The organism is Alloscardovia omnicolens DSM 21503 (assembly GCF_000420505.1).
GTDB lineage: Bacteria > Actinomycetota > Actinomycetes > Actinomycetales > Bifidobacteriaceae > Alloscardovia > Alloscardovia omnicolens.
The window spans coordinates 1-89,611 of sequence record NZ_ATVB01000010.1 but is presented as its reverse complement, the minus strand read 5'-3'; the positions used below and the strand labels follow the sequence as shown (position 1 = coordinate 89,611).

Here is an 89,611-nt window from a genome sequence, read left to right as displayed (position 1 = left end):
GTGTCAAGACATCGCCCGGTGTGAAGATGGTTTGGTTTATTTTCTTTTGTTGTCATGGGTGAACAACCCTAGTCATATACGCGCAACCGATATGCCACTTTTGAAACCATTTTTGCCCATCAAAACTGGCATAACAGGTGTATGAATCGGTTAAGCAGAATGCGTGAGAGCAATAGCTCTCCGAATTTAACGCAGTGTGAACCCTGATTGCGAGAAACAGCCGCTAGTCACACACCTGCAACCTACAAACCCCGCACCCCACACATTCTCAGGAAATTCTCATACTTTTTTTCATACTTCTTCCTTATCTCTGAGATAAACTCCAACGAAATACATACGAAACGCATATGGATTCTTAGAGCAACAAGAGCTTGAACAAACAATAACTATTGCGTTTGAGGTCTATACAAGAGCAGTTTTTAATGTTAGCTTTTTTAACATTGAGTACTGCAAGGATTCTTCCCGAGCCTTCGAAAACAAAAATTGAAGAAAAGAATGTGAGAGGCATGTTCAGTAAAAATCTTTTCAAACTGCCAGGCGCTAACCCGCGCGCCTCTATTATTGTCGGCATCTTAAACGCCATTGGCACTGCGCTGGAAGCTTTGGTCATCATTGATTTCGTGCGCATTTTAGGCATTTTTATTAACGTTATCCCTTACATTAGTGGAGATGTTATGCCTGCCTGGTCCGCGAATTCCGCAATGTTTGGCGTTCGTCCTGTTCTGCACAATCGCACTCCGTATATTATTTCTCTTATTGCTGCTCGTCTCGTCATTGCAGCCATCGCTCATTTTCTTACTGTGCGTTCCTCAAAAAAGTTACAAAAAGCTCTCACTAATTCCATCATGTCTGCTGCTTTTAACCCGGAGCGTATCCGCACGTCTTCTGCTTCTCTTATGGCTAATCAAGCGCTGTCTCAGCTAGCTGTTGAAGGCATCCCAGCAATCGTCAGCTTCTATACCGTTTATTTGCCAACTTTCGTACACGCTGTGGCAATGATTCCTGTAGCGCTCATTATTCTTATTCCTCTCAATGCTCCAGCTGCTGCTGTTCTCGCTCTAGGCATGGTTCTCGTTCCTGTTGCTGCTAATGCAAGCCGCAGTAAGGAAATCAACGTGCACAAGGAACAGCTCAAGGCTTATGAAGGCGTTTCTGCTCGTTACGAGGAGTCTTTGAAAGGCTTGTCTACCCTGAAACTTTTTGCAGCCGATAATAAGGAAGCTGCTGAGCTTGCTGATGGTTCGGAAGGTTTCCGTAAAGCAACTATGCAGCTTTTAGCAGGTCAGTTACGTTCTTTGATTGCTTCTGATGGCGTGATTTATGTGGCGATTGCTTTGGCAGCTGTTGCCAGCGCTTTCAGCATGAATGTTGTTATTTTTATTAGCGTTATTACTGTTTCTGTACGTCTTTTTGACCCTATGCGCCAACTCGTGTATTTGATTCATACAGGTGCTGTAGCTTCTCGTAAAGCCGACGCTTATCAGGAACTGATTGGCGAAACTGAAGCAGAGGAGCAAGAAACTAACCTCACCCACATCAATTGGAAATCTACAGAAGATCTCGAGAACAACGACTTACCTGCTGTTCATCTCGAAAAAGTTTCCCTCACTTACGCAGGCAACACAACTCCAAGCTTAAACAACGTTTCTCTTGACTTACCATGCCGCGGTCTCGTTACTCTTATGGGCCCATCTGGATCTGGAAAGTCTAGCTTAGCTTCCGTTCTTTCAGGCGTGAGCACTCACTATGAAGGTTCTGCTCAACTGCTGGGAACAGAACTCAAAACAGCATATATTAGTGATATTGCTCAGGTTGTTTCTGTTATGAATGGAACAAGCAATCCAATTGCCGGAACTGTGCGCTCTACTCTCGACGCTGAAGGTGAGCGTGACGATGCTCAGCTTAACGGGGCTCTTGAGCGTGTAGACCTTCACTTTGATCTTGACTATGTGCTTACTCCTGGAGGCGCAAATATTTCTGGAGGTCAGCGTCAGCGTCTTTTAGTTGCACGCGCTATGCTACTCGATCGTCCGGTTTATATTTTCGATGAAGCTAGTTCTGCGATCGATAATGAGCATGAAGAACAGCTGTGGAAGCTGTGGAAAGAACTATCTGAGCATGCCCTCGTTCTCGTTATTACGCATCGTTTAGCGCATGTTCAAACTGCTGATATGGTTTTGTGCATGAATAAAGGTGAGCTTGTGCACTATGGCACGCCGCAAGAGGTTCTATCAACAGGCGTAGCACGCGATATGTGGAACGCTCAGCAAGATGCGGAAAATCATCGTCTGAGCCAGCGCACGGCAAACACTGAACAAGCAGAGGAGAACTAACATGAAGTCAACTCAACTGATGCGCCGCATGGCCACCTTCATGAAGCACCTGATGCCTATTGAATTGCAAGCTATTGTGAACGGAACTTTGGGCTATCTTGCTGTGCCTGCTCTAGTTGTTTGTGCTACTGTGGCAATGTTCAATCTGTGGGTGGGAGATACCACAAACGCTATTATTTTAGCGGTTTCCGCTCTCATGTTTGCGCTAGTACGCGGCATTTTCGCCTTCCTTGAGCAGTACTACAATCATTTGATGGCTTTTACTGTTTTGCGCGATATGCGCAATCTGTTGTTTAAGCATGTGCAAGCTTTAGCTCCTGCACGTTTAGCTGAGCATGGTCGCGGTAAATTAGTCAGTGCTTTAACTGAAGACATTGAGCTACTTGAAATTTTCTACGCTCACACTCTATCTCCTCTTGCTATTGCTGTGGTTACCAGCGCTGTACAAGTGATTGCGGCTGCAATTATTCATCCTCTGTTGGGTGTGTGCACTCTGATTGCTTATGTACTGTTGGGTGTTGTAGAGCCTCTGATTATTGCCCATCCAACATCTCGTTGGGCAATGGCTGAGCGCGAAGCTCAGGGTTCCGTCTATTCTCAGCTTTTGGAAAGTTTGGACGCTCAGCGATCCTTAACTTTTGCAAGTTCTGACCGAGCTGCTGCACAAACAATAGATACGAATAATGAAAAATTATTGCATAGCCGAGCAAAGCGTTATGCTCTGGCTGGCTACAACAAAATGATTTTAGATATTCTTTCGCTCATGTGCGTAGCAGGTTTTGGTGCAGTAACTGTTTATTTGTATGGCACTAATTTTGTGGAAGCTCCTTTTGCTCTGATTGCTTTTGCTGCTTTTGCTAGCTCCCTCGTACCTATTCAGGCTATTGCTCGTTTAGGCACAGGACTTCAGCCAACTATGGCAGCTGCTCGTCGCGTTTTTGATTTACTCGATACTGCGCCTGCTGTTCAGGATATTGCTGACGATAAGGGCGCTCAGATTGATTCCTTTACCTCTGAAAAAGTTGATTCTATAAGCTTTAGCTATGATGATGTTTCTGAGAACGTTTTGAGTAACGTGTCTGTGAGCGTGCAACCTGGCAATATGACAGTGATTCAGGGTGAAAATGGCTCGGGTAAGTCTACTCTGATTAACCTGATGATGCGTTTCTACGATGTGGATTCCGGTGAAATCAGTGTTAATGACGTAAATATTCGCGAGGTTGCTACCTCATCCTTGCGTCATACTCAAGCGCTTGTTTCCCAGCAGACACATATTTTCTCCAGCTCTCTTGCCGATAATCTGCGCGTTGCTCAGCCACAGGCGAGCGATGAACAGTTGCGTTCTGTTATTGAAGCCGTGCAACTCGATGAGCTTGTAGGCTCCTGGGCAGACGGCACGAATCATGTTTTGGTACGTAACGGCGTGGAACTGTCTGATGGTCAGCGTCAGCGTATTGCTGTGGCACGCGCTTTCCTCTCCGATGCTCCACTTATTTTCTTGGACGAACCAACGGCAAATATGGATGCTCTGCTCGAGGCACAATTAATGCGCACTTTGGCAGCACAGCAAGCCGACCGTGCCTATGTGATTATTTCACATCGTCCAGCACCAGCAGCTTTTGCCAACCACGTCTATGACATGGCTCATGGCGAACTGACTGCTCGTCTCTAATAATCAACAATCCCCTCATTAAAAAACCTCATTATGTAGAAAGTTCATTATGACAACCCCAACACAGATTCCAAGTAGCTCTGCATCCACAGATAAAGAGCCAAACACATGGCTGGGCTTCAGTCTGCACGATATTGTCGATATTGCTATTTTCGCTGCCCTCGCCTTCGTGGGCATGTGCTTAGGTGGACCATTGCATGCCATCAAGATTTTTGGCATTCAGACACTGCTCACTGGGCCTTTTATTACCTTCTTCTCCATGTTTGCGCTTATTAAAATACGCAAACCAGGAACGGTGGTATTACTCAGCCTTATCTCCACGATTATTTTGATTCCAATGCATCCTACAGCATTTATTTACTCCGTGATTGCTGCAGTGTTTGCTGAGATTATTGCACTGGGGATTTTCCGCACATATGAAAACCGTGCTGCCCGCCTAACAAGCTCTATTCTGCGTTCTGTATTGCAACTGCCTGTGCAGATTGTATACACCCTTCTTGTTGTGGGTAACTTGAATAAAGCTCTGGTTGGCTCTACCCTCGCAATTTCGATTGTGCTGATTGTTGGTGTGCTTCTGTTCATCGGTTCTGCTTTGTTGGCGGAAAAGGTAGCGGCCGAGCTACGTAAGAGCGGCAGGATGCGTTAGTGGCAAGTCTTTCCACTGTTATTTCTGCTCTTTCGCAGCCTCTTTATCGGGTGCAGACCACACGTGTGAATCTGCACCCAAGTGCTTTGCTGCTGTCTAGTTTGCTTACATTTTGTATCGCCTTATGCGATCCACACACATCGCATCTAATTGCATGCATGATTGCCTGCGCTATTCTTGAACTCTGTTTTGGCATGTGGCACCAACTTATTGCCTTTATGCTGGCAATTACCCCATTTTATGCTGTCGTTGGACTGTTGACAGCTCTCGCCTACGGGGATATGGCGCTGACCGTACCCATTTTTGTGCGAATTTTTCTTCTGGGCTTAACCTGCCTGCCTATGCTGACCGCACGCGAAGCAGATGTTGTGCGCGTTTTACAAACTTTGCGTGCTCCTCGTGCTGTTACGCTTGCTGTGCTCATTAGTTTGCGTTTTGTGCATGTTATGGCTGTTCAAGCACATCGAGTGGTGGCAGCTCGCCGTACTATGCCTCGCCGCGGTGTGCGTCTCGTTCCTTTATGGAGAATGCTCGTTCCTCTGCTCGACCGCGCTCTGGCTATTGGCGATGATTTAACGCATTCTCTTGAACTGCGCGGCTTTACCTTGCGTAGCAATGCTCGATATAGCGTGTATAAAACCTTACATATGCGAGGCATAGATTATCTGTGGATTTCATTGTGGGTTGCTTTGAATATAACTTTGATTGTTCTGTGGATTATGGGAATTGCTTAGGTGAAGCTATGAATGATTACGCTATTTCCTTAGAAAACTTTAGTCTGCTCTCTTCCTCACCTTCCGATTCAACAGCAGACGGCACTGTTTTGCTCGATAATGTTTCGTTTGGTTTTGCTTGGGGAAGCATGACTTTGCTGTATGGAGAAAGCGGATGCGGTAAAACTTCTCTGCTTAACTGTTTTACCGGTTTAGCGCGTAGCAGCACGCATCTGAAGCTTTCCGGCAGCTTAACAGTTGATGGTGAAGATGCTCATGCATGGAGTCCCGATCAAGCAAGCGCTCACGTATCCTGCGTGCTACAAAATCCTGACGCTCATATTATTCATGGTCGCGTTGATGATGAAATTGCATTCAGCTGCGAAAATCAGGCAGAATCTGCTGAAGTCATAGATAAAAAAGTACGCGAGTTATGCGCTCTACTGCATTTAGATCCTCAGGCAGATACCTCCACGCTGTCTGGCGGAGAAAAGGAACGCTTGTGCATTGCCAGCGTTTTAGCCTGCGATAAGAAAATTATTATTGTTGATGAACCTCTAGCAAGTTTAGATGCTCAGGGTGCGCAGATAGTTTTAACCGCTTTACGTTCTTTAGCTGACCGCGGATATTGCGTGATTATCTGTGAACACCGCATATCAACAGTGGCTGATTATGTAGATACTGCTTTTGCTATGGGTGGCGCAACAGTGCGCGAAATCTCTCCTATTGCCTTAAAAACTCAGGTAGCAGAGTTTATGACAAGCTATGATGAAGTTCTTCAATCAGCACAGAATAATGCACAGAGCACTCAGCCGGTTCTTGCTTCTGTGCGCGATGTACAGGTGCATACTGCCAGTGGTCGCACAATTTTGAACATTGATTCTCTCGAACTGCATGAACGCGAAGTTGTGCTCCTCGTGGGAGATAACGGTTCAGGCAAAACAACACTGCTTAACGTACTTGCTGGTGTGCAAGGTCTACGTAAACCTGCTCAACGTCATATATCTGCTAACGTATTAACTGGCTTAGTATGGCAGTCTCCCCAGTATCAGATTTTTAGCACAAGCGTTGCGAGCGAAGTAGCTTTACGCACGGATAATCAAGAGGTTCGCGAGCGCGAATTAACAGCATTGGGATTATGCAATCTTACTGAACGTCACCCGCTTACACTGTCTGAAGGCCAAAAACGCAGGCTTATTTGTGCGGCAACGTGGGCAGCGGAACCAGATATCGTTTTGATGGATGAACCTTTCGCTGGTCAAGATAGTGCCAATATTGAACGACAACTCGCTCGAATTCAACGTTTAATAGACGAACATAATTCGTGCATTGTGCTGTCTACCCATGATGTGCGAGGTGTTATGGATATGGTTACGCGGGTGATTTATTTAGAGCAGGGGCGCATTGTGCGCGATACGAGAACTAACTGAGCATGATATTCTACTCATATGGATGCTGAGCCTACAATTCTTTTTGCTTGCCGACAAAATGCAGGTCGTTCGCAACTGGCTGCCGCTTTCGCTCAACAGATTGCTGACGAACGCGGTTTAAGCACTATTAGAGTTTTATCCGCTGGCTCTGAGCCTGCTAGCAAAGTTCATCCTCAGGTTGTTCACGTACTCGCTGAGTTAGGATTACAACCCGATTCTGAACCAAAATTATTGTTACCCGAAAATGTTCAGACATCTGATTGGGTTATTACTATGGGTTGTGGTGAATCTTGCCCGTACTTCCCCGGTGTCCATTTTGAAGATTGGGATATACCCGACCCCCATAATAAAAGCAATGAGGATGTACGCTTCATTGCTCAACTTATTCGCAACAAGGTTGATGATTTATTCAATCGCATCCTGAGTTAGAGTATCAAGAGAGAAGAGGAAATCATGTTTTGCACACAATGTGGCGCAAAGCTTGTAGCAGGTGCAAAGTTCTGCACAAAGTGCGGAAAACCGGTGCAATCTACTCAGCCTCAGCAGCAACCTCAAGTCAGCGCACCAACCCCTGCAGTTACACCGCCTGTAGAACCAGTAGCAGCACCAGCGCAGCCTGCCCCATCTCCAGCAAGCTTCCCTCCTGCTCAGTCAGCGCCTGCCCAGCCAGTACCAACCCAGCCAGCGCAATCAGAAACCCCATCATCAAACAAATCAAAAAAGAAATTCATCTACGCTGTCATAGCAGTTATCGCGGTTATTGCTGTAGCGGTCGGCGGTTTCTTCGTATACAAAACCTTCTTCTCGAAAAATGGAGTCAGCGCTCAAAACGCGGAAACGAGCGGAACCAAGTTCTCGGTCAAGCTCGATAAGAAGTGGACTGCAAAATCTACTCCTGTTCTGCTTCATATTATTAGCACAGATATGAACAATGATGTAGACATGTATCGAGCGGTACGCCCAGCTCAGAGCAAAGATACGCGAGGATCTGCGCCTGTTCAGCTGTCTGCGGGCGAATACGATGTTGAATACGTCAGCCCAGTAAATGCAGACGGTTCTATCTACAAAACCCCAAAAGATCTGTCGATTACTGTCGATAAAAATGGCTCGGCTAAAGGCTCTACATCTGCCTCTGATTTCGCGTTTATTGTTGCCGATGATGCGGATGCCAGCGATATTGAAGATATTTTAAGCGCGCTGAAAGAGGCTGCGAAAGATAAGAAGTCAGGTGTAACGAAGAAGGATATTGCTATCGCTTCTAAAGCTGCTTCAGCAAACCCGGATAGCGTGAACGAGGGCAGCGATGCCAAACTTCAAGAAGCAGAAAGCAAGGTTATAAACAGCGGAAAAACAGCGTTTACCGGCATTGTTCGCATTGCGCAGTCGTCGGGCGACCTGGCTAAATATATTGGCGCAGCACCAGGAAACGCGAACGTTCTGAACGAACCATATGCAATCCTTCTGCTCGACAAACCAACTGGATACGAACACCCAACAAATCTGAGCGATACTATCCTGATGAAGGAAACAGCGAGCTATATTATTCTTGCCACGTCAAGCGGCGAGCCAGCAATGAACAATTCTGTTGATTACTGGACGAAGTACAAGGATAAGCGTGTTGTTTTAAGCGGTTCTGCAACATCGCTCACCTACTCCGCTCAGGGTAACTATTATCCATACAATCCGTTTGCCACCCCTGAACTGAACCTTGAATATTCAGCGAAGGTAAGCAATCAGAAGCTGAAATCTGTATCGTTGCCATCGGGTTCCTTTACTGAGATTGTTAATCAAGATCCGAAGCATTCGTACAATCCGTCTTCCTTTACTTTGAACGGCAGTTCGATGGATATAAAGCACGGTTATGATGGATCGACCGATACTTACACGATTACTGAGGATGAGAGCGGTTCAACTGCTGCCCGCCGCACGTATACGCTCAAGAGCAGTAAGGCAAACGACCGCATTAATCATTTGGTTTATTACCCAGATAGCGGAGAAATTTTGATTGGTACAACGCGATACTCTGTTTTCCGTCAAGAATAGAGAGATAAGTTTTCTACTGAGGTCTAGAGGGCTGAGAAGTCCTCGTCGAAAAACCTATCGAAAATATTACCGAATGCAGGCGTACTATATCGGTTACTTGTAACTGCTGTAGTGCGCCTGTTCGTATAACTACTGTATAACCTCAACTTATAACGACACCTCAACTAACTTAATGCCTTATTTCGTTTTTCCTTTGCTAGGCTGAAACACAGAATATTCTCTGAGCAAAACGAGATAAAGATTAAGCATTGAGGAGTTACGATGACCACTCTTACATCAGTATCCGGCTTCCCTCGCGTAGGCTGTAACCGCGAGCTGAAGAAGATTATTGAAGCATACTGGAAGGGCGCCGTCTCGCTTGACGAGGTGCGTGCAACCGCTAAGGAATTGCGTGCGAAGCATTGGCAGTTGCAAAAGAATGCAGGCATTGATCTTATTCCGAGCAATGATTTTAGCTACTACGATCAGGTTCTCGACACTGCTATTTTGTTGGGTGCCGTTCCTGAGCGTTACCGTAATCTCAATTTTGAGAATGCTGAAGACACCCTTTTTGCTATTGGTCGCGGCTACCAGGGCGAAAAAGGCGATGTTACTGCTCTGCCTATGAAGAAGTGGTTCACCACAAACTATCATTATATTGTTCCAGAAATTGAAGATTCTTCTACTCTCAAACTGAGCGGTACGAAGCCTTTCGATGAGTTTGAAGAAGCAAAGAACTTAGGTATTCTTACCAAGCCAGTGCTTATTGGACCATACACCTTCCTCAAGTTGGCTCGTACACCTGAAGCACAAGAGATTGAAATTACCGATGAGCTGGTGGGTGCTGTTGCATCGATTTACGCGCAGATTGTGGAACGCTTTGCTCAGTTGGGTGCGCAGTGGGTTCAGTTCGATGAGCCATACTTGGTCTTGGATAAGGAAGGCGGCGATATCACAGCTTTCGAGAAACTATATGAACCAATTTTGACCGCTCGTTCTGGCTCTGTGAAGCTGCTCCTCAACACATACTTCGGCAATATTGGCGATGCTTATGAAACTGTGAATTCTCTTGGTTTCGATGGCGTAGCTTTGGATTTGATTGAAGGACGCGATGCCAATCTTGCTGCTGTAGAAAAGTTTGGCGTGAACGAGGCAACGACTCTGTTTGCAGGTGCAGTTAATGGTCGTAATATTTGGCGCAATAATTACGCCACAAGTTTGGGACTTATTGACGCTTTGCGCACACGCACACCGCGCGTTGCTGTGTCTACTGCCAGCTCGCTCTTGCACGTGCCTTTCAGCACTGCAGGTGAAGAAGCTTTAGGTGATGATGTGCTCAAGCATTTTGCTTTTGCTTCTGAAAAGTTAGGTGAAGTGCGCGATTTGGCTGATTTAGCTGATTCAACTGAAGATGCCAAGAAGAGCTCTGAGGCTTTGCAGAAGAATCAGGCTTTGTTCGATGGCTCCCGCGTTTCGGCTGATGCGGCTGTTCAAGCACGCCTGGAAGCTTTAACCGCTGCTGATTTTACTCGCCAGCCTGCGCGTGCTGAGCGTCAGGCTTTGCAGCGTGAAGCATTGAATCTGCCTCTTTTGCCAACCACGACTATTGGTTCTTTCCCTCAGACTAAGGAAGTGCGTGCCGAGCGCGCGAAGCTTCGCAGGGGCGATTTAAGCCGCGAAGAATACGATGCTTTCATTAAGCGCAATATTGATGAGGTTATTAAGCAGCAAGAAAATATTGGCTTGGATGTGCTTGTTCACGGTGAATTTGAGCGTAACGACATGGTGGAGTATTTCGGACAAAATCTTAACGGATTCTTGTTCACGAAGAACGCTTGGGTGCAGTCGTATGGAACTCGCTGTGTGAAGCCTCCTATTGTGTGGGGTGATGTGTCGCGTGCGAACCCGATTACCGTGGAGTGGAGCGCTTATGCGCAAAGCCGCACCGACCGCGTGATGAAGGGCATGCTTACCGGTCCTGTAACGATTTTGAATTGGTCGTGGCCGCGCGAGGACATTACGCACGAACGCCAGACTCAGCAGTTGGCTCTGGCGATTCGCGATGAAGTGCTTGACCTTGAGGCTGCTGGTATTAAGGTTATTCAGATTGATGAAGCTGCTTTGCGAGAGAAGCTTCCACTGCGTCGTAGCGACTGGCACTCCCAGTACTTGGATTGGGCTATTCCAGCATTCCGTCTGGTTCATTCTGCAGTGCAGCCAAGCACTCAGATTCACACTCACATGTGCTATTCGGAGTTTAATGATATTATTCGCGATATCGACGCTATGGATGCCGACGTTATTTCCTTTGAAGCTAGCCGTGGGGATTTAGTAGTTCTTGATGCTATTGAAGAAGCCAACTTCGAAACCGAAGCGGGTCCTGGTGTTTACGATATTCACTCCCCTCGTATTCCATCTCAGGCAGAGATTGAGGAACGCATTGGCGAAATCCTCGACAAGATGGATGTATCTAAGGTGTGGATTAATCCTGACTGCGGTTTGAAGACCCGCGGTAACACAGAAACCTGGCCAAGTCTTGAGAATCTTGTTAAGGCTGCTCAGGCTGTGCGTTCACGTGTAAGTAAGTAATATCAGGGTGAATTATGCATAAGCCGCAATTTTCTCTGGAGGTGTTCCCACCGCGTCGTAATGGTCCGGTGGGTAGCATCTACGATACTCTAGATGGACTGCAGGGCATTAATCCTGATTTTATTTCTGTAACGTATGGAACAGGAAAAACTGCCGACCGCACAGCTACCGCGCGTATCTGTCATACAGTGCGTCAGGAATATAATATTCCGGTAGTAGCACACCTAACTGCACAGTATCTCGATAAACAGCAAGCTGACGAAGCTTTAGACATGTTCAAGCAAGCAGGTGTCAGCGCTGTTCTCGCTTTACGTGGTGACGCGGTAGAAGGGCGCAAACCTACCGGTGTATTTAAGTATGCAAGCGATCTTGTGCGTTATATTCGTGAGCAATGCCCAGATATGAAAATTTTTGGCGCATGCTATCCAGAAGTCCATCCAAACTCTGCTGGTGTAGTCGATGAACTACGCCATTTGAAAACCAAGGTGGATGCTGGTACATCAAACCTGATTACGCAGTTATTCTTCGATAACGATGATTTCTTCCGTTTCGTAGAACAGGCACGCATTGCAGGAATCGATGTGCCGATTGAAGCGGGAATTATGCCCGTGACTAACGCTGCACAAGCGCGGCGCATGGTAACTATGTGTGGAGCGCGCATTCCAAAAGAACTGTCTGCCATGCTGGAACGTTGGGGCGATGATCCAGATGCTATACGCCAAGCAGGTGTTTTATACGCTTCCCAGCAAATCGCGGATTTAGTTTCGCGAGGCGTTGATGGCGTGCATTTGTACACCATGAATCATCCGTGCACAACGCGGCGAATTTGGGCGAATGTCTCTGCATTGTTCAAAGAAGTGTAGAACTGGTTGCGATGGTGGTGAGGTTCGTAAGAGCTTCACCACTTTTTTATTCACATCCCCCTCTGCTAAACTTAAAGCAAACTTCAACTACTCTTATGACCCCTGGAAAGAAAGCGCTACCCCATGTTCCTTAAAATCGGCGAAGTCTCCGAACGCTTTAACTTGCCCACTTCCACTTTGCGCTATTACGACAAAGCAGGGTTCTTCCCCAATATAGAGAGATCGGGCGGTCAGCGTCTGTTTGGAGAACACGAAATCGATACCGTGCACGTTATCGAGTGCCTCAAAAAATCGGGCATGTCTATTGAAGATATCCGCCAGTTTATTGCCTGGGCTGAGGAGGGCGATAGCACGCTGAACGAGCGCTATCAACTTATTCTCGACCGCTGTGAGGCACTCGAAAAAGAGTTCGAACAGTTACGCAAAGTAGAGGCTATGCTCACCTTCAAAAAGTGGTACTACACCACCGCCATGGAACTAGGCAGCGAGGAAGCTGTGCAGTCTATCGAACCCCAAGACATGCCAGAGAACATTCGAAAAGCACACGAACTAGCCTTTTCGTAACATGACACGCCGAACACAACCCAATAGTTTGACATAAAGCCAACTTTAAGTTTTAAGCTAACAATACAAGACATCAATCAAAGGAGAGACAATGCCTCAGGTATTTGCTTATGCGTGCGACGATAAGACCTCGATTTTCCATCGCACCACCATTGAAATCCGCGAACCTGCGGACAACGAAATCTACTTCGACATTCAGTACGCCGGCATTTGCCACAGCGATATTCACACCGCCCGCGGCGAATGGGGTCCAGTGCACTATCCTCTGGTTCCTGGTCACGAGCTCGTGGGCGTTGTCAAGAAAGTTGGCGACAAGGTTACTAAGTTTAAGGTTGGCGACAAGGTAGGCGTTGGTTGCATGTTCGCTTCTTGTAAGGAGTGCGAGTACTGCAAGGCTGGCGAAGAACAGTTCTGCAGCAACCCTCACGCCTACTTCACCTATGGCACCGATCAGAACGGTAACCCTACGACCGGCGGTTACGCACAGGGCTTTACCGTGCGCGAAGACTTCGCGTGCCGCATTCCGGAGGCTATCCCGTTCGAAACCTCTGCTCCTCTTTTGTGCGCAGGCATTACCACCTACTCCCCTCTTAAGCGTTGGCAAGCAGGCCCTGGCAAGAAGGTAGCTGTGCTCGGTATGGGCGGTTTGGGACATATGGGCGTGCAGATTGCTGCCGCGATGGGCGCAGAAGTCCACGTTATTTCTCACAGCCGTTCGAAAGAAGATGACGGTAAGCGCTTGGGTGCGTCGTATTACCACGCTACGAGCGAGCCAGGTACGCTCGAAGCTTTGCGCGATACCTTCGATATTATTTTGTGTACGGTGAGCGCCAGCGATTTGGACTACACCGCATACCTCAACATGTTGAAGCCATATGGCGTTTTCGTCGATGTTGGTTTGCCAGAAGAGCCCGCTTCGATTAATTTGAGCGCTTTGGTTCACGGCAACCGCGTTATGGCAGGCAGCATGATTGGCGGCATCGACGAGACTCAGGAGATGCTCGACTTCTGTGCTGAGCACGGTATTCATCCGGTTATTGAGATGATTGGCGGCGAGGATATTACCGAGGCCTACGATAAGGTAACCGCTTCTCAGGTACGTTACCGCTACGTTATCGATACCGCAACGTTTAACGATTAAAAGAAAATGGCGAGGATTTTCATCCTCGCCATTTTCTTATTCAGCTTGATTTTTGACTGCTACAGCAACAGAAAGCGCTGGATCATGCACTGGAATCATCATAGATTGAACAGCGTGATACAAATCTGCTTTACCTGGCCATACAGTATCTACAATCTTGTTTTCGCGGTCAAGCTGATGGAACCATGATCCGTTTTCGCGGTCAATCAAATATTCATCAACATATTGCAAAACTGTTGCATACCAGTTCTTATATTCTTCTTTTCCTGTTACGCGTGCTAATACTGCAGACGTATTAATAGCCTCTGCCAGCGTCCAATGCATACGGTCATGCACCACTGGTTTACCCTGCCAATCCGTGGTATACACAATGCCTTCTGCACCATCAGCATTCCATGCATCAGCCATAGCACGGGTGAAAAGCTGTTCAGCAGCTTCAATCAGCTTCTGCTTCTCCTGCTCATTCAAACTAGCGCTCAAAGCATACTGCGTAATCAATCGTGCCCATTCAATGCCATGACCAGGAGTAGCGCCGTATGGCTTAAACTGATCGTCTGGACGGTCGCTGTTATACTCCAAATCAGCCACCCACTGCTCGGTAAAGTGCTCTGGAATGCGCCATTCGTTAGCTTCAGCCCATTCAATAACGTGAGAAATAATGGAACCTGCACGCTTACGCCAGCTCTCATCTCCCGTCACATCGCTGACGGCGAGGAATGCTTCTACAGAATGCATGTTTGCATTCAAACCGCGGTAAGAGTCTAACTGAGTGAAAGCTGTATTCCAAGTATCTACAGATAATCCTGCTCCATCATCCCAGAAACGCTCTAAAAAGACGTTCTGAGCCTTCTCCAACAGTTCCTTTGCCCCTGGACGTCCGAAGCGCAAGTGCTGAGGATGCTGCTAACAGAACGAAAGCATGCGCGTAGCATTGCTTATCTGCAGCAGGTTCTCCCTGTGCCGACACAGCAGGATACCAGCCATCATTGTCGTCATCATGAAGCTGACCGAGCAGACCTTTCAAACCTGCATCTACTAACTTTTCAGCACCTTCAAAACCGCTAAATGCTGCGAGAGCATAGACGTGCGTCATACGGCATGTAATCCATGTTGCACGGTCTCGTTCCACCCATGGAGTGCCGTCATCACCTAACCAATAGGAAGAGCCTTCCTCAGATGGAAAACGTGCACCAAAGTTAAAGAGCGCGTCGCGTTGCTCTGCTAAGAATTGAGCATTTTCTGCTGTTCCATATGTATAGATTGTCTCAGTCATTCACAAGCCCCCATTAGCTATCGTGTTGTGTTATTCGCCGACTTGCATGAGCATTGTCGGCACAGATTTAGTGCGTTCATCGTAAATCCCCATAGATTTACTTAACCGTTTAAGTGATTGTAAGTACTAGGTTAAATCCAAACGCACGATTATGCAAGTAGCATGTTCATTGGATATGTTTTGCGCATAATCACCCGATAGCCAATACAATGCCTACAGTGTTCCTGCGACTGACAGCGCAGAGCGTTTATAAGGTTCAAAACTGTTTCTACACCCCTCTCAATGCATGAACTCGATACGCGCAACCGATATTCCACTTGTGAAGCCATTTTTCCGCATCAAAAATGGCTTAACAGGTGTATTAATCGGTTAAGCCGGTACGTGCAGTATTTGCGGTCAAGACGGCATGCACTCGTTTAATACTGAAGCCTACGCTGCCTGAATATCGGGTATGCTTATATCCTAGACGACAGTATACCTTAATCGCTTCAGTTAGAAACGAAAATACGGTATAGCGAACCTTACAACACCCACGGAGGCACTATGAATTCGCGCAATTCAAAGCAACACACTCTATTGCACAGCGATGAGCAAGAACGTGTCGAAGCTTTGGCACGCCCTACTGAAACACTCAAGGCTTCACGTTGGCAAACGTTCTCGAACCTACAGAGAGCAGCGAAGTGGCACTATTTTATGCAAGAGTTCGCGTGGCGCATTCTTGCTGTTGTTGTATGCGTTGCAGCTGTTGCCTACGTGGGCGTGCAGATGCTCACCCCTGCCGCACAGCCTGCTCTTTCTGTGGCGATGGTGAATATGAGTGCTACCGATGAACAGGTTGAGCAGTTGCAATCTCAGCTTGCCAAAAACATGCATATGCACAACGCACAAGATATTGCTATAGACGCTCATTATTCGCTCGATACGAACGGTTTAGCCAAGTTGCAGACCTTGATTGCCAATAAAAGCGTAGATCTCGTTATTGCTCCGAAAGATATTTTTGAACAGCTCGCAGGATACGGTTATTTTGCTTCGATTCCGTCCACTTATGCCGACAGCACGCTGTCTTCTAACGGTTTTAAAGGCAGCGATGACCCTGATTACAATGGCGTGGGTAAGGGTAAAAGTAGCCCTGTTGGTTTGTCTGTGCAGCACTCGACTTTATGGTTGAAAATTTTTGGAGAGAAAGCGGCTCACAACACTGTTATTGGCATGATTAGCAATTCCCCTCACCGCAGCGCATGCAATACGTTTATGACCGCTCTCGATATCAACAAGAAGGACTAATATGCGTCCTTTTTCCGATAACCATTTTACTTCTTTTATGTCTACTCTTGGAGACCTCGCTCTTCTCAATATTGTGTGAAGCATCTGCAGCATCCCGCTTATTACCCTCGGCCCTTCAACCGCAGCTTTGTATGAAACAATCCAGTCCATGCAAGAGGGTGATGACGCGCATGTGCTACGTCATTTTTGGCGCATTTTTAAGCATAGAATCGGCACAAATATTGCTTTATCGCTTATTCTTGGAGCTTTTTATGCTTTGGTAACTTTTGATTTATGGTACTTAAGTCATGCCGCTGGAGGCACGGATATAGCTGCCATCAGTTATGGGGTTATTGTAGCGCTCAGTATTGTAGTTACCCTCGCTACAGTTTTCATTTTACCTCGCGCGGGACGAAGCTCACTGAGCATTAAACAACAGTTTAAGCAATCGCTAATTACTGCTGTGCGCTACCCGCTTATTTCCGTAATTATTACAGCTATTAACGCCGTGCCGCTGGTTGTTGCTGTGTTTGTTCCTGGAGGATTAGCTTTCGCTCTTTTCTTTTGAGCGCTTTTATTTACTGCTGCAAGCGTTTGGATTGCTGTGAGCTTGATGCGCGCGAACCAGATTATGTAGATTCTTAGCGTTTTAACGGTTCATCGTACTTAGTGGGTTTCGGGTGTGCACGTGCGTGGTTAGCAGCTGTTCCTCACAATCAGGCTTCAAGCTGCGTTACACCCGACGATCTCTTGCCCGCACGCATTCTGCTTAACCGATTAATACACCTGTTATGCCAGTTTTGATGCACAAAAATGGCTTCAAAACTGGCATAACGGTTGCGCGTATCGACTTCACGCATGAATACAAAACACATTCACACCGAAACGACGTCTTGACACATGGCTGCCAGAGGAATCAACTAGAACCTACTAGACAACATCTTCCCCTAAACCCTGCTAAAAACCGAAGACCGTTTTAGCAGAACTTGGCTCGAATTCATGTTCGCCTGTGATTGAGCTTTATTCCGAGGATTATTGCGCTAGGTAGAGCTTGATACGGTTCGTGAATCGTGCTTAAGCATAGCATTCCATGATTAACGATATGAGCTTCTACTCCCCTACTATTTTCGGAACACCCGTAGAACCGCGCTGAACGAGTTCATACGGCGATTCCATAGCATTTTCCACCGTATTTCCCTCAATCAAATCCATCAGCATAGGCACAGCTTTAGCGCCTAAACGAGGAATATCTCTCCACAGAGCCGTAATACCTGGAGTTGTAGCCGTGCACGCGAAGGAATCGTCCCACGACATAATCGAAATATCATCAGGCACACTCAGTCCACGTTCAGCAGCTACATGTAAGGCCTCAATAGCCATAACATCGTTATCGTAAACAATAGCTGTTGGCGAGTCGCTAAAAGCAAAAAGCCTGTTCGTCATATCGCGACCCTGCTCAGGAGAATAATCAGAGTGTAAACAGTCGCAGGTCATACCCAAAGACGCAGACTCTTCCATAAATGCTCGATCACGAATAAATGTGTGCGCATATCGCTCAGGACCTGCTACACGAGCAATATGGGTATGTCCCAGCTCATGCAAATAATCTACTATCATGCGCGCGCCTTCAGCGTCATCACTGGTCATCGATGGCAAACCATGTGTAACCGAAGGATCAGCAATAGCTAAAACAGGCATTGCTGAGTGTTCTTTGTAGAAGTCAATACGCGGATCTCCCACTTCTACGTTCATCACCAGCATGGCATCTACACTTCCGGTAGCAATCCAATTGCGGTGAATACGCATAGCGCTTTGGGAATCTGAAACAATACGCACCAAAAGTGAGTAATCGTAATCTTCTAGAGCACCGCCCAGACCGGCAATTAACTCCATAAAGTAAGATTCCACAGACAGCGCTTCAGAATCGACTTCAATGACTAATCCTATTGTGCGCGTACTGGCATCCGATAAGGCTTTCGCAGCCATATTCGGCTTCCAACCCATCTGTTCAGCAACTTTAAGCACTTTTTCGCGCGTATCTTCTGATACACCCGGCTTACCATTGAGGGCGTAAGATACAGCGCTGTTAGATACGCCCGCAGTGCGAGCAACATCAGAAATGGTTACTTTTGTTTTTCCAGCCATACCGTCCTCGCTCGTTCTCTCTACATCTTGGCAGAAAATAAATACTTATTGAATACTACTGTACCGTTTAAGGCAGAATAATGACAACGTATACAATAAGGAGGCTCTTCATATAGCGATACGAAGAACCTCCTTATTGTGCTTCTACGATTTTACTTTAAATCATTAGCAGTGCGCAGAACAGAGGCAACTTTTCGAACCAAAAGCGTGTGAACGTTCGCAAAGAGGGAGAAATACCGCGTTTTCCGCGCTAAAAATCTCTTGATTCGCAACTTAAGCGCTTTAGTTAATTCCTGTACATATTAATTCACCTCGTACTACAGATTGACGCCACAATTTTTGGCTTGTTTATGTAGTATGAGGTGAATTGTTGAATCGCGAATAAAAAAATCGCCCATTCAAGCATTCACACTCGGATGGGCGATTGGTTTTACACTACCTTACTTTTGCCAACCAACGTTTTCTGGCAAAACGGTCTGGAATCCAGATGGACCCCAGTTAGCCAATCCCTTGGTTACCGCATAGAAGCTTGGTGGAGTATCCAATGGAACAGTGCCGAACAGCTTAAGAGCCGCCTTCTCAGCCTTGTTTGCAGCTTTCACTGCCTCCAACTGATCCTCGATCGTTCCTGGAACCTTAGCAAGCTTATCTACTTCTTCACTACCCACGAAGGTGTAGTTAGACTCAGACTTAGAACCATACAGCTGGCTAATGTTCAACTGGCCGTATGGAGAAGAAGACTGCCAGGCCATTGGAAGAATCTCGAAATCACCCTTGGCTACGGTATCTGCGAACTTAACATCATCGCGATTATCAAGCTTAATCTTAATACCAGCAGCCTTCATCATCTGGCTAATAGCCTTAGCCATGTTGGTTACCATAGCAGCATCACCAAAGTAGGTGTAACGAATTTGGAGGGTCTTGCCATCCTTCTCGTAGTAGCCGTCCTTGCCCATCTTGTAGCCAGCCTTCTCCAAGGTCGCCTTGGCACTCTTTACATCCACTTTCTTGGATTCTGCTGGCAAGTTGTTCTCGTAGCCTTCCTGATACACAGGGAATACTTCTGAACCTGGATCGTCTGGAGTCCAGTTAAGACCTTGGAAGTGTACCTTCTCGAAGATATCGCGATCGAAGGCTTGCGCCAAAGCCTTGCGTACAGCCTGATCCTTAAGGAAGCCAGCCTTACCGTTAAAGTTAAGAACGTTTACCTGGCTCGAATAGCCCAAACGAATTTGGATATCCTTACGGCCTTTCACTGTTTGCAAAATGTTGTTCGAAGAGAAGGTCAGAGCGTCAATCTCGGAATTCTTAAAAGCATTTACCTGAGCGGTGGACTCCATGTACTTGTAGACAACCTTATCCAGCTTTGCGGTGTTGCCCCACCATTTTGGATTGCGTACGAAGGTTACAGAATCCTTATCTGCCTTCTCTACAGTGAATGGACCAGCACCCCACTCTGCGTGTGGAGTGTCTACCCAGCCTTCAGAATAGGTTTTGTAGTCCAATGCCTGTGGAGGGTACAAACCCGTGAACAAAGACTGCCATGGGTAGAATGGCTTAGCAAAGGTTACTACTGCCTGCTTGGCGTTAGCACCCTGCTTAACTGATTCAATGTTCTCCCAACCTTCTGTAGACGCAGGAGAATAGTTAGTATCTTTACCGTTATTAATCTTCCAGGTTGCTTCGAAAGCAGTCCAATCGATTGGAGTGCCATCGTTCCAGTTAGCCTTGTCGTTAATCGTGTAGGTTACGGTTAGTGGATCCTTGTTGGTCACTTCTGCCTTAGTAATGTAATCCTTGTTCCATTCCAAGTTACCCTTAAGGTCGAAGGTTGCCAAGCTTGGCATGTACCAGCTCCACAATTCACTCATGTAACCCGTGTTGCCATCTACAGACATGTAGTTCCAGTTAGGCGTGTAGGTGGTAGTCAGGTTGAGCGTACCACCGTCTTTAATATTATCGCGCTCCTGTGGGTTGTTGTATGCCTTTGTCTTAGAAGGCATTGGGTAAGCACCCTTATAGTCTGCAGCAAAACCTTCTGCTGGTTCAGCCGCACCCGTAGCTTGATTTGCGTTACCAGCACCACAACCTGCAAGAGCCAGCGCTAAGGCTACTGCTGATGCAGTTACAGTGATGGTTTTCTTCATCGTGAGAAACTTCACTCTCAGTCCTCCCTTTCTTGTGTGTAGCAATAATCATACATAATTGCTACCTTCGCACTTTGTGATGGGAAAGTGTGTTGATTCGACCATATAACGTTACGAATCAGCACGCTTTGGCATCTCAAATCTTAATCCAGTGACATGCTGCTTTGTGGTCAACATCACAGTCTCTGGTTTGTGGAACCATCGTGTCGCACTTCTTCCTCTGTTCTTCAGTAAGCTGCTTGTACAGAGGGCAGCGAGACGCGAAGGCGCATCCTTCAATATGTTCTGTTGGACTTGGCAAATCGCCTTCGAGAACAATACGCTCATGACTACGTTCGTATTCAGGGTCTGGCACCGGTACTGCGCTCATTAACGCCTTGGTATATGGGTGTTGAGGACTATCGAAGACCTCATCGATATCTCCCGATTCCACAATACGCCCCAAGTACATTACGGCTACTCTAGAGGACAGATGACGCACAACAGACAGATTATGAGCCACGAATAAGTAGGCAACGCCCAACTTATTTTGTAAATCTTCCAGAAGATTCAATACACCTGCCTGAATAGACACATCCAAAGCAGATACTGGCTCATCGAGCAGAATCAGACGTGGATTAACGGCCAGAGCTCGAGCAATAGCAATACGCTGACGCTGACCACCAGAGAACTGGTTAGGGAAACGATCTACTTGATCTGGCTTTAAGCCAACCAGCTCCATGAGCTCAGCGATACGCACACTGATTTCTTTCTTGCTCATGCCAATAACCTTCATCGGCTCGGCCAAAATATCATATATTGGCAGGCGAGGATCCAGAGAGCTCATAGGGTCTTGGAACACATACTGCACTTTAGCGTGCAACATAGTGCGTTCTTTGCGAGACATTTTCTCGCTCACATCTTGACCAAATAGCTCAATTTTTCCAGATTCTGGAGCCTTCAAATCCATAATCTGTAACAAAGTGGTGGATTTACCCGAACCAGACTCACCCACCAGAGCGATGGTCTCACCTTCGCGCACGTGAATAGTCACATCGTTTACGGCACGTACTTCTCCAACCTTGCGACGCAGGAATCCGCCTGAGGTAAGAGGGAAGGTCTTCTTTACATTCTCTGCAGACAAGACCATCTTGCGATCTTCGCGAGGAATGCCTTCGAAGATAGATGGAATAGATTCTCCCACAGAATACACGTCGTTAAAGGTTAAGCCTTCGCGCACAATCTTGTCGTTAAAGTGGCATGCAGACAACTGGCCAGAACGTCCCTCAACCTCTTGTAAAGCAGGCACTGTTTCTCGGCACACATCCGTTGCTAGAGGGCAACGCTCTGCAAAAGCACACCCCTTAGGAAGATTCACCAAATTTGTTGGGGAACCAGGGATTGGTACCAATCGAGAATTCTTAGATTGCTTTGGATGAGGAACTGCACCCAGCAATCCCATGGTGTACGGCATAACTGGACGGTAGAAAATATCGTCTACGCGTGCTTCTTCTACTGGACGACCCGCATACATAACAATAATGTCGTCAGCAATAGAGGCTACAACACCCAAATCGTGGGTAATAAAGATTAAGGCTGCGCCGGTCTCACGCTGCGCTGTCTTGAGTACTTCCAACACCTGTGCCTGAATTGTTACATCCAAAGCAGTGGTTGGCTCATCGGCAATAATCACGTCCGGATTATTAGCAATAGCCATAGCAATAACCACACGCTGGCGCATACCACCCGAAAACTGATGAGGGAAGGATACCAAACGTTCTTCCGCATTCGGAATGCCCACCAGAGTAAGTAACTCAATGGAACGCTCACGCACTTGCTCATCGTTCATGCCTGGATTGTGCACAATAAGAGCTTCGCGCATCTGCTGACCAATGGTATATACCGGGGTGAGAGCCGACAGTGGGTCTTGGAAAACCATGGCAATCTTAGATCCGCGCAGTTTACTCATTTGCGCATCGTTCTTCTCGAGAAGGTTTTCGCCTTCGAACTCGATCGAACCTTCTACCTTAGCGTTCTTATCGAGCAAGCCCATAATCGCCATCGAGGTTACAGACTTTCCAGAACCAGATTCACCTACAATGCCCAAAGTCTTTCCGCGCTGTAGATCGAAACTTACTCCCGATACTGCTCGAACTGTTCCAGCTTCGGAGGCAAAGCTTACGTGTAAATCTCGTACTGTAAGAATTGTTTCTGCTGTTTTCCTAAATTCCGTCATGCTTCTATCCTTATCCCTGCTTTACTCTGCTGTACCGCCCGAGCGTGAATACGGATCGATAGCATCGCGCAAACCGTCACCAATCAACTGAACAGAAAAAGCCAAAACAATCAGTACTGCCGAAGGAATAACCAAAACCCATGGCTGCGTAACAATCACGGATTGACCTTCGTTAAGCAAACTTCCCAAAGAAATATCTGGAGCCTTAATACCCAAACCGAGGAACGACAACGTAGTTTCCGAAGCAACGGTAGAAACAACACCAAGCACGGTATTAATAACGAGCACAGAGCCCAAGTTAGGAATAAGGTGGCGAATCATAACCGTAAATGGTTTGACGCCCATAAACTTAGCTGCGCGCACATAATCGCGTTCTCGAATACTCATACCGATAGTGCGCAGAACACGAGCTAAACCAACCCAACCAAAAACAGTTAAGCCGAAGGTGAGCCACAGCCAGCCAGAGGTTCCAGCGGCCGAACGCACCAAAATAGCGATGAGCAAGGTGGATGGAACAACCAGCAGCATGTCGAGAATCCACATACCCACTTTTTCTACACGACCTTCGAAGTAGGCAATAGCCACGCCATAAATCGCCGCAATAATGGTGGTGAGAATCGAACTCAAAAATGCTACGAGCAAAGAACGTCCCAAACCATGCACAACCATGGCATACACGTCCGCTCCACCATCGGTTGTACCGAAAATATGGCCTTCGCTAAACGGCGGTACAGATAGAGCCGCGAAATCGAGGTTTACGTAGTTAAATTGCGTGGCGAAACGGCCAAACATCGCCCACAAAATAAGAGCCAGAAGCAGCCCCAAGCCCACCACCGCAGAAGTCCGACGCATATAGCGGCGCACGTACAAAGACACGCGGCTGGTGCGCTTAATACCTGCATTCTTGCGCGCCGCTGGACGCTCAATGGACGAATCGTTGCTCTCCACGGCTTGACGCGTCGTTTCGAGAACGTTATGTGCCATAGGATCGTCGTAATGTTCTGTAGTCATTTCTCTCCTAGCTCCCTTAACTCAAGCGAATACGCGGATCGAGCCATGCAGCCACAACATCGGCAAGCAAAGCACCGGTTAAGGTGCACACACCGGAGAAGGCGGCAACTGCAACCGTCCCATTAATATCGTTCGCAGCAATTGTGCTTACGAAGTAACGCCCCAAACCATTAATAGCAAAAACGGTCTCTGTTACGGTTGCGCCCACAAACACACCTGCAATCGAAAAAGCAACAGACTGCGCGGTTGGCAACAAAGAATTGCGTAAAGCATGGCGGCGAATAGCCTGGTTAAGAGTCAGCCCTTTAGCGCGGGCAGTGCGCACATAATCAGCGTTCATCTCGTCGAGCAAATAAGTGCGCTGTGTTAAATGGTAGCCAACAGCTCCAGCGATGGTCATGGAAATCGTCGGCAAGATGAGATGCTGGAGGAAATCGAGTATCCACAAACCTAGATTATTTCCTTGGTAGGCGTGAAGCCCCGTTACGTAGAACAGGCGCGAACCAGCAACCGTGTTCACCTGAATAGCAAGGAACACAACCATAACGGCTAATACTGCAGGAGGAATAACAAAGAAGAAGGTGGCAATAGAATTAAGCACGCGATCTTGCCACTTGTACTGGCGAATTGCCGTGTAGACACCAATGGACACGCCAATAACAATGCTTAAAATCGTTGCTAAAGTAACCAGCTGCAAAGACGCGCCCATGCGCGACATAATAGCCTCGCCCACATTCGACTGGTCTGGCGCTTTACCCCAATCCCATCGGGTAACAACACCAACCAGCCAACGCCAATAGCGCAACACAACAGGTGTTTGGTCGTTAATATTGGCGTTATCAAGCGCACGATTAATAGACGCAATCGGCGGGTGCGGATGACGACTCATATAATTGGAACGCGGATCCATAAACGCGCTTGCCAAGAAATACGTCATAGTAATAGCAACAAACAGCATAACAATGTAGTTTGCAATGCGCTTGATGATGTATTTAATCACCGGCCGCCTTCTTTCGTCTCGGCTCATCGTCTCGAAAACTCACATCATCGTAGAATACACCCACAGCAAAACATGCGTCTTTTAATGGAATTGTTACAAAAAGTCAATAGCTGTCCGTATTTTTTGAGTCTTCTTTTATAGAGCGTTATACCACTGCTGAGGGATAAAACGCCAAAGACACACCGCTGAGTACACTATTCGATAGCAACATACACCTATATTTTTCTTAACAACGAAGGATCTGCCCCATGTCGCAAACCAAAGCAATCCAGCTATCGTCCCTCGACTCGTATTCTGCCGATTTCCGTGCAGACCGCGCTAACCGCGTTGCCGCGAACGCAGCAGTGAGCATGGGCGTGCTTAAAGCTGCCACCTCGTATGCGGGCGCTCGCGAAGTGCCGATGGACTTTAATATTGAGCTTAAGCAGGGTTCGATTACGAACCAGGAACAGTCCGGCCGCTGCTGGATGTTCGCAGGTCTCAACGTGCTGCGTTTTGAGCTGATGCATAAGTGGAACATTTCCGACTTCGAGTTCTCCGAGAACTATCTGCTCTTCTGGGAGAAGATGGAGAAGGCGAATACATATCTCGAGTATGTGCTCGACACTCTCGACGAGACCACCGATAGCCGTATTTTCCAGCACATTAACGCAGGTCCAGTTGAGGACGGCAACTGGTGGCAGGGTTTCGCCAACCTCGTGAGTAAGTACGGTCTTATGCCAAAGAGCGCGTACCCTGAATCCGAGAATTCTCGCCATACGAGCGATTTTATTCAGTATACGAACTCCAAGTTGCGCGAGTTTGCTATCGAAATGCGCACAGCCCACGCTGCCGGCGAAAGCATTGAACAGATTCGTGAGCGCAAAGACGAGTATATGAAGCTCGTGTATCGCATGTGCTGCATCGCTTTGGGTGAGCCTCCTCGTTCCTTCGATTTCTTTGCGCGCGTAGAAGACGATGCGTCGAGCAAGAAAGAAGAGAAAAAGGACGATAAAGATAAGAAGGACAAGAAGTCCGGTACCGATACACGCAAGCAGATTGTAGAGCACGATATTACGCCGCTCGATTTCTACAAGAAGTATGTGCCCGTAGACGTAAACGATTTCGAAACGCTCACCAACTCGCCTATGGCTACCACACCGTACGGTAAGCGCTACGTGACCAAGAACACGGCTACGGTTATTGAGGCCGGTAACATGTCCGCGCTCAACACCGAGTTGGAGACTTTCCGCGCAGCCGCGATTAAGATGCTGCAGGAAGGTCACCCAGTATGGTTCGCCTGTGATTGCACACAGTTCTCGCTGCGCCACGGAGGCTTCTTCGACGAATCCACGGTTCGCGTGGATGAACTGTTCGGCACCACTTTTACCATGAGCAAGGCTAATGGTTTGGAATATATGGATTATCCAAGCAACCACGCTATGACTTTTACCGGCGTGAACCTAGACGAAAACGGCGTTCCAAACCGCTGGAAAGTCGAGAACAGCTGGGGCAAGGACGCTGGCAAAGACGGTTATTATGTACTGTCTGCAGCATGGTTCGACCGCTTTGTGCGCGAGGTTATTATTCACAAGGATTACCTCGATAAGGCTCTGCTCGAGGCTGACTCGGTTGAGATTGAGCCTTGGTTGGGTGTAAGCCGCCGCTGCGCATAACATCTGATTGCAGCAGTTCTACTCCGTAATCTTGAGGCTTTCCATTCATGACGTCTATTGCCCAGTGGGCAATAGACGTTTGTGTTTTATTGAGCGGTTTAAAAACGGATGGAGTGAACAAGGCTTTGCAAACGCGCAGGCGACTAGCGATGAAGCTCACATTCACAGGCAAAACTCTTCAAAGTCGAATAATTTTAATCTGATTAAAACTGTTCATTACATCAAAAATCATAATCCTACGAGATAATAAATGCCACGCGTTATTTTGCCGAATAAAACACATAGTTATTTGACAGATTCCATACTTCACTCATGCAATGGCATACAGTACACGTCTTATACCTATCGCGACAGACTAACAGTCATGGACTTAACTCAATGCATGTCTTTAAAAGGAAACTGTGTATATAACGCGCGTATTGAATCATCTTGCACGATGAAAACGAGATAGAATCTACAACACCCTTTTGCCCATCTACGATCACGCGCCACAATAAACACACAATTGGTAACCTAACCGCCAATAAAATGCAGAAAACAAATCAGAGGCACAAGTGGGTCAGCAGAGCTATCCAACAAACAGGCTTCACATCGGTACTGGGTGTTGTCCTTCTTAGAGCTCATAGGGGTCATACATAACACTGGTGGATACGTCTGTACTGTGAAAAGCACTTAAGTCTCTTATTCTTAAAATTTTGATTATCTTGGGTTTCCCGTATCTCTCTGGCTATAAAACAACCATTATCGATAGCCAGAGAGATACGCAAAAAGACAACACTTTATTCCGCACCAAAACTTGTACATAGGTGATTAGCCTACAAGAATAAATTGGTTTATTAAAACCCTAGTAAAACATCTATTACGTTCAACATGTGACATTTAGCACGTAAATTTATTCCCGAAACCACTATTTATCAGACAAAAGTTGATATTCCCGAATCTGTCGTGCACTCGGATTGCTAGAAGTATATTACTCACTTCTACGCCTGCCTTCGTTTTATCTTATTTAGAGCAAAGCAGACGAAGATATAGTGCCATCAATAGGTTTATGGCTGATACTGTAAAATTTTCCATGTTGTATTAGGATGATCCCTTGTCGCATTTGCGTAGGACTGAGAAAAAGGATAGTCATGTCTATTGCTTGACTTCTGGCAAATAATAGGCTGCACTTTACCATTTGCATACATGTATCCAACAACTATCATTGCATGATCAAGAGTTCCGTCATTGTTCCAATCTGCATAAATCACACTACCTTCCCACGCTTTCCAAGGATTACTCTCTCGAGAGAAAATACCTGCATTTGAACTCATATATTCATAATTATTTTGTGCTCCTCTCCACGTGTAAGAAGGGCCTAGTAATCCAACTTTCCATGTCCAATTCTGAGGATCTGATTTATTTATCGTTTTTTCAGAAACTGGTACTCCGCCTGTATATAGTGCTTGTGAAACAAAGTTTGTACAATTATTCCCTCGTGTTGGCGTAATATTCCCGAAAGGATCTGTAATATTAAAGTCCATAAAGATCGGAAAAGCGGGATTCATTGAGTCGCTCTGAGTCCATTTTTCAGCGTACATAATTGCTTTAAGATAGTCGTACCTAGTGGCAGCACTTACCTTGTAAACAATCTTCGAAACCTTGCTAGATGTGTTTCGTAAAGCTGTCTACGTATTTTTCGTTAGGGTTTGTTGATCTGAGCTATCTTCCACTGGAGTGATGATAGTATCGTCAACAATCTGCGAGTCAGATGTGTTATCGCTACTAACTTCTAATCTGTGGTAATCGGTTGCGGAGCTTTCGAATTCCTTTACTTGTTCACCATGCAAATAAACCTGAGTTCCAGCTCTTGGAGTGAATTTAGCATGTGTGTAACTGAAACCAGAACTTGGGTATGACCGCTCTGAGTTTACATCTCTTTGAGGGGGACAGTTTCCACATTAAGGTTAGATGGCGCCACGTCTCGTAGAGAATATAAATCGTAGTTAATTGATCTTCTATCCACGACCGCACCTGATGAATCTCTATGTCCTAAGTACTGCGATTCTAATGCCGATGAGTATTGCTCAGCAACCTTATTTATATCCAAACTATCTTGCACTGTGAAGGATGCCATTTTCGTCGGAGAAATAAGTAAGCCACAGGTAGCAATCCCACAAATCAACGTTTTAACAGTTCCAGCTATCATATTGTTTCCCTCTTCTAATGGTTTACGTTGAAACCATATCGGTGTTCGTAGTACTCTTGTGATTGGAGGGGCGTTGATTTAATGTCGCAAATTGTTGAGAAAATTCGTAAACCAGTTCTCGGGCTGGCTATTATAAGCTGTATTGCACTTCTTGTATCTCTCATGCTGTTATATGACAACTTGCATGCGGTACCCCAAGAAACGCATATATCTACCTCAAGATACTTTACGCGCGACGAACTAAACGATTTAGTCGCCTCACATGCACACACTGTTTATGCCCATAAAAACGTGACAAAAATTGTGCGTACCTACAATGAGCAAACTACGCAGTTTCATATTCAATCAGAGATTCGCACCCAGACTGACTTACTGAAAACATGCCCCCAATGCGACGTTTCAAAACTCTACGAAGCAATCATGAAGTACGGTAAGGCTAAAATTGCTTTAGTAGTTGTAGATGCTTATGACGTTCACGGTACGAGTGAGCGTAATATGGAGTATTATGCTCTTGTTCACTCCTCGAGTGGTTATTATTGGAAGTATCTTTTCACAGCTGACAATTAGTGAGAACGTGTTTTAAAACAGCAGGACCGCGATGGCTCGGTCGTCTTGTTTCTACAAGATTATATTAATTACAGCAGTTCTACTCCGTAATCTTAGGGCTTTCTATTCATGGCGTCTATTGCCCAGTGGGCAATAGACGCCATTTCACTGGCATGTACTTATTCAAATATTCAGTGAGTTTTTGGTAGTACGTGTACATATCTGCGTCGTCATTTTGCAAACCGTGACCCGAACGCTCGAACACAATATAATCGTGCGGAACTTTGTTCTTCTCTAACGCCTTCTCTAAGCGAACCGAAGCCGCGAAAGGTTGCACTTTATCGTGCTTACCGTAGACCATAAGAGATGGAACAGAGTCCTTATTTACCCACAAGAGCGCAGAAATATCTTTCATCTGTTCGTCGTATTGCGGGGTACCAAAAATGGACGGATCAATTGTCTTACCTGCCATAATGCCGAATAATCCTGCAGCAGCTTTCTTGGATTCTTCCGTGTTCTTATCCAGACCGTAGTTGCTCCAATCCTCAGGGTAGAAACTGGACGGGCCGACCGCCCCGAAGACCATTTTTACCGGAACTGGAGCTGTACTTGCATCACGGTAGGCGTAGAGCATGGCGAGCGCGTGGCCTGCCGATCAGCCGCCGATAGCCATCTTGTCGATAGGATAGCCAAGCTTTTTGGCTACTTCTATAACCTGAGGGATGCGTTCTTTAATTTCCATGGACTGCGAATAGACACTGGCAGTAGGGTTCTTTTCGTTGCGCAACGTGTAGTTAATACCTGCCGCCACGTATCCTTTGGAGCACAACCATTGAAGCATGGCCGTATCGTCTGCCTTGTCACCGGTTGTAAAGCCGCCAGCGTGCAAGTACACAACCAGCCCGTAGGTTTTCTCTTTTTTTTAGCTGGCGTGTAGAGGTCAAAGGTTTCGCCTTTATGCGCTGTGCCTACCTTGTCGCTCCACTTAACGCTATAGTCTTTCATCCACGATGGTGGGATGGATTTGCTGGCAATACCGCCAATAAAAGCAACAATAAATGCGAGAATATAGATGAAGACCCACAAACACGTCCTTTTTTCTTGGTTTTCTTCTGCTCGTTGCTCATAGAATATTGCCCCCAAACAACGTTCCGCCCAGCATAAAGTCAAGAAACACGTGGAATCCCAAACGTCCCAAAACGATGCCCAGAACAATCAAGCCTGCTACAATCAGCAGACGTTTCTGTGTAAGCGACATGGCTCTCTCCCCTCTCAAAAATCGTAAAGTCAAAAAATACAGTTGTCTCAGCGTTTAGCGTTGTATTAATCTTGGCATTGGCTTTACTGCACGGTCAAGGAGCGCGGATTAAATGAATCAAACGGACTCTTTTGTCTCAGCGAAGGGCAATGAAAACCGTCATAGCTATGTTCTCTCACAGCTCACGACCGCTCTGCTCGAGCTGCTGAGCGAGAAGCCGCTCGCCCAGATTTCTATAACCAAGCTGGTGCGAGTGGCTGGGGTGGGACACGCTTCGTTCTATCGCAATTTTTTCGAGTAAGGAGGACGTGCTGGCGCGCTACACGCGTTCTATTACCGAGCGTTTTACGCACACACAGTTTTACGTACGGCCAGCAAAATTTCGAGGACTATATGCTCGACCTGTTTACGCACTTGTATGAGCATCGCGAGTTCGGGCGCATACTGCTCCACAACCATCTGCTCTACATCGTCGAGGACGTTTGCGACGAGAATTTTCTCAATGCCTCTCCCAGCGACCGCAACTTGTACCAGCAGATGTTTATTGCGGGTGGTTTCTTTAGTGTGTATCGCATGTGACTCAAAATGGGTGTGCCGAAACCCCGCAAGACATTGCGCGCACGTTTAGAGATTTTCGGATCGAGCGCGGGTAGGGCGCGAGTAGATTTCGGTAGCTCTAACAACCGGCGCTTTTGATATAATTTTGCGAAGGCTAAAAGTCTAAGTATTGTCTATTGTCCGTTACGACCAACGAGAGGCGTGTATGAAACGTTCCGCACAGCAGCATCGGTTCTCGTGGGGGCGTTTCTTTGCCAGCGCAGCATCGTGGACGCTTGCAGCCGTGGCGAGCGCGTGGATTGCTTTGTGTGTGAGCGTGGGGCCACTGTATCGCGCAAACTCGTCGATTGTGCATTACGACGTGGTGAATACTGTTCTTTTCGCGGCAACCTGGGCTGTGTGCATGGGCATTATATGGTGTTTGGTGCGGTTTAGCGAGCCTCACTCAGGGGTTTTGCATCCGTGGACGCGATGGTGGAAGCGTTTTAAGAACCGTACTGCGCCACGTGTGAGCGCTTTCGTTGCGCGTCATAAAAAACTGAGCAAGCTGTGCGCGACCATGTCGCGTGGTTGGAGCGCTACGAGGCGTCATATTGTTTTCCTTACCGACCGTTGGTGGAAAATCGCGCTGATTCTTTTAACCTGCTGGGGTCTTCAGTTTATTTTTGTGCCCACCGTGTTCGCGGCCGATCTTATGAGTCAGTGCGCGGAAATGATCCGCTGGCTCAGCGCGCTCAGCGGCGTGCATGTCTCCTACGCCGACAGTTTTAATGTGGTGGATGTCTATCCGATTGCTCATTATATGTGGCCGGATACGCCCACGTATTTGACGAATCAGCACAATGTTGTCTTAACGCTTTTCTATGGCGGCGTGCTCTACTGGTCGGATTCGTGGACCGGTACGATTGATTTAGGCCTCGTTTTTCTTTCGGCCACGCAAATGCTTTTCGCGATTTTTGTGGTGAGCGTAACGGTTGACCGTTTCTTTAACCTGGCTCACCCTACCCGCGTGTACGCACGCTCGGTTTTGTGCACAAGTCCGGCACAGCTTATTACGGTGGGTTCGCGCTGGCGAACCGTCGTAATGTTCTTCTTTATTCTTAATCCGCAGGCTTTGTTTTCGGCTACGGCGCTTACGAAGTCGCCACTGTTTGCCTATGCGTTCCTGTGGTGGTTTGGCCAATGGTATGAGGTCTTTAACCACCGCGACCGCACGCATATTCCGCGCACTTTGGTGGTCGGCATTGCGCTGAGCACCGCGATTATGCTCGTCTCCGCGAAATACGCCACGTATATTATTGCCGTGCAGATTGTGCTTATTTTTATCGTTGACCGCAACCGTTGGCGCTCGTACCTGGTTGCCCTTGTTTTACCGTTCCTCGTTTTCCAGACCGCGCTGACTGTTGCGGTAAATACGGGCACGATTATTTCGGGTGATTCTATTGAAAGCCGCGGTGTGCAAGTTCAGCAGATTGCCCGCGTTATGCGCTACGATCCGCTGAGCGTTTCGCCCGACGTGCGCAAGAAACTGCAGCCGATTTTTAACCTCTACGCTATGGGTTCTAACTACTTCCCTAACGATGCGGATCGTGTTAAATCCTCGGGTGGTGACGGCAAAATCGAAACCTATAAGTGGGAAACGGTGACGCAAGAGGATATGGATAAGTTTACGCAAGCTTGGCTTGAGCTGGGTAAGCAGCATCCGATTATCTATACTGACGCGTTCTTAGCGAAGGTGTACGGCTATTTTGACGTGAACGATCAGCCGTATGTATCGACCACGTATTACCTCGATAATTCACGATTAAGCGCGGCCCCGATTTTGAACGATTGGGCACCGCAAGTGCGCAGCTTCGAAAGCTTCCTTGCCTTCGTATGGGGTTCTGTTCCTGTGATTGGTTGGATTACGCACGGTAACTTCTATGTTGTGGGGGCGATTTTGCTCGGCTGTGCGGTGATTATTTTGCGCCGTTGGATGGATTTGTTGCGTTACATTCCGCTTATTTTGCTGATGGGCGTGATGATTATGGCTCCAGCCAACAATTTCGAGCGTCACATGCTGCCGCTGTGCTTCGTTGGCTGGCTGATGCTCATGCATTTCGCGCACCTCGCTCGCCGCGCTTACGCGCAGCATAGGATTGCAAAGGTAATGTAATACTAAGGCTCTCCCCGCTTAAAACAGGGAGAGCCTTAGTTAGTTATAAAATCAGCTTTTTAGAAGTGCTCATTCAAACGGTAGTACACGTCGTTTACGTGCAGGTTGGTTTCGAACTGAGCTGGAGTGGTATTCTCGTCAATAATGGCAAGTTCTACACCAGCAATGCGAGCGAAGTCTTCCCATGCCTCACGATTAACCGTGGTAGTCATGCAAGTGTGATGTGCAGCACCAGCAAGCAGCCAGCACTGAGTTGCATCCTTCATATTTGGCCGAGGCTGCCACAAAGCGCGGGCAGTTGGTAATGCTGGCAGTTCCTCATCTGGTTCGACAACATCAACAACGTTCATAACCAAACGGAAACGTTCACGCACATCGCTCATAGCCACTACTACTGCATCCTTTGCAGGAGTTGCAGTAAAGACCAAACGCACAGGATCTTCTTTACCGCCAATACCCAGCGGATGAACCTCAAGCTTAGCCTTTCCATCAGTCTTCAAAGTTGGCGAAACTTCAAGCATATGCGCACCCAAAATCTTTTCCTTACCAGGAACAAGGTTATAGGTGTAGTCCTCCATCAAAGAGCAACCGCCTTCAAGACCATAGCCCATCACATTTCCAATGCGAATGAGCATAGCGGTCTTCCAATCGCCTTCTGCAGAGAAGCCGTAACCATCAGCCATCAAACGCTGAGCAGCTACACCTGGCAGCTGACGTAAAGCTCCCAAATCCTCGAAGTTATCTACAGCTACTGTTGCCCCTACTTCTTCAAGCATGTCGCGCATACCCAGCTCTTCCTGAGCAGCAACGTACAAGGATTCGTAACGCTCGCCAAGCAGTTCTGGAGCAACGTCATATTCCTTCTTGTACTCTTCAATAAGAGCTTCTACACGCTCCTTAGACACAGCATTCACATGCTCTACAAGCTCATTAACTGGCCATGTGTTAATGGATGCACCGAATATGCGCTCTGCCTCGGTCTTATCGCCCTCAGTTACAGCTACGTTGCGCATGTTATCGCCCCAACGCATAACCTTCATCGTGTTGGCAGCTTCCCAACCTGCACATGCGCGAGTCCATACGCCAATACGCTCTGCTACGTCTGGATCAGTGTAGTGACCTACAACAATCTTGCGAGGAATGCCCAAACGGGTGACAATGTAGCCGAACTCGCGGTCGCCATGAGCAGCCTGGTTCAGGTTCATGAAGTCCATATCCATGGTCTTCCAAGGAATTTCCTCATGATGCTGTGTGTTCAGCTGCAACAAAGGCTTCTTCAGCTCGTTCAGACCACGAATCCACATCTTTGCTGGGCTGAAGGTGTGCATCCATGCAATCACACCAATGCATTCAGGTGAAGCAGTGGCTGCCTGCATAAATTCCTTAATGGAGTCTGAGTCCTTAAGTGTTGGCTTCAAAACAAGCTTCACAGGAATGGCTGGACTTGCATCGAGAGCATTGACGATGTCGCGAGACTGCTCAGCTACCTGCTTGAGCGTTTCTTCGCCGTAAAGATCCTGAGAGCCAACAGCGAACCAGATTTCCTTACCTTCAAATGGATTCTTCATTGAATTACCTTTCTTTTATGAAAATTTATTGTTTTGTGGGGGTGATTTTTTGGGTGGGTGTTTTTGTGGGGCGCGAGGGTGCGGGGGGAGTGTGCGAGGGAAAGGTGAGAGCGCATCGAATCAAGGCACTCTCCCAAAGCAATCCTTCGCAGCTTTAGTGCTGACCGTACACGTTCTGATAACGGTCGTTGAGCTTATCAATATCTGCCTGAGGAATTGGAATAACGCCTCCCAGCATTTGAGCAGCCCATACAGTATGTGCCACTTCCTCAGTCATTGCCGCAGCCTTCACAGCAGATTCAGCATCCTTGCCAATAGTGAAAGGACCATGATTTTGCATAAGAACTGCAGGAGACTTTGGATACTTCTTGAGAGTTTCTACAACGCCTTCGCCAATAGCTTCGGAACCGATAAGACGGAAAGGACCAACCGGCACTTCCCCACCAAATTCGTCGCCCATCATGGTGAGAGCGCAAGGAATATTCTTACCTGTTGCCGCCCATGCTGTGGCATAGGTGGAATGCGTGTGTACAACGCCATATACATCTGGCATATTACGGTAAATATAGCAATGCGATGCAGTATCTGAAGATGGCGATGCTACTCCATCAACCACGTTGCCATCTAAATCGCATACCACCATGCTTGCTGGGGTAAGATATTCGTAGCGCAGACCAGAAGGCTTAATAACCATTAAATCTGCTGTTTTCAACCGCTGAGAAACATTACCTGCAGTCCATACAACCAAATTCCATTTAAGAAGTTGATCGTGCAAGCTTGCAACAATTTCGCGTACTTGCTTGACTTCAGCACGGGTTTCTTCTGAGTAATCTGCCAAAGTTGCCATTGTATATCTCCTTATGTTGTGTGTCTTATAAAGTTTTCTGCTGATTTGGCGCTAGTTTTTGCGCGGGTTTTTGTACTAGTTTTTCGCGGCCTTTTATCGCGTTTATTAGCGCGTTTATTAGCGCGGTATTTCTACCGTGATTCCAAATCAATACTTTCTACCGCAGCCTGTTCAATCGCTAATCCGGTCCTAAAGCGCTCAAAGAAGTCTTCGAAACCGTCAACGTCTGCAGGCTGCGGTTCTTCTGTAGAATACTGCGCGCCAGCAAAAACCGTGTTATCCAAATAGTCGTCGAGAGCGGTCTGAGCGTGAGCAGTGTAATCAGCGAGCACTGCCATACCCCACGCGCCGCCTTCAGCAGCCGTGCTCATCACGCGGATAGGCGTGTTAAACGCGGCAGCCAAAATACGCTGAGCTACCACAGGCGTGGTGAAAATGCCACCATGACCAACCAAAGAATCTACTCGCACTCCCTCATCTTTGGTCATCACGTCCATGCCCACTTTTACTGGGGAGAAGGCGGAGAAGAGCTGAGCGCGCATAAAGTTGCCCAGACTCATGCGGGCTTGAGGTCCGCGCGCGAACACAGGACGACCTTCAGCCAGATTAACGAGGAATTCCCCCGAATAGAAGCAATAGTTGAGCAATCCGCCTGCGTTGTCATCGGTGTTGTCGGCAATAGCCGCATTAAACAGCGTGGAGAACAGCGTAGCATTGTCTACAGGAGTTCCCGCAGCCGCTGCAAATTCACGGAATAAGCCCACCCATGCGTTCAGGTCGGAGGTGAAGTTATTCGCATGAGACATGCCCGCTAAATCGCCTGCAGGTGTGGTGACCACGTCCACTTCTGGGTGGAGCGCTTTGAGCTTGTCTTCCAGCACAACCATGGCAAAGATGGAGGTTCCTGCAGACACGTTACCAGTGCGCACTCGTACGGAGTTGGTGGCTACCATGCCCGTCCCTGCATCACCCTCGGGTGGAGCGAGAACAGAACCAGCCTGTAAGCGTCCGCTTGGATCGAGTAGGCGCGCTCCTTCTTCAGTGAGTTCGCCTGCATTCTGGCCGGCAACGAGGACGGTTGGCAAAATCTCACGAATATTCCATGGCTGAGATGCCACATTGCTGAGTTGCTCGAATTGAGCTAGGAATTCTTCGTCGAAGTTGTGTGTATGTGGGTCGATTGGGAACATGCCCGACGCATCGCCCACTCCGAGTACTTTGCGGCCGGTGAGTTGCCAGTGTACGTAGCCAGACAGGGTGGTGAAGAAATCTACCTCAGGAACATGCTCTTCGTTATTGAGAATGGCTTGGTACAAGTGCGCGATAGACCAGCGTTCTGGGATGTTGAATTGGAAGAGTTCAGACAGCTGTTCGTGAGCTTCATGCGTATTGGTATTGCGCCAGGTGCGGAACGGAACAAGGAGCTCACCGTTCTTATTGAAGGCGAGGTAGCCATGCATCATGGCGGAGAAGCCCATGCGTGCAATACGAGTGAGCTCAACATCGTATGTTTCATGCACGCTGGCAACTAATTGTGCATATGCATCTTGCACGCCAGCCCATACTTCATCCAAACCGTAAGTCCATAATCCATTGTCTAAATGATTTTCCCACACATGGTCACCCTGAGCCAAGGTATTGTATTGCTCATCAATGAGAACAGCTTTAATGCGCGTAGAACCAAACTCCACGCCCAGAGAAATATTACCCGCAGCAATAGCTTCTTGTGCGCGTGCGATGTCCGTCATAGTCTTCACTCCGTCGTGTTAGATAATGCACTTCTTTATTCACACTGTAATGTGAACGTTCACATAATACATTTTACACTATAACGTTGTATTAATCAAATAAACACACGCTCAATCTAAACAATCAACAGCCCTCTACGAAAGCGTTGATGCACGCAAAACTAAACGAGGTTCAACAAGATACACGCAATCTGAGCCATCAAGAAGAGTGTATTCTTCTACGGAATCATCTTCATCGTCCTCAGCAGTATATCCCAACAGGTCAAGAACTAAACGCATGGCAATAGACCCAACCTTCTCATAGTTTGGGTTCACTGTTGTCAGCGGAGGTACCAAGCTTTCTGTTCCTGGCATATCGTCATAACCAATCACCTGCACATCGCCGGGAACATCTAAACCTGCTTCTAGCAAAGCTCTTCGAGCACCCATAGCAAGTAAATCATTAGCAGCCCATATCGCTGTATTTTTCATCACAGTCGAAGCATCTGCCTGCAACAAAGCAGTCAGCTTATCGTAACTGTTCATGCTTAACCAGTCACCAGCATCAATAACCTGCACGGTCAAACTGTTATGCTCACACGCACGCACACACGCATGGCAACGGGTATAAGCATCTCGCCACTGTTGCGGACCGCTAATATACAGTACGCGCTCTATGCCCGAAGCGCGCAGACCATGCACAATCTGCTCACTCACTGCATCTTGGTTCGCGGAAACAAACTTCACGCGCGACGAATCAAAATTGCGCGAACTGAGCTGCTGCGTGCCCTCAGGAGCGGTAATAATCACGCGAGGAATATTCACATGACTTTCTACGGCCAGCGTAACCATCGCTTCTGTTGGCGCAACAATAACAACAGCTTCTACGCCGAGCTTAACGAAGCTTTCCTCTATCTCGCTAAAATCAGCGGGATTAAGACGTGATTCATCAACCGTTGCCACAGAAACGAAGAGATTACGGCTGCGCGCCATTCTTTCGATAGCCGAGATAGTAAGCAGAGGACCTGAGTATTGCGTTTGTGATGCAATAACGCCGATCATGCGGGTACGCTGCGTTTTGAGAGACTGCGCAGACAGCGATGGATGATAATTCAGCTGACGGATAGCTTCCTGAACCTTGCGACGGGTTGCTTCACGTACAGCAGGCGAATTATTAATAACTCGCGATACAGTTTGATACGAGACTCCAGCTTCCTTGGCTACATCGACAATGGATACTTTGCGTGTGCTCATATTATCCCAACTTCCAACTAATGCGATGATATGGTGTTGGACCATATTCTTGTATAGCGGCTCTGTGTGCTGCAGATCCGTAGCCTTTATTTTTCTCCCACGCATAGGCAGACCACTGCGGATTTTCGCGGGCTATGCGCATCATTTCATGATCGCGCTGTACTTTCGCATAAACAGATGCTGCTGCTACGCTTGCGCATTTTTGATCAGCTTTAACCTGCGTATATACGCGTGGAATAACGGGTATAGCAGGAGCGTTTAGCATCGATAGCGCGGGTGTTATATAGTCATGCGGGCCATCCAAGATAACAGCAAGGCGCACGCGATCATAAAAGTCGTCAGGATACTTCTGAGCAAGCATATGCTCAACAGTATGTAAAGCACGCACAGCAGCTAAACCTAAACATGCCGCTATACCCCATTCATCAATTTCTTGATTACTGCACGAGCCTGTGCTTACAGCTGCAGCCCATGATTGCACAGGTTCTATGAGGGCTTCGCGTTTACGCTCGGTCAGTAGTTTCGAATCTTTCAGATCGTGAGGAATAGTATCGCTGCCAATACGAGCGGCTGGAAAAGCTGCAGCGCCAAGCGTTACTGGTCCTGCTAAACAGCCGCGGCCTACTTCATCGAGGCCAATAATCCACTGAGCACCTTGAGCTACAATTTCTGATTCATAATCCCACGTTGGAAGAGGGCTAGCCATTACAAGCCTGCACTTTCAAATGCTTGGCGGCCTGTGTTCAAAGTTTTCCAATCGGATGAAGGCCAGAAAACAGCCATCGCTACGCCTGTAACGGAACTAATGCGCACACAGCCTGAATTACCATCGTCTTGATGGAAGCGCGAATCAGCAGAATTTGAACGATTATCTCCCATAACAAAAACGCTATCGGGAGGAACAGTAACAGAAAAAGCTTCATCCGATGGCGCAACACCTGGCTTCAAATACGATGATTCATCGATAGCTTGACCGTTTACTGTTACAGGCGCTCCCCCACCATCACAGGCCACCACATCGCCCGGCAAGCCAATAAGACGTTTCACGAGAAACAGTTTGTCGCTATCTATGCCAAAACTATGTGTGGAGCTGGCTGCTTCATTCATGTCTTGTGCGGTCAGCCAGTGCGAATTATCAGCAAAAACAATCACTTGACCGCGCTTTAAAGTTTGAGAAGAAATATTGAGATTATTGGTAATAATACGATCACCAATCATCAACGTGTTTTCCATCGAGGCGGAGGGAATAATAAAAAGACCGAAAACAACAAAACGCAGCACTAAAACTATAGCCATAGGCACAACGAAATAGAATAACCAATCTAGCGCTCCCATAAGGCGGCGTTCGCTTGCTCGATAGTGCCGTTCACCTGTGCTATGTGCAGGAATATAGTTCTCACGACGAGAATGTTTGGCTGTGCTCATATTGGTCTCCACTGTGCTTCGCCTCTTACGAAAATAAAGAAACCCGAGGTAGAGCCCCGGGTTTCTCTCCATCTCGCTTACTTTGCAGAGTTGTCGCGGCGCTCAACAATACGAGCAGCCTTACCGCGCAAGTTGCGCAAGTAGTAGAGCTTTGCGCGACGTACCTTACCCTTACGTACCAATTCAATAGAATCGATAGATGGGGAATGTACTGGGAAGCGACGCTCTACGCCAACACCGAAGGAAACCTTACGAACGATGAAGGTTTCACGCAAGCCAGCACCCTGGCGACCAATAACGACGCCCTGGAATGCCTGAATACGGGAGTTGTTACCTTCCTGAATCTTTACGTTCACCTTAACGGTGTCGCCTGGACGGAATGCAGGAATGGAATCTGCAGCCTTGAGCTGCTTAGCTTCGAATGCTTCAATAGCGTTCATTGTAATCCTCGTACGCCGCCACATATCAGCGTTAAGTCTGGGAATAATACGCTTGGTATATTCCTCGTTCTCCTTTGCAAGTTTGCTTGCAAAGAGGCCAGTCTGCTCATAGCTAGAGCGAGCTAGGTTTGTAGCTAGGCTCATAGCTTGGCTTAAGCTAGGCTTGAGCCGGCTGAACTAGCTTGAGCTAGACCTAGTGAGTGGCGCATCTATGTGGCAATGCTTCCACTCGGCACATACAAGTTGCTAGTATACACTAAAGCACTGAAGAAATCGGTGTTCACGACCTCTTCAGTGCTTGTGTGCTGAGTACATATGGTCTATATGCTGTTACTTTGACTCATGGTAAGACTTTTCGGTGTTCACGCCCCATACATTGGACTTGTCTTCGCGACCAGTCTTGATGTTCTCCACAGCTTCAATCGATGTTGCCATCGAATGATCCTGGTTATTGTAGTGGTGTTGTCCGTTACGTCCTACGCAGTACACATTGCTTAAGGAATCAATCCAACCGGTTAGCTCATCGATGCGATCGTAGGTATCGAAGTATGCTGGATATGCCTTAGGAACGAGTTCGCGGTGAGCATCAAGCACATCATCTGCACTTTCAATAATGCGCATGCGAATCATTTCGGCAATAGCAAACTTGCGAGCTTCTTCGTCGCTGAGGTTCCAGAAATCGTCGCCTTCGTCGGTAAAGTATTCCAAACCAATCCATACGGTATTATCTGGATCCTTTAAGAGATATGGGCTCCAGTTATTGAAGATTTGAATACGTCCTACCTTGTATCCAGGATCTTGCACATAAATCCAGTTATCCGGAACGATAGGAGGATTACCCAAAGTTGGAACATCTGTGGTGTTCTTTACGCGCAACTTCTTTACGAGCAAACCAACGGTTACGAAGTCGCGGAATGGTAAACCGTGCGCAACTTCTGTTACAGAAGCCGGAACGTCTACGCCACCGTTGTTCATCGCGTCAATCAAGTGATTGAGCGGCATAGAAGAAATAACATGGTCAGCCTTTAAGCTCACAACCTTGCCATCTTCAGTGGTGTAATCTACTGCAGACGCTTTACCGTTTTCGCTGTGAATAGAGGTAACCTTAGCGCCCTTAATAATTGTTGCGCCCTTAGCAGTAGAGTTATCTGCCACAACCTCCCAGAGCTGACCTGGACCAAGCTTTGGATACCAGAACTCTTCAATCAGAGAAGTTTCTACCTTAGAATTATCTGCCTTATGACCTGGCATAAGCTTCTTAAAAGCATTGCCTAAAATATTCCAAATGTTCAGACCCTTAACACGCTGAGCACCCCAGTCAGCAGAAATTTCGCTTGGATGGCGCCCCCAGAGCTTCTCAGTGTATCCCTCGAAGAACAGCGAGTAGAGTTTGCGGCCGAAACGGTTAATATAGAAGTTTTCCAGATTATCTTCTGGAAGCTTGTGAACGGTTGACCACAAGTAGCTAAAACCTGCCTGCATAGTCAGGAAGAAGCCCATCGCTCTAATGGTATTAGGGGTCAAGCTAATTGGATAATCAAAGAAATGCTGATTCCAGAAAATGCGGGACAAGCGGTGACGCTTCAGCATAACTACATCAGTTTTTTCTGGATCTGGTCCGCCAGGGTTCAAATCATGATGGCGTCCCAATTTTTTGTCATCGTAGGATGGAGCACCTTGCAATGGCATAACATCTTGCCACCACTGCATAATGCGATCGTCTTTGGAGAAGAAGCGATGACCGCCAATATCCATACGATTACCGTTGTACTTTACAGTGCGAGCAATGCCACCAAATTCTTGACTTGCTTCCAGCACGGTGACATCGTAAGCGTCGGCATTATCTTTAACTAATTCCCACGCTGCGGTAAGACCTGCTGGGCCACCACCGATAATCACAACAGATTGTTTATCTGTCACATTAACTCCTCTAACTTTAGACACTCTTTCTAAGGATATCGCAAACTACAGTTTTTCTTGACTTTCCTCGATACTGCACACAAATTTTTTGCAGTTCATGCACATATACGCACAGATACTGTGTGTGTTTTATGCGATAGACTACAAATTGCGCGGTACTTCGATATCAGTTTTTTGTACTTCTTCTACATTCACGTCTTTGAAAGTAACGATGCGCACCGTTTTTACGAAACGGTTAGGACGATAGACATCCCACACCCACGCATCGGTTAGCTGGACGTCAAAATACACGTCTTGACCTGCCTGACGAGCGTTAAAATCTACACGATTGGCTAAATAAAAACGACGTTCAGTTTCAATAACGTAGGTAAAAAGTTTAATAACATCACGATACTCTTTATACAGTGCCAGTTCAGCTTCTGTTTCGTAGTTATCGAGATCTTCTGCACTCATAAAGCTCTCCTTATGGTGGGATTGCTATGAACTTAGTCGCGCTTTCGGTTGGCTCCTAGTTTACGCCACCATGGCAACTCTTCGTCTTGGTTTACCATATCGTCGCCGCTAATAGTTTGACGCTGACCAGAGATAGGAGGAAGTTGCACGGCTTGCTCTTCGTGATTTTTCTTTTTGATATTTTGGGTACGTTCATGCTGAGCCAGCGCTTCACGCACGCCAGGATTATCCATGATAGTATGCAAACCGAAAGTAGCCAGCGATTGAATAGGATCAAATTCATCAACGAGCATGTCGAAAACATGCAAATCCATGTAGTGGGCTTCGCTGTCATCCCATAAAGCGTCACGAGATGTACCCGATTCAATAAAACCAAGTGATTTATATACTGCGTGACCGCGCATATTTGATGAGGATGTGCTAATCCAAATGCGGTGCAATCCTAAGCCTGCCGGACGTGGAGCGAAACCGTAGGTCATTACGCGGGGCATAACGTCGCGGGTATATCCTCGACCACGGTAATCTTGACCCAAAATAACTTGAATGCGAGCGGATTGTGCCCATGCATCAATGTCTACGAGGAAAGCCATACCAATAAGTTCATCACCGTCTGCGTCTTGCGAGTCATTCGCGAACAGAGACCATGCCATCACTCCTCGAGCTTCAGCATCTTGCAGACCTTCTTCTTGGGTGCGAACGCCTTTCTGCCAGCGTAATGAACGCTGAATCCATGAACGCACAATAGCGCGCTCAGCTTCCTCAGATTTTCCTACCAGTGTTAAAGAAGAGGAAAAGGCGTGAATGCGATCCATGGTGCTGAAATCTTCCCAGCTTGCCGCGCGAAGTTTAACCATTTCTCCGCGAATTTCTGGCAGTACCACGCTTTCATCGAGAGTGCGATCTTGCATTGATTGCCTTTCCCCTTCTTTATACCTGAGTTATTGTGCGCTATTTAATCTTAGACATAACGATGCCAGTAACAGTCTTAGCATCGGCTTGTCCGCGAGTTGCCTTCATAACAGCACCAATAATAGCGCCCATTGGCTTCATATTGCCGCTCTTGAGCTTTTCTACGATATCTGGGTTTGCGGCAAGAGCCTTATCGACTTCTGCTTCCAAAGCACCAGTATCTTGAACAACCTCGTAGTCGTGCTTAGCCACTACCTCATCTGGAGTGCCTTCGCCTGCAATAACTCCTGAAACTGTTTGCTTAGCCAGCTTGTCGTTGAGCTTGCCCTCAGCAATCAAGGCTTCTACACGCGCTACATCGGCTGGAGTAATGCTTAGCTCTTCCAAAGTTGTGTCGTTCTCGTTAGCAGTACGGGAAATTTCACCCATCCACCACTTGCGAGCACCGGCTGGGCTAGCGCCAGCTTTCACAGTTTCTTCTACGAGATCCAATGCAGAAGCGTTAATAATATCGCGCATATCGTTATCGCTCAAACCCCATTCGGTTTGCAAGCGGTTGCGACGTTCGCGTGGCATTTCTGGCATCTGAGCCTTAAGCTCGTCAATATGTTCCTTGGTGGTGTGAACCATAACCAAGTCTGGATCTGGGAAGTAGCGGTAATCGTCGGCATCAGTCTTCACACGACCACCGGCAGTTGTTTGGTTAGCCTCATCCCAGTGGCGGGTTTCCTGAAGAACTTCTCCACCCGCTTCCAACACAGCAGCTTGACGGCGAATTTCATACACAATAGTGCGCTCAATACCACGGAAGGAGTTCACGTTCTTCGTTTCGGAACGAGTGCCAAATGGTGCATCTGGACTGTTACGCAACGATACGTTCACGTCGGCACGCATATTTCCTTGCTCCATGCGAGCGTTGGAAATGTTGAGAGCACGAACAATATCGCGAATAGTGCGCACATAAGCGCCAGCAACTTCAGCTGCGCGTGCACCTGCACCAGTAATTGGCTTGGTTACGATTTCTACCAATGGCACACCTGCACGGTTGTAGTCCACGAGGGAATGGTCGGCACCTTCAATACGACCATCTGCACCGCCGACGTGTGTATTCTTACCAGCATCATCTTCTACGTGAGCACGCTCAATTGGAACGCGGAAGATTTCACCGTCTTCCAGCTCTACGTCGAGGTAACCTTCGCCGTTTAGTGGCTTATCATACTGCGAAATCTGGTAATCGCGAGGCATGTCTGGGTAGAAGTAGTTCTTACGAGCGAACTGAGACCATTCAGCAATATCGCAATGCAACGCCAAACCAAGCTTAATAGCGTAGTCAATAGCAGATTTATTCACCACTGGCAAAGAACCTGGCAAACCAAGGGATACAGGGGTGAGCTGAGTATTTGGCTCACCACCAAACGATACTTCTGCAGGGCAGAAAAGCTTGGTCTTGGTGTTCAGCTCCACATGTACTTCGAGACCGATAACAGGATCGTACTTTTCCACAGCCTCGGAAAACTTCATTAATTTTTCAGCCATTTTCTTGTCCTTCGACCTACTCGCCCAACCATGGAGTATTCATCCACTGCCATACTGGACCGTTCCACTGTTCTTCTAATGCAGCTTCCAATGCAGCAGCTGGCTTGTAGAGAACATCGTCACGCTTTTGTGGAGCAATAAACTGGAAGCCAACTGGCATACCGTCATCGCTTACACCTGCGGGAACGGAAATAGCTGGAACGCCTGCCAAGTTAGCTGGAATGGTTGCAATATCATCCAGATACATGGCTAATGGATCCTTCGTTTTCTCACCGAACTTAAAAGCAGTCGATGGAGATGTTGGGCATGCCAAAACATCAACCTTTTCGAAAGCCTTCTTAAAGTCTTCGATAATCAGGGTGCGTACCTTCTGTGCGCTACCATACCAAGCGTCATAATATCCAGCGGACAAAGCATAAGTTCCCAAAATAATACGGCGCTTTACTTCGTCGCCGAAACCTGCTTCGCGAGTATAAGCCATCATATTAGCTGCTGTTGCTGGAACGCCTTCTGGAGGCATAACGCGCAAACCATAGCGCATACCATCGTAGCGAGCCAAATTGGACGATACTTCCGATGGCATAATAATGTAGTAAGCGCCCAAAGCATACTTGAGGTTTGGCAGAGAAATCTCAACAACCTCAGCGCCCATAGCAGTCAAATGCTCTACAGCCTCGTTGAAGCGCTTCGATACGCCTTCTTGGAAACCTTCGCCAGACAGCTCCTTAATAAGACCAACTTTCAAGCCTTTAAGATCGCGCTTTGCACCTTCGCGAGCTGCTGCCACCATTGCAGGAGCAGAGCCAGGCAAAGAGGTGGAATCGTGAGGATCGTGGCCACCAATAGTTTCTTGCAACAAAGCAGAATCCAAAACGGTGCGGCTCACAGGACCAATCTGATCAAGGGAGGATGCCATAGCAATTGCGCCGAAACGAGATACGCCACCGTATGTTGGCTTCACGCCCACTGTTCCAGTAAAGGCACCTGGCTGACGGATAGAACCACCTGTATCTGTTCCCAATGCGAGTGGAGCTTCGAAAGCAGCCACTGCTGCAGCCGAACCGCCACCTGAACCACCTGGAACGCGGTCTGTATCCCATGGGTTCTGCGTGTTGCCGTAAGCAGAATGCTCGGTAGAAGAACCCTGAGCGAACTCATCGAGATTCGTCTTACCTAAAATTGGCAGACCAGCTTTCTTCAGGCGAGTAATAACTGTGGCATCGTATGGAGGAACCCAGCCTTCTAAAATCTTCGATGCTGCAGTTGTTTCGATGCCCTTAGTAACAATCATGTCTTTAATTGCAATAGGCACACCCGCTAATGAAGCAAGCTCTTCACCCGCTGCACGCTTTGCATCAATAGCATCTGCTTGTTCGCGAGCCTGATCAAAGCTGAGCTTCAAGAAAGCATTGATTGCTGGCTCAGCAGCTTCAATAACTTCTGCATGTGCGTCAACAAGTTCGCGAGAGCTTACTTCGCCTGCTTTGAATTTTTCTGCCATCTGAGCTGCAGACAGCTTAACTAAATCGTTACGCATGTTCTTGTCCATGTTTTACTCCCCCAAGATCTGTGGAGCTACGAACATACCGTCCTCGGATGCTGCAGCGCCCGAAAGTGCTTCATCCTGAGTTAATGGTGTCGCAGGCTCATCTGGACGCATATATGCTTCGAGAGGTACTGGATTTGCAGTTGGCGCAATATTTTCTGAAGCAACTTCTTGCACCTGTGCAATAGCCTCTGCAACTGCGTTAAGTTCACCTTGAAGACGAGTAATTTCTTCATCTGTTAAAGCAATTTGAGCTAATTCACCCAAATGCTCGATTTCTTCACGTGTAAATGTAGGCATAATGCCCCATATTAGATGTTTAACCAGACACTTAGGTTACGAGTTTGTATCGCTTAGATATCGTAATTTCAGTGCGACTGGCGAGCTACTCATAAGCAACCCTAGCCAGCAACACTTGAAGCAATACAACACTTTGACTGTTAGAACACTCTAACCGATTACGCCGTGTTGCATAACCCATGTATGCATGGCAACTGCAGCAGCAGCGCCTGCATTGAGGGAACGAACGGAGCCTGTTTGAGAGATATACACCACATCATCAGCGCGTTCTAGAGCTCGGCTTGTTAAACCAGGGCCTTCTGCTCCGAAAATCATGACGCAATTTTCTGGAAAATCATAGCGTTCTATTGGCTGCGCTCCTGGCACAATATCGAGAGCAATAATACGAGGACGTGGCTTGCCTTCTTGCTCAGCTCGTGCTGTGAGATTATCAATGAACTCGTCAATACTGGCATGATGATGCACATGCTGATACAGCTCAGTCATTAGTGATCCTTTACGGTTCCACTTTTTAGGACCAATAATATGCACGGCATTAGCAGTGAAGGCGTTAGCAGTTCGCACAATGGAACCGATATTGAAATCGTGCGTCCAGTTTTCTACCGCTACTTCAAAACCGTAGCGTCCACGCTCATCGAGATCTTTTTTGATTGCTTCAACGCTCCAGTAACGGTAGCGATCCATCACATTGCGACGGTCTCCTTCATTAAGGAGTTCTTCATCATACTGCTCACCTATTGGGCGTGGCTCATCTGGATGCTCTTCTTCCCATGAGCCGACACCGATTTCTCGCAATCCAGGATTGCCTGCCGCCATTACTCGCCGTGTAAACTCACTTGGTGGAATCATGCTTCGTGCACATCCTCACCTTGTACGCCATCACCTTGTACGTCTTTATCTGAGAACACAGGAATGAATGGTACAGATGTAACATAGCCGCTAACAGGGTTCACAAGCTGAATCTCGAGCTCTTGTGACGCATGATCATGGTCGCAACCGCCACCGCAGCAACTATCTGAGTTGCCACAACCGCCATTACCGCATTGGCACACGTGGTCTTCGCCATGCATACTCTCGCCATGCCCTCCCACGCTTCCTACTAAGGAAGTTATAGCGCAAATCTGAGCACCTTCATTTTCGAGCACAGCAAAATCTACATTCAACTCATTGCCGTGAGTAAGCGTAACAACGGAAGAAGTTTGCACAAAGGACTTTTCCGACAGCCATGCATCCACAAGAATAACACGCTTTCCTGCTATTGACGGCCCTTTAATACCAGGGAACACAAAATCCATTAGGAAACCATCAAGAATTTGACCGCGAGACGCCGCTGCATGAATCATTGCAGTAACTAACGGAATGCCTGCGGTGGTCATAGCTCCCACAGCGTCAAAATCGTCGAGCATAAAACCATGAGTTTCTAAAACATCAAGGAGAGCGTGACCAGCAAGCGTTGCACCATCATGATGATAGGTTACAGAGGTGAGTTCGCTAAACTGTTTATTCACTACTTCAGCACGCACCAACTTTTCTAAGCGTTGCGTTGGCTCAAGCATTTCTTCCGGTAAATCAGCAATCTGCTGAAGTAAATCGGCGCTTCCTGTTGCTTTGAAATCTGTCATGATTGATAGTCTATCTTTCCGTCTCGTCGTCCCATGTGGTAATAAGTTCCGGCGCGGTTATTTCGCGAATATCGCTCTTTTTCTCGTCTTCAATAGGCTGTGGCAGCTCAAACAAATTCCCACCGTCTAATTTCGAGAGTTTGCGTGCCGTTGGCACCACCTTCGATTGTAAGGAACCAACGAATTTATTGTAGTCGAGCACAGCTGTTCCCAGCGTACGACCGAGCTTTGTGGCATGAGCGCTCATCGTTCCTAAACGATCGAAAAGATCTCGAGATAGGTCGAAAAGCTGCTGCGCTTCGTCACTTAATGTTTGCTGCTGCCAAGCGAAAGCGACGGACTTCAACACCGACCATAAGGTAACGGGTGAAGTAAGTGCCACCTGCTTATTAAACGCATAATCCAGAATTGTTGGGTCAACATCCAAAGCTGCCTGCAGAAGCGATTCGTTTGGAATAAAGGCGATAACGAAATCTGGCGCCACACGATCATCGCCATTTTTCCAATACTCGCGCTTGCCCAACTCATCAATATGCGCACGTAAGGCTTTAGCATGTTCATGCAGATATTCATCGCGCAATTGCAATTCTTGCTCAGGAGCAGCATCGCTTATTTCACATGCCTTCTGATAAGCAGAATATGGCACTTTCGCATCGATTGGAATGAACTTTCCATCTGGCAAATTCACCACCATATCAGGACGCTGCCGTTGCCCATCATTACCGTGCACCACATATTGTGTTTCAAAATCAACATGTTCACGCAAACCAGCAGATTCCACAATATTCTTCAGCTGTGCTTCGCCCCATGCACCGCGAATCTTGTTATTGCGCAAAGCCATAGCCAAACTCGTTGTTTCTTTATCGAGCTTTTCTTGCGCTTTACCCAAACCGAGCAGCTGCTCTCCCAGCTTACCCATTTCACTCTTGCGGCTTTCTTCCATCAGAGCCACTTTTTGCTGCAGAATATCTAAGTTCTTCTGCACTGGAGTCAGTGCCTTCAGCACGCGAGACTGTTCTGTGAGTTCTTGCTCTTGCTTAGCGCGCAGTTCTTCTTCGCGCTTAAGCTCTTTCTCTCGTTCACGCTCTACACGCTCTTCTTCTGCCTTACGCGCTAACTGCACGTCTTTACGGGCAGCGTCGAGTTGCTCCTGAAGCAGCACAAGTTTCTCACGCTCTCCCTGCACTGTTCCCTCGAGCTTAGCAGTTGCCTCACGTTCAGCAGCTAAATCGCCGCGCAGTTGTTCCACATGCTCAGTCAAACTATCACGAGCACTCGTTAGTTCCTGCACTTGCTGTGTAAGATGCTCAGCAGAGTCTTGATTTTCGCCCTTCGCCCCCGCACGCGAACTCATGCGCGCGTACATAAAACCCAGCGCGCCACCGAGAAGAGCACCAATAACAAGAGCAATAATAAATTCGAACATATGTTCGACAATAGCAGAAGGTATCGCCACGAGCTGAACCTCGCGTTGCGTTGAAATATACAGCCCTTCAAGCTCATTAAGATAGGTAGAGACAACGAAGGGATAATCATGATTTTTGTATACTGCGCAGTTGCAATAGTCCTCAGCATAGCTTTAGTCTGGTTCTTTTTTGCTCCACGCAAAGGCGAGCACACCGTTATCAATGGCGCAAAGCAAGAGATTACCATAAGCATTAACGGCTCATATTCTCCTGCTCTTATCTACGCACAGGCAGGAACACCTCTGACCATATATTTTGACCGCAAAGATAGTGGCGAATGCACCTCACATGTGGTTTTTTCCGATTTGGGACGAGACACTTTTCTTCCTGCAGGGCGCACAACCGCTATACATTTACCTGCTTTATCTGCTGGTGATTATCCTTTTGCCTGCGGTATGAATATGGTGCACGGCATGTTACGCGTCACCGGCGAAGGCGGCACGAATATTGATAGCGATACTGATTCCGATACTGATGCCACCATCAGAGAAACAAACAACACCACCGAAGTTACCGATTCCCATTCAGACGACCGCACTGCCGAACTCAACACCCTGAAGAAGCGCTTCCTCGTCGGCGTTATTTTTAGTATTCCCGTGTTTATTCTGGGCATGGGCTTCATGTTTTGGGGACACAACTCCTCGCTTCCAATCCTCCACACACTCAATAACCCTTGGATTCAGGCTGTTCTCGCCACGCCTGTTATGCTCTATACTGGCTGGGATATTCACCGTATTGGCTGGAGCGCACTTATTCACCGCAATCCAGAAATGAATGCGCTTGTTACAGTGGGAACGAGTGCCGCCTATGTCTTTAGCATGCTGGTATGCATTGCTCCTGAGATTCTTCCAGCAACCGCTCGCCACGTCTATTTCGACACAGTTGTTGTTGTACTCACTCTTGTTGTTATGGGTTCGCTTATTGAATCGCGAGCGCGAGCTGGCACGAATAGTGCCATTGAAGCGCTCATGGCTCTGCGCCCTGATACTGCACGCGTTCTCAGCGATTCCGAGCTCAAAACCGAAGCGTGGCGCTTGCCGCAGGCTGGCACTCAAACGCCAATGAGCCAGATTAAAACTGGCGATATTGTGCAAGTCCCTGGCGGGCACAGCGTTCCTGCTGATGGTGTGATTGTGCGCGGTTCAGCTCGTTTCGATGAGTCTATGATGACCGGCGAGTCGGCTGCGATTGAGCGCGTAATAGGAGATGCTATTACGGGTGGCACTTTGAATCTTAATGCTCCTGTTGCGCTGCGCATTACGGCAACCGGTCAGGATACGGTTTTGTCGCAGATTATTCAGCTCGTTGCTTCTGCTCAGGCAAGTAAAGCTCCTGTTCAGGCAGTTGTCGATAAAATTGCCCGCGTTTTTGTTCCTGCTGTTTTTCTTATAGCTTTGTGGACCTTCACACTGTGGATGATTTTTGCCCAGCGGTCCGCTTTTAGTTTTGCATTAACTACTGCTGTTACTGTGCTTATTATTGCTTGTCCATGCGCTTTAGGCTTAGCTACCCCTCTATCTATTACCGCAGCTATTGGGCGCGGCGCTCAGTATGGTATTTTGATTTCCTCTGCTGATGCGCTCGATAAGGCGCGTTTTATTCGCACGATATTTTTTGATAAAACAGGAACGATTACACAGGGTGTAGCACAGGTACAGGATGTGAGTTCTGCCCGTATTTCTTATACGCACGACCGCATTAAACCGACGTCTGCAGCAGCTTTGGCTGAGCTTACCGACATGGGAATCCGCACGATTATGTTGTCAGGAGATAAGACTGAGGTTGCCAAACAGGTTGCTCGTGAGGCAGGAATATCCACTGCGATTGCACAGGTGAAACCAGATGGCAAAGCTTTTTGGATTTCTCATGCTCAACAGCAGCGCGGTGCCGAGAGAAACCATATGATTGCTATGGTGGGTGATGGCATTAACGACGCGCCTGCTTTAGCTCAGGCTGATTTAGGTTTTGCTATGGGAACTGGCACAGATATTGCTATGCGATCCGCTGATGTAACGCTGATGAACGGAGATATTACATCGGTTGCACGCATGATTCGTTTGAGCCGCGCTACGATGCGCAATATTTACCAAAACCTTGGTTTTGCTTTTGCTTACAATCTTGTGGGCATTGTTATTGCCACTGGCATTCTCTACCCTTTCACTGGTTGGCTACTCAACCCAATGATTGCAGGACTTGCCATGGCTTTTAGTTCAGTTAGTTTAGTGCTCAATTCCTCGCGCGTACGCACTGCACGCATAGACAGCTCGCGCGAAGCGAAACCACTGAACTCTGCTCATCCCCAGATTATTATTGACGATAGTACTCATTCAAACCAAGGAGAACTCATGTTTGATTTTTTGAAGAAAAAACCAACCGCAGCCACAAGTGGTCTTGAGGATGTGCTGATTGACCCTATCTGTGGAATGACCGTTGATGCCGACCAGCGTCCTTTTGCTTACGGAAGCAAGGTATACCACTTCTGCTCAGACCATTGTTTAGAAGCTTTTAAGGCAGAACCACAGAAGTATATGGAAGAATAGTAAGCAGAATGACTCTTAAAAATTATGTCGTAACAACTTTTTCAGGGTACACTGTTTAACAAACCGATACAATAAGCAATCCGAGAAACGTGTGGTAGCGTATGCGAAAATCAACAGTGTATGATGTCGCCAAAAAGGCAGGAGTGTCAACTGCCACGGTTTCTTTTGCATTTAGACATCCAGATAAGGTTAAAGATAAAACTCGAAAAAAAGTACTTGATGCCGCAGCCATTCTAGATTATGTACCTTCTGCTAGTGCTCGAGGTCTCGCTCGCGGTAAAACAGGTGCATTGGGACTATATTCCTTTGACATGTTACTGGAACGTCCACTAGGTAGCGAGCTAGAGGATCTTAACGCACTCAACGAGCAAAATGATTCTTCTTTTACTCGCCCAAATATGTTCGTTTACCCACTCTACGTTGACGAAATACAGCGTGGATTCGAACTTGAATGTTGGCATCGAGGTAAAACTGTTTTACTCGGCACCGCAAACTCTCCAAAAGAAAATAATTCCATTACTGACATTGCAGGTAGCGTGGACGGATTAGCTGTTTTCCCTAATCACGGTACAGACGACTTGCCACTACCTCAACTATGCCGAACAGTTCCATTAGTACGCATCGGCGATCTTGATAACACTTTATCCTGCGCCAGCATATACTGCGACAATACTGCTGGAATTATTTCTCTAATCGACCATTTAATCGATATTCACCACATAACGGACATGTCTTTTATTGGAGAGATTACAACTTTTGATATGCGTAGCAGATTCAATGCTTTCCAACAACATGTCACTCAACGAGGCATCCAAGTAACAACAGCTTTACTAGATAATTCAGAAGCCACATCACAAGAGTGGATGGTTAAGCTCTGCGAAGCAATCGACACTAATCAACTTCCTCAAGCAATCGTATGTGCAAATGACCAGACAGCACTCAATGTTATGGAGATCTTAACCGATGCCGGCATTCGTATTCCAGAAGATATTCTTATAACCGGTTTTGATGGAATTATGGCAGCAGAATTCTCTCGTCCACCTATCACAACTGTTCGCCAGCCAATGGAACACATGGGACGCCTAGCCGCAAAACTTCTTGACGAACGCGCAGGCATACCATGGGATTCACCTCAATCATATAAACTTCCAGTGCGTATGATTATTGGTGAAAGTTGCGGATGTAAAACACAATAAAACATTCATTCCCGACGCAACAGGAGATTTACTACTTCTTTTTTATGCTTTCTAAATCAGCATACAATTAAGCTCCACTACAAAAATCGCTACCTATTATCTGCCTGTCATACAGGTAATTACAATAAATCACACCTCAAATCAAATTTTTCTATCATATGACATGCCTCGACATTCATCTATTCTCTACTTGACAAAATAAAATCTAAGCGCTTAAATATTAATGTAATCTAACCGCTTAGATTACAAGAGTTCGAGGAGGAACGACCATGTTCAAATGGAAGAAAAGTATTACTTTAGCTGCATGCGTAGCACTGATTTGCGGAATGGGCGCTTGCGGACGTTCACAAAACAGTAATACAAACAGCGCAGCCGAAACACAAATAGATTCAAAACCAGCTTCAGGCGAGTTAACAGTTTGGGCAATGGGTAACGAGGGTGATCTTCTTGGCGATTTCGTCAAAGGATTTGAAAAGGATAACCCTGATGCCAAGGTAAAGGTAACAGCTATTCCATGGGCATCAGCACACGATAAGATTCAAACCGCAATAGCTGCAGGTACAGTGCCTGATGTTATTCAAATGGGAACTACATGGATGGCTGATTTCTCAACAGCATTCGATGCAGTACCAGAAAACTTCGATTTATCAGATTTTACGGAAGGACCTCTTAAAGCAGGTCAAGTAGATGAGACTCAATTAGGTGTTCCATGGTATGTAGATAGTCATGTACTCTACTATCGCACTGACATTGCCGCGAAAGCCGGTTGGAACCACGCACCAAAAACGCTGGATGAACTCAAACAAATGGCATCTGATGTGAAGAAAGTTGATGGCGTCAAAAACGGCATATTAATCTCTCCAAGTGGCGCGGATTCATGGCAGGGCACACTCTGGGCATTCTTCTCCAGCGGCGTTCAGCTAATGGATAGTTCAGAGAAATGGACATTAAACACTCCTGAGATGAAGAAAGCTACTACATATCTCGACAGCTTCTTTAAAGAGGGCATAACCAACACTAATCTCGACACAACTCCTGGCGTAAGTATTACACAATTCGTTCAAGGAGAATCACCAATCATGACAGGCGGACCAACCACTATCAGCCAAATTGCAGACCAAGGGGGCGATTCATCGTCATATGCCACAGCTGTAATCCCACGCGGTGAAAGTTCCACTTCCTTCGTAGGAGGAGCTGACTTGGTTGTTATGAAAGAGTCAAAGAACAAGCAATCTGCATGGAAATTTATCCAATGGATGACCAATCCAACCACTCAAGTCGAATGGTACAAAGTTGCTACAGTCCTGCCATCTTCTCAGAAAGCCTGGGAAGACAGCACGCTCGCAAATGATGACAAGTTGAAAGCATATGGAGAACAGCTAAAGAGCACCATGGCTCCACCGGCTGTTCCAGGATGGCCACAAGTGTCAGCAGCAGGAGACCGAATTATGGAGCAAATCTATAAAGGTTCCCTCTCGATTGATGAAGGCCTTAAACAACTCCAAGCAGAAGCAGACAAGATCGGGACAGGTAAATAATGAAGCAGCAAGCCGATAATAATAGGGGAACGCCACCAAACACTCTACATCGTAGACAAAATGCAGTGGCTTGGGGCTTTATCGCTCCGTTCATTGTAATCTTCAGCGTATTTATGTTCATTCCTCTAATTACGTCGATTGGAATGTCTCTTACCGATATGACATCACGTGATTTACGCACACCTTTAAACGTAGATTTTAAAGGACTGGAAAATTACATTGCGCTACTCACAGACCCACGGTTCCACAAAGCTCTACTTACAACAGCTATCTTCGTTGTTATCGGCTTGCCCCTAACTATCTGTATCGCGATGGCGTGCGCAACTGCCCTTAATAAAGGATCTCGTCATCTCAATTCTATATTTAGAGCAATGCTCTACGCTCCAGTCGTTGCAAGTGTTGTTGCTGTATCCGTTGTATGGCGCTACATTTTACAAGAAGACGGATTGCTAAACTCCATACTAGCTCTCATAGGAATTCATGGTCCTGATTGGTTGCACGATACACATTTCGCTTTACCAGCTCTCATGGTCATGACTATCTGGCGCAACATGGGAACACTCATGATTATTTTCCTCGCTGGCTTGCAAACAATCCCAACGGAATTAAAAGAAGCAGCAGCAGTTGATGGAGCGGGAAAATGGCGTATATTTACGCACATCACCCTGCCATTAATGAAACCTACAATTCTGCTCGGGGCGGTGTTGATTTCTGTTGCATATCTGCAATTCTTTGAGGAATCCTTTGTCATGACACAAGGAGGACCTCTCGATTCAACACTTTCAGCTGCATATTATGTTTACCAGCAATTTGGTTTCGGCCGCTATGGTATTGCTTCAGCAGCTAGCTGGGTATTGTTCATCATTATTGCACTTGTCAGCATATTGCAGTTCCGCCTACTGCAATCAGAAGATTAGAGGTACGTACAATGCAATCAACTAGTAAGCATATTCGTACAGCAACACGCAGGATTCCAATTTATATTATCCTGTCGGTTATCAGTCTCATATGGGTCTTCCCATTTCTGTGGATGGCTTTAGGCTCACTCAAAACACAACGTGAAATATTAGCTAAGCCACCACGTTTACTGCCAGATCACGCAACCCTTGCGAATTTTACGAAATGGTTTGAACAGCTAAATTTCAGTACATATTTCACTAATAGCATTATTGTTGCTGTCATTACTGTTTTGGGAAATATCATTTTCTGCTCAATGGTTGGATATGCCTTAGCTAAAATGCAATTTCGTGGCAAAAATATTGTGTTTGGCGCAGTTATGGTAACGCTTATGGTGCCAAGCGTTGCAACATTTGTGCCGCTCTTTGTGATTATTGCAAATCTGGGACTTTCTAACACATATGCCGCATTAATCTTACCTTTCCTCACACAACCTGTGGGAGTATTCCTCATGCGACAATTTATGACCGGGATTCCTGATGCCGTTATTGAAGCAGCTCGAATCGATGGAGCCGGGGAGCTAAGGATTTTCTTCCAGATAGTACTGCCACAATGTGGCCCCGCTATTGCAACGCTATCTATTTTGACTTTCCTATCTAGTTGGAATAATTTCCTCTGGCCATTAGTAGCTGCTCAATCCGACTCAATGTACACATTGCCGGTAGCGCTCTCCCTCTACTCTACTGGTCAAAATGCAACCAATTACAGCGTTCTACTTGCTGGAGCAGTACTTATTATTACACCGATTCTTTTACTGTTCATATTCCTACAACGTTACTTCATTGAAGGCGTAGCAATGACAGGTATTAAGTAAGACTTTAAGAAAGGAAAAGCTATGACTGCCCAGTCATATAAATTCCCACAAGATTTCATTTGGGGAGCATCCACCGCTGCACACCAAATTGAAGGCAACAATACAAATAGCGACTGGTGGGCTCGCGAATACGCACCACAGACTGATTTGAAGGAACCTTCAGGTGATGCCTGTGATAGTTACAATCGATATGAAGAAGATATACGCTTACTGGCACAGTCTGGTCTAACTATGTATCGCTTCAGCATTGAATGGGCGCGAATCGAACCTATAGAAGGTGTGTATTCTCGGGCACAACTTTTACATTATCGTGCAGTTATTGATACATGCCATAAGTACAACATCGAACCTATGGTAACGCTACATCACATGACTTTACCTCTCTGGTTTGCTTCCCAAGGTGGCTGGTTGCGTGATGATGCCGCAGATATTTTTTCTCGCTATATTGAATACGTCAAGCCGATTCTTCATGATGTGACGTGGGTATGCACTATCAATGAGCCAAATATGGTTGCGCTCACTCAGGGAGGTACAGAAGGGTCTGATTTTGCGGCTTCTTCCTTACCATCACCAGATTCAATTATCTCTCAGCATCTTGTTGAAGCACATAAACGAGCACGCGATGTTCTTTCTTCTATAGAAGGAGTCAAAGCAGGTTGGACAATTGCATGCCAAGCATTTCATGCGATACCAGGATGTGAAGCTGAAATGGAGGCATACCAATATCCGCGTGAGGATTATTTTACTGAAGCTGCAGCAGGCGATGACTTCATCGGAGTTCAAGCATATCTGCGAACATTTATCGGTAAAAATGGCCCCGTCCCGATTCCTACTGATGCCGAGCGAACTTTAACAGGATGGGAATATTTCCCACCTGCACTTGGCATAGCGGTACATCACACTTGGGAAGTAGGACGACATACACCGATTTTTGTAACAGAAAATGGAATTGCCACGTCTGACGATAGTCGTCGTATCGACTATACCTACGATGCTCTTGCTGGATTACACAGTGCTATGAACGATGGTATTACAGTACATGGTTATTTGCATTGGTCATTACTTGATAATTATGAGTGGGGATCATACAAACCAACATTCGGATTGATTGGCTGGGATAAAGAAACTTTCGAACGCCAGCCACGCCCTTCACTAGGCTGGCTAGGTGAGATTGGACAAACCAGTATAGTTCAACATCCGACACGTTAAGAATAATCACATGTGGGCAGTTCATGTTTTAACAGAGCTGCCCACACTTATAATTTAATCGCTCATTTCACCATCATCTTAGATGCTTCCAAATTTATTCCAAGCTTAACCAGTACCGCTCCACTCCCCTGCGCACATCTTCGAGAACGCCACCTTGCGAGAGAATAGTTGCACGGCTAGCAGGATTCGTATTATGGCAGGTGATAAGAACAGGATTAATATCAGCTTCATAAGCCTTCTGCAAACCTAAACGCAACTGCTCTTTCGCATAGCCCCGTCCGCGTTGGGTAGGGCGAATGGAATATCCAATATGCCCACCTTGTTCACGCAGATAATCATTGAGTTCTAAACGCAGGTTAAGAAATCCAAGTGCTGTACCAGTCTCATCAAAAGAAACAAACTGTTGAGCGCAAACGAATCCTTCTTTTACTGGCTCAGTTTGTGCTCGACGACACTCATCTAACCAAACATCAAAATCAAAAGAACCTTTCTCCCAGAAAGCTCCATCATAAGCAGAGTTATGGCTTTCAAAATCGCTAACCATATCCTCGATAGCTGCGCGATCCGGCTCAACTGGCGAACGTAATATCATTTCTTCTCCCGAATAAACTCATGCAAGACCAATGACATGCGCTGATCTATGGAATCAGCGCCTTCAAGCACTGCACGAGCCTGAGCACGGTCTACCCAACGCACAGTAATATCCTCACTATCTTCTAAGTGCTGATGTACATCTGTCTGCGCGTCATCTACCGTCATATACACAAACGCAACAGTTTCGTTCGTCATCCCTGGTGAGGTATATGTGGCACGCAATACATCGTCAACACGCACAACATCGTAACCAGTTTCTTCTTTAAGCTCACGCGCGGCGGCCTGTTCAAAGCTCGAATCGTCAGCATCAATAAGCCCAGCAGGGAAAGCCCACACATAGCCGTTAACTGGTGGACGATACTCTTTAATAATGAGCATACGCTCACCATCAGCAGAGCGAGCAATAATAGAGACCGCATCGCCTTCGTCACGGTTAAGATCTTCTAAATTTTCAGCCGGATGGCGCGTAACCACGTCATAGCGGTTCGTTTCACCGTTATCGAGCTGAACCATCACCTTATAACCACGAATAAAACGGCTCGGATCAACTAAATCATTGCTTTCAATACTGATGTTCTTCATAATGTAACTGTACAGCGAGCACAAGAAAGCCCTCTACAGACAGCTGCAGAGGGCTAAGCTTGTTATTTAAGCTTGTTATTTAAGCTGTTACTGTTTTGCGTTTAATCGTTCAGTTGCACGTCTTCAGTAGCCCAACTGCTCAGCTCCAAATGCTCGCCACCGGTCTGATCGACCAGCACGGTATCGCCGTCGTGCACAGCTCCCGACAAAAGCATGCGCGCCAACTGATCTCCTACTTCACTTTGCACCAAGCGACGCAAAGGACGCGCACCGAAAGCTGGATCATAGCCCCTATCGGCAAGCCATTCGCGAGCAGACTTCGTTACGTTCAAAGTGATGCGACGCTCTGTTAAACGGTCAGCCACAGCCTTCACCTGAATATCAACAATATGAGCAAGCTCATCGCGAGTTAGAGGATCGAAAACAATCAAATCATCCAAACGGTTAATGAATTCTGGCTTAAAGTGCGCATGAACAGCGTTCATTACCGCCTGCTTGCGCGCCTCACCTTCAAGCTCCGACGAGACAAGGAACTGCGAACCCAAGTTCGAGGTCATAATCAAAATCGTGTTCTTAAAGTCCACTGTTCGACCCTGACCATCAGTTAAACGACCGTCATCAAGAACCTGCAATAAAATGTCAAAAACTTCTGGATGCGCTTTCTCCACCTCATCAAAGAGCACAACAGAGTACGGACGACGACGCACAGCTTCGGTCAACTGCCCGCCTTCTTCGTAGCCGATATAGCCAGGAGCCGCACCAATTAAGCGCGAAACGGAGGACTTCTCCATATACTCGCTCATATCAATGCGCACAACCGCTCGTTCATCATCAAAGAGGAAATCTGCCAAAGCTTTAGCCAGCTCCGTTTTACCCACACCTGTTGGCCCCAGGAACATAAAGCTAGCCGTTGGGCGGTTTGGATCAGAAATACCTGCACGAGAACGGCGCACAGCATCCGAAACGGCACGCACAGCTTCTTTCTGACCAATAACGCGCTTGCCCAGCTCATCTTCCATATGCAGGAGCTTTTCGTTTTCTCCCTGCATCAAGCGACCAACAGGAATGCCCGTCCAATCCGACACAATTTGAGCAATAGAATCAGCATCTACATGATCTGGAACCATTGGCTCAGTTTCGCTCTGTTCAGCTTTGCTATCATCCGCGTTCCTTTCAGCCGCAGCCAACTCCTTTTGAATAGACGGAATATCGCCATACAAAATGCGCGATGCCTTCTCTAAATCACCCTCACGAGTTGCTTTATCCGCTTCCACGCGCAAAGCATCGAGCTGAGCACGCAAATCGCCCACCTTGTTATGTCCACTCTTTTCAGACTCCCAGCGAGCATTCAAACCTGCCAACTGTTCGCGCGTATCTGCAAGCTCCGATTGCAACTTTTCCAAACGCTCCTGAGATGCAATATCTTCGGACTTTTTCAGCTGCATTTCTTCCATCTCTAAGCGCGTAACGCGACGGCTCAGCTCATCAATCTCTTCTGGAGAAGAATCGAGTTCCATACGCAAATGAGCGGCTGCTTCATCGACCAAATCAATAGCCTTATCTGGCAGCTGACGACCCGAAATATAACGGTTAGACAGTGTTGCTGCAGCCACTAAAGCGTCATCACCAATCGTCACTTTATGGTGTGCTTCGTAGCGCTCCTTCAAACCACGTAAAATCGCAACCGTATCTTCTACGCTTGGCTCACCCACGAATACTTGCTGGAAACGACGCTCAAGAGCTGGATCTTTCTCAATATTTTCACGATACTCATCCAGCGTTGTTGCACCAATTAAGCGCAGCTCACCGCGAGCCAGCATAGGCTTGAGCATATTGCCCGCATCCATTGAACCTTCTGTAGCTCCAGCACCCACGATGGTATGGATTTCGTCGATGAAGGTAATAATATTGCCCTCTGCGCGCTGAATTTCCTCCAGCACAGCCTTCAAACGCTCTTCAAACTCACCACGATATTTTGACCCAGCCACCATTGATGACATATCGAGCGTAATTACACGTTTATTTTGCAGCGTTGTTGGCACATCTCCCGCTACCACGCGCTGAGCCAGACCTTCAACAACAGCAGTTTTACCCACACCTGGCTCGCCGATGAGTACTGGATTGTTTTTCGTGCGGCGGCTCAGAATTTGGATAACACGGCGAATTTCCTTATCGCGACCGATAACAGGATCCAACTTTCCCTCGCGAGCGCGCGCAGTTAAATCTGTTGAGTACTTTTCGAGCGCCTTGTACGAGCCTTCTGCGTCTGGGCTGGTTACTTTCGCCCCTCCACGCACGCTTGGAACTGCTTGCGTGAGGGCTTGAGCCGTTGCGCCAAACTTCTTGAGAATGCCTGCTGCTTGAGATTGACCCTGAGCCACAGCAATGAGCAGATGCTCGGTTGAGATATATTCATCGCCCATTTTTGACATGATTTTTTGAGCGTCTACCAGGGCTACTTCAACTGAGCGTGCTGCTGATGCTTGGGTAGTAGTATTTCCTCTGACCTGCGGCAAAGCTACGAGAGCATTACGGATTGCCGCGCCAATTGACTGCACGTCTGCACCGGTAGCCTCCAGCAAACCGCGTACCACGCCTTGCTCTTGATTCAGGAGAGCATCAACTAAGTGAAGCGTTTCTACTTGAGGATTTCCTGCAGCAGAGGCGCTTTGAACTGCTGATGAAATGGCTTCCTGCGCCATTGTTGTAAATTTCTGTTCCATATCAGACCTCTTTTATTCTTACTTGCATGCTTCTGTTTATGCAAGTTTCCTTGTTTCTGATATGTATAACAGTTTGTATTTCTACTTATTCCCAAAACTTGAGTGAGTAGGACTCAAGTTTTGAGGGCGGGGTTGGAATTGATGGCTGTTTTCGCCAGTTTCGTAGTTGTTTGAGGGCTGAAGAAGGGCAATGTTGCGTCTTCTGTTGTAGCGCACATACCGCACATGTCACACATGCCGGCTTAACCGATTAATACACCTGCTATGCCACTTTTGATGCACAAAAATGGCTTCAAAAGTGGCATATCGGTTGCGCATATCGACTTCACGCGATGGAGAGGGAAAGAATAGCGGATCAAAGCCTCATAGATAGCCCATATAACCGTACAAAAAGCCAGCCTACTCCATCACCGCATTCATCCGCTCACATGCAGACAAAACACGCGCATACCATTCAGGCACAAATCGTTCAGCATCAACGCCTAATGCCATGCGCACATGTTCAGCCGGAGAGTTAATCAACGTAGGATCTCCTACCGTGCGTCCACGCTGCGGTCCTTCTAAATCAACCATGAGGTTAATCGGGAAACATGTAATCAGCGTTGGGTCTAAAGCAGCTGCCACAGCTAAAGGATCATGCAGCGGAGATCCAGCCATAAACACAGGATCCGCCTGCTCATTTGCATTAATATAATAGGCTAAAGCATCCGCCAAGAAGCGTCCAGCAGTTCCACCCTGCTGTGCAAAACCGTTCATATGAGCGCGAGTCATTAAAGTGCGATGCGTCACGTCAATTCCCACAACGGTAATATCTGCTCCACTGTGGAAAACACGATTGGCAGCTTCCGGGTCGTTAACCATATTGGTTTCACTAATAAGGTTATAGCAATTACCAGGCTGCGTGAGTGCTCCACCCATAATCACCAGATGCAAACGCTCAGCAAGATGAGGGTAGTGTGTGAGCATGGCGTCAATATTGGTCAAAGGACCGGTAGCAATAACAGTAACCTTCGAACCCAATTCTTCCACAATCCGCGCTTCGAATTCCACTCCGCCCTCGAGAATATCTCCTCGCTCAACATGTGCGGGAAGCTCTAACTGAGCTCCTCCCCAACCGTTTCGCCCATGGAATCTCTCACAGCCTTCATCAACCTCGTACTCACTCAGCGTTTTCTCGAAGGACGGCACTGGCTCACCATGATAAGCCGGCACACGAGCTAATCCTGCAGCATCAAGCAAAGCACGGTTATTGCGCGTTGCCTGATCTTCAGTCACGTTACCGAAAGTGCCCACAACGCCCAGTATCTCTACCCCCAAAGAGCCGAAAAGATACATGAGGGCAACGGTATCGTCAATACCAGTGTCGCAATCGAGAATAATACGCTGAGTCATTTATTGAATAGCTTTCACAATATCGTTTCCAGACACGAGGAAACTCTTATCAATCTGTTGAGTTGCTTGAGGAGCAGTGGTTACTGTCTGATTATTTGCATCCGTATACGCGCCAGCATCTGCTACGAAGTCAAAGTACTTCTGCGCATCATCAGGATCCATAGTACCGATGGTAAAAGCACCTGACTTCACATCATCGTGCTTACCCCAGTAATTTCCGTCAACAATAACCTGCATAGAACGCTTCACGAACTTCGGGTCGAGCTTTGCACCCTTAGCTCCATCTACAAGAATCTGGGCAGCCTCATCTGGGTGCAGATATGCCCATGTGTAACCCTTTTGAATAGCGCGGGTAAAGCCTTCTACGGTCTTCATGTCGCTAGAAATCATCTTCTCAGAAGTAATAACACCAATTTCATCCGCATTACCCGGAACACCATAATCTGGTTCAGTCCAGCAATTGAGTTGAGGGCCATACATCTCAGCTTGCACGCCTTCCCAAGTGCTATAGAAACCACCAAAATCAGCCTTGCCCGAGCTTAAGGTTTGGAAAGTTGACGTGCCCACAGTAACTTTATCGAACTTACCTTCGCCGCCATCGGTCTGAATCATACGGCGAATAACGGCATCAGATTCGTTCGCGCCAAAAGTAGCAAAAGTTTTACCATCGAAATCGCGCGGACGAGTAATATCTTTATTCGATTTCAAAGAACACCAAATAGCAGAAGTGCGCTGCTGGATCTGAGCAATAACCTTCAGACCTGCTTTTTTAATATTGGCAACTCCCACGTTAAAGGTATTAGATAACGCGAAATTTGCGGCTCCCGTTGATACCGACTGTTCAGCGCCTGCCTGAGAGGTAGCAACAATATCGACGTTTAATCCTTCTTGCTTAAAATAGCCGCGCTGAGCAGCAACGTAAGCGCCAATATGATTGGTATCAGGAGCCCAGCTGAGCATGAAAGATACCGTTTTGAGATTATTCTGTGATTTTTCTTGAGAAGATGCTGAGCAACTTGCTAAAGAAGCGGCTAGAGCTACAGCAGTTACAGAGCTAATGCATACAGATACAATACGATGAATAGACGTTCGTGGCATCATGAACCTTTTCTCTCCACAATTTCTTGCCAGTTCTTGCTTGAGTAGCACGGCACTCAAGCCCGTACAATTCACCAGAAATTGTGAAAGGTATAAACTGTACGGCATTAAATTTTCCTGAATTAGTATACAAAGCCGGTAGATTTGAGTCAATTATTCGCGCTTCTTAGGAGGCACGTAGCTGTTCCTCATGTTGACTTATTGAACGCGCAGTAGTCACAACAAAGCGGTCAGCTCTCTCCTACCATATTGAGCACAGGAAAGCTGACCGCTTGAATCAGAATTTACTCACTCACATCCAAAGACAGTAAATCGTCTACAGTTTCGCGACGCATCATAATATGCGAGCCTTCTTCGTTCACAGCTACCACTGCTGGGCGCAAAATCTGATTATAGTTACTTGCCATGGTACGACCATAAGCGCCGGTTACTGGCACAGCAAGCAAATCACCGCGTTGCACATCTGCTGGAAGCTTCACATCATGCACCACAATATCGCCTGATTCGCAGTGCGAACCCACAATACGAGCTTGAATCGTATCCGTTGTTGCAGGTGCGCGGTTAGTAATAGTTGCGGTATATTGTGAACCATATAATGCTGGACGAATATTGTCGCTCATACCGCCATCAACGCTCACATATACACGGGAAGCTCCGCCTTCTAATTGCACAGTCTTTACCGTGCCCACACGGTAAATGGTGTAGCCAGCAGGAGCCACAATCCAACGTCCCGGCTCAAAGCTCACCGTTGGTAATGGCAGTCCTGCTCGCGATGAATCATCTTGCAAAGCAGCGGCAATACGCTTCATCGTTACGTCAACATCCATAGACGCATCGCCATCAACATAGGCAACAGAATAACCGCCACCCAAATCAATTTCAGGAGCAACATAGCCATCTGTAGCGTAAAATGCGCGACGCAATACCATCACACGCTCAGCTGCGGCAATAAAAGCATCAGCATCGTGAATTTGAGACCCAATATGTGAATGAATACCCACAAGTTCCAAATCATCCTGCATATCTAAAACATCGTGCATTGCAGCTACAGCTGGACCATGAGCAACCTGATCAAAGAATTCCACTGACTGCACATCGCTCACGTCGCTATGGTCAGCAGGAAGCAAAGCAATACCGAATTTCTGATCTTCATGAGCAGTCGAAATATATTCATGACCTCCAGCATGCACACCTACGGTCACACGCACCATAACGCGAGCGCGCTTGCCTACTTCACAGGCAATACGGGCGATGCGTTGCGCTTCATGCGGCTCATCAATCACAATCTTGTCGAAATCGTTCTCAATAGCTAAACGAATTTCGTCATCGCTTTTATTGTTACCGTGCAAAACTAAACGACGACCTGGCACACCCGCAGCCAGAGCAATCTTCATTTCACCCCATGTACAGGTATCTACATACATGCCTTCATCGGTAACAATGCGAGCAATTTCTTTGCTCAGAAAAGCTTTACCAGCAAAGCTCACATGAGAGGTGGTATTAGCAAAAGCCTCACGCACAGTATTAACAAAATAGCGAGCACGATCGGCAACATCAGTAGTATCCATCACATACAGTGGCGTGCCATAAGTGGTAGCGAGCTGTTCAAAACTTTCGCCGCGGTCTTCCCATGCACCCGTGTGTTCATTGATGTGTACACCACTTGGCCAAATTCGGGTAATGTCTGGTGTTGTCATGCGCGCATCTTTCTCTTGCTTGTCGTCTTGCTTATTGTTCTAGTACATATAGTAAAGGCGCTGGCTGACTGCCAACGCCCTACTTTTCACAGCTTACGTGAAAAACCACGCGAAAACTTACACGAAAACATACGCGGAAACTTAAGCTAAACCATGCGAGCTCTACATTTTCTCCGGAGCCGAAACACCAAGCAAACCTAAAGCATTCGCCAAAATCTGACCAGCAGCGTCGTTGAGCTTCAAACGAGCTGCTGCGCGAGCTGGCTCAGGATTCTTCGCAATGCGTATGGCTTCAGCATTGTCGCGTGCGGCTTCTGCGCCGGTTAGTTCCATAGGAACAACACGCTCAGCGGCATACCACTTGTGATACTTTCCAGCCAATTCCTCAGCATAGTGTGCCAAACGGTGGGGTTCACGCAAATCACCAGCAGTTGCTACCACAGATGGATACAAAGCAAGTTCAGCTAATAATTCAGAATCTGCTTCGGTATCGAGCAAGCTCAAGTCCGCACCATCATATGAAATTCCTGCTGCAACCGCATTGCGATCCACGTTCTTAGAACGCGCGAAAGCATATTGCACGTAATACACAGGATTATCGTTGGTATGAGAAGCCAACAAACCTAAATCAATGTCGAGGTTCTGGTTGTATGAGGTGCGTGCCAACGAGTAACGGGCAGCATCCACTCCCACAGCATCAACAAGATCATCGATAGTAATAACGTTTCCAGCGCGCTTACTCATCTTAACTGCTTCGCCGTCTTTCATAACGTTAACGAGCTGACCAATCAAGATTTGCATATTCTTATGTGGCGTATCGCCAAAAGCAGCACATACAGCCATCATGCGACCAATATAACCGTGATGGTCTGCACCCAGCATGTAAATAGCCACATCTGCAGGATCTTGAGCGCGGTGACGCTTGTTCATATAGTAAGCAATATCGCCAGCAATATAGGCGGCATTACCGTCAGACTTAATGATAACGCGGTCTTTATCGTCACCATACTTAGTAGATTCAAACCAGGTTGCGCCATCTTTTTCGAAAATATCTCCCTGAGCGCGCAGCTGAGCAATTGCGCGGTCTACTTCACCAGATTCATACACAGCATTCTCGTGGAAGTACACGTCGAAGTTCACGCGGAAGTCCTTCATGGACTGCTTAATCTCGTCGAACATCATTGGCACTGCACGCTTGCGGAATTCTTCGCGCTGCTCGGAATTGCCTTCAGCGCCATCTTCACCAGTGATGCGAGGCAGAGCAAGAACATCCACTCCCTCAGCTTTACCCTGCTCCACAACGCGAGCGGCAATATCGTCAATATAAGCGCCTTTATAGCCATCTTCTGGCGTTTCTTCGCCATGCGCTGCAGCCACGAGAGACTTAGCAAAACGATCAATCTGTGTTCCATGATCGTTGAAGTAATATTCGCGCACAATTTTGGAACCATTAGCTTCCAATACGCGCGCCATGGAATCGCCCACAGCAGCCCAACGGGTACCACCAATATGAATAGGACCAGTTGGATTAGCCGATACAAACTCCAAATTCAATGTTTGTCCGCTTAAATGCGTATTTGTTCCGAAAGCGCTTTTCTCTTCCAAAACAGTGTCAACGATAGCCGCAGCGGAGGCTGAATCAAGAACAATATTAATAAAACCAGGGCCTGCAATATCAACGCTTTTAATACCGTCAGCCTTCTCAAGCTCGGCAGCAAAAAGCGTAGCGAAGTCGCGCGGCGCCATACCCGCTTTCTTAGCCAACTGCATGGCAATATTGGTAGACCAGTCACCGTGAGCGCGATCCTTTGGACGCATAACGGCGAGCTTTTCTACGGCAGGAATCTGTTCAATCTGTAAATCGCCTGCTTTACCCGTATCTACAAGAGCGGTGGCGATGTCATAAATTAACTGTGCAAGTGCTTCTGGACTCATGAGCGCTAGTTTAATAGTTGCGCCCTACACACGAGCCGTTGCACGGGGTGGCGCGCGGCTTACCGCTCAGCTTGAGATAGGGCGTTCAGTTCTGTTAGCACTGCATTAACACTTACTTACTCTTGCACAGCAATAGCATCAATCTCCACAACAGCGCCTGGCTTAGGAATAACATTGGAGCCAAAAGCTACGCGAGCAGGTTTCACTGCACCCTCCACATACTTGGCATATACGTCGTTGATTTGCGCGAAATCTGCAGCGTTTTGCATATAAATTGTTGCGCGCACGATTTTATCGAGACCGCTTCCTGCTTCTTTGAGGATAGCTTCGATATTTTTCATCGCTTGATGCGTTTGAATAGCAGGGGTTGAACCTGCCAGTTCGCCAGTTTCTGGATCGATGCCGAGCTGACCGGATACGAAGACGAATCCGTTTGCTTTTACTGCTTGACTGTATGCTCCCAAAGCTTGAGGAGCGTTGCTGGTTGCCACTTCTTCAATAGCCATTGCGTTATCCTTTACTTTTTATGTAGACCTCTTGATTAGCATACAACAAAGGCGGCGGAGATATATGATATCGCCCACCGCCATTATTGCGTTTTAGATTTTAAGAGCGCAACATAATTTCCTTGACTGCCGACTCAATAGCAGATGGAATGCGCAAGCCCACGCTATGTTCTTGACTATTGCCGTGCAGACCGTATTCATAATCGAAACGCTTAGCTCCAATAGCAGCCAGCTCTGCAATATCGCCACTCAAAGCCACCTGATACACAGCATCCTTCATATTGTAGGCAATCTGAGTGCCCAGAAGCATCTTACGTGTGTCTTCTGCCACAGGATTTTCAGCAGGTTTTACGCCAGCAATCTCAACATGCACGTCTGTGTCGGTTGCAACAGCTTCGAGCACATAGCTAGCACTCATATCTTCTGCATCGTAGTTGTAGGCAACCACGCGAGCACCACTCAAAGCAGCTTCACCCAAATCGTCTACACCGCGCACAGTAAGAGTCCATGTGCGCTGTGCTGGCACAGCTTCAGCATCTCCTTCTACCGCGCTAATGGTAAGAGCAGAGCCGTTCCACGTGAAACGTGTGCGTGCGTTCTTGCCCTGGCGAGCATCGTTAAACTGACCATTATCTTCGACCAGAGTGAACTCATTGGTAGCACCATCGGTTGCCGGGAAGAGCACCACCTCCAGAGCTTGCGGGTTAGCCACCGAGTTTATCGCCTCACCCTCACCCAACTGCGCCAGTGGCACGATTGCACCAGAACGGGCAAATACTGGCTGACGATCCAGCTTTCTCCATGCTTCTAATGAACGTCCATTGCTCCCTGCAACGTAGCGGCGTCCTGAGAAGAAGTCGAACCATTCGCCAGCTGGAAGCCACACATCTGCTTTCGCACGCGCAACGTTCTTATCTGATGGTGTGGTAATTGGAGCCATAACCAGCTGGGTACCAAACCAGAATTCCTGTGGCACTCTATATGCCGCTTCGTTTTCTGGGTCACTCCAATACATTGGCTGCACCAGTGGTTCGCCCTCGTTATGAGCACGATAATTCATCGTGTAGAGGTATGGAATGAAACGGTGACGCAACTGGAGGGCTTCCACCATAGCCGAACGTACTTCTGGTCGGAAATTCCATGGCTCTTTGCTTGTAAATGGCGAGTTACTCGAATGCAAGCGATTAATTGGACTGAATGCTCCATACTGATACCAGCGCACTTCGAGCTCATCATCGCGGTAGCCCATCATATGGCCGCCAATATCGTGGCTCCACCAGCCAAAACCAATATTCGATGCGCGAGCAGTAAACTCAGGCTGGAATTGCAAGGATTCCCAAGACACAATAGAATCGCCCGAGAATCCTACTGGGTAACGATGCGAGCCAGGTCCTGCGTAACGCGAGAAGGTCAAAGGCCACTTGCCATTGCGTGCGGAGTCAATATAATGCACGTGGTTCAGTAGCCACAAAGGATCCAAACCAGGCTGACGAGTTACGCCACCCTGCTGCCAATCCAGCCACCAGAAGTCAACGCCTTCATCTTCCAACTCGTGATGCATATCGAAGTACCCATCCACAAATGCAGGATTCGTTGGATCAAACTCCACAGCTTCATCAGTTGCCGGATCAATTCCCACCTTCTGAGCAAGCTCTTTATATGGCTTCTCGTAACCGCGCACACCGTCACGAGGATGTACGTTCAGCGTGGTCTTCAAACCGCGGTCTGCTAAATCAGAAAGCAGCTGCACATGATCTGGGAACAGCTCAGTATTCCATGTGTACCCAGTCCAACCGTAACCGTACTTTTCCTCAATATCGGTAATATGCCAATCCATATCAATAACGGCTGTGGTAAAAGGAATACCTTCCTTCTTAAAGCGGTCATGCAGTTGCAAGTATTCATCCTGCTTGTAAGCAAAATAACGGCTCCACCAGTTACCCAAAGACCATCGTGGCAGCAAAGGCTGAGGACCGGTTAGCTTAAAGAAGTCACGCATAGCCTGCTTGTAGTTATGCGCATAACCAAGGAAGTAAAAATCTGTTTCTTCATGATCTCGCGAGGAAATACGCCATCCGCCGGCATTAATATTGTCTTCACCGAAAGCCGCTTTTGGAGAAGCTCCCTCATAGGACACAACATTCGAGTGAGAATCATCTAGGATTGCCCAACCATCAATAGATAAAATACCTTCTTCAAGCTCGGTACGACCATTAATCGTATCCAAAGTTCGTGTAGTTCCGCGCAAATTTCCTGGAGTGTCATCACCATAATGCCAGGTGTTGAACTGGGAGGTGGTTAAGTGCTTTACAACAACGCTTAAGCCCTCTTTGCTGAAAGGCTGCTTATTGTAGGTTACATATAACTCGCCTGTGTCAATAATAAGCAAGCCGTCGCGCTCGGTTACGTTAATGGTTACATCATCGTCAATATTACGATTGACCACAACCTGCGTTGGCTTATCTTCAAAAACACCAGATTCCGACCACTCAAAACGTAGCAGAGAATTTGTTATAACACCGATGCGCCACTTATCGCCAGCAATAACGCGCTGGCTATCCATTACAGGATTGCACATCTTTTCAAATTCAGCAAAAGCACCATTTCCTTGGGCTGTCATATTAGCTCCTTCGCTTCGTATGCGTGAAAACTGCGCCTCTTCTCTTACTATTGGTTGAGATATAAAGAGAAAGATGATAACGTTTTCATTTTTACTTAGTTATATTATATCTTATATTGTAACTCTTATATAGAGATAACTTGAAAATTTTGACCGTATACTTCTGATATTTTCTGGCAACGTTTGCATTTCATGACGATATGCCGAACATGATAAGGGCCGCTAGATTATCTTGGAACTATCTAACGGCCCGCACATGCTTAGAAAGATTTACTTAGAACTTCCCGTAGCAATGCCAGCGATAAACTGCTTTTGGAAGACCATATAAACAATAATGACTGGAACAATTGCCAAGGATGTTGCTGCAAATAATCCGCCGTAATCCGTACCATACTGACCGTTAAAAGCTTTCAAACCTACAGCCAATAACTGCTTGCTTTCATCTGTAATCATCAGGAATGGCCACAGATAATCTTCCCAGTTCCATAAGAAAGTAAAAATAGCAAGAGCAGCAATAGTATTATGGCTTAACGGCAATATTAAGCTATGGAAAATACGTGTATCACTGGCTCCATCTAAGCGTGCAGCTTCGATCAGTTCATCTGAAATACCTGAAATAGACTGACGGAATAAGAAAATACCAAACCCGGATACTAAACCAGGAATAATCAGCGCTTTATATGAGTCTAACCAGCCAAAACTTACCATCATTTCATACTGAGGAATAATGGTCACAGCCCACGGAATCATCATGGTACTCATCACAATAGCAAAGAGGAAATCTCTGCCGAAGAAGCGCATCTTTGCAAAAACAAAGCCAAGCAAAGCAGATGTATAAATAATAATGACAGTTTTTACCGTTGCCACAAAAACCGAATTACCAAACAAGCGCAAGAAGTTAAAGTTCTCTTGAATGCTCACATAGTTATCGAGAGTAGAAGGCGTTGGGAATAAGCCACCGTTAATTTTCACAATTTCGCTATTGGGAGCGAATGAGGAAATAAACATCCACAAGAATGGAACAATAGTAATCAATGCCACAACGAACAGGAGAACGGTAAGAACAACCGAACCAATAGTACGTGCTGTTTTTGGATTTTTCATCATGACAACACCTCCGTATCGCCCGAGACCTTAAACATGATGTATGTAAGAATTCCCGTAAAGAGGAATAAAACAACAGCCTGAGCAGATGCAATACCAAAATTATTCTTATTAAATGCCTGATCAAAAATTAAATAGCTAATAGTATATGTAGAAGTTCCTGGACCGCCTTCTGTCATAACCAAGAACTGCACATAGGCTTGCAAATAGCTAATCATAGAAGTAATAACAATGAATAACGTGGTGGATTTAAGCAAAGGCAAGGTGATGCGGAAGAAAGTCTGCACGCTATTAGCACCATCAATCGAGGCTGCCTCATACACATCGCGAGGAAGATTCATAATACCTGCTAAATACAGCACGGTAGCATAACCAAAATCTTTCCAGATTGTCATAATAATCACAGCAGGCATAGCCCACTTGGAATCGTGCAACCAGTTAATATGCAGACCAGTTACTTTATCGATCATGCCGAACTGCGGATCAAACATCCATAACCATACGAAACTCACTGCTACAAGTGGCGTAATAGTTGGCATGTAGAACAATCCACGCAATGTATCTTTCGCGCGCACAAGACGTGAGCTCAGTAACAATGCCAAACCTAAACCAAGAACTACTCGAAATACTGTGGACCATCCCAAGAATACTCCCGTATTCGCCATGGATGTCCAAAACAGCTTATCGGTAAAAATATCTGTATAGTTTTCAAATCCAACCCACTCATATGTATCGTTGAGAGGGTTCCAATTATGCAGACTTCCCGCAAACGCCTTAAAAATTGGATACGCTAAAAAGATAGCAAAATACACAACGAGGAAAGTAACCGCCATATTCCTCAAGGTAAAAATTCGCGATAAAACTGAGCGTCCAGCACTCGCGAATGAACCTTTCTTATTCATCTTCTCTCCCCTAACCGCTTAACACGTCTGTCATTATGTGCGGGGAAGCCTTCACTTCCCCGCACTGCACCTACGGTTTTACTTATGCTCGTCGTAGAACTCGTACTTACTTTCTGCCGACATGAAGTTCGACCCCTTCATATCCTTGTCCATTGTTGATTGACCTTCTTTCACAGCCTCATCAATAGACATGCCATTATGCATAACATTTTCGAAAGCAACTTTGCCAGAAGTTTCTACTGTTGCAGGAGCTGGACCAGGCCAAATTAAGCGCGATACACGCGGTTGAATAGCCTGCATAACAGGGCTCTTCAAAATTTCTGGGTCATTTTGAAGGTTTGCTTTAGCTGGGAAGGAGTTCAATCCCTCAACAGATTTACGCACGTAATCATCGTTTGCCAGCAAGTACTTCACAAAGTCCTGAGCAACTGCTTGCTGTTCCTTAGACTGATTCTTATTAATACCTGGAGTTGATTCACCGTTATAGCGATCATAAGCAAAAGGAGTATCTTTACTGAAGGTTGGGGTAGCAAATACACCGTAATCAATATCTGGATACTTGTCTTTCATAGTTCCTTCAAGCCAACCCCATGCATAAACCATTGCAGTTTGACCTTGACCGAAGGAATCCGAATACTCATTACCAAAATCAGCAGAGCCTACTTTATCTTTCTCATACAAATCCTTGAGGAACTGCATATTTTCTTTCGTAGCTTTGTTGTTATAGTTTGCCTTCTTACCAGTGGAATCAAAGAGCAGCTCGCCCTTCTGATAGTTCAAGCCTTGGTAAATTGCTGAATAAGCGCCACCGTTAATATTGAAGCCAGCCTGAGTCATTTTGGAACCATCAAACTTGGTGAGCTTCTTAGCCACAGTAACGAATTCATCCCATGTTGTTGGAATATCTGCATCGGTTAAACCAGCATCTTTCCACATGGTTTTGTTGTAGTAAATATTGCCCGTATTAATAACGGAATCGATATACTTTACTTTGCCGTTTTCATCTTCGTGCGCCGATGCTGTTGGATAATCTGCATCGAGCTGAGCCTTGTCAATGTCATAATCAGCAGCGTATGGGCGAATAACAGAATCATAAGAATTATGCACGTTAAAGACTGCAGGACCATTCTTGCCCTTGAGCTGCAACGGCAACTTTGTCCAATAATCTTCCCAGGTTTGCTTCTTAATCTTAATAGTAACGTTCGGATAGATCTTGGAATAGTCCTTGGACAGCTGATAAACAGGATCAACACCGCTATCGGACCATGTCCAATACTCGAGTGTAATTGGCTTTCCATTATTCACCAAGTGATTTGGATCGTACTTAATATTTGTACCGATAACATCCAACCCTTTATCTTTCTTGGTATCTGTTACGCCCTTCGCAGCACTCGAGCATGCACCCAGCATAGAAATAATGCTAACGGTTGCAATTGCACCTGCCGCCATCTTTTTTAATTGCATTTCCTCTCCTTACCTCAATGTAAGTGCAATTTCTTGCACATCTAATTATACACTTTGTTTGTAACTATGGAAGCATCTTTTGCAAAATTCATTACATTTTTTATGTTAATTTGTAACCGGTTACATTTTTCAAGGCTTTTGTGATACTATTTCTGTAGCACACGGCGTGTCGAGCCATGAAAATACGAGAGGACTAGAGAGGGCATAATGAAAGCAAGTATCAGTGATGTTGCACAAGCTGCAGGCGTTTCCACTGCTACCGTCTCTCGAGTATTTTCTCACCCAGATCGAGTTTCTAACAAAACACGCACCAAAGTCCTCGCAGTGGCAGAATCTCTTGACTTCTATATTTCTCGCTCGGCGGGGGTCTTAAAATCCGGACAAGCTAAACGTATTGCTTTTCTTGTGGGATCAAGCAAGATTGACTGGTTCACAGGACGTATTATTGAGGGCTTAAACAACGTCTTCCGCACAGCTCATTACGATTTAATTATCTTCCCTATTACTACTTTGGAAGAGAGAAAAGAGTTCTTTGACACGCTTCCTCTACGCGGCAATGTAGATGCTGTTGTGGTGTCTTCTTTCGGTATTAGTTCCGATGAAGTCACACGTTTACAAGATGCCCATCTGCCTATTGTCGGCATCAATGTTGCCGATACGCTTGGCTATACAGCTTCGGTAAGTATTGATGATTATGAAGGCACCTCTATTGGCGTGCGTTACTTAAAACAATTAGGACACACTCATTTAACGTACTGCTTCGAAGAATTTGAGCGAGAACTCCATTTTAGCTCATGGTCACGTGTTGATGGTTTCAAAGAAGCTTGTAAGCGCGAGAATCTGAGTTTTTCGTTGGTTACTATTCCTAACGGAGATGATGTTTTTGATGCTGTATATTCTCAAATCATGACTACGGATGCTGGTCGTTCTACAGCTTTGTTCTTCCACCAAGACTCTTTAGCCATTCCTTTTATTTTTAAGTATCGCGAACTGGGAATGAGCATTCCATCAGATATTTCGGTATTAGGCTACGATAATTCCACCTTCTCAGGAGAGGTGGGATTGAGCACAATTAAGCAAAAGCCACTTGATTTGGCCATGGAAGCAGCGCACAAAGCATTACGTTTAATTGAGGGAGACAACTCGGCTGCCACACACGATATTGTGCCGGTTCAGTTGCTTGTGCGCAATACAACAGCTTCACCAACTGTGCAGTGATTTCTCTGTTTAATGGTTCATCTGACTTAGCGGATTTTGTAGGTTTGTGGGTTGCAGGTGCGCCAAAGTTGTGAGCACGGAGCGCTCACAACTTTGGCGTCGATTTTTCATGTGATATCAGCTCTCATACGTTCCTGAAAGCTGCTAGCGTTGCACGCGCACAATACTCACGTCCACTTTTACAATGATTGAAGTCCTCGTTCATGTGCGAATCATGAAGTGCTAGAGCAAGTCATGTTCTATGAACCGCTCAAGCTCCCATCTGCCGCAAGAATAAGCAAATACAACGAGCCAAACTAGGCTATGCTAAAATCCCAAGAGCCTATCTAATACAGTTGGGAATATTCCTGAGAAACCTGAGTAAAAGGCACATTAAAGTCCTCATCAGAGCCAAGAACATCTTCACTCGGCGCTGACGTCAGTTCTCTCGTAAAGCTCGCCGAGGCTCCCCGTGGCAAAAATCGACCTCGAGCAGGGCGCACACCATGTGCTCCCACACGTTCCACACCATCTTCACCCGCAGTATGCACGCCAAGACCACGCGCCTGAGCCATCGCCTGCGCCCGCTCGCGGTTCGAACGCAGAATTTCCACCACTTCCCCATCCATACCTGCAGTAAAGACACTTGCTCCTTCTGGCTGCTTTAGACGACGTACCTGTCTGCGCAGTTGGCGATTTTCTTCCATTAACTGCAAAATGCGCGAAACACCTGCTAAATTAATCGACTCATCTTGAACTAAATGTTGGGTGAGCATAAGTCGATCAATATCACGTAATGCATAACGGCGAGAGCCGCCTTCTGTACGTTGCGGAACAACTAATCCTAAACGGTCGTATTGACGCAATGTTTGCGGATGAATAATAACAAGTTGAGCTGCTTGAGAGACAGAAAACACGGGTTGATCAACGCTGAACCCAGAAGCATCAGCAGCATCAAGGTCTATGCGCCCCTCGGTTATTGCCTGAGCGCACGCAATATACGCTTGTTTGGTTTGCCTATCAAGCCGTGCCATTCTGTCTCATCCTTATCCGTCAGTTTTCTTCTCTTACGATCATAGCGCTCTGCTGCTTGTCTTTTCGAGAAGGTTCTCTCTGAGCATCGCTATGCAAGCAGATCCTAGCTTAAGCGTTGCTGTGCAATCTCTTCAGAAAAATCAGCAGTAGCCTCGTCAAAAGCCTTAACTGCTTTCTTATAGTCCGAGCCAAGCTTCGTAGGTATCTGCACGTCCAAGCGCACAATCAAATCGCCAGTTGCTTTCTTTGTTTTTACTCCATGCTTTTTCACGCACACTTGCGTACCTGTTGTTGAGCCAGACGGTACTTTTACTTCAACCTGCTCTCCGGCAAAATCACGCACAGAAATCTTCGCACCTAAAGCTGCTTCAGCCACAGTAACCGGCACGGAACGCACTAAATCAATGCCTTCCATATGGAAAACTGGGTCGTCTTTAACTTGCACAGTTAAATACAGATCTCCGTGTGCTCCGCCATTAGTTCCCGGCTTACCTTTGCCAGCAACACGAATTTTTTGGCCATCATGAATACCTGCTGGAACTTTAGTTTTGAAACTTTCCCCTTTAATATTGAGCGATACCGTCGCGCCTCGCACAGCTTTTTCAAAGCTTAAGCTCACGCTTGCCTTACGATCTTCACCTTTAACAGGTTCAGGTTGCGGTTCATACGGATTATATGAAGAAAAACCGGAACGACGCGGCTGACCGTACGGATTACCACCAAAGCCACCTTGAGCTTGCGCCATTAAATCTTCGAGATTAATGCCGCCGAAGTTCATGGACGAGTATCCGCCATGACCTGACCCCATGCCGCCGAACATTGAACCGAAAATATCTTCGTATCCGCCAGCCCCCGATCCGCCTGCAAAGCGAGCGCCTCCAGCACCGAAAGAGCGGATTGCATCGTATTTTTGACGTTCTGTTTTATTGCTCAGCACTTCGTATGCTTCGGAAATTTCCTTAAATTTTTCCTCGGCAGCGGCATCTCCTGGATGAGAATCCGGATGATATTTTCGCGCTAATTTACGGAAAGCTTTTGATATTTCTTTATCATCAGCATCTTTAGAGACTCCCAGAACTGCGTAGAAGTCTTTTCCTAGCCAATCTTGTTCAGCCATGACTCCTCCTTACTGGTTATACACAGCTGTTTTTGTTATACACACGTTTAAGAACACTTTTAGAATAATGGCGGCTGACCGTAGCCAACCGCCATACTTTCTTTACTCGTTATCTTGAGGAACTGCTACAACAACGCGAGCTGCTCGAATAACTCGGTCGCCTATCTTGTAGCCAGCTTCCACCACAGTATCAACCGTTTCGTGTGAAGCATCGGCATCTGGCTTGCGCAAAATGCCCTCGTGATGCGTTGGATCGAAGTCCTCGCCTGCCTCACCGAATTTTTCTACGCCAAACTTTTCGAAAGTCTTATCTATCTTGGCAGCTACTGCCTTGAAAGAGTCATCCATCTGCGAGTTCGCGCGAATACGATCAATATCGTCAAGAGCTGGAAGTAATGCTGTGAGCACATCAACCACGCCATGTTCGCGGTAACGATCCTGCTCTTTGGATACTCGGTTACGGAAGTTCACAAAAGCAGCGCGTTCACGCTGAAGAGCTTCGAGATACTCAGCTGCTTCTGCTTTCGCTTTACCGAGCGGGGTAAGACTGTCTTCGCTCGCGTCTTGAGACTGAGCGTCTTGAGACTGTTCTTGGGAGTTCTCTTGTGATGGTTCAGAAGCTTTCTCAGTTTCCTCTACCTGCTCGGCAGGAGACGTGTGATCAGTCTGTTCAACCTTCTCTTGATTGGCAAGCTTATCCACATCATCCATACCGTTCACATAGTCCTCTGTATTGAATTCAGACATATTATTCCTTGTCGTCGTCCACTACTTCAGCATCTACTACATCATCATCGCCGCCATTGTTTGCAGCACCGTTTCCTGCTGCACCAGCGCCGGCAGCACCTGCTGCACCTTCTGCCTGCTGCTGGGAGTACAAAGACTCACCAATCTTCTGTGCAGCAGTCATCAGCTCAGACTGTGCAGCCTTAATAGCTTCGATATCCTCGCCCTTCAAGGCTTCCTTCAAAGCATTGGTCTTAGCGGTTACATCGGAAGCAAGTTCTTCGGAAATCTTATCCTTGTTCTCAGAAACAAGCTTTTCAGTCTGATATGCAAATGCTTCAGCCTGGTTGCGGGTATCCACTTCTTCACGACGCTTCTTATCTTCTGCTTCGTGAGACTGAGCTTCCTTCACCATGCGATCGATTTCGTCCTTATCGAGGCCGGAACCGCCGGAAATGGTTACAGACTGTTCCTTACCTGTGCCCTTATCCTTTGCAGATACGTGCACAATACCGTTTGCATCAATATCGAAGGTTACTTCAATCTGTGGCACACCATGAGGTGCTGGAGCGATACCGCCCAATTCGAAGGTTCCCAGTGGCTTGTTATCGCGAGCGAATTCACGCTCACCCTGGTAAACCTGAATCAAAACGCTTGGCTGATTATCTTCTGCAGTAGAGAAGACTTCGCTGCGCTTGGTTGGAATAGCAGTGTTGCGTTCAATCAGCTTAGTCATAATGCCGCCCTTGGTTTCAATACCAAGGCTCAATGGGGTAACGTCAATAAGCAAAACGTCCTTACGGTCGCCCTTAATAACACCGGACTGAACTGCTGCACCAACCGCCACTACCTCATCTGGGTTTACGGACTTGTTAGCTTCGCGACCGCCAGTAAGCTCCTTTACGAGTTCCTGCACGGCTGGCATACGAGTAGAACCACCTACGAGCACCACATGGTCAATCTGAGATACAGAAATACCAGAGTCTGCAAGTACTGCATTGAATGGCTTGCGGGTGCGTTCCAAGAGATGAGAAGTCATTTCTTCGAACTTTGCACGGGTCAAAGTCTCATCCAAATGTACTGGAGTTCCGTCAGGAGCCATAGCCAAGTACTGCTGAGAAATTGTGGTGGATGTTGAGGAGCTCAGCTCCTTCTTTGCCTGCTCAGCTGCTTCCTTCAAGCGGCGAGTTGCAATCTTATCTTTAGAAACATCTACACCGTACTTGTTCTTAACTTCGGTTACGATCCAGTCGATAATAGCCTGATCCCAATCGTCACCACCGAGCTTGTTATCACCATTGGTTGCCTGAACCTGGATGGTTGCAAAGCCATCCTCATCATCCTTACCAATTTCAAGCAGGGACACATCGAAGGTACCACCACCCAAATCGAAGACGAGAATACGTTCGTCTTCCTTGCCCTTTTCGAGGCCGTAAGCCAAAGCTGCTGCGGTTGGCTCGTTAATAATACGAAGCACGTTCAAGCCAGCGATGGTACCAGCATCCTTAGTTGCCTGACGCTGAGCATCGTTGAAGTATGCAGGGCAGGTAATAACTGCATCGGTTACTGGCTCGCCGAGGTATGCCTCGGCATCACGCTTGAGCTTCATAAGAATCTGAGCGGAAATCTCCTGTGGAGTCCATTCCTTGTCGTCAATCTTTACGGTCCAATCGGTACCCATATGACGCTTTACCGAGGAGATGGTGCGATCTACGTTCGTAACCGCCTGACGCTTTGCTACGTCGCCAACAATGATTTCGCCGGACTTGCTAAAAGCAACAACCGATGGCGTGGTGCGGGAGCCTTCTGCGTTTACGATAACGGTTGGCTGACCACCTTCCAATGTTGCAATGCAGGAGTTTGTTGTACCTAAATCAATACCTACTGCGCGACCCATAATGTGTATCCTTTCTTATAAGTCTTTGCGTTTTACGTTTCTCGTTCATCAAAGCTTCAAAGTTGATTTGTTCATACTCAACTTTTTGCTTTCCTAAACTTGAGTCTACATCACTCAACTTTTATTTGGCAAATTTATTCCCGGAGATTCTTGGAGATTTTGATTGACCCACATAACAATTCACCTCGTACTACAGAAACAAGCCAAAACTTTTGGCTTAAACGTGTAGTACGAGGTGAATCGTCAAAATCTCGTCAAAAAAGAAGAGAAACCTCTACAAATTCCAGTACGCCACAACCCTATCCTCATGATGCCAATCCAGCACACAGAAGTGGGCCGTATCCAAACGGAAGTTGCGCGCATGCTCTGGCAATAAATCAAGCCATTGCGTCGTCAAGATACGCAAAATATGAGCGTGGGCTACACACAGAACATCCTCACCAGCCATCAGCTTCGGCATAACCTTATCGATCAGCTCAGAAACGCGTACCGCAGCCTCATGCGCTGACTCGCCAACTCCCGCAACGACCTCGATGTCGCCAAAGTTATCGATCTTCTCTACGCGCGTCCCTTGCAGCTCTTCTGGCAGGTTCAACGGTCCAATATCCCAAATATTCCATGTGTCCGCGCCCAAAGCAGCTGCTATCTGAGCACGCGTGCGACCTTCTGCTGGACCGTAATCAAACTCAGCCAGATTATTATCGACCACAAAAGAAGAGAAGCCGGCAAGCTCAGCCGTTTTCTGCGCGCGACGCAGCGGCGATACATACACGTTCTCGCTCTTTATGCGAGCGCCAAACGCCCGCAAACGCTGACCTGCAGCCACAGCCTGCTGCTCTCCCCCTGCAGTTAGCGGGATATTCGTTCGACCGGTATATTGTCCTGTTTCGCTCCACATGGTTTGACCATGGCGCAATAAAAATAAACGTCCTCGTTGATTCACCCTTTTATACTAACAAAGAATGAGCAGAGTGCAACGAAGTATGCTTGCTATGCGATAATAAGAGACATGAGCAAGCACACATCAGATACTTCGCAAGGCACTTCCCAACCGCAGGCCGTCGAGCAGCTGCGCAAGGTCGATACGAAGGTTAATACCCTGCGCACGCAGATTAAAAGCGATCCAGACGATGCTTTCGATAAACTGCTCAAGTTTGGCATCCCAGCTGTCGTAGGTATTATTGCAGGCAAGCTGTCTGAAACCATATGGAAGCGCGGTAAGCGCAAGGTTTTGGGTGCGAAGGCTGTGGACGACGATGGCAACGATTTAGCCGACGGCATTATTGCCTCTATGATTTTTGCTGCTCTTTCGGCTGCGCTCGGTTCTCTGCTCACGAATTTGTCGCAGCGAGGTTCAGAGAGTTTCGTAAAGTACCGTCACACGCGCGCCGCGCGGAAGAACGGCAAAAAGTAGGCACGCAATTTTCACTCAATGCTTAAAGCTCTTACCCTCAAGGTAAGGGCTTTATTAGTATGCGTATTATGGCTATTATTCACAACCCTACTGTAGATACTTTGCTCACCCGCCGCACGATTCGCGCTTTCGAGGATACGCCGATTAGCGAGGATGAGCGCGAAACGCTCGAGCGCGCCGCTCAGCAGGCTGCAACCAGTCAGTACTTTAACGCATGGTTCGCGATCCGCATTAGCGATAAGGTTGTGGCACAGCGTTTGGCTGAGATTGGCAATCAGCCGTATATTGCGCAGGCTCCACTCCTCTACATTTTTATTATCGATGACCACCGCAACTTGCGCATCGCTCGCGAGGCCGGTGTTCCTGAGGATTCTATTACTTTGGACTCTGATTACACCTTTACTCAGGGGCAGAACGATGCTGTTTTGGCTCTGCATGCGATGGAGACAGCCGCGGAGTCCCTCGGTTTGGGTGCAGTTATTTTGGGCTCGATTTTAAACGATCAGCAGGCAGTTATTGATTTGCTTGATCTGCCGGAGCGTACATTCCCTGTGCTCGGTTTGGCGATTGGCCGTCCGTCCCAGCAACCTCAGATTAAGCCGCGTATGGACCGCTCGCTGCAGTTCTTTGAGAACCGCTACCCTGCAGACAGCGAGATTGAAAGCATGACCGATGCTCTGCACGATTTCGATGAAGAAGTAAAGAAGTATTATGATTTGCGCAACCCTAATACGCCTGTGATGGCATTTACTGAGCACATCGCTTCTCAGACCGCGGATACCGGTCGCTTAACACGTGCTTTCGGTAAACCTGCTCGTGAGCAAGGCTTTACGGGACGCAGTTTCTAAAATTGATTAGTGCTTGCGCGGCTTAAATCCGCGCTTACGAGATAAAACCGGCTTGCCCGACCAGGATTTACGCCCTGTAGGAGCAGATGTTCTGCCCACGTTGCGAATCGCATCCTGGACGGGCGGCCGACTTGTTAAATGCCATGTGCCGCAATAATCACACACATACACCCACAGTTGCACGCCTCGCTCAATATAGCTGTCGCGAACCGCATTTTGCGCTTGGTCACGCGTCTTGTACATAATCTTCTTGGTAGACGTGCAACGCTGTGGAGTGAAGTTATACATGGAAGTTATGGTAGCAAATTGCCTGCAGCAGCATAGAGCTCATACCATTCTTGGCGGCTCAGCTGCACATCTGCTCCTGCAGCAAACTGTGCGATACGCTCAGTATTCATCGAACCAATAATCACCTGCATATTGGATGGATGACGCAGCAACCATGCTACCGCAATACCATTCTTTGTGCTGTTATACTTGCCTGCCAATTCTTCGAGCTTCGCATTAAGCTCTGGGAATTCCGGATTATCCACGAAAGTGCCGCCAAAGAATCCTGCTTGCAGCGGACTCCATGCCTGAATAGTCATCTTGCGCAAACGAGAATACTCAAGCAACCCACTATCACGATCGATACTGCGCGTCTCTTCCATATTGGTGTAAATATTCTGATCAATCATGCCGCTATGCGCCAAACTCAGCTGCAACTGATTAACCTCTAACTTCTCATCGAGCTCGCTTTGCAAGAACTCGGTCTGCCAAGCGGACATATTGCTCACACCAAAATGACGCACCTTCCCAGCAGTCTTAAGCTCGGCAAACGCCTCATTAATCTCATCAGGCTCAAGCAGCGTATCCGGACGATGGAGAAGCAAAAAATCAACATAATCGGTCTGTAAGTTTTTCAGTTCATAATCAACGCGGTCAAGAATGCGTTTCTTCGAAAAATCATAAACAGTTACCGAGCCTGTTTCTTCTGCAGCAATAATACCGACTTTTGTTTGCAGTTCTATAGAAGAACGATCAACGTTCAAGCTTTTCAAAGCAGCGCCAAGCTTACGCGAGCTCTCACCATCCGTATACACATCTGCAGTATCGAAGAAGGTAATGCCTGCTTCAAGAGCTGCGGCAGTAATTTTTTCAGCTTCTGCTGCTGACTTTTCAGCCATACGCATCACGCCTTGAGCCACAGCCGACGACTTCACTGGTGTGCGACCAATGCTCACTGTTTTCATATAATCCTCCTTGATATTTTTGCCTTCACCAGTCACTATACACTCTTCACCTTTCAGAAAGCTTTCAGCGAACGTGGAGAAGAACCAAACTTTACATGGAGTTTGCCTTCAGATTCTTTCGTTTAACTTAAACCAGACATCCTGAAAGGAGCACATATGGAACACCCCTCCATGGAACACTCATCCATCGTTTCATTTGAATCTCAAAGAGTTTCGTATTACGGCGCTCCCGAACCAGCGGACGTAGAGTTTATGATACCGGTGTATAACGAGGAATCATGCCTGCACAATGCAGTCGAATCCTTACACGAGTATCTCGCTGAGAGGCATAATACTACGTTCTCCTGGCGCATTGTTGTTATCGATAATGCCAGCACCGATTCTACGTGGAATATCGCTACTGAGTTAACAGCTCAGCACCCGCAATCTATTCGAGCTATGCATCTTCAGCGTAAAGGTCGCGGTTTAGCGTTAAAAACCGCGTGGATGAGTTCGTCCGCTGAGGTTGTTACTTATATGGATGCGGATTTATCGACAAGTTTGGAGCACATCGATGATCTCGTTCTTCCTCTTCTTCATCATAAGGCGGATTTGGCGATTGGTTCGCGACTTATGAAAGAATCAAAAACCGCGCGCAGTTTTCTCCGCGATATTATTTCGCGCTGCTACAACTTCTTACTGCGCAGCTATTCGGGCGCAAACTTTAGCGATGCGCAATGCGGTTTTAAAGCTGTACGCGCCGATGTTTTCCGTGCTCTAGCTCCATCCATTCAAGATAATGAATGGTTCTTCGACACAGAGCTTCTTCTTCTGGCTCAAAACCGCGGTCTTCAACTCAATCAAATCCCCGTGTACTGGGTTGAAGATCCGAATAGTTCCGTACACATTATTGACACTGCACGCAAAGACATTCAGGGCATGATTCGTATGCGTTCTCGCTACGGTCGCGGCACTATCGGTGCTTTGCAAAAACGTGCTGTACGCATGGAGTCGCTCCGCGCACCCGTTTTCCGAGGAAGCCTTGTTCCTGTTCGTCTTCTTGTTCCCGCTGTTTAAGGATACTTTATGACTTCTTCTACTCATTCACGCTCTACGAATCGCTACACAAATCGCTTCGTTCTGCCCTCACGCTCGCGAACTGATTGGATTGCTTTTGGCGCCGTTATGCTTGCTGCAGTAGCTGTGTTCTTTGTGAACTTAACAGCTTCAGGTTATGCCAACGAGTTTTATTCGGCCGCAGCTCAAGCAGGATCGCAGAATTGGTGGGCTTTTCTGTGGGGTTCGTCTGATGCCGGTAATGCGATTACTGTAGATAAACCGCCTGCGTCTATTTGGCTTATGGCTCTTTCTGTGCGCGCTTTTGGACTGAACTCCTTCGCGATTTTACTTCCTCAAGCTGTGTTGGGAGTATTAACCACCGGATTGATTTACAGCGTTACGCGCAGATATTGGGGCAACTGGACCGGCATTTTAGCTTCAGTTATTTTTATGACTACTCCAGTAGCTGCTTTGATGTTCCGTTTTAATAATCCTGATGCTTTGCTCGTTTTCCTTGAAGTTGCTGCTGTAGCTGCTACTTTGCGCGCTCTTGAGCATGATACTACCCGCTTGGGTAATCTGCGTCGCACAGGGTGGATGGCTCTGGCAGGTGTTGCTGTAGGCTTTGGATTCTTAACGAAACAGTTGCAGGTTATGCTCATTCTTCCGGGAATTGCTCTGGCATTTATGATTGCTTCGCCAACAAAATTCTGGCGTCGGCTCCTTGATGGTATAGTAGCGCTGGTTACCATGACCATCTCGGCAGGCTGGTGGGTTTTACTCACCGTTCTCGTTCCTGCAAGTATGCGCCCATATATCGGCGGATCTCAGAATAACTCCTTCTTGGAGCTGACCTTCGGATACAACGGTTTAGGTCGTTTAACTGGCGATGAAACTGGATCGGTTGTGCCAGGCGAATCTGGTAAATCTCAAGGTGGACAGTGGGGAGAAACTGGTTGGAATCGTTTGTTCACGAGCGATTTTAACGGTCAGATTTCGTGGCTCGTTTTCGCAGCCCTTGCAGGTTTGATTGTAGCTCTTGCTGTTGCAGGATGGAAAAACCGTACAGATATTCGCCGTGCATGCGCAATTATTTTTGGCGGTTGGCTTATTGTCACATGGCTAATTTTCAGCTATATGTCTGGCATCTTCCACGCATATTATACAGTTGCAATCGCCCCAGCTATCGCAGTTCTCAGTGCTGCAGGCGTTGCTCTCTTATGGTCAGAACGTCATACTATCTGGGCACCTCTGACTGCTGCGGTAACAATTATGATTACTGCTGGATGGAGTTTTACTCTTATCTCTCAAGCTTCTGGCTATGCCATGATCGCTTACACAGTTCTCATTACTGGTGGTATCGCTGGAATCATCTTTATTGCTCTCGGTATCAGTAATATCTCAGAACTAAATCTGAACCTACCATTGCTCAGAACTATCTCAGCTCTGGGTGCAGCTCTTGCTCTTGTCTCAGCTTTGGCTGGACCTATCGCGTGGACGGCAGCTACTATCTCTACCGGTCATCGCGGATCTATCGTCTCTGCTGGACCTCAAACCTCCATGGGTGGCGGGCCACGAGGAGGCGGAATGGCACCTCCATCAACCAATAATTAAAACAAAGGAATAATCATGACAGACAATACACAGAACGCTCCATATCAGGACTTTTCTCAGAACGACGCTCCTGCAGCAGCCTCAGCTCAGGCAGCTATGCCCGTAGCGCCAAGCCAAACATCTGCAGAAAAGAAGAAAACCTTCCTTCACATAGCTATAGGTTTTATCGTGGGTGCTGCTCTTATTGCTCCTACAACGTGGATGATTGCTTCCAGCAGCGCTCACGGCACTATGCAGCCAATGTCGCAGAACATGCAAGGCGGTCCTGGCGGTCAGAATTCTCAGGGTGGAATGCAAGGTGGACCTGATGGGTCGAATAACTCCGAAAACTCTGGAAACTCAGATAACTCTAATAACACGGCTCCGCAGGATCAAACACACAATAACAATAATTCGCAATCGGATTCTTCTAATTCCGATACCAATAGCTAAAGGATTATAATGACAACTCATACCCAACCTGCAGCCTCCCATATGATACGTAATTTCTCTATCGGTCTAATTGCTGCAGCCACTCTTATCACTCCAACTGTGTGGTCTGTGGCGTACGCAACACAGAACGCATCAGGTGTAACTTCTGCTACTTCATCGCAGTCTGCTGGCCCGCAGCAGTCTCAACAACAAGGCCCTTCATCGGGCAATACTTCCCAGGCAGCCCCTCAAGGCGAATCTCCTAGAGGTGCATCGAATAACGACTCGAATTCCCAAGGCGTTATGCCTCAAGGTCAAGGAGCTCAGGGCGCGCCAAGCGGTGGAGATTCCAACATGGGTGGCGCCCCACCAACAGGTTCATCAGGTTCTGACACATCATCCAATTCATCAAATTCGAACGGCTCAGCTTCTTCTGGCAATAATACGGAGTCAGGCGGTATGGGTGGCATGGGCGGTTTAGTGGGCGGTGGTGGTGCTTCCACGAGTACTGAACTGATTGCTCTTTTGCAAGAGGATGCTCCTAAGTACCGATGGGCAGCGGCCACAACTGAATCTCAATCTGCGGCTTCATACCAGTTAGCCAGTGAAGTTCCTGTTATGGCGATTGGCGGTTTTAATGGAACGGATAATTATCCTACGCTGGAACAGTTCAAAGAATATGTGAGCAAAAAATTGATTCATTATTATATTGCTGGCAATAGTATGGGAGGTCAGGCTAATGGTGGTTCTTCAGCTGCTGAGCAGATTGCTCAGTGGGTACAGGAAAACTTCACCGCGCAAACTATTGATGGCGTAACGGTTTATGATTTAACTCAGACTGAGAAATAATCTCCAGGTAAACGAAGAGCCAGGTTACTTATGTAGCCTGGCTCTTGTGTATTTTTACGCTTATATGATTGGCACAATGCGTGCACCAAACGGAGCAAAGGCGAGCTTCATCATTTTGAATGATTGGATGCCGAAGGGTATACCAATAATCGTTAAGCAATTGACGATGCCGCTAAAGAGGTAGGCGAAGGCAAACAACCAGCCGAAAGTGATTGCCCACAGAATATTAACCAGTGTGGAAGTGATGCTTTCACCGTATACAACGGTTTGATCGAAAGGCGTTAACGTCAGTCCAGCCATTTTAAAACATTGAATACCGATAGGGATGCCCACCAGAGTTAGACAGAAAACAGCACCAAGAATAAACCATGACGCTGCTGTCATGAGTCCACCGCACACGAGCCATATGATATTTCCTAAAAGTCTCATACTTCCATGGTAGAACTTTCGGATCTAAATATCGCCCTGATTATCCCTGAGCCTTCCCTGAATTTGTGGGGAGTGTATATATGGAAAGAGGGCGACCTATCATGGTCGCCCCCTTTGATAAGTGTTGTTGCGGCCTATATTTATGCTTATAAAAGTTGGAGGGGTTGCACCGTTCATGGTGCAACCCCTCCATAAGTGTTGTTGCGGCGGTTTGTTACTCTCCCACACCCTATCGAGTGCAGTACCATCACCGTGCTAGGTCTTAGCTTCCAGGTTCGAAATGGAGACTGGGCGTTTCCCCTAGGCCATGACCACCGCAAAATCTTTAATTATCCTCGTATCCACCGACACGAGGCTCGTGTTGGTTTGGGGACCGGCTAGCAGACGCGAATCGTTTTGTACGCAGATTTAATGTTCCTTGTTGCAAGGAAGAGTATTCAATGTTTAACCAAAACCATAAAAAATTATGGTGTGTTATTGTCTTCGACTATTAGTACCAGTCAGCTCCACGTGTTACCACGCTTCCACACCCG

Annotated in this window: 76 protein-coding genes, 1 rRNA gene and 2 pseudogenes; 31 read left to right on the top strand and 48 right to left on the bottom strand. The window is 47.1% G+C overall.

Going from position 1 to position 89,611, the window contains the following annotated elements:
• The first annotated feature begins 422 nt into the window (after positions 1–422).
• From G464_RS0105505 to G464_RS0105455, 11 genes are all read left to right on the top strand, one after another.
• Complete coding sequence (locus G464_RS0105505) at positions 423–2,333, top strand: ATP-binding cassette domain-containing protein (protein ID WP_022857061.1); 1,911 nt, start codon at positions 423–425, stop codon at positions 2,331–2,333.
• A gap of 1 nt (position 2,334) precedes the next feature.
• Positions 2,335–4,005, top strand: coding sequence for an amino acid ABC transporter ATP-binding/permease protein (locus tag G464_RS0105500; RefSeq protein WP_022857060.1), 1,671 nt, complete (start codon positions 2,335–2,337; stop codon positions 4,003–4,005).
• Positions 4,006–4,054: 49 nt separating this feature from the next.
• On the top strand, positions 4,055–4,651 hold the full coding sequence (locus G464_RS0105495) for an MptD family putative ECF transporter S component (RefSeq protein ID WP_022857059.1): 597 nt from the start codon (positions 4,055–4,057) through the stop codon (positions 4,649–4,651).
• Entirely contained in the window at positions 4,651–5,385 is a 735-nt protein-coding gene (locus G464_RS0105490; protein ID WP_022857058.1) for a CbiQ family ECF transporter T component, read from the top strand. The genes G464_RS0105495 and G464_RS0105490 overlap by 1 nt, the downstream gene beginning before the upstream one ends.
• An 8-nt stretch (positions 5,386–5,393) precedes the next feature.
• Positions 5,394–6,794, top strand: a complete 1,401-nt coding sequence (locus G464_RS0105485) for an ATP-binding cassette domain-containing protein (RefSeq protein WP_022857057.1) — start codon at positions 5,394–5,396, stop codon at positions 6,792–6,794.
• Positions 6,795–6,812: 18 nt separating this feature from the next.
• Positions 6,813–7,223, top strand: coding sequence for an arsenate-mycothiol transferase ArsC (locus tag G464_RS0105480; protein WP_022857056.1), 411 nt, complete (start codon positions 6,813–6,815; stop codon positions 7,221–7,223).
• Between the two features lie 24 nt (positions 7,224–7,247).
• Positions 7,248–8,837, top strand: coding sequence for a zinc ribbon domain-containing protein (locus tag G464_RS09700; protein WP_022857055.1), 1,590 nt, complete (start codon positions 7,248–7,250; stop codon positions 8,835–8,837).
• Positions 8,838–9,098: 261 nt separating this feature from the next.
• Positions 9,099–11,405 carry a 5-methyltetrahydropteroyltriglutamate--homocysteine S-methyltransferase gene (metE, locus tag G464_RS0105470; RefSeq protein ID WP_022857054.1) on the top strand — a complete coding sequence of 769 codons (2,307 nt, stop codon included), beginning with the start codon at positions 9,099–9,101 and terminating at the stop codon, positions 11,403–11,405.
• 14 nt (positions 11,406–11,419) lie between these two features.
• Positions 11,420–12,268 (top strand): methylenetetrahydrofolate reductase [NAD(P)H], encoded by an 849-nt coding sequence (gene metF, locus G464_RS0105465; protein WP_022857053.1) that lies wholly within the window; start codon positions 11,420–11,422, stop codon positions 12,266–12,268.
• A gap of 123 nt (positions 12,269–12,391) precedes the next feature.
• Positions 12,392–12,832 (top strand): MerR family transcriptional regulator, encoded by a 441-nt coding sequence (locus tag G464_RS0105460; RefSeq protein WP_022857052.1) that lies wholly within the window; start codon positions 12,392–12,394, stop codon positions 12,830–12,832.
• 91 nt (positions 12,833–12,923) lie between these two features.
• The gene (locus tag G464_RS0105455) at positions 12,924–13,973 is read left to right on the top strand and encodes an NAD(P)-dependent alcohol dehydrogenase (protein ID WP_022857051.1); all 1,050 of its coding nucleotides are present in this window, start codon (positions 12,924–12,926) and stop codon (positions 13,971–13,973) included.
• Between the two features lie 36 nt (positions 13,974–14,009).
• Here the strand turns inward: G464_RS0105455 and G464_RS09055 are convergent.
• Positions 14,010–15,246, bottom strand: a pseudogene (locus tag G464_RS09055) (AGE family epimerase/isomerase).
• A 543-nt stretch (positions 15,247–15,789) separates the two neighbouring features.
• Here G464_RS09055 and G464_RS0105445 point away from each other — a divergent pair.
• Positions 15,790–16,530, top strand: coding sequence for a hypothetical protein (locus G464_RS0105445; RefSeq protein WP_022857050.1), 741 nt, complete (start codon positions 15,790–15,792; stop codon positions 16,528–16,530).
• 82 nt (positions 16,531–16,612) lie between these two features.
• A complete protein-coding gene (locus G464_RS0105440; RefSeq protein ID WP_080651162.1) occupies positions 16,613–17,077 on the top strand; it encodes a DUF624 domain-containing protein in 465 nt (154 codons plus the stop codon).
• Positions 17,078–17,619: 542 nt separating this feature from the next.
• On the opposite strand, the gene G464_RS0105435 is transcribed toward G464_RS0105440, so the two are convergent.
• From G464_RS0105435 to G464_RS0105415, 5 genes are all read right to left on the bottom strand, one after another.
• Complete coding sequence (locus G464_RS0105435) at positions 17,620–18,654, bottom strand: LacI family DNA-binding transcriptional regulator (protein ID WP_022857048.1); 1,035 nt, start codon at positions 18,652–18,654, stop codon at positions 17,620–17,622.
• Between the two features lie 440 nt (positions 18,655–19,094).
• Positions 19,095–20,801 (bottom strand): ABC transporter family substrate-binding protein, encoded by a 1,707-nt coding sequence (locus G464_RS0105430; RefSeq protein ID WP_022857047.1) that lies wholly within the window; start codon positions 20,799–20,801, stop codon positions 19,095–19,097.
• A gap of 136 nt (positions 20,802–20,937) precedes the next feature.
• Positions 20,938–23,016, bottom strand: coding sequence for an ABC transporter ATP-binding protein (locus G464_RS09050; protein WP_022857046.1), 2,079 nt, complete (start codon positions 23,014–23,016; stop codon positions 20,938–20,940).
• Positions 23,017–23,037: 21 nt separating this feature from the next.
• The gene (locus tag G464_RS0105420) at positions 23,038–24,027 is read right to left on the bottom strand and encodes an ABC transporter permease (protein ID WP_021618743.1); all 990 of its coding nucleotides are present in this window, start codon (positions 24,025–24,027) and stop codon (positions 23,038–23,040) included.
• A 16-nt stretch (positions 24,028–24,043) separates the two neighbouring features.
• On the bottom strand, positions 24,044–25,027 hold the full coding sequence (locus G464_RS0105415; RefSeq protein ID WP_022857045.1) for an ABC transporter permease: 984 nt from the start codon (positions 25,025–25,027) through the stop codon (positions 24,044–24,046).
• Between the two features lie 239 nt (positions 25,028–25,266).
• Here G464_RS0105415 and G464_RS0105410 point away from each other — a divergent pair, with 239 nt between their 5' ends.
• Complete coding sequence (locus G464_RS0105410; protein ID WP_375712285.1) at positions 25,267–26,682, top strand: C1 family peptidase; 1,416 nt, start codon at positions 25,267–25,269, stop codon at positions 26,680–26,682.
• 1,046 nt (positions 26,683–27,728) lie between these two features.
• Here G464_RS0105410 and G464_RS0105405 read toward each other — a convergent pair.
• Both G464_RS0105405 and G464_RS0105400 read right to left on the bottom strand, forming a co-directional pair.
• Positions 27,729–28,313, bottom strand: a complete 585-nt coding sequence (locus tag G464_RS0105405; RefSeq protein WP_276324650.1) for an amidase domain-containing protein — start codon at positions 28,311–28,313, stop codon at positions 27,729–27,731.
• A 278-nt stretch (positions 28,314–28,591) separates the two neighbouring features.
• Entirely contained in the window at positions 28,592–28,870 is a 279-nt protein-coding gene (locus G464_RS0105400) for a hypothetical protein (RefSeq protein WP_022857042.1), read from the bottom strand.
• An 81-nt stretch (positions 28,871–28,951) separates the two neighbouring features.
• Between G464_RS0105400 and G464_RS0105395 the strand changes: the two genes are divergently transcribed.
• Complete coding sequence (locus G464_RS0105395) at positions 28,952–29,437, top strand: hypothetical protein (RefSeq protein WP_021618749.1); 486 nt, start codon at positions 28,952–28,954, stop codon at positions 29,435–29,437.
• 115 nt (positions 29,438–29,552) lie between these two features.
• Here G464_RS0105395 and G464_RS10220 read toward each other — a convergent pair whose 3' ends face one another.
• The 3 genes and pseudogenes from G464_RS10220 to G464_RS10395 form a co-directional block, all read right to left on the bottom strand.
• Positions 29,553–30,050, bottom strand: coding sequence for a prolyl oligopeptidase family serine peptidase (locus G464_RS10220; protein WP_208853778.1), 498 nt, complete (start codon positions 30,048–30,050; stop codon positions 29,553–29,555).
• Between the two features lie 21 nt (positions 30,051–30,071).
• A pseudogene (locus G464_RS10215) lies at positions 30,072–30,323 on the bottom strand (hypothetical protein); the annotation flags it as partial.
• Positions 30,324–30,539: 216 nt separating this feature from the next.
• Positions 30,540–30,674 carry a hypothetical protein gene (locus G464_RS10395; protein ID WP_021618751.1) on the bottom strand — a complete coding sequence of 45 codons (135 nt, stop codon included), beginning with the start codon at positions 30,672–30,674 and terminating at the stop codon, positions 30,540–30,542.
• A gap of 112 nt (positions 30,675–30,786) precedes the next feature.
• Between G464_RS10395 and G464_RS0105380 the strand changes: the two genes are divergently transcribed.
• From G464_RS0105380 to G464_RS09040, 3 genes are all read left to right on the top strand, one after another.
• The gene (locus G464_RS0105380) at positions 30,787–30,975 is read left to right on the top strand and encodes a TetR/AcrR family transcriptional regulator (protein ID WP_026472638.1); all 189 of its coding nucleotides are present in this window, start codon (positions 30,787–30,789) and stop codon (positions 30,973–30,975) included.
• 92 nt (positions 30,976–31,067) lie between these two features.
• Complete coding sequence (locus tag G464_RS0105375; RefSeq protein ID WP_021618752.1) at positions 31,068–31,253, top strand: hypothetical protein; 186 nt, start codon at positions 31,068–31,070, stop codon at positions 31,251–31,253.
• 184 nt (positions 31,254–31,437) lie between these two features.
• Positions 31,438–33,387: a DUF6020 family protein gene (locus tag G464_RS09040; protein WP_022857041.1), complete on the top strand. Its 1,950-nt coding sequence runs from the start codon at positions 31,438–31,440 to the stop codon at positions 33,385–33,387.
• Between the two features lie 59 nt (positions 33,388–33,446).
• Here the strand turns inward: G464_RS09040 and araA are convergent, their stop codons facing one another.
• The 16 genes from araA to G464_RS0105290 form a co-directional block, all read right to left on the bottom strand.
• Positions 33,447–34,955, bottom strand: a complete 1,509-nt coding sequence (araA, locus tag G464_RS0105365) for an L-arabinose isomerase (RefSeq protein WP_022857040.1) — start codon at positions 34,953–34,955, stop codon at positions 33,447–33,449.
• A gap of 154 nt (positions 34,956–35,109) precedes the next feature.
• The gene (locus G464_RS0105360; protein WP_022857039.1) at positions 35,110–35,802 is read right to left on the bottom strand and encodes an L-ribulose-5-phosphate 4-epimerase; all 693 of its coding nucleotides are present in this window, start codon (positions 35,800–35,802) and stop codon (positions 35,110–35,112) included.
• A 131-nt stretch (positions 35,803–35,933) separates the two neighbouring features.
• Positions 35,934–37,550, bottom strand: a complete 1,617-nt coding sequence (locus tag G464_RS0105355) for a xylulokinase (RefSeq protein ID WP_022857038.1) — start codon at positions 37,548–37,550, stop codon at positions 35,934–35,936.
• A 135-nt stretch (positions 37,551–37,685) separates the two neighbouring features.
• A complete protein-coding gene (locus G464_RS09035) occupies positions 37,686–38,783 on the bottom strand; it encodes a LacI family DNA-binding transcriptional regulator (RefSeq protein ID WP_022857037.1) in 1,098 nt (365 codons plus the stop codon).
• Between the two features lies 1 nt (position 38,784).
• Complete coding sequence (locus G464_RS0105345; RefSeq protein ID WP_022857036.1) at positions 38,785–39,489, bottom strand: ribonuclease HII; 705 nt, start codon at positions 39,487–39,489, stop codon at positions 38,785–38,787.
• Positions 39,489–40,208, bottom strand: a complete 720-nt coding sequence (gene lepB / locus G464_RS0105340) for a signal peptidase I (protein WP_026472637.1) — start codon at positions 40,206–40,208, stop codon at positions 39,489–39,491. Before lepB ends, G464_RS0105345 begins: the two co-directional genes overlap by 1 nt.
• Positions 40,209–40,285: 77 nt before the next feature.
• The gene (gene rplS, locus G464_RS0105335; RefSeq protein WP_022857035.1) at positions 40,286–40,648 is read right to left on the bottom strand and encodes a 50S ribosomal protein L19; all 363 of its coding nucleotides are present in this window, start codon (positions 40,646–40,648) and stop codon (positions 40,286–40,288) included.
• Positions 40,649–40,978: 330 nt separating this feature from the next.
• On the bottom strand, positions 40,979–42,568 hold the full coding sequence (locus G464_RS0105330) for an NAD(P)/FAD-dependent oxidoreductase (protein ID WP_022857034.1): 1,590 nt from the start codon (positions 42,566–42,568) through the stop codon (positions 40,979–40,981).
• A gap of 141 nt (positions 42,569–42,709) precedes the next feature.
• Complete coding sequence (locus G464_RS0105325; RefSeq protein WP_021618762.1) at positions 42,710–43,021, bottom strand: DUF2469 domain-containing protein; 312 nt, start codon at positions 43,019–43,021, stop codon at positions 42,710–42,712.
• A 32-nt stretch (positions 43,022–43,053) separates the two neighbouring features.
• A complete protein-coding gene (locus G464_RS09030; protein ID WP_021618763.1) occupies positions 43,054–43,929 on the bottom strand; it encodes a GNAT family N-acetyltransferase in 876 nt (291 codons plus the stop codon).
• A 40-nt stretch (positions 43,930–43,969) separates the two neighbouring features.
• The gene (gene gatB, locus G464_RS0105315; RefSeq protein ID WP_022857033.1) at positions 43,970–45,466 is read right to left on the bottom strand and encodes an Asp-tRNA(Asn)/Glu-tRNA(Gln) amidotransferase subunit GatB; all 1,497 of its coding nucleotides are present in this window, start codon (positions 45,464–45,466) and stop codon (positions 43,970–43,972) included.
• Positions 45,467–45,482: 16 nt separating this feature from the next.
• Positions 45,483–47,015, bottom strand: a complete 1,533-nt coding sequence (gene gatA / locus G464_RS0105310) for an Asp-tRNA(Asn)/Glu-tRNA(Gln) amidotransferase subunit GatA (protein WP_022857032.1) — start codon at positions 47,013–47,015, stop codon at positions 45,483–45,485.
• Positions 47,016–47,018: 3 nt separating this feature from the next.
• Entirely contained in the window at positions 47,019–47,312 is a 294-nt protein-coding gene (gene gatC / locus G464_RS0105305) for an Asp-tRNA(Asn)/Glu-tRNA(Gln) amidotransferase subunit GatC (RefSeq protein WP_021618766.1), read from the bottom strand.
• 150 nt (positions 47,313–47,462) lie between these two features.
• Positions 47,463–48,161 carry a TrmH family RNA methyltransferase gene (locus G464_RS0105300; RefSeq protein ID WP_021618767.1) on the bottom strand — a complete coding sequence of 233 codons (699 nt, stop codon included), beginning with the start codon at positions 48,159–48,161 and terminating at the stop codon, positions 47,463–47,465.
• Positions 48,158–48,934 (bottom strand): hypothetical protein, encoded by a 777-nt coding sequence (locus tag G464_RS09025; RefSeq protein ID WP_022857031.1) that lies wholly within the window; start codon positions 48,932–48,934, stop codon positions 48,158–48,160. The genes G464_RS0105300 and G464_RS09025 overlap by 4 nt, the downstream gene beginning before the upstream one ends.
• A 10-nt stretch (positions 48,935–48,944) precedes the next feature.
• Positions 48,945–50,360, bottom strand: coding sequence for a DNA recombination protein RmuC (locus G464_RS0105290; protein WP_021618769.1), 1,416 nt, complete (start codon positions 50,358–50,360; stop codon positions 48,945–48,947).
• Positions 50,361–50,468: 108 nt separating this feature from the next.
• Between G464_RS0105290 and G464_RS0105285 the strand changes: the two genes are divergently transcribed.
• The 6 genes from G464_RS0105285 to G464_RS0105260 all read left to right on the top strand — a co-directional run bounded on the left by G464_RS0105285 (position 50,469) and on the right by G464_RS0105260 (position 58,654).
• Complete coding sequence (locus G464_RS0105285; protein ID WP_022857029.1) at positions 50,469–52,940, top strand: HAD-IC family P-type ATPase; 2,472 nt, start codon at positions 50,469–50,471, stop codon at positions 52,938–52,940.
• A gap of 101 nt (positions 52,941–53,041) precedes the next feature.
• Positions 53,042–54,136, top strand: a complete 1,095-nt coding sequence (locus G464_RS0105280; RefSeq protein WP_022857028.1) for a LacI family DNA-binding transcriptional regulator — start codon at positions 53,042–53,044, stop codon at positions 54,134–54,136.
• A 269-nt stretch (positions 54,137–54,405) separates the two neighbouring features.
• Entirely contained in the window at positions 54,406–55,674 is a 1,269-nt protein-coding gene (locus tag G464_RS0105275) for an extracellular solute-binding protein (protein ID WP_022857027.1), read from the top strand.
• Complete coding sequence (locus tag G464_RS09020) at positions 55,674–56,591, top strand: carbohydrate ABC transporter permease (RefSeq protein ID WP_022857026.1); 918 nt, start codon at positions 55,674–55,676, stop codon at positions 56,589–56,591. Before G464_RS0105275 ends, G464_RS09020 begins: the two co-directional genes overlap by 1 nt.
• A gap of 11 nt (positions 56,592–56,602) precedes the next feature.
• Positions 56,603–57,445: a carbohydrate ABC transporter permease gene (locus G464_RS0105265; protein ID WP_022857025.1), complete on the top strand. Its 843-nt coding sequence runs from the start codon at positions 56,603–56,605 to the stop codon at positions 57,443–57,445.
• Positions 57,446–57,466: 21 nt separating this feature from the next.
• A complete protein-coding gene (locus G464_RS0105260; protein ID WP_022857024.1) occupies positions 57,467–58,654 on the top strand; it encodes a glycoside hydrolase family 1 protein in 1,188 nt (395 codons plus the stop codon).
• A 94-nt stretch (positions 58,655–58,748) separates the two neighbouring features.
• Here G464_RS0105260 and G464_RS0105255 read toward each other — a convergent pair whose 3' ends face one another.
• The 12 genes from G464_RS0105255 to G464_RS0105200 form a co-directional block, all read right to left on the bottom strand.
• On the bottom strand, positions 58,749–59,246 hold the full coding sequence (locus tag G464_RS0105255) for a GNAT family N-acetyltransferase (protein WP_022857023.1): 498 nt from the start codon (positions 59,244–59,246) through the stop codon (positions 58,749–58,751).
• Positions 59,243–59,830, bottom strand: a complete 588-nt coding sequence (locus tag G464_RS0105250; protein ID WP_022857022.1) for an NUDIX domain-containing protein — start codon at positions 59,828–59,830, stop codon at positions 59,243–59,245. Before G464_RS0105250 ends, G464_RS0105255 begins: the two co-directional genes overlap by 4 nt.
• A 101-nt stretch (positions 59,831–59,931) precedes the next feature.
• Positions 59,932–62,553, bottom strand: coding sequence for an ATP-dependent chaperone ClpB (gene clpB, locus G464_RS0105245; protein ID WP_022857021.1), 2,622 nt, complete (start codon positions 62,551–62,553; stop codon positions 59,932–59,934).
• Between the two features lie 399 nt (positions 62,554–62,952).
• Entirely contained in the window at positions 62,953–63,945 is a 993-nt protein-coding gene (locus G464_RS0105240; protein WP_022857020.1) for a nucleoside hydrolase, read from the bottom strand.
• Positions 63,946–65,043, bottom strand: a complete 1,098-nt coding sequence (locus G464_RS0105235) for an ABC transporter substrate-binding protein (protein WP_026472634.1) — start codon at positions 65,041–65,043, stop codon at positions 63,946–63,948.
• Positions 65,044–65,327: 284 nt separating this feature from the next.
• Positions 65,328–66,740, bottom strand: coding sequence for a diaminopimelate decarboxylase (gene lysA, locus G464_RS0105230; RefSeq protein ID WP_022857018.1), 1,413 nt, complete (start codon positions 66,738–66,740; stop codon positions 65,328–65,330).
• 162 nt (positions 66,741–66,902) lie between these two features.
• Positions 66,903–68,675, bottom strand: coding sequence for an arginine--tRNA ligase (argS, locus tag G464_RS0105225; protein WP_022857017.1), 1,773 nt, complete (start codon positions 68,673–68,675; stop codon positions 66,903–66,905).
• 116 nt (positions 68,676–68,791) lie between these two features.
• Positions 68,792–69,181 (bottom strand): Rid family detoxifying hydrolase, encoded by a 390-nt coding sequence (locus G464_RS0105220; protein WP_021618783.1) that lies wholly within the window; start codon positions 69,179–69,181, stop codon positions 68,792–68,794.
• 100 nt (positions 69,182–69,281) lie between these two features.
• Positions 69,282–71,801 carry a glycoside hydrolase family 31 protein gene (locus G464_RS0105215; protein WP_022857016.1) on the bottom strand — a complete coding sequence of 840 codons (2,520 nt, stop codon included), beginning with the start codon at positions 71,799–71,801 and terminating at the stop codon, positions 69,282–69,284.
• Positions 71,802–72,071: 270 nt separating this feature from the next.
• On the bottom strand, positions 72,072–72,905 hold the full coding sequence (locus tag G464_RS0105210) for a carbohydrate ABC transporter permease (protein ID WP_026472632.1): 834 nt from the start codon (positions 72,903–72,905) through the stop codon (positions 72,072–72,074).
• Positions 72,905–73,807 carry a carbohydrate ABC transporter permease gene (locus G464_RS0105205; RefSeq protein ID WP_021618786.1) on the bottom strand — a complete coding sequence of 301 codons (903 nt, stop codon included), beginning with the start codon at positions 73,805–73,807 and terminating at the stop codon, positions 72,905–72,907. Before G464_RS0105205 ends, G464_RS0105210 begins: the two co-directional genes overlap by 1 nt.
• Positions 73,808–73,885: 78 nt before the next feature.
• Complete coding sequence (locus G464_RS0105200; RefSeq protein ID WP_022857014.1) at positions 73,886–75,271, bottom strand: extracellular solute-binding protein; 1,386 nt, start codon at positions 75,269–75,271, stop codon at positions 73,886–73,888.
• Between the two features lie 207 nt (positions 75,272–75,478).
• Between G464_RS0105200 and G464_RS0105195 the strand changes: the two genes are divergently transcribed.
• Positions 75,479–76,489 (top strand): LacI family DNA-binding transcriptional regulator, encoded by a 1,011-nt coding sequence (locus G464_RS0105195; RefSeq protein ID WP_022857013.1) that lies wholly within the window; start codon positions 75,479–75,481, stop codon positions 76,487–76,489.
• Between the two features lie 326 nt (positions 76,490–76,815).
• Here G464_RS0105195 and G464_RS09695 read toward each other — a convergent pair whose 3' ends face one another.
• From G464_RS09695 to G464_RS0105170, 5 genes are all read right to left on the bottom strand, one after another.
• Positions 76,816–77,502, bottom strand: coding sequence for a heat shock protein transcriptional repressor HspR (locus G464_RS09695; RefSeq protein ID WP_022857012.1), 687 nt, complete (start codon positions 77,500–77,502; stop codon positions 76,816–76,818).
• 104 nt (positions 77,503–77,606) lie between these two features.
• A complete protein-coding gene (locus G464_RS0105185) occupies positions 77,607–78,620 on the bottom strand; it encodes a DnaJ C-terminal domain-containing protein (RefSeq protein ID WP_022857011.1) in 1,014 nt (337 codons plus the stop codon).
• Between the two features lie 102 nt (positions 78,621–78,722).
• Positions 78,723–79,367, bottom strand: coding sequence for a nucleotide exchange factor GrpE (gene grpE / locus G464_RS0105180; protein WP_022857010.1), 645 nt, complete (start codon positions 79,365–79,367; stop codon positions 78,723–78,725).
• A 1-nt stretch (position 79,368) separates the two neighbouring features.
• Positions 79,369–81,243, bottom strand: coding sequence for a molecular chaperone DnaK (gene dnaK / locus G464_RS0105175; RefSeq protein ID WP_022857009.1), 1,875 nt, complete (start codon positions 81,241–81,243; stop codon positions 79,369–79,371).
• Positions 81,244–81,517: 274 nt separating this feature from the next.
• Complete coding sequence (locus G464_RS0105170; protein WP_022857008.1) at positions 81,518–82,186, bottom strand: histidine phosphatase family protein; 669 nt, start codon at positions 82,184–82,186, stop codon at positions 81,518–81,520.
• Positions 82,187–82,252: 66 nt separating this feature from the next.
• Here G464_RS0105170 and G464_RS0105165 point away from each other — a divergent pair, with 66 nt between their 5' ends.
• Entirely contained in the window at positions 82,253–82,657 is a 405-nt protein-coding gene (locus G464_RS0105165; RefSeq protein ID WP_022857007.1) for a DUF4235 domain-containing protein, read from the top strand.
• Between the two features lie 68 nt (positions 82,658–82,725).
• Positions 82,726–83,505 carry a nitroreductase family protein gene (locus G464_RS0105160; protein WP_051126687.1) on the top strand — a complete coding sequence of 260 codons (780 nt, stop codon included), beginning with the start codon at positions 82,726–82,728 and terminating at the stop codon, positions 83,503–83,505.
• Between the two features lie 6 nt (positions 83,506–83,511).
• Here G464_RS0105160 and G464_RS0105155 read toward each other — a convergent pair whose 3' ends face one another.
• Positions 83,512–83,793, bottom strand: a complete 282-nt coding sequence (locus tag G464_RS0105155; RefSeq protein ID WP_022857005.1) for a hypothetical protein — start codon at positions 83,791–83,793, stop codon at positions 83,512–83,514.
• A 5-nt stretch (positions 83,794–83,798) separates the two neighbouring features.
• Entirely contained in the window at positions 83,799–84,737 is a 939-nt protein-coding gene (locus tag G464_RS0105150; protein ID WP_022857004.1) for an aldo/keto reductase, read from the bottom strand.
• Positions 84,738–84,893: 156 nt separating this feature from the next.
• Between G464_RS0105150 and G464_RS0105145 the strand changes: the two genes are divergently transcribed.
• From G464_RS0105145 to G464_RS09685, 4 genes are read left to right on the top strand one after another with little or no spacing between them, the layout of a single operon-like run.
• The gene (locus G464_RS0105145; RefSeq protein WP_051126686.1) at positions 84,894–85,793 is read left to right on the top strand and encodes a dolichyl-phosphate beta-glucosyltransferase; all 900 of its coding nucleotides are present in this window, start codon (positions 84,894–84,896) and stop codon (positions 85,791–85,793) included.
• A gap of 9 nt (positions 85,794–85,802) precedes the next feature.
• Entirely contained in the window at positions 85,803–87,389 is a 1,587-nt protein-coding gene (locus G464_RS09010) for an ArnT family glycosyltransferase (RefSeq protein ID WP_022857002.1), read from the top strand.
• Positions 87,390–87,404: 15 nt separating this feature from the next.
• Positions 87,405–87,821 (top strand): hypothetical protein, encoded by a 417-nt coding sequence (locus tag G464_RS09690; protein WP_022857001.1) that lies wholly within the window; start codon positions 87,405–87,407, stop codon positions 87,819–87,821.
• A gap of 9 nt (positions 87,822–87,830) precedes the next feature.
• A complete protein-coding gene (locus G464_RS09685) occupies positions 87,831–88,649 on the top strand; it encodes a mannosyltransferase YkcB-related protein (RefSeq protein WP_022857000.1) in 819 nt (272 codons plus the stop codon).
• A 60-nt stretch (positions 88,650–88,709) separates the two neighbouring features.
• Here G464_RS09685 and G464_RS0105125 read toward each other — a convergent pair whose 3' ends face one another.
• A complete protein-coding gene (locus G464_RS0105125; protein ID WP_021618805.1) occupies positions 88,710–89,078 on the bottom strand; it encodes a YccF domain-containing protein in 369 nt (122 codons plus the stop codon).
• A 201-nt stretch (positions 89,079–89,279) separates the two neighbouring features.
• Positions 89,280–89,397, bottom strand: a 5S ribosomal RNA gene (gene rrf, locus G464_RS0105120).
• Positions 89,398–89,611 lie beyond the last annotated feature (214 nt).

Bases quoted from the DNA above. Each gene is read 5' to 3' on its own strand.
- G464_RS0105505 (WP_022857061.1), top strand. From the start codon at position 423: ATGTTAGCTTTTTTAACATTGAGTACTGCAAGGATTCTTCCCGAGCCT.
- G464_RS0105500 (WP_022857060.1), top strand. From the start codon at position 2,335: ATGAAGTCAACTCAACTGATGCGCCGCATGGCCACCTTCATGAAGCAC.
- G464_RS0105495 (WP_022857059.1), top strand. From the start codon at position 4,055: ATGACAACCCCAACACAGATTCCAAGTAGCTCTGCATCCACAGATAAA.
- G464_RS0105485 (WP_022857057.1), top strand. From the start codon at position 5,394: ATGAATGATTACGCTATTTCCTTAGAAAACTTTAGTCTGCTCTCTTCC.
- G464_RS0105480 (WP_022857056.1), top strand. From the start codon at position 6,813: ATGGATGCTGAGCCTACAATTCTTTTTGCTTGCCGACAAAATGCAGGT.
- G464_RS09700 (WP_022857055.1), top strand. From the start codon at position 7,248: ATGTTTTGCACACAATGTGGCGCAAAGCTTGTAGCAGGTGCAAAGTTC.
- metE (WP_022857054.1), top strand. From the start codon at position 9,099: ATGACCACTCTTACATCAGTATCCGGCTTCCCTCGCGTAGGCTGTAAC.
- metF (WP_022857053.1), top strand. From the start codon at position 11,420: ATGCATAAGCCGCAATTTTCTCTGGAGGTGTTCCCACCGCGTCGTAAT.
- G464_RS0105460 (WP_022857052.1), top strand. From the start codon at position 12,392: ATGTTCCTTAAAATCGGCGAAGTCTCCGAACGCTTTAACTTGCCCACT.
- G464_RS0105455 (WP_022857051.1), top strand. From the start codon at position 12,924: ATGCCTCAGGTATTTGCTTATGCGTGCGACGATAAGACCTCGATTTTC.
- G464_RS0105445 (WP_022857050.1), top strand. From the start codon at position 15,790: ATGAATTCGCGCAATTCAAAGCAACACACTCTATTGCACAGCGATGAG.
- G464_RS0105435 (WP_022857048.1), bottom strand. From the start codon at position 18,654: ATGGCTGGAAAAACAAAAGTAACCATTTCTGATGTTGCTCGCACTGCG.
- G464_RS0105430 (WP_022857047.1), bottom strand. From the start codon at position 20,801: ATGAAGAAAACCATCACTGTAACTGCATCAGCAGTAGCCTTAGCGCTG.
- G464_RS09050 (WP_022857046.1), bottom strand. From the start codon at position 23,016: ATGACGGAATTTAGGAAAACAGCAGAAACAATTCTTACAGTACGAGAT.
- G464_RS0105420 (WP_021618743.1), bottom strand. From the start codon at position 24,027: ATGACTACAGAACATTACGACGATCCTATGGCACATAACGTTCTCGAA.
- G464_RS0105400 (WP_022857042.1), bottom strand. From the start codon at position 28,870: ATGATAGCTGGAACTGTTAAAACGTTGATTTGTGGGATTGCTACCTGT.
- G464_RS0105395 (WP_021618749.1), top strand. From the start codon at position 28,952: ATGTCGCAAATTGTTGAGAAAATTCGTAAACCAGTTCTCGGGCTGGCT.
- G464_RS10220 (WP_208853778.1), bottom strand. From the start codon at position 30,050: ATGCTCTACGCCTACCGTGATGCAAGTACAGCTCCAGTTCCGGTAAAA.
- G464_RS10395 (WP_021618751.1), bottom strand. From the start codon at position 30,674: ATGTCGCTTACACAGAAACGTCTGCTGATTGTAGCAGGCTTGATTGTT.
- G464_RS0105380 (WP_026472638.1), top strand. From the start codon at position 30,787: ATGAATCAAACGGACTCTTTTGTCTCAGCGAAGGGCAATGAAAACCGT.
- G464_RS0105375 (WP_021618752.1), top strand. From the start codon at position 31,068: ATGCTCGACCTGTTTACGCACTTGTATGAGCATCGCGAGTTCGGGCGC.
- G464_RS09040 (WP_022857041.1), top strand. From the start codon at position 31,438: ATGAAACGTTCCGCACAGCAGCATCGGTTCTCGTGGGGGCGTTTCTTT.
- araA (WP_022857040.1), bottom strand. From the start codon at position 34,955: ATGAAGAATCCATTTGAAGGTAAGGAAATCTGGTTCGCTGTTGGCTCT.
- G464_RS0105360 (WP_022857039.1), bottom strand. From the start codon at position 35,802: ATGGCAACTTTGGCAGATTACTCAGAAGAAACCCGTGCTGAAGTCAAG.
- G464_RS0105355 (WP_022857038.1), bottom strand. From the start codon at position 37,550: ATGACGGACATCGCACGCGCACAAGAAGCTATTGCTGCGGGTAATATT.
- G464_RS09035 (WP_022857037.1), bottom strand. From the start codon at position 38,783: ATGAGCACACGCAAAGTATCCATTGTCGATGTAGCCAAGGAAGCTGGA.
- G464_RS0105345 (WP_022857036.1), bottom strand. From the start codon at position 39,489: ATGGCTAGCCCTCTTCCAACGTGGGATTATGAATCAGAAATTGTAGCT.
- lepB (WP_026472637.1), bottom strand. From the start codon at position 40,208: ATGAGCACAGCCAAACATTCTCGTCGTGAGAACTATATTCCTGCACAT.
- rplS (WP_022857035.1), bottom strand. From the start codon at position 40,648: ATGAACGCTATTGAAGCATTCGAAGCTAAGCAGCTCAAGGCTGCAGAT.
- G464_RS0105325 (WP_021618762.1), bottom strand. From the start codon at position 43,021: ATGAGTGCAGAAGATCTCGATAACTACGAAACAGAAGCTGAACTGGCA.
- G464_RS09030 (WP_021618763.1), bottom strand. From the start codon at position 43,929: ATGCAAGATCGCACTCTCGATGAAAGCGTGGTACTGCCAGAAATTCGC.
- gatB (WP_022857033.1), bottom strand. From the start codon at position 45,466: ATGGCTGAAAAATTAATGAAGTTTTCCGAGGCTGTGGAAAAGTACGAT.
- gatA (WP_022857032.1), bottom strand. From the start codon at position 47,015: ATGGACAAGAACATGCGTAACGATTTAGTTAAGCTGTCTGCAGCTCAG.
- gatC (WP_021618766.1), bottom strand. From the start codon at position 47,312: ATGCCTACATTTACACGTGAAGAAATCGAGCATTTGGGTGAATTAGCT.
- G464_RS0105300 (WP_021618767.1), bottom strand. From the start codon at position 48,161: ATGATTCCACCAAGTGAGTTTACACGGCGAGTAATGGCGGCAGGCAAT.
- G464_RS09025 (WP_022857031.1), bottom strand. From the start codon at position 48,934: ATGACAGATTTCAAAGCAACAGGAAGCGCCGATTTACTTCAGCAGATT.
- G464_RS0105290 (WP_021618769.1), bottom strand. From the start codon at position 50,360: ATGTTCGAATTTATTATTGCTCTTGTTATTGGTGCTCTTCTCGGTGGC.
- G464_RS0105285 (WP_022857029.1), top strand. From the start codon at position 50,469: ATGATTTTTGTATACTGCGCAGTTGCAATAGTCCTCAGCATAGCTTTA.
- G464_RS0105280 (WP_022857028.1), top strand. From the start codon at position 53,042: ATGCGAAAATCAACAGTGTATGATGTCGCCAAAAAGGCAGGAGTGTCA.
- G464_RS0105275 (WP_022857027.1), top strand. From the start codon at position 54,406: ATGTTCAAATGGAAGAAAAGTATTACTTTAGCTGCATGCGTAGCACTG.
- G464_RS09020 (WP_022857026.1), top strand. From the start codon at position 55,674: ATGAAGCAGCAAGCCGATAATAATAGGGGAACGCCACCAAACACTCTA.
- G464_RS0105265 (WP_022857025.1), top strand. From the start codon at position 56,603: ATGCAATCAACTAGTAAGCATATTCGTACAGCAACACGCAGGATTCCA.
- G464_RS0105260 (WP_022857024.1), top strand. From the start codon at position 57,467: ATGACTGCCCAGTCATATAAATTCCCACAAGATTTCATTTGGGGAGCA.
- G464_RS0105255 (WP_022857023.1), bottom strand. From the start codon at position 59,246: ATGATATTACGTTCGCCAGTTGAGCCGGATCGCGCAGCTATCGAGGAT.
- G464_RS0105250 (WP_022857022.1), bottom strand. From the start codon at position 59,830: ATGAAGAACATCAGTATTGAAAGCAATGATTTAGTTGATCCGAGCCGT.
- clpB (WP_022857021.1), bottom strand. From the start codon at position 62,553: ATGGAACAGAAATTTACAACAATGGCGCAGGAAGCCATTTCATCAGCA.
- G464_RS0105240 (WP_022857020.1), bottom strand. From the start codon at position 63,945: ATGACTCAGCGTATTATTCTCGATTGCGACACTGGTATTGACGATACC.
- G464_RS0105235 (WP_026472634.1), bottom strand. From the start codon at position 65,043: ATGCCACGAACGTCTATTCATCGTATTGTATCTGTATGCATTAGCTCT.
- lysA (WP_022857018.1), bottom strand. From the start codon at position 66,740: ATGACAACACCAGACATTACCCGAATTTGGCCAAGTGGTGTACACATC.
- argS (WP_022857017.1), bottom strand. From the start codon at position 68,675: ATGAGTCCAGAAGCACTTGCACAGTTAATTTATGACATCGCCACCGCT.
- G464_RS0105220 (WP_021618783.1), bottom strand. From the start codon at position 69,181: ATGGCTATTGAAGAAGTGGCAACCAGCAACGCTCCTCAAGCTTTGGGA.
- G464_RS0105215 (WP_022857016.1), bottom strand. From the start codon at position 71,801: ATGACAGCCCAAGGAAATGGTGCTTTTGCTGAATTTGAAAAGATGTGC.
- G464_RS0105210 (WP_026472632.1), bottom strand. From the start codon at position 72,905: ATGAAAAATCCAAAAACAGCACGTACTATTGGTTCGGTTGTTCTTACC.
- G464_RS0105205 (WP_021618786.1), bottom strand. From the start codon at position 73,807: ATGAATAAGAAAGGTTCATTCGCGAGTGCTGGACGCTCAGTTTTATCG.
- G464_RS0105200 (WP_022857014.1), bottom strand. From the start codon at position 75,271: ATGCAATTAAAAAAGATGGCGGCAGGTGCAATTGCAACCGTTAGCATT.
- G464_RS0105195 (WP_022857013.1), top strand. From the start codon at position 75,479: ATGAAAGCAAGTATCAGTGATGTTGCACAAGCTGCAGGCGTTTCCACT.
- G464_RS09695 (WP_022857012.1), bottom strand. From the start codon at position 77,502: ATGGCACGGCTTGATAGGCAAACCAAACAAGCGTATATTGCGTGCGCT.
- G464_RS0105185 (WP_022857011.1), bottom strand. From the start codon at position 78,620: ATGGCTGAACAAGATTGGCTAGGAAAAGACTTCTACGCAGTTCTGGGA.
- grpE (WP_022857010.1), bottom strand. From the start codon at position 79,367: ATGTCTGAATTCAATACAGAGGACTATGTGAACGGTATGGATGATGTG.
- dnaK (WP_022857009.1), bottom strand. From the start codon at position 81,243: ATGGGTCGCGCAGTAGGTATTGATTTAGGTACAACAAACTCCTGCATT.
- G464_RS0105165 (WP_022857007.1), top strand. From the start codon at position 82,253: ATGAGCAAGCACACATCAGATACTTCGCAAGGCACTTCCCAACCGCAG.
- G464_RS0105160 (WP_051126687.1), top strand. From the start codon at position 82,726: ATGGCTATTATTCACAACCCTACTGTAGATACTTTGCTCACCCGCCGC.
- G464_RS0105155 (WP_022857005.1), bottom strand. From the start codon at position 83,793: ATGTATAACTTCACTCCACAGCGTTGCACGTCTACCAAGAAGATTATG.
- G464_RS0105150 (WP_022857004.1), bottom strand. From the start codon at position 84,737: ATGAAAACAGTGAGCATTGGTCGCACACCAGTGAAGTCGTCGGCTGTG.
- G464_RS0105145 (WP_051126686.1), top strand. From the start codon at position 84,894: ATGGAACACCCCTCCATGGAACACTCATCCATCGTTTCATTTGAATCT.
- G464_RS09010 (WP_022857002.1), top strand. From the start codon at position 85,803: ATGACTTCTTCTACTCATTCACGCTCTACGAATCGCTACACAAATCGC.
- G464_RS09690 (WP_022857001.1), top strand. From the start codon at position 87,405: ATGACAGACAATACACAGAACGCTCCATATCAGGACTTTTCTCAGAAC.
- G464_RS09685 (WP_022857000.1), top strand. From the start codon at position 87,831: ATGACAACTCATACCCAACCTGCAGCCTCCCATATGATACGTAATTTC.
- G464_RS0105125 (WP_021618805.1), bottom strand. From the start codon at position 89,078: ATGAGACTTTTAGGAAATATCATATGGCTCGTGTGCGGTGGACTCATG.